104 protein-coding genes (1 of these 104 cut by a window edge) are annotated in these 115,343 nt (G+C 35.9%); 62 read left to right on the forward strand and 42 right to left on the reverse strand.

The genetic code is table 11. From position 1 onward, the window contains the following. Nucleotides 1-220 precede the first annotated feature (220 nt). The 3 genes from FKR84_RS04100 to FKR84_RS04110 form a co-directional block, all read right to left on the reverse strand. Entirely contained in the window at nucleotides 221-544 is a 324-nt protein-coding gene (locus tag FKR84_RS04100; protein ID WP_141420927.1) for a hypothetical protein, read from the reverse strand. Nucleotides 545-678: 134 nt separating this feature from the next. Next, nucleotides 679-1,533, reverse strand: coding sequence for a hypothetical protein (locus tag FKR84_RS04105; protein WP_141420928.1), 855 nt, complete (start codon nucleotides 1,531-1,533; stop codon nucleotides 679-681). An 80-nt stretch (nucleotides 1,534-1,613) separates the two neighbouring features. Beyond that, nucleotides 1,614-2,744: a HEPN domain-containing protein gene (locus FKR84_RS04110; RefSeq protein ID WP_141420929.1), complete on the reverse strand. Its 1,131-nt coding sequence runs from the start codon at nucleotides 2,742-2,744 to the stop codon at nucleotides 1,614-1,616. Between the two features lie 1,305 nt (nucleotides 2,745-4,049). On the opposite strand from FKR84_RS04110, the gene FKR84_RS04115 reads away from it, so the two are divergent. The 7 genes from FKR84_RS04115 (at nucleotide 4,050) to FKR84_RS13545 (ending at nucleotide 12,224) form a co-directional block, all read left to right on the forward strand. Then, the gene (locus tag FKR84_RS04115) at nucleotides 4,050-4,466 is read left to right on the forward strand and encodes a helix-turn-helix domain-containing protein (RefSeq protein WP_141420930.1); all 417 of its coding nucleotides are present in this window, start codon (nucleotides 4,050-4,052) and stop codon (nucleotides 4,464-4,466) included. A 199-nt stretch (nucleotides 4,467-4,665) separates the two neighbouring features. Then, nucleotides 4,666-6,930 (forward strand): ATP-binding protein, encoded by a 2,265-nt coding sequence (locus tag FKR84_RS04120; RefSeq protein WP_141420931.1) that lies wholly within the window; start codon nucleotides 4,666-4,668, stop codon nucleotides 6,928-6,930. After that, nucleotides 6,923-8,068: a hypothetical protein gene (locus FKR84_RS04125; RefSeq protein WP_141420932.1), complete on the forward strand. Its 1,146-nt coding sequence runs from the start codon at nucleotides 6,923-6,925 to the stop codon at nucleotides 8,066-8,068. The genes FKR84_RS04120 and FKR84_RS04125 overlap by 8 nt, the downstream gene beginning before the upstream one ends. Next, nucleotides 8,069-8,833 carry a hypothetical protein gene (locus FKR84_RS04130; RefSeq protein ID WP_141420933.1) on the forward strand — a complete coding sequence of 255 codons (765 nt, stop codon included), beginning with the start codon at nucleotides 8,069-8,071 and terminating at the stop codon, nucleotides 8,831-8,833. Beyond that, nucleotides 8,830-10,740 carry an HsdM family class I SAM-dependent methyltransferase gene (locus FKR84_RS04135; RefSeq protein ID WP_141420934.1) on the forward strand — a complete coding sequence of 637 codons (1,911 nt, stop codon included), beginning with the start codon at nucleotides 8,830-8,832 and terminating at the stop codon, nucleotides 10,738-10,740. Before FKR84_RS04130 ends, FKR84_RS04135 begins: the two co-directional genes overlap by 4 nt. A gap of 13 nt (nucleotides 10,741-10,753) precedes the next feature. Continuing rightward, on the forward strand, nucleotides 10,754-10,939 hold the full coding sequence (locus FKR84_RS04140) for a hypothetical protein (RefSeq protein WP_141420935.1): 186 nt from the start codon (nucleotides 10,754-10,756) through the stop codon (nucleotides 10,937-10,939). Nucleotides 10,940-12,116: 1,177 nt separating this feature from the next. Further along, nucleotides 12,117-12,224, forward strand: coding sequence for a SprB repeat-containing protein (locus tag FKR84_RS13545; RefSeq protein ID WP_394348476.1), 108 nt, complete (start codon nucleotides 12,117-12,119; stop codon nucleotides 12,222-12,224). Nucleotides 12,225-12,390: 166 nt separating this feature from the next. Here FKR84_RS13545 and FKR84_RS04150 read toward each other — a convergent pair whose 3' ends face one another. Both FKR84_RS04150 and FKR84_RS04155 read right to left on the reverse strand, forming a co-directional pair. Next, complete coding sequence (locus FKR84_RS04150) at nucleotides 12,391-12,957, reverse strand: lipid-binding SYLF domain-containing protein (protein ID WP_141420936.1); 567 nt, start codon at nucleotides 12,955-12,957, stop codon at nucleotides 12,391-12,393. 259 nt (nucleotides 12,958-13,216) lie between these two features. Continuing rightward, entirely contained in the window at nucleotides 13,217-14,068 is an 852-nt protein-coding gene (locus FKR84_RS04155) for a phospholipase A (protein ID WP_141420937.1), read from the reverse strand. Nucleotides 14,069-14,593: 525 nt separating this feature from the next. On the opposite strand from FKR84_RS04155, the gene FKR84_RS04160 reads away from it, so the two are divergent. The 3 genes from FKR84_RS04160 to FKR84_RS04170 all read left to right on the forward strand — a co-directional run bounded on the left by FKR84_RS04160 (nucleotide 14,594) and on the right by FKR84_RS04170 (nucleotide 17,343). Further along, the gene (locus FKR84_RS04160; protein ID WP_141420938.1) at nucleotides 14,594-16,054 is read left to right on the forward strand and encodes a potassium/proton antiporter; all 1,461 of its coding nucleotides are present in this window, start codon (nucleotides 14,594-14,596) and stop codon (nucleotides 16,052-16,054) included. Between the two features lie 564 nt (nucleotides 16,055-16,618). Next, the gene (locus FKR84_RS04165; RefSeq protein ID WP_233357660.1) at nucleotides 16,619-16,840 is read left to right on the forward strand and encodes a DUF302 domain-containing protein; all 222 of its coding nucleotides are present in this window, start codon (nucleotides 16,619-16,621) and stop codon (nucleotides 16,838-16,840) included. Beyond that, nucleotides 16,795-17,343 (forward strand): DUF302 domain-containing protein, encoded by a 549-nt coding sequence (locus FKR84_RS04170; RefSeq protein WP_141420940.1) that lies wholly within the window; start codon nucleotides 16,795-16,797, stop codon nucleotides 17,341-17,343. The genes FKR84_RS04165 and FKR84_RS04170 overlap by 46 nt, the downstream gene beginning before the upstream one ends. Before the next feature lie 142 nt (nucleotides 17,344-17,485). On the opposite strand, the gene FKR84_RS04175 is transcribed toward FKR84_RS04170, so the two are convergent. Together FKR84_RS04175 and FKR84_RS04180 are read right to left on the reverse strand one after the other, a co-directional pair. Further along, nucleotides 17,486-18,373 carry an arsenite methyltransferase gene (locus FKR84_RS04175; RefSeq protein ID WP_141420941.1) on the reverse strand — a complete coding sequence of 296 codons (888 nt, stop codon included), beginning with the start codon at nucleotides 18,371-18,373 and terminating at the stop codon, nucleotides 17,486-17,488. A 44-nt stretch (nucleotides 18,374-18,417) separates the two neighbouring features. Then, entirely contained in the window at nucleotides 18,418-18,747 is a 330-nt protein-coding gene (locus tag FKR84_RS04180; RefSeq protein ID WP_141420942.1) for an ArsR/SmtB family transcription factor, read from the reverse strand. Between the two features lie 269 nt (nucleotides 18,748-19,016). Between FKR84_RS04180 and FKR84_RS04185 the strand changes: the two genes are divergently transcribed. After that, the gene (locus FKR84_RS04185; RefSeq protein ID WP_141420943.1) at nucleotides 19,017-20,327 is read left to right on the forward strand and encodes an NAD(P)/FAD-dependent oxidoreductase; all 1,311 of its coding nucleotides are present in this window, start codon (nucleotides 19,017-19,019) and stop codon (nucleotides 20,325-20,327) included. A 91-nt stretch (nucleotides 20,328-20,418) separates the two neighbouring features. On the opposite strand, the gene FKR84_RS04190 is transcribed toward FKR84_RS04185, so the two are convergent. Together FKR84_RS04190 and FKR84_RS13500 are read right to left on the reverse strand one after the other, a co-directional pair. Next, a complete protein-coding gene (locus tag FKR84_RS04190) occupies nucleotides 20,419-20,934 on the reverse strand; it encodes a ferritin (protein WP_233357661.1) in 516 nt (171 codons plus the stop codon). Nucleotides 20,935-21,149: 215 nt separating this feature from the next. Further along, nucleotides 21,150-21,278, reverse strand: a complete 129-nt coding sequence (locus FKR84_RS13500; protein WP_262710712.1) for a hypothetical protein — start codon at nucleotides 21,276-21,278, stop codon at nucleotides 21,150-21,152. 280 nt (nucleotides 21,279-21,558) lie between these two features. Between FKR84_RS13500 and FKR84_RS04195 the strand changes: the two genes are divergently transcribed. Continuing rightward, nucleotides 21,559-22,269: a helix-turn-helix domain-containing protein gene (locus FKR84_RS04195; protein ID WP_141420945.1), complete on the forward strand. Its 711-nt coding sequence runs from the start codon at nucleotides 21,559-21,561 to the stop codon at nucleotides 22,267-22,269. A 13-nt stretch (nucleotides 22,270-22,282) separates the two neighbouring features. Here the strand turns inward: FKR84_RS04195 and FKR84_RS04200 are convergent, their stop codons facing one another. Further along, nucleotides 22,283-26,380, reverse strand: a complete 4,098-nt coding sequence (locus tag FKR84_RS04200; protein ID WP_141420946.1) for a hypothetical protein — start codon at nucleotides 26,378-26,380, stop codon at nucleotides 22,283-22,285. A 42-nt stretch (nucleotides 26,381-26,422) separates the two neighbouring features. Next, a complete protein-coding gene (locus FKR84_RS04205; protein WP_141420947.1) occupies nucleotides 26,423-31,819 on the reverse strand; it encodes a hypothetical protein in 5,397 nt (1,798 codons plus the stop codon). A gap of 225 nt (nucleotides 31,820-32,044) precedes the next feature. Between FKR84_RS04205 and FKR84_RS04210 the strand changes: the two genes are divergently transcribed. Further along, on the forward strand, nucleotides 32,045-32,509 hold the full coding sequence (locus FKR84_RS04210; RefSeq protein ID WP_141420948.1) for a GNAT family N-acetyltransferase: 465 nt from the start codon (nucleotides 32,045-32,047) through the stop codon (nucleotides 32,507-32,509). 23 nt (nucleotides 32,510-32,532) lie between these two features. Here FKR84_RS04210 and FKR84_RS04215 read toward each other — a convergent pair whose 3' ends face one another. Then, complete coding sequence (locus tag FKR84_RS04215; protein ID WP_141420949.1) at nucleotides 32,533-33,588, reverse strand: AI-2E family transporter; 1,056 nt, start codon at nucleotides 33,586-33,588, stop codon at nucleotides 32,533-32,535. 300 nt (nucleotides 33,589-33,888) lie between these two features. On the opposite strand from FKR84_RS04215, the gene FKR84_RS04220 reads away from it, so the two are divergent. Then, nucleotides 33,889-36,555, forward strand: a complete 2,667-nt coding sequence (locus FKR84_RS04220; RefSeq protein WP_141420950.1) for a cation-translocating P-type ATPase — start codon at nucleotides 33,889-33,891, stop codon at nucleotides 36,553-36,555. A 701-nt stretch (nucleotides 36,556-37,256) separates the two neighbouring features. Here FKR84_RS04220 and FKR84_RS04225 read toward each other — a convergent pair. From FKR84_RS04225 to FKR84_RS04240, 4 genes are all read right to left on the reverse strand, one after another. After that, nucleotides 37,257-39,350, reverse strand: coding sequence for a TonB-dependent receptor domain-containing protein (locus FKR84_RS04225; protein ID WP_141420951.1), 2,094 nt, complete (start codon nucleotides 39,348-39,350; stop codon nucleotides 37,257-37,259). 76 nt (nucleotides 39,351-39,426) lie between these two features. Further along, complete coding sequence (locus tag FKR84_RS04230) at nucleotides 39,427-39,798, reverse strand: hypothetical protein (RefSeq protein ID WP_141420952.1); 372 nt, start codon at nucleotides 39,796-39,798, stop codon at nucleotides 39,427-39,429. A gap of 88 nt (nucleotides 39,799-39,886) precedes the next feature. After that, nucleotides 39,887-40,471: a methyltransferase domain-containing protein gene (locus FKR84_RS04235; protein WP_141420953.1), complete on the reverse strand. Its 585-nt coding sequence runs from the start codon at nucleotides 40,469-40,471 to the stop codon at nucleotides 39,887-39,889. Continuing rightward, nucleotides 40,471-40,839, reverse strand: a complete 369-nt coding sequence (locus FKR84_RS04240) for a rhodanese-like domain-containing protein (protein ID WP_141420954.1) — start codon at nucleotides 40,837-40,839, stop codon at nucleotides 40,471-40,473. The genes FKR84_RS04235 and FKR84_RS04240 overlap by 1 nt, the downstream gene beginning before the upstream one ends. 147 nt (nucleotides 40,840-40,986) lie before the next feature. On the opposite strand from FKR84_RS04240, the gene FKR84_RS04245 reads away from it, so the two are divergent. From FKR84_RS04245 to FKR84_RS04260, 4 genes are all read left to right on the forward strand, one after another. After that, nucleotides 40,987-41,682, forward strand: a complete 696-nt coding sequence (locus FKR84_RS04245) for a putative periplasmic lipoprotein (protein WP_141420955.1) — start codon at nucleotides 40,987-40,989, stop codon at nucleotides 41,680-41,682. A 128-nt stretch (nucleotides 41,683-41,810) separates the two neighbouring features. Beyond that, nucleotides 41,811-42,308, forward strand: coding sequence for a GreA/GreB family elongation factor (locus tag FKR84_RS04250; protein ID WP_141420956.1), 498 nt, complete (start codon nucleotides 41,811-41,813; stop codon nucleotides 42,306-42,308). A gap of 2 nt (nucleotides 42,309-42,310) precedes the next feature. Further along, nucleotides 42,311-42,775 carry an RNA methyltransferase gene (locus FKR84_RS04255; protein ID WP_141420957.1) on the forward strand — a complete coding sequence of 155 codons (465 nt, stop codon included), beginning with the start codon at nucleotides 42,311-42,313 and terminating at the stop codon, nucleotides 42,773-42,775. A gap of 180 nt (nucleotides 42,776-42,955) precedes the next feature. After that, nucleotides 42,956-43,954, forward strand: coding sequence for an NADP-dependent oxidoreductase (locus tag FKR84_RS04260; RefSeq protein WP_141420958.1), 999 nt, complete (start codon nucleotides 42,956-42,958; stop codon nucleotides 43,952-43,954). Between the two features lie 3 nt (nucleotides 43,955-43,957). Here the strand turns inward: FKR84_RS04260 and FKR84_RS04265 are convergent, their stop codons facing one another. After that, entirely contained in the window at nucleotides 43,958-45,226 is a 1,269-nt protein-coding gene (locus FKR84_RS04265; RefSeq protein ID WP_141420959.1) for a carboxypeptidase-like regulatory domain-containing protein, read from the reverse strand. A gap of 145 nt (nucleotides 45,227-45,371) precedes the next feature. Between FKR84_RS04265 and trhA the strand changes: the two genes are divergently transcribed. Next, the gene (gene trhA, locus FKR84_RS04270) at nucleotides 45,372-46,022 is read left to right on the forward strand and encodes a PAQR family membrane homeostasis protein TrhA (protein ID WP_141420960.1); all 651 of its coding nucleotides are present in this window, start codon (nucleotides 45,372-45,374) and stop codon (nucleotides 46,020-46,022) included. Here trhA and FKR84_RS04275 read toward each other — a convergent pair. Next, nucleotides 46,019-46,183: a hypothetical protein gene (locus tag FKR84_RS04275; RefSeq protein ID WP_233357662.1), complete on the reverse strand. Its 165-nt coding sequence runs from the start codon at nucleotides 46,181-46,183 to the stop codon at nucleotides 46,019-46,021. The genes trhA and FKR84_RS04275 overlap by 4 nt on opposite strands. 208 nt (nucleotides 46,184-46,391) lie before the next feature. Here FKR84_RS04275 and FKR84_RS04280 point away from each other — a divergent pair, with 208 nt between their 5' ends. The 3 genes from FKR84_RS04280 to der all read left to right on the forward strand — a co-directional run bounded on the left by FKR84_RS04280 (nucleotide 46,392) and on the right by der (nucleotide 51,162). Further along, nucleotides 46,392-48,338 (forward strand): M1 family metallopeptidase, encoded by a 1,947-nt coding sequence (locus FKR84_RS04280; protein ID WP_394348477.1) that lies wholly within the window; start codon nucleotides 46,392-46,394, stop codon nucleotides 48,336-48,338. A 557-nt stretch (nucleotides 48,339-48,895) separates the two neighbouring features. Beyond that, nucleotides 48,896-49,780, forward strand: coding sequence for a GTPase Era (era, locus tag FKR84_RS04285; protein ID WP_141420962.1), 885 nt, complete (start codon nucleotides 48,896-48,898; stop codon nucleotides 49,778-49,780). 77 nt (nucleotides 49,781-49,857) lie between these two features. Next, nucleotides 49,858-51,162 carry a ribosome biogenesis GTPase Der gene (der, locus tag FKR84_RS04290; RefSeq protein WP_141420964.1) on the forward strand — a complete coding sequence of 435 codons (1,305 nt, stop codon included), beginning with the start codon at nucleotides 49,858-49,860 and terminating at the stop codon, nucleotides 51,160-51,162. A gap of 283 nt (nucleotides 51,163-51,445) precedes the next feature. On the opposite strand, the gene FKR84_RS04295 is transcribed toward der, so the two are convergent. The 5 genes from FKR84_RS04295 to FKR84_RS04315 are packed head-to-tail and all read right to left on the reverse strand — an operon-like array spanning nucleotide 51,446 to nucleotide 54,615. Continuing rightward, nucleotides 51,446-52,240: a TPM domain-containing protein gene (locus FKR84_RS04295; protein WP_141420966.1), complete on the reverse strand. Its 795-nt coding sequence runs from the start codon at nucleotides 52,238-52,240 to the stop codon at nucleotides 51,446-51,448. 21 nt (nucleotides 52,241-52,261) lie between these two features. After that, nucleotides 52,262-52,696 (reverse strand): TPM domain-containing protein, encoded by a 435-nt coding sequence (locus FKR84_RS04300; RefSeq protein ID WP_141420968.1) that lies wholly within the window; start codon nucleotides 52,694-52,696, stop codon nucleotides 52,262-52,264. 12 nt (nucleotides 52,697-52,708) lie between these two features. Continuing rightward, a complete protein-coding gene (locus FKR84_RS04305) occupies nucleotides 52,709-53,299 on the reverse strand; it encodes a LemA family protein (RefSeq protein ID WP_141420970.1) in 591 nt (196 codons plus the stop codon). A gap of 12 nt (nucleotides 53,300-53,311) precedes the next feature. Continuing rightward, on the reverse strand, nucleotides 53,312-53,641 hold the full coding sequence (locus FKR84_RS04310; RefSeq protein ID WP_141420972.1) for a MerR family transcriptional regulator: 330 nt from the start codon (nucleotides 53,639-53,641) through the stop codon (nucleotides 53,312-53,314). Further along, nucleotides 53,641-54,615 carry a M23 family metallopeptidase gene (locus FKR84_RS04315; protein WP_141420973.1) on the reverse strand — a complete coding sequence of 325 codons (975 nt, stop codon included), beginning with the start codon at nucleotides 54,613-54,615 and terminating at the stop codon, nucleotides 53,641-53,643. The genes FKR84_RS04310 and FKR84_RS04315 overlap by 1 nt, the downstream gene beginning before the upstream one ends. Nucleotides 54,616-54,738: 123 nt before the next feature. On the opposite strand from FKR84_RS04315, the gene alaS reads away from it, so the two are divergent. Both alaS and FKR84_RS04325 read left to right on the forward strand, forming a co-directional pair. After that, a complete protein-coding gene (alaS, locus tag FKR84_RS04320) occupies nucleotides 54,739-57,363 on the forward strand; it encodes an alanine--tRNA ligase (protein ID WP_141420974.1) in 2,625 nt (874 codons plus the stop codon). A gap of 54 nt (nucleotides 57,364-57,417) precedes the next feature. After that, nucleotides 57,418-58,368: a GSCFA domain-containing protein gene (locus tag FKR84_RS04325; RefSeq protein ID WP_141420976.1), complete on the forward strand. Its 951-nt coding sequence runs from the start codon at nucleotides 57,418-57,420 to the stop codon at nucleotides 58,366-58,368. Here the strand turns inward: FKR84_RS04325 and FKR84_RS04330 are convergent. Beyond that, a complete protein-coding gene (locus tag FKR84_RS04330; protein ID WP_317129102.1) occupies nucleotides 58,361-58,642 on the reverse strand; it encodes a rhodanese-like domain-containing protein in 282 nt (93 codons plus the stop codon). The two genes, FKR84_RS04325 and FKR84_RS04330, sit on opposite strands and share 8 nt — an antisense overlap. A gap of 248 nt (nucleotides 58,643-58,890) precedes the next feature. Here FKR84_RS04330 and FKR84_RS04335 point away from each other — a divergent pair, with 248 nt between their 5' ends. Continuing rightward, nucleotides 58,891-59,499 (forward strand): DUF4230 domain-containing protein, encoded by a 609-nt coding sequence (locus FKR84_RS04335; protein ID WP_141420979.1) that lies wholly within the window; start codon nucleotides 58,891-58,893, stop codon nucleotides 59,497-59,499. On the opposite strand, the gene FKR84_RS04340 is transcribed toward FKR84_RS04335, so the two are convergent. After that, entirely contained in the window at nucleotides 59,496-61,262 is a 1,767-nt protein-coding gene (locus FKR84_RS04340) for an aromatic amino acid hydroxylase (RefSeq protein ID WP_141420981.1), read from the reverse strand. The genes FKR84_RS04335 and FKR84_RS04340 overlap by 4 nt on opposite strands. Before the next feature lie 106 nt (nucleotides 61,263-61,368). On the opposite strand from FKR84_RS04340, the gene FKR84_RS04345 reads away from it, so the two are divergent. The 15 genes from FKR84_RS04345 (at nucleotide 61,369) to paaZ (ending at nucleotide 74,541) form a co-directional block, all read left to right on the forward strand. After that, a complete protein-coding gene (locus tag FKR84_RS04345; RefSeq protein WP_141420983.1) occupies nucleotides 61,369-61,947 on the forward strand; it encodes a TetR/AcrR family transcriptional regulator in 579 nt (192 codons plus the stop codon). A 193-nt stretch (nucleotides 61,948-62,140) separates the two neighbouring features. Continuing rightward, on the forward strand, nucleotides 62,141-63,214 hold the full coding sequence (locus FKR84_RS04350; RefSeq protein WP_141420984.1) for a 2Fe-2S iron-sulfur cluster-binding protein: 1,074 nt from the start codon (nucleotides 62,141-62,143) through the stop codon (nucleotides 63,212-63,214). Nucleotides 63,215-63,262: 48 nt separating this feature from the next. Next, a complete protein-coding gene (gene paaA, locus FKR84_RS04355) occupies nucleotides 63,263-64,219 on the forward strand; it encodes a 1,2-phenylacetyl-CoA epoxidase subunit PaaA (protein WP_141420986.1) in 957 nt (318 codons plus the stop codon). 164 nt (nucleotides 64,220-64,383) lie between these two features. Next, a complete protein-coding gene (paaB, locus tag FKR84_RS04360) occupies nucleotides 64,384-64,728 on the forward strand; it encodes a 1,2-phenylacetyl-CoA epoxidase subunit PaaB (RefSeq protein ID WP_141420988.1) in 345 nt (114 codons plus the stop codon). Nucleotides 64,729-64,842: 114 nt separating this feature from the next. After that, nucleotides 64,843-65,598 carry a 1,2-phenylacetyl-CoA epoxidase subunit PaaC gene (gene paaC / locus FKR84_RS04365; RefSeq protein WP_141420989.1) on the forward strand — a complete coding sequence of 252 codons (756 nt, stop codon included), beginning with the start codon at nucleotides 64,843-64,845 and terminating at the stop codon, nucleotides 65,596-65,598. Between the two features lie 123 nt (nucleotides 65,599-65,721). Continuing rightward, nucleotides 65,722-66,222 (forward strand): 1,2-phenylacetyl-CoA epoxidase subunit PaaD, encoded by a 501-nt coding sequence (gene paaD / locus FKR84_RS04370; protein WP_141420991.1) that lies wholly within the window; start codon nucleotides 65,722-65,724, stop codon nucleotides 66,220-66,222. Nucleotides 66,223-66,257: 35 nt separating this feature from the next. Then, the gene (locus tag FKR84_RS04375; RefSeq protein WP_141420993.1) at nucleotides 66,258-67,040 is read left to right on the forward strand and encodes an enoyl-CoA hydratase-related protein; all 783 of its coding nucleotides are present in this window, start codon (nucleotides 66,258-66,260) and stop codon (nucleotides 67,038-67,040) included. A gap of 81 nt (nucleotides 67,041-67,121) precedes the next feature. Next, a complete protein-coding gene (locus FKR84_RS04380) occupies nucleotides 67,122-67,487 on the forward strand; it encodes a four helix bundle protein (RefSeq protein WP_141420995.1) in 366 nt (121 codons plus the stop codon). Between the two features lie 91 nt (nucleotides 67,488-67,578). Next, nucleotides 67,579-68,751, forward strand: a complete 1,173-nt coding sequence (locus FKR84_RS04385; RefSeq protein ID WP_141420997.1) for a 3-hydroxyacyl-CoA dehydrogenase NAD-binding domain-containing protein — start codon at nucleotides 67,579-67,581, stop codon at nucleotides 68,749-68,751. Nucleotides 68,752-68,841: 90 nt separating this feature from the next. Beyond that, nucleotides 68,842-69,168 carry a four helix bundle protein gene (locus tag FKR84_RS04390; RefSeq protein ID WP_233357663.1) on the forward strand — a complete coding sequence of 109 codons (327 nt, stop codon included), beginning with the start codon at nucleotides 68,842-68,844 and terminating at the stop codon, nucleotides 69,166-69,168. Next, nucleotides 69,158-69,592 (forward strand): hotdog fold thioesterase, encoded by a 435-nt coding sequence (locus FKR84_RS04395; RefSeq protein WP_141420999.1) that lies wholly within the window; start codon nucleotides 69,158-69,160, stop codon nucleotides 69,590-69,592. Before FKR84_RS04390 ends, FKR84_RS04395 begins: the two co-directional genes overlap by 11 nt. Nucleotides 69,593-69,860: 268 nt before the next feature. Next, entirely contained in the window at nucleotides 69,861-71,072 is a 1,212-nt protein-coding gene (gene pcaF / locus FKR84_RS04400; protein WP_141421001.1) for a 3-oxoadipyl-CoA thiolase, read from the forward strand. Between the two features lie 258 nt (nucleotides 71,073-71,330). Further along, on the forward strand, nucleotides 71,331-71,576 hold the full coding sequence (locus FKR84_RS04405; protein ID WP_141421002.1) for a CopG family transcriptional regulator: 246 nt from the start codon (nucleotides 71,331-71,333) through the stop codon (nucleotides 71,574-71,576). Beyond that, on the forward strand, nucleotides 71,573-71,905 hold the full coding sequence (locus tag FKR84_RS04410; RefSeq protein WP_141421004.1) for a type II toxin-antitoxin system PemK/MazF family toxin: 333 nt from the start codon (nucleotides 71,573-71,575) through the stop codon (nucleotides 71,903-71,905). The genes FKR84_RS04405 and FKR84_RS04410 overlap by 4 nt, the downstream gene beginning before the upstream one ends. 98 nt (nucleotides 71,906-72,003) lie before the next feature. Beyond that, a complete protein-coding gene (paaZ, locus tag FKR84_RS04415) occupies nucleotides 72,004-74,541 on the forward strand; it encodes a phenylacetic acid degradation bifunctional protein PaaZ (RefSeq protein WP_141421005.1) in 2,538 nt (845 codons plus the stop codon). Nucleotides 74,542-74,664: 123 nt separating this feature from the next. On the opposite strand, the gene FKR84_RS04420 is transcribed toward paaZ, so the two are convergent. Next, the gene (locus tag FKR84_RS04420) at nucleotides 74,665-76,806 is read right to left on the reverse strand and encodes a S46 family peptidase (RefSeq protein WP_141421007.1); all 2,142 of its coding nucleotides are present in this window, start codon (nucleotides 76,804-76,806) and stop codon (nucleotides 74,665-74,667) included. A 221-nt stretch (nucleotides 76,807-77,027) separates the two neighbouring features. On the opposite strand from FKR84_RS04420, the gene FKR84_RS04425 reads away from it, so the two are divergent. Both FKR84_RS04425 and FKR84_RS04430 read left to right on the forward strand, forming a co-directional pair. After that, nucleotides 77,028-77,783 (forward strand): enoyl-CoA hydratase/isomerase family protein, encoded by a 756-nt coding sequence (locus FKR84_RS04425; protein ID WP_141421009.1) that lies wholly within the window; start codon nucleotides 77,028-77,030, stop codon nucleotides 77,781-77,783. A gap of 128 nt (nucleotides 77,784-77,911) precedes the next feature. Beyond that, nucleotides 77,912-78,511: an acyltransferase gene (locus tag FKR84_RS04430; protein ID WP_141421011.1), complete on the forward strand. Its 600-nt coding sequence runs from the start codon at nucleotides 77,912-77,914 to the stop codon at nucleotides 78,509-78,511. On the opposite strand, the gene FKR84_RS04435 is transcribed toward FKR84_RS04430, so the two are convergent. Both FKR84_RS04435 and FKR84_RS04440 read right to left on the reverse strand, forming a co-directional pair. Continuing rightward, entirely contained in the window at nucleotides 78,508-79,074 is a 567-nt protein-coding gene (locus FKR84_RS04435) for a GNAT family N-acetyltransferase (protein ID WP_141421013.1), read from the reverse strand. The two genes, FKR84_RS04430 and FKR84_RS04435, sit on opposite strands and share 4 nt — an antisense overlap. A gap of 146 nt (nucleotides 79,075-79,220) precedes the next feature. Further along, nucleotides 79,221-81,407 (reverse strand): S46 family peptidase, encoded by a 2,187-nt coding sequence (locus FKR84_RS04440; RefSeq protein ID WP_141421208.1) that lies wholly within the window; start codon nucleotides 81,405-81,407, stop codon nucleotides 79,221-79,223. Nucleotides 81,408-81,683: 276 nt separating this feature from the next. On the opposite strand from FKR84_RS04440, the gene FKR84_RS04445 reads away from it, so the two are divergent. From FKR84_RS04445 to FKR84_RS04470, 6 genes are all read left to right on the forward strand, one after another. Further along, nucleotides 81,684-81,887: a phenylacetate--CoA ligase gene (locus FKR84_RS04445; RefSeq protein ID WP_141421014.1), complete on the forward strand. Its 204-nt coding sequence runs from the start codon at nucleotides 81,684-81,686 to the stop codon at nucleotides 81,885-81,887. Nucleotides 81,888-81,910: 23 nt separating this feature from the next. Beyond that, nucleotides 81,911-82,468, forward strand: a complete 558-nt coding sequence (locus FKR84_RS04450; protein WP_141421016.1) for a TetR/AcrR family transcriptional regulator — start codon at nucleotides 81,911-81,913, stop codon at nucleotides 82,466-82,468. A gap of 106 nt (nucleotides 82,469-82,574) precedes the next feature. Then, entirely contained in the window at nucleotides 82,575-83,891 is a 1,317-nt protein-coding gene (locus FKR84_RS04455; protein ID WP_141421017.1) for a dihydrolipoamide acetyltransferase family protein, read from the forward strand. Nucleotides 83,892-84,138: 247 nt separating this feature from the next. Then, nucleotides 84,139-84,411 carry a GIY-YIG nuclease family protein gene (locus tag FKR84_RS04460; RefSeq protein WP_317129103.1) on the forward strand — a complete coding sequence of 91 codons (273 nt, stop codon included), beginning with the start codon at nucleotides 84,139-84,141 and terminating at the stop codon, nucleotides 84,409-84,411. Between the two features lie 180 nt (nucleotides 84,412-84,591). Next, nucleotides 84,592-86,694 (forward strand): alpha-ketoacid dehydrogenase subunit alpha/beta, encoded by a 2,103-nt coding sequence (locus FKR84_RS04465; RefSeq protein WP_141421019.1) that lies wholly within the window; start codon nucleotides 84,592-84,594, stop codon nucleotides 86,692-86,694. A gap of 427 nt (nucleotides 86,695-87,121) precedes the next feature. Beyond that, nucleotides 87,122-87,991: a mechanosensitive ion channel family protein gene (locus FKR84_RS04470; protein ID WP_141421020.1), complete on the forward strand. Its 870-nt coding sequence runs from the start codon at nucleotides 87,122-87,124 to the stop codon at nucleotides 87,989-87,991. Between the two features lie 58 nt (nucleotides 87,992-88,049). Here FKR84_RS04470 and FKR84_RS04475 read toward each other — a convergent pair whose 3' ends face one another. Further along, the gene (locus FKR84_RS04475) at nucleotides 88,050-88,964 is read right to left on the reverse strand and encodes a tetratricopeptide repeat protein (RefSeq protein ID WP_141421022.1); all 915 of its coding nucleotides are present in this window, start codon (nucleotides 88,962-88,964) and stop codon (nucleotides 88,050-88,052) included. A gap of 125 nt (nucleotides 88,965-89,089) precedes the next feature. Between FKR84_RS04475 and FKR84_RS04480 the strand changes: the two genes are divergently transcribed. After that, entirely contained in the window at nucleotides 89,090-89,536 is a 447-nt protein-coding gene (locus FKR84_RS04480; RefSeq protein ID WP_141421023.1) for a ferritin-like domain-containing protein, read from the forward strand. A gap of 69 nt (nucleotides 89,537-89,605) precedes the next feature. On the opposite strand, the gene ric is transcribed toward FKR84_RS04480, so the two are convergent. Continuing rightward, nucleotides 89,606-90,337 (reverse strand): iron-sulfur cluster repair di-iron protein, encoded by a 732-nt coding sequence (gene ric / locus FKR84_RS04485; RefSeq protein WP_233357664.1) that lies wholly within the window; start codon nucleotides 90,335-90,337, stop codon nucleotides 89,606-89,608. Between the two features lie 48 nt (nucleotides 90,338-90,385). Further along, a complete protein-coding gene (locus tag FKR84_RS04490; protein WP_141421025.1) occupies nucleotides 90,386-90,820 on the reverse strand; it encodes an RrF2 family transcriptional regulator in 435 nt (144 codons plus the stop codon). 142 nt (nucleotides 90,821-90,962) lie between these two features. Between FKR84_RS04490 and FKR84_RS04495 the strand changes: the two genes are divergently transcribed. The 8 genes from FKR84_RS04495 (at nucleotide 90,963) to FKR84_RS04530 (ending at nucleotide 98,585) form a co-directional block, all read left to right on the forward strand. Next, nucleotides 90,963-91,475 carry a c-type cytochrome gene (locus FKR84_RS04495; RefSeq protein ID WP_141421027.1) on the forward strand — a complete coding sequence of 171 codons (513 nt, stop codon included), beginning with the start codon at nucleotides 90,963-90,965 and terminating at the stop codon, nucleotides 91,473-91,475. Nucleotides 91,476-91,540: 65 nt separating this feature from the next. Further along, a complete protein-coding gene (gene nosZ, locus FKR84_RS04500; RefSeq protein ID WP_233357669.1) occupies nucleotides 91,541-93,460 on the forward strand; it encodes a Sec-dependent nitrous-oxide reductase in 1,920 nt (639 codons plus the stop codon). A gap of 89 nt (nucleotides 93,461-93,549) precedes the next feature. Then, on the forward strand, nucleotides 93,550-94,155 hold the full coding sequence (locus FKR84_RS04505) for a hypothetical protein (protein ID WP_141421031.1): 606 nt from the start codon (nucleotides 93,550-93,552) through the stop codon (nucleotides 94,153-94,155). Continuing rightward, entirely contained in the window at nucleotides 94,156-94,593 is a 438-nt protein-coding gene (locus tag FKR84_RS04510; RefSeq protein WP_141421033.1) for a nitrous oxide reductase accessory protein NosL, read from the forward strand. Between the two features lie 81 nt (nucleotides 94,594-94,674). Continuing rightward, nucleotides 94,675-95,862: a nitrous oxide reductase family maturation protein NosD gene (locus tag FKR84_RS04515; RefSeq protein WP_141421210.1), complete on the forward strand. Its 1,188-nt coding sequence runs from the start codon at nucleotides 94,675-94,677 to the stop codon at nucleotides 95,860-95,862. Next, the gene (locus FKR84_RS04520; protein ID WP_141421035.1) at nucleotides 95,859-96,566 is read left to right on the forward strand and encodes an ABC transporter ATP-binding protein; all 708 of its coding nucleotides are present in this window, start codon (nucleotides 95,859-95,861) and stop codon (nucleotides 96,564-96,566) included. Before FKR84_RS04515 ends, FKR84_RS04520 begins: the two co-directional genes overlap by 4 nt. Beyond that, a complete protein-coding gene (locus tag FKR84_RS04525; protein WP_141421037.1) occupies nucleotides 96,559-97,341 on the forward strand; it encodes an ABC transporter permease in 783 nt (260 codons plus the stop codon). The genes FKR84_RS04520 and FKR84_RS04525 overlap by 8 nt, the downstream gene beginning before the upstream one ends. An 11-nt stretch (nucleotides 97,342-97,352) precedes the next feature. Next, nucleotides 97,353-98,585 (forward strand): hypothetical protein, encoded by a 1,233-nt coding sequence (locus FKR84_RS04530; protein ID WP_141421038.1) that lies wholly within the window; start codon nucleotides 97,353-97,355, stop codon nucleotides 98,583-98,585. 5 nt (nucleotides 98,586-98,590) lie between these two features. Here FKR84_RS04530 and FKR84_RS04535 read toward each other — a convergent pair whose 3' ends face one another. The 4 genes from FKR84_RS04535 to FKR84_RS13320 all read right to left on the reverse strand — a co-directional run bounded on the left by FKR84_RS04535 (nucleotide 98,591) and on the right by FKR84_RS13320 (nucleotide 101,798). Continuing rightward, nucleotides 98,591-99,127 (reverse strand): DUF4136 domain-containing protein, encoded by a 537-nt coding sequence (locus tag FKR84_RS04535; protein ID WP_141421040.1) that lies wholly within the window; start codon nucleotides 99,125-99,127, stop codon nucleotides 98,591-98,593. 14 nt (nucleotides 99,128-99,141) lie between these two features. Then, nucleotides 99,142-101,127, reverse strand: a complete 1,986-nt coding sequence (locus tag FKR84_RS04540; protein WP_141421042.1) for a urocanate hydratase — start codon at nucleotides 101,125-101,127, stop codon at nucleotides 99,142-99,144. 51 nt (nucleotides 101,128-101,178) lie between these two features. Next, complete coding sequence (locus tag FKR84_RS04545; RefSeq protein WP_141421044.1) at nucleotides 101,179-101,553, reverse strand: four helix bundle protein; 375 nt, start codon at nucleotides 101,551-101,553, stop codon at nucleotides 101,179-101,181. Between the two features lie 86 nt (nucleotides 101,554-101,639). Continuing rightward, nucleotides 101,640-101,798, reverse strand: coding sequence for a DUF5522 domain-containing protein (locus tag FKR84_RS13320; protein ID WP_233357665.1), 159 nt, complete (start codon nucleotides 101,796-101,798; stop codon nucleotides 101,640-101,642). 239 nt (nucleotides 101,799-102,037) lie between these two features. Between FKR84_RS13320 and FKR84_RS04550 the strand changes: the two genes are divergently transcribed. Genes FKR84_RS04550 through hemL form a run of 3 tightly spaced genes read left to right on the forward strand, consistent with a single transcriptional unit; the run spans nucleotide 102,038 to nucleotide 105,127 of the window. Continuing rightward, nucleotides 102,038-102,958 (forward strand): 1-aminocyclopropane-1-carboxylate deaminase/D-cysteine desulfhydrase, encoded by a 921-nt coding sequence (locus FKR84_RS04550; RefSeq protein ID WP_141421046.1) that lies wholly within the window; start codon nucleotides 102,038-102,040, stop codon nucleotides 102,956-102,958. After that, complete coding sequence (locus FKR84_RS04555; protein WP_141421048.1) at nucleotides 102,958-103,830, forward strand: glucosaminidase domain-containing protein; 873 nt, start codon at nucleotides 102,958-102,960, stop codon at nucleotides 103,828-103,830. Before FKR84_RS04550 ends, FKR84_RS04555 begins: the two co-directional genes overlap by 1 nt. A 10-nt stretch (nucleotides 103,831-103,840) precedes the next feature. Further along, nucleotides 103,841-105,127, forward strand: coding sequence for a glutamate-1-semialdehyde 2,1-aminomutase (gene hemL / locus FKR84_RS04560; RefSeq protein WP_141421050.1), 1,287 nt, complete (start codon nucleotides 103,841-103,843; stop codon nucleotides 105,125-105,127). A 202-nt stretch (nucleotides 105,128-105,329) separates the two neighbouring features. Here the strand turns inward: hemL and FKR84_RS04565 are convergent, their stop codons facing one another. Continuing rightward, nucleotides 105,330-106,850 (reverse strand): GH3 auxin-responsive promoter family protein, encoded by a 1,521-nt coding sequence (locus tag FKR84_RS04565; protein ID WP_141421052.1) that lies wholly within the window; start codon nucleotides 106,848-106,850, stop codon nucleotides 105,330-105,332. Between the two features lie 94 nt (nucleotides 106,851-106,944). On the opposite strand from FKR84_RS04565, the gene FKR84_RS04570 reads away from it, so the two are divergent. Next, complete coding sequence (locus FKR84_RS04570) at nucleotides 106,945-107,739, forward strand: DUF2797 domain-containing protein (RefSeq protein ID WP_141421053.1); 795 nt, start codon at nucleotides 106,945-106,947, stop codon at nucleotides 107,737-107,739. Here FKR84_RS04570 and FKR84_RS04575 read toward each other — a convergent pair. The 6 genes from FKR84_RS04575 to FKR84_RS04600 all read right to left on the reverse strand — a co-directional run bounded on the left by FKR84_RS04575 (nucleotide 107,736) and on the right by FKR84_RS04600 (nucleotide 114,634). Next, the gene (locus FKR84_RS04575; protein WP_141421055.1) at nucleotides 107,736-108,812 is read right to left on the reverse strand and encodes an alanine racemase; all 1,077 of its coding nucleotides are present in this window, start codon (nucleotides 108,810-108,812) and stop codon (nucleotides 107,736-107,738) included. The two genes, FKR84_RS04570 and FKR84_RS04575, sit on opposite strands and share 4 nt — an antisense overlap. A gap of 5 nt (nucleotides 108,813-108,817) precedes the next feature. Continuing rightward, a complete protein-coding gene (locus FKR84_RS04580; protein ID WP_141421056.1) occupies nucleotides 108,818-110,221 on the reverse strand; it encodes a sodium:solute symporter family protein in 1,404 nt (467 codons plus the stop codon). 3 nt (nucleotides 110,222-110,224) lie between these two features. After that, nucleotides 110,225-110,668, reverse strand: coding sequence for a GNAT family N-acetyltransferase (locus tag FKR84_RS04585; protein WP_141421057.1), 444 nt, complete (start codon nucleotides 110,666-110,668; stop codon nucleotides 110,225-110,227). Between the two features lie 15 nt (nucleotides 110,669-110,683). Beyond that, nucleotides 110,684-110,878: a 30S ribosomal protein S21 gene (gene rpsU / locus FKR84_RS04590; protein ID WP_141421059.1), complete on the reverse strand. Its 195-nt coding sequence runs from the start codon at nucleotides 110,876-110,878 to the stop codon at nucleotides 110,684-110,686. Between the two features lie 118 nt (nucleotides 110,879-110,996). Continuing rightward, nucleotides 110,997-111,860: a sigma-70 family RNA polymerase sigma factor gene (locus FKR84_RS04595; RefSeq protein ID WP_141421061.1), complete on the reverse strand. Its 864-nt coding sequence runs from the start codon at nucleotides 111,858-111,860 to the stop codon at nucleotides 110,997-110,999. 104 nt (nucleotides 111,861-111,964) lie between these two features. Beyond that, complete coding sequence (locus tag FKR84_RS04600) at nucleotides 111,965-114,634, reverse strand: AsmA family protein (protein WP_141421063.1); 2,670 nt, start codon at nucleotides 114,632-114,634, stop codon at nucleotides 111,965-111,967. A 247-nt stretch (nucleotides 114,635-114,881) separates the two neighbouring features. On the opposite strand from FKR84_RS04600, the gene folK reads away from it, so the two are divergent. Then, on the forward strand, nucleotides 114,882-115,343 hold the beginning of the coding sequence (gene folK, locus FKR84_RS04605; RefSeq protein WP_141421064.1) for a 2-amino-4-hydroxy-6-hydroxymethyldihydropteridine diphosphokinase. Its footprint extends 669 nt past the window's final position; 462 of the gene's 1,131 nt are visible here — the first part of the coding sequence; its start codon is at nucleotides 114,882-114,884; its stop codon lies beyond the right edge, outside the window.

The following is a 115,343-nucleotide window of genomic DNA, read 5'->3' on the forward strand; positions in this document are numbered from 1 at the left end:
TCAGTTTATTATTACAATTCTCTTATAAAGTTAAGTCCATTAAATACTGGCGAATTATTGTATTCATTTTGGAATTGTATTGGACTCAACTTGGACTCACCTTAATGTCTAGATAAAGTGATTATCAAATTATTGAATAGCATTCGCTTGTGTTGTTGAATATAACTTTTTTTTATATAAATTCCTAATTATGAGTGGGGAGTGGGAATTTTTTTTGCTGCTAACTTTCTAAATCATAAGCTTTTTCTTGCTCGGTTATTAAACCTGCCAAGCCTCCATAGTCTTCAATTAATTGTTCTAAAAACTCCACTTCTTCATAGAGAAGCAGTTGGAGGGCAAATTCCAGGGTTTGTTGAATATTTACATAGGGTTGTGGAATGTTCTTAGAAAAAGACGTTCCAGTATGTTCAAGGGCCAGTACGCAAACTTTTAAAAGATGCGGGACACTTATAAAACTTTTTAGCGAATCTTCAACGGGAATGACTTTAAGCTCATAAAACCTGCGGATATGTTTATTAAGCGGTGCATACTGATGGCGAATCAACTTAGGTAAGTTTTTAGTTTATTTTACAGCCCCGAAGGCTAGGTCGCCAAGGTATATAACCTAGTTTTCCGGCTTTTGTAAAGCCTGTTCTTAAGCAGTATAATTATAGTGATAACGAAAAGTAACTAAATTACTTACTGTCTTTCTAATTGATGTAACTTTCCTAATTGAGCCAATCGCTTTTCTCCTTCTTGTTGGGCTCCTTTTAAAAATAGAGATGCGAGTTTTCTTGCATGAAACCCATCTTCAATACTAATATCATTTACCGATTTATAATTCAGGTTATATTGAGCGTGACATATAGCATTATAAATTCTCTTTGATCGAAAAGATTCTTTTGGAAGTACAATTTTTGTACTTCTACTGAAATTCTGACATAAGCGAACCATATAATTAAGATCAACATGCGATGGTTTGTATTCCCAATAAATCCAAAGTAATGCTGCACAGACTTGGGAAATAGCTTGATGAACTAAAAGGAATTTTGCCGGTTCGCAAGAAATATCATCACTCACATTTAATTTACTTATAAAATATGCTGCTTTAGAAATTCTAAATTCCCAGCCGCTTTTTATTCTTTTATACATTACCGGATGTTTAATATAGCCTGTTATAACTAACGGATGCTCTTGAAGTATTCTATTTTCAGGTAATAATAGCCGACTTAAAAAATTGTCTCCTACATTTAATCGTGTGCTAATCTCATTATAGGTATAATGTATACTATACAAGCGAACTTTTTTGTTCATTTTAGTGAAAATTTTTTCCATAAATGCTTTGGGATCTTTTACATAAGCGTTGCTCACAATTAGTAGTGTCACTTCCCAGTGTTCTTCTACATCATTTTTTTCTAATCCATTGAAAGAATAAAAATTTTCTAATTGGTGCGATCGGACTCCAATACTGTAAATGGAATGCACGGACAACATTGATGTTATAACTTTCAACAGCTGTTTTAATCGTACTTCAGGGAGATTCTTTATACTCATTATATGATTTTTTAATTCATAAATTGTAGACTTACCTAATAAGGTTTACTACACGATTGATAACTTTAAATCTTGTGTTGTTAGCTTTCTGAATCCTCTTGCTCGGTTAATAAACCTGCCAGCCCTCCGTAGTCTTCAATCAATTGTTCTAAAAACTCCATTTCTTCATAGGGGAGTAGTTGGAGGGCAAATTCCAGGCTTTGTTGAATATTGACATAGGGTTGCGGGATGGTGTTTGAAAAAGAGGTTCCGGTGTGTTCAAGGGCGAGTACACAAACTTTTAAAAGATGCGTGACACTTAGAAAACTTTCTAACGGATCTTCTACAGGAATCGCTTTATGTTGATAAAACCTGCGGGTATGTTTATTAAGCGGTTCATACTGACGGCGAATCAACTGGCGTAAGTTTTTTTCGATCTCCTCTTTGTTGGGTGGAGCAGGAGGGGAAGGCTTTTCCATAGCGTTTTTGCAGTGCGCATACCTTTTCAAAAACTCTTCCTCTCCTGTTTCCAATAGGCTGTCCAGTTTGTGTTGTAAACGTTCTATAGCCGATAAGGATATGCTATAATCTACGTCATAACGTACATTTCGGTAAGCGCTATCTAAGCGATTTAACAAGTGTTTTTCATGCATGTTTTCTTCCTTAAAAAGTTCTCCTAGTTCGGGGACAAAGTGTTGAATGTAGTGTTGATGATGCACAATCTTGTGACAAATTTTTTCTTTTCCCATGCTTATCAATTCCCCCGTTCTAAAGGAGAGTTCTATTGCTTGGTGCAACATAAAAGCCGCTTGGGGGTAGTTTTCTTTAGTACTATAAAAATGAGCTCCCTCTTGAAAATCCAATGCTTTTTGATGTTCTTTATAAAAAAAATCGGGTGCCTTTTCACATGCTTTTTCAACATTTAAGCTTGGGGGAGTAGTTTTGGGAGCACGGTAGGTTACATACGCTTTCTTTAAGGCTTGAATAAAGAATACATTCCCTTTTTTAAATTGGTGAATAGCATAGGTTTCTTCGTACATACGCCAGTGGTAGTGCGACTGTTGTTGAACGCATTCTTTTACTTCACTCAATACTTGTCCGGTGAGGGGTTCCCGGCTGAGGAGCAGTAAAAGTGGTTTTACGTTAGCAGCCAAAGACGGAACGCTATAGATAGTGCTCAATTCGGTAAACTGCGTTAGTTGTTTGATTAAAGATGGCGAAAGTGATGGCATAAGCTGATGATTTAACGGTGAAACATATCTTGTTCTTCATTAATCAAAGTAAGTTCGATAGCTTTCCGTACCGAACCAAACGGACTTGTATTACACCCATGAGGATAGGTAATTTACCAATAGCGATAGTAGGTTGTAGGAATTGGGTATAGGTGGTGGGAGTTTTTGGGTGGTGAGTTAGAACATAGAGCATAGACACTGGACTTGGAAGTAGGAAGTTGTTGAGTATAAATAAAAACGGTCTGCCGAGAAAATTATTAAAAATCAAGGTAGCAGCGTTGGGAAATAGATAAAAAGCTGCCTGCCTTTCCATCATGTGGGTGACCGCAGGGCGTTTTTTTTATCTGTGGGGGAGGTCATCGTAGTATTTTCTTATATTTTTCTCTTCAGCCTAGACTTTTGCTTCTTTTCGGCAATGGAAAAAAAGGGGAGCAATCCTTATTGAAATTGAAAAAATTTTTACTTTGGTGGAAATGACAATGTGAATTAGGAATTAGGAGATAGGGAATAGGGTAATAGTAATTTATGATTTTAAAGTTGAGTTTAAAAAATACTGCTTACTGACCACTGTCGCTTGTTTACTAAAATGGCTTTTCGATTATTTTTTGATAAGTACCCGGCATACTTTTGATGAACGTAGTAAAATCAAAAAAAAGTTTAGCGTAGGGCAGAGGAGGATAGCCTAGCGGAGCGTTTTGCTATCCGCAGGATAAAAGTTTTTTGCAGATTTTCAAGTTTCAGGAAAATAAGCCTAGACTTTTGCTTCTTTTCGGCAATGGAAAAGAAGGGGAGCAATCCTTATTGAAATTGAAAAAATTTTTACTTTGGTGGAAATGACAATGTGAATTAGGAATTAGGAGATAGGGTAATAGTAATTTATGATTTTAAAGTTGAGTTTAAAAAATACTGCTAACTGACCACTGTCCCCTGTTTACTAAATGGCTTTTCGATTATTTTTTGATAAGTACCCGGCATACTTTTCATGAACGTAGTAAAATCAAGAAAAAGTTTAGCGTGGGGCAGAGGAGGATAGCCTAGCGGAGCGTTTTGCTATCCGCAGGATAAAAGTTTTTTGCAGATTTTCAAGTTTCAGGAAAATAAGCCTAGACTTTTGCTTCTTTTCGGCAATGGAAAAGAAGGGATGATCATCCTGAAGTTGAAGTTAAAATTGAAACTGAAGTAGCAATCTTATAAGCTTTTATCATCGCCTACCAGCCAACACCTAAAGCTTTGGTAAAATACCGGTGTGGAGTATCTTCATATTTTTTAAAAATTTGTATCTTTACTTTTCTAATAGTAGATCACATGAACAGTACAGCCACACCACATATCGGGAGAAAAATTAGCCGCATTCGAGAACTTCGCGGGATGAAACAGGAAGCGCTTGCCTTAGAACTAGGTGTGAGCCAACAAACCGTCTCTCATCTAGAACAAAGTGAAACCATTGAAGAGGATAAACTGGACGAAGTGGCAAAAGTATTAGGGGTTAGCAAAGAAGCGATTGAGAATTTTTCGGAAGAAAACTTGATATATAATATTCAAAATAATTATGAAGGCTCTAATAAAGGAGCCTCGTCAGTAAGTGTTTCAAATTTAAACTGCACTTTTAACCCCTTAGATAAGCTTGTTGAAGCTCATGAAGAAAATAAAAAACTTTACGAACGTTTATTGACAGCTGAAAAAGAAAAAGTTGCTTATTTGGAAAAAATAGTTAAAAAATAATTTGAGTGAAAAATTAATTTTTCACTATAAATTTCTTATCAACTCTTCAGTATTCTTTCTAAACATAATCATGTTATTAGTAATTGAAATTAATTAAATAGCTTTACTCTAGAATTATACTCTTATATTAAGATATATTTAACCTTGAAGAAAAACTAAAATAAATTTTTAGTTTAAGGTGCTACTAAAACTAATGATAATGACCGAAAAAGAAATTGTTAAACAGCTTGAATTGGTTTTAGAAAAAGAACCAAATAACTATAATAAAATATTAGAACTATCTTCATTACTTTCTAGCTATGATAAGGACAATGTTAGATTTTCAGTCGATGCCGGAGTAATTAATAGACTTGGGAAAGAACTTGTTGGAAGACATGAAACAGCTGTTTCTGAATTAGTTAAAAATTCCTATGATGCTGATGCTTTAACTGTTGATTTATATTTTGAGAATTGTGATAAACCTGGAGGTACTTTAACAATTGAAGATACTGGAATGGGCATGACAAGAGAACAATTGATTAAAGGTTTTATGACTATTTCTTCAAGCGATAAAATTCACAATCCAAAGTCTCCCAGATACAATAGAACTCGAGCAGGACAAAAAGGGATTGGGCGTTTTGCTACCCAAAGAATAGGACAAGTTTTAACAATAGTTACTCAAACGTTAAATTCAGATAAAGCACTAAAAGTTACAATTGATTGGGATAAATATGAGATAGATTCTAATTTATTATTAATATCAAATAAAATTGAAGAAGTAGAAAAAGATAAAGAAGAAGGAACAACCTTGATTATAGAAAATGTAAGGGATTCTTGGTCAGATTCAATGATAAAAAGAGCGTACAAATATATCTCAGACTTATTACAACCTTTTCCTTTATCTGATAGATTGGAACAAAGTACAAATGATCCTGGGTTTAAGGTTACTTTTTTTAGAAACAATAATACAATTATTGATGAAGAAAGTGCTTTTTTTCAGCACGCACTTGCTGTAATTGAAGCATACGTAGATGAAAAAGGACAAGGTTATTATTCATTTAAAAGTGAAAAATTATCAATCCCAGAGGAAGTTTATTTAGTTGGTAAAAAAGAAAGAGATGATAATTTCAAAGACTTAAAAAATATTCATTTAAAAGCTTATTATTTCATCTATAATTCAAATCAAACGTCCTATATTCCTAAAACAGTTAATACATACATATTACAAAACGCTAAAGAAAATGGGGGTATTAGATTATATCGAAATGGTTTTAGGGTTTTACCTTATGCTGAAAAGGACGATGATTGGTTAGGTCTAGATGCTTCGATGAGAAGAAGGAGTATAATAGCTCCTCATTCTAATCTACATTTTTTTGGGTTTGCAGAAGTTATAGATAGGGAAGGGGAAAAATTTCAAGAACTTTCAAGTAGAGAAGGATTATTAGAGACAAATTCATTCAAAGAATTACAAGATTTCGGTTATAAAGTTCTAACAGATGTTGCTATTAAAATATCTCAGATAAGAGACAGGAAAGGTACTGCCGGCCAAAAAGGGTGGGACAAGAAAACTACAAAGGAAGTAATTAAGGAAGTTAAAAAAGAATTTGATGAAATTAATAGAGATGATCAAGGTAGTATTTCAATTAAATTAAAAACAATTAACGAGAAAATTCTGGAATTAGAAGAAATTGAAGAAGAGGAGAGCTTAGAAAGAGAAGCCAAAACCAAAGAGCTTCTAAAGGAAATCCAGTTATTGAGAATATTAGCTAGTTTAGGTTTGACTATTGGAGAATTTGTACATGAAGTTAATCATTATGAGCCTGCGTTTAAATATGATGCAGAACTTATAACTAATTTAATAAAGGATTCAGAAGGAAAAAAAGCAGGAATTAGATTACAACAAAATCTCAAAGCTTTTTCTGTGTATACTTCTTTTTTTAAAGATGCTATTTCTAAAAATGTAAATAGAGAACTTGAACCTATAGAACTAAGAGAACCTGTTTCAAACTTTTTAGAAATTATTACTCCTGATTTAATAAGGAGTAATATTATTTTTGAAGAGCCAGAATTCAAAGGATATAATTTACTCACTTGCCCTATGCATAGATCAGAATGGGCTTCAATATTATTTAATTTTTATACGAACGCAAAAAAAGCTATTTCCAAAAAAACTAATAAGGGAAAGATTACAATAGAAGCAGGTAAAATTAAAGACAAAGTATATCTGGAATTTTCTGATAATGGAATTGGTATTGATCCAGAAAAAGAGGATGAGATTTTTGAAGCATTTTACACGACCAGTAATCCATCTGGAAGTGCTTCGACGGAATTAGAAGAACTATCAGGAACGGGGTTGGGACTTAAAATAGTAAAAGATATTATAGAAGGTTATGGAGGTGAGGTTTTTGTAACTAAACCAAAAGAAAAATACAATACTACTATCAGAGTTGAGTTACCCAAAACAAACATAGATGATTATGAGTAAATATAGAATATTCTATTTGGATGACGAAAAAGAGGATTTAACTATTCCGTATAAAAAAAAGCTAGAGATAACAAATATTCTAGATATTGATTTAAAGAAACCTTATAATTTTGAAAAAGAGCTAGATAGACTAGCGGAAGAACTTGAAAATTGTGATGCTCTTATCTTGGATTTACAATTAGATGGTCCTCAAGAGGGTGATACAGATAAAAAGGATGAAGAAGTACAACTTGAAAAAGCTAATAAATTTAAGGTAAGATATCAAGCACCTCCATTAGCACAAATGATAAGAACTTTAGCATCAGAAGGAAAAATATCTGATTTACCTATTATTTTATGTTCTACTGAAGATAGAGTGAAAGATTCGTTCAATAAAGATTTTACAAGTCATGATTTATTTGATTGGACTTTCTTGAAAGATGATATTAATGGCGAGACTATTGCTAAAATTGTTTCTTTAATTAACGGATATCAAAGATTAACTAAAAACAAAAAAGACTTTTCTAAATCTTTAGGAAGAGATTATAATGAATTAGATCAAAGAATTTTATCAAGATTTATTATTGAAGATAAACCACCTATTCACGAACTCGCAAGAGTAATATTTAAAGATATTGTTCAGCCTACCGGTGTATTAATCAATGAATATACTCTAGCAGCTAGATTGGGTGTAGATCTCACGAAAAATGTAGAGTGTTGGAATGATTTTATTGATAAATATTTCTCAAAGACGAAATATGATGGTGTATTTTTTGATAGTTGGAATAGATGGTGGAATGATATGGTAAATGATGTGTTTGAAGAAATAACTGATGAAAATCTTGCTAGTTTAGATGCTAATACTAGAGTAAAACTATTAAATGAAAATACCGAATTTAAAGATTTAATAGTAGCAAAACCAATTGAGCTATTCGAGAGTACTAATTTTTGGAATATTTGTGAGATAACGAAAAAGCCTCTAGATCCGTTTGAAGGATTTAAGATTAGTGGAAAAGATGAACCAAAACCTTGGCAGGATTATTCATTTATTTCACTATTTGCTATAGTCACAAAACCAGATTTAATTACAAAGAATGGGATAAAAATACATCCAAGTGATTCTGAAAGATTGAATGTTGCAAGAAAAAAAATAGATTAAATGACAATCGATCCAAATAATAAAAGTTATCGTTTGGAATTAGCTGAAGAACTAACTTTATTAAAAAGAGCATTAGAAAGATGTTCCATAAGTCATAAATCAATAGGGACAATTGATAGAGCTATAAAAGAGCTTAAAAATTATAAAAGTTTACCCCTTGGAACTTCTACAAGTTGGGGATATAAAATTAGCGGATTTGCAATTGAAATAGACGTTTCTAATAATATCCAATTTCCTAAATCTGTTAAAGAGGCAGTTTTAGAGTTTAGCATTAATTTAAAAGGAGAATATTTTGATTATTCAAAAGAATTTAAGGATCCCTTTAAACACTTAGAATTTAACATTATTATTGAAGGAAAATCTAGAAAGCAAAAAGACCATATTCTTTCTTATCATTTAGATAGGCATATTCAAGGAGGAAATCCTTCAAATGAAGTACATCCAATATACCATTTTCAAATGGGTGGAAGGAAATTAGGTAATTATAATGGAAACGGTAAAAATTTTGGAAATCAATTAATACTTGATAACCCAAGATTTATGCACTATCCCATGGATTTCATATCTGGTCTGGACTTTGTTTTCTCAAATTTTGCACCTGAGTTATGGCGCAAACTAAAAAGAGACCCAATATATTTAAAAGTACTTGGTTATGCACAAGAAAGAACATTAAAACCATTTATTGCAAGTTTTGCCAATCATTTTGGCTTTCATGATATTAAGAATGATTGGAACACTAAAGATATTTGTCCTCAAATAATATGAACAAGTCTATTTTAAATAAATATCTAAACAATTATTCTAATGAAATTTTAGCTGTTGATAGATTATTAGTTTCAACTTTTTTAGAATATAATAATATAAAAAAAGTTGAAAATAATTTAATTAATAATTATTTTATTAAAAATAGAGATAAAGATTATATAGAATTTTTAAAATTTAACTCAAAAGTAAAAATAGAAACTTTAGAAGAATTAATAACTGCTTTTGAGTATGTTATATCTCCTGAAGACAAAGTTATTACAGGAGCAATATATACTCCTGAAAATATACGAAATTATATTGTTGAAACTTCTTTTAATAAGTGGGAAGGAAATTTGGAAAATATAACCTGTGCTGATATCGCATGTGGTTGTGGTGGATTTCTATTAACTGTGTCAAATTATCTTAAGAATTACACCAATAAAAACTTTTATGAAATTTACAACGAAAATTTATTTGGTGTTGATGTTGCTGATTATAGTATTAATAGAGCAAAAATATTATTAACCTTAAATGCCATATTACAAGGAGAAGATGTTGATTTTGACTTCAATTTTCATAAGGGCAATACCTTATGTCTTGAAATTAATAATGCATTTAACATACCTATAAATAGTTTCGACATAATTGTAGGTAATCCACCTTATGTCTGCTCTAGAAATATGGATGAAGAATCTTTGTCTTTAGTAAAAAACTGGAGTGTTGGCAATAGTGGCCATCCAGATTTGTATATACCTTTTTTTGAAGTTGGTGTTGAAAACCTATCTCCAAATGGAGTTTTAGGTTACATAACTGTCAATTCTTTCTTTAAAAGTATAAATGGCAGAGCTTTACGTGAATATATTTCTAACAAAAAATTATCTCTTAAAATAGTTGATTTTGGAGGCGAACAAATTTTTGAAGCATATAACACTTATACTTGTTTATGCTTTATTACAAATGAAATCTCTGATGGAATCCATTATAAAAGAAAAGAAAGTAAATCTTTATTTGATATAAAAGAAAGTGATTTTTATTTTATTGAATATGAAAACATTGATGATTGGAATGGTTGGAATTTAGTTGATAACGAATATGCGGAGAAGCTAATTTCCATAATAGAAAATACAGGAATTCACTTTTCTGATAAATACCAAACAAGAAATGGTATAGCTACACTTAAAAATAAAGTTTTTAAGTTCATACCAATTAGAGAAGACAATGAATTTTACTATAGAAAGGAAAAAGGGGAGGAGGAAGTTAGAATTGAAAGAGGAATTTGTCGTTCTATTATTAATTCAAATAGTATTGAAAGTAAAGAATCACTGTTAGCAAATAATGAAGTTATCATTTTTCCTTACTATTATGTAAATGGCGTCAGAAAAGTAATATCAGAAGATGAATTTAGAACTAAATATCCGGATGCTTATAGATATTTAGAATATAATAAAATAGTACTTTCTGAAAGAGATAAAGGAAAAAGAGATTATGAAGCCTGGTACGCATACGGAAGAACTCAATCGCTAGACATTAAAGGTTTTAAGTTATTTTTTCCGCACATAACAGATTCTCCAAATTTTGTTATCACTAAAGATAGAGATTTACTATTTTATAATGGTTTAGCTGCGTTTTCAGAAGATATAGATGAATTATTAATACTAAAATCCATTTTAGAAACAGATATATTCTGGTTTTACATCTCCCAAACAAGTAAATATTATGTATCAAATCATAGGTCGATAAGTAAAAATTATATTAAAAAATTTGGAATTCCTGATTTTACCGAAAATGAAAAAAAAATTATATTGAATCATGATAATAAAGAAGATGTAAAATATTTTATTGAATCTAAATATTATGAAAGAATTGATAAACAATTAAAAAAAGATCAACAAGTAAATTTAAAAAATAAGAACTCAATAGTAATTTAATATATTAAAAAACATGGCTTATCCAGAACGTAAACCAATTTATGATACCTATAAAAAAATAATTTCAGATATAATTGATTCGAAAAGTTATATAGAATATGCAAATAGTGAAATTGATGCATTGGATAATGAACTTTTAAGGGTCTTTAGAGAGATTCGAAAAGGATATTTATCTGAAAAAAAATGGCCATCCAATTAGCAAGTATTATTAAATAAGATTGTATAGACCTAAGCGGATATAGGTGATATAGTCATCAACTATCAAGAGTAAATAGGCTGTTACATCATTGCAGCCTAGCTATGGAAATGAATGCAGCAAAATATTATTACATCAGTCTTTTTAATGATTAAAAATAGAGAACTGGAAAAATTCTGCTTACTGCAAACTGCATATTGTTTACTAAAAACGGTCAACTAAACTACATCTCGATACAATTTCACCCTCGCTATCACTCTGCTAAAATCACCCCATTAGACTTGTATTGTTAATTTCAGATTATAATAATAGATAAAAAACAGAAAAACGGCCTATCGAGAAAAATATTGAAAATCAAGGTGGCAGCGAAGGGAAAAAGATAAAAAGCTGTTTGACCGCAGGGAGTTCTTTTTATCTGTGGGGGAGGGCAGCGTAGTATTTTTTATGTTTTTCTCGTCAGCCTAGACTTTTGCTTCTTTTCGGCAATGGAAAAGAAGGGGTGATCTTTATTAAAGTTGAAAAGATTTCTCCTTTCGTCGAAATGACAAGGTGAAGTAGGAGGTAGATAGTAAATAGTAAATAGGGAATAGGATAATAGTAATTGATGATTTTAAACTTGAAGTCGAAATTGAAAATACAGCTTATTGAACACTGTAAATTAAACTACTTCTCGATACAATTTTACCTGCGCTACCGCTTAGCTAAAATCATTCGAAGTGATAGCAGTTCTTTGTTGTGCCTTTTTGCCAGTTCGAAATAATACCTTTTACAATACTATTAATTTGATGAGATCCCGGATCAAGCCCGGGATGACAAGCAAATTCATTTTTAACCCGGCCTATCGAAAAAAGGATTAAAAATCAAGGAAGCAGCGAGGATACGGAATGAAAATCTGTTTGAGACCGACCGAAAGAGAGGTTGAGTTATTTTCATTCGTGGCGGTGGGTTCCGTAGTATTTTCTTATGCTTTTTTCGTCAGCCTAGACTTTTGCTTCTTTTCGGCAATGGAAAAGAAGGGGTAATTCTTATTGAAATTGAAAAGATTTCTCCTTTCGTGGAAATGACAATGTGAATTAAACGACTACTTCTCGATACAATTTCACCCTTGCTATCGCTTTGCTAAAATCACGCTACGACCTCGATTACAGTAACCGGGCCTACTGCGCTTTCAACTTCTACTGTGGTAAGAGATGTTTCTTGTAACGGCGCTACGGATGGAACGATAGATGTCACGCTAACCGGCGGCACGGCTTGCAAACTTTTGATTTTTTTTGAATCTTATCTGTAGTAACGCTTATTTTAGATTTCCTATGCCTTTAAGATTCATATTAGCAGTAGATATTGCCCGAGTTTTATATTTTATAGGTGATAATAGTGGAGGGCTGCGGTATAAACTAAAAAACCGGATTAAAAATCCGGTTTCTCTATTATTATATGTTATAGGCAACAATTTTTTATTTTGACCTATAATCAAATTCTTGTCCTTCTACAGAAATACCTACCATAGCTCCGGCTTTAGGCATAATTGCTACTCCGGCGCCATTTTCAAAAGGTATGGCTTTTCCTGCGCCTTTGTCCCAAATTACAGCAGAAGCGCTGCCGCCAAATTCAAAGTTTCCTTTTTTAAAGCTGTCCAAAGCTTGTTCTGTTTTGAAAACAATAAGCTCCCTAAAGGCTTTTCCGCCAATTTGAAAACCAATATCAATTTGTCTAAGCTCGGCAAATCCTACTATTTGGTTATTTTCGTATACTACGCCGTTTCCTGCTGCCCCGCCAAGTACCCAGGTTCCTTTTCCTACATTAGGAAAAATAACATATCCTGCTGCGTCAGACAGCATATTATCTAATTCTGAATTAGCATTTTTAAAGGCAGTCAAAGCATCATCTGCATCAGACTTAATCACTTCTCGTTTCTCCATATCCATTAGTCTATCTTGGTCTTGTGCCATAACTTGCCCGGAAGCAAAAAGCAACATTACCACGATGATAGCGCTGTACATATTGTAAAAAACTCGTTTCATAATACTGTTTTTTATGGCTACAAATCTAAATTACAGATTATGTGGTGTTTAGAGTGTTAAAAACCCGTTATTTCACGAAATCTTAAGGTTTAGTGATTAGTTATGCAGTTTTTCAAAAAAAAGTATGGTGGGTTTGGAATTGATAAAGTAGTAAAGACTATCTTTTATAGATGTGAGCAATACAAGTACTCGGGGAATTAAAAATGTATTTGAGTGAAAATAGTATTGATTAATAAGTTCTTAAACCTTTTTTTCGTGGTTATTTATTCATTTTTCTGGCAGGGCGCAAAAAATCAAACTCATCGGTTTTAATAACATAGCCCAGCCGTATCCTGCTGGTAAACTGTTTGTAATTTATTAAACTTTGTGCCTGTCCGGCAAACCACTCTAACATAAAATATTGGTTAGCGCTGTTAAACGGATTGTAAAATAATCTAGAACGCAAAGCTCCTTGCCAGTTCCACTCCAGGCCTTTTCTTGCCATTATTTCTAAACTTAGCTTTCGCGGAAGGAGCTCGCGTATATAAGTAACTTCCGCCAAGCCTATATAATCTAGCAGATCTGGGTTACCATCTTTATACATAAACGGAAACCAAGCTTTGGCTTTTAAAATGCTTTTAGAGTTTAAAGCAGTGGCATATTGCAGATGTAAATTATTCCAACTTCTAGAGAAAATACTGTCTCGCCCGTTAGATTCATGTTCAAACATTAAAGAGGCCATACCTACCATTTTGTCGTCACGGTTAAAAATTGGTTTTCCTAAACCTATAGACGGATTAAAATTTATTTCTTCAAACGGACTAGAATTTTCGTAGATATTCCAAAAAGCTTTTTGGCTGTAAGTTACAAACAAGTAAGTATCCCAAGGTAAAGTATTACGGGTAATTAGCTGCTTAAAACTAATTTGATATTTTACATCTGCCGTGGTTTTATCAATACGTTTGTTGGTTGGCACGCCGGTAATAAAATAGTTGTCTTTATGAATTGAGAAGCCGGGCATATTTTTGATATAAGCATCTACTTCTTCTCTATCTAATCTTTGGGCATTTAAAACATTACCTCCGGAAATTATTCCCAAAAAAGTAATAGATACTAAAACTAAATTTTTCATATTATAAATTAAATGATTAATTACCCACTAAATTTAAAAATACCGGTAAGCTATTAAGGAAGTTTAAAGATACAATTTCTAAAAACAGATGTTCTTATAGCGTTCTAACCTAAATTAATAGCACAAAAAATCTCCGCACGTAAGGAATATGCTGAAAGAATTAGATTTTGTAGGCTGTATTTTGAAAGGCAAAACGCAAAGAACTATCCAATTTTTTAAACTCGAAAGATCAACACGATAAACTTTAATCTAAATTTTTAGCAAGTGTAAAAACTATACTGCTTAGAATTTTTACGTATAAAATTAATAGATAAAGTTTAAATAGAAGATCAATGAATGGAAACATTCAAAATACGAAATATACCAAAATAAGTAGAACTTTTTATAAATTCCTAGGCTACAAACCCAAGAATATGCAAAAGTGTAGTTTGATTCTTACGGAAAAAGCAAATCAATTTATTATTTTGCGACCTATAAAAATAGCAAGGTTAATACCGTTTTTTCTAATTTTAGAACTTTAAATTTATGGACATTACCATTGAGAATATTGTATTAATTGGCTCGCTTTTACTTTTTATAAGTATTATTATAGGCAAAACCTCTTATAAATTTGGCGTACCAACTTTATTGCTTTTTTTGGCAATTGGGATGCTGGCAGGTTCTGAAGGTATTGGAGGAATTAACTTTGATAATCCTAGAATTGCACAATTCATCGGTATTGTATCTCTTAACTTCATCCTGTTTTCGGGTGGTCTTGATACAAACTGGAAAGCAGTTAAACCCATTCTCAAAGAAGGGATAGCATTATCTACGTTGGGCGTTTTATTTACAGCCGTTTCTATAGGTATATTTGTTTGGGCAGTTACCAATTTTACCATTTACGAAAGTTTATTACTAGGCTCAATTGTTTCTTCAACAGATGCAGCCGCTGTATTTTCCATACTTCGCTCAAAAAGTATTGCTTTAAAAACAAATTTACGACCAACATTAGAACTTGAAAGTGGTAGTAACGACCCAATGGCTTATGTGCTGACTATTGCATTTTTAACCTTGGTTATTAATCAAGATCAAAGCATAACGTCTGTTATTCCTATGTTTTTACAGCAAATGATTTTTGGCGGCATACTAGGGTTTGTTTTTGGTATATTCAGCAAGTTTGTTATTAACAAGATTAAACTGGGTTTTGAAGGCCTTTACCCCGTCTTAGTAATTTCTTTGATGTTCATAACATTTTCGGCCACAGATTTTGTAGGTGGAAATGGGTTTCTAGCCATTTATATTTGTGCAGTTTATTTGGGTAATCAAGAATTGATACATAAAAGAACTATCTTAAAAATGTTTGATGGTTTAGCTTGGTTAATGCAAATTGTACTCTTTCTTACCTTAGGCTTGCTGGTTTTTCCTTCTCAGATCATTCCGTATTTGGGAGTAGGACTTCTTATTTCATTATTTCTAATTTTTATTGCTAGGCCGGTAGGTGTTTTTCTTAGCTTGATATTTTTCAAAATGAAATTGAGAAGAAGATTTTATATTTCTTGGGTTGGTTTACGAGGAGCAGTGCCTATTGTTTTTGCTACCTATCCTCTTCTAGCAGGAGTAGAAAAAGCAAATATAATTTTCAATATCGTTTTCTTTATCTCGGTAACATCGGTACTATTACAAGGTACAACACTTTCAATCGTAGCAAAATGGTTAAACGTTGCCTTACCGGAACAAGAAAAAAAACTAACTGCAACAGACTTGCTGCTAAACGAAGATCCTAAAGGCGAAATGAGAGAAATTTTAATATCTTCTGACGCTTTTGCAGTAGATAAAAAAATTGTAGAACTAGGATTTCCAAAAAGTGCAATAATAGCCATGATTATAAGAGACAACAGCTACATAACGCCAAATGGTACCACAGAAATTAAAGCGCATGATACGTTAATCGTTCTTGCAGATAGACCTAATATTTTTGAAGAAGTATACAAAACACTTAAAATTTAGAAGATAAGCAAGCAGTTAATCTTTTAGGTTATGCGAGAATACTGTAAAAAATCGGTTGCTCTTTTATTATTTACACTAGCAGTTTTATTATACTCTTTACGGAATTATTGAAATTTTTTTTATACTTGATTTGTAGATTGCTTCTATTCTTAAATTCTTATAGCATCAATTTATTTGAACATAATAGCGGTTAGCACCTTCTTTAAATTAAAATATCATCAACAACTTCCATAAAGAAAGCGTTTTCATAATTCTTTAAATAAAGCTTAATGTGTAATCTTATTAAACTTTTACATATTGAAGTTAAAACCTGTTAAGTTTGATAGCATATTTTTAAATGATTATTATTTTAAAACAAAATTAAAACTATGCTGAAGTTAAACTTACTATTTGCCGCTATTTTTTTATTGAGTTCTTGCGTCAGCCAAAACACTAATTCTACATTCTCAACAAAAGAAACGCTAAACTCGTCCACGGCTACAGGGGTGGTTTTTTTTTGAAAATACTTTAAAATTAGAAGAGGCTTTAAAAACTGCTTTAGAAGGCAATAATAATATAGGGGTTGTGACAGAAATAGACCATTCTCAAAACGCGACTTCTGTAGATTTAGAATTACCACCTACGCAAGTTATTTTCTTCGGAAATCCTAATCTCGGAACTCCATTAATGCAAAAAAATCAATTAGCCGGTTTAGATCTTCCGCAAAAAGTTTTGTTTTATGAAGATAAAAATCAGGTTTTGTGCTCTATAATAGTACAGAATATCTTGCTTCTAGGTACGGGGTAGGAGAAGTTGAAAGTCTCTCCAAAACTTCAAAAGCGCTAAATAATCTGGTAAGTACTGCAACTAAAACACAGGGAAAGCATACAAAAAAGCAGAATGTAGGTTTGGAAGAAGGTATAATAAATGTTAAAAGCACTACCGATTTTGAATCTACTTACAATAATTTAAAATCGGCTATTGAGGCTAATGAAAATATAAGCGTAATGGGGGAGTTAGATCATAAAAAGAATGCTGCAAGTGTGGGGATGAATTTGCGACCTACGAAAGTGATTATGTTTGGAAATCCTAAATTAGGAACGCCTATAATGCATACTAAAAGAAACTTAGGTTTAGACTTGCCCCAAAAAATGCTGGTATGGGAAAATGCTAAGGGGAATGTATATATTTCTTATAACAATGCAAACTTCTTAGCTAAAAAGCATAGGTTAGAAATGCACGGTCAAAAATTTAAGGAAATTTCTAAAGCGCTGGAAATGTTGGCAAATGCCGCCGCAGAAATTGATTAAAATAGCGCTTCGAAGTTAGTGAAATTTAAATAGTCCTGTTCTTTTTTGCAAACGCATATTATAGAAAAACTAAATTATAATAAAGCAGGAAATACATCGTGAAAATCCTGCTTTTAATAATCTTTAAATTATATAATAGAAATTAGCAACAATTTGTACTTGGAGAACAACAATCTGAACTCTCAATGTCAGAAAGATTTACTTTTTGTTTATTATTTTTTGTACCGGGTTTTTCTGCATAAACGGTAATACTGAAAATTCCTGCTCCATCTTTATTAAAAGTTTCTACCGCTTCTTTAGAAAGATATTTTTCAAGAATATCGTTAGGAATGCTAATAGGTTTCTCTTTTTGGATTGTAATGTTCTCAAAACCATTATTTTTAATAAGCTCTAAATATTCGGTTTTTTGAATTGCTCCTGCCACGCAACCTGCGTACATTTCTGCGTCTTCTTGCAACGCGACAGGAAGCTCGCCAACAAGAACAATGTCTGAAATGCTAAAATGACCGCCGGGTTTTAAAGTGCGTTGTATTTCTGCAATCACTTTCTGTTTATTGGGTACCAAATTTAGCACGCAGTTGCTCACAATTACATCTGCAACATTGTCGTTTACCGGCATTGCATCAATATCGCCTTCCCTAAACTCGACGTTGTTATAATTCAGTTTTTCTGCGTTTTTACGCGCTTTTTCTATCATAATTGGGGTAAAATCAATTCCAATTACTTTGCCGGTATCTCCGGTTTCGTTTCTTGCTACAAAACAATCGTTTCCCGCTCCAGAACCCAAATCTATAACCGTGTCGCCTTTTTCTATTTTTGCATATTGGGTAGGCAAACCGCAACCTAAACCTAAATCTGCTTCTTCTACATAACCATCGGTTTCAGAGTAATCGTCCATCATAATATTGTAAACTTTATTAGATGGTGTGGTGGCGCCACAACAAGAAGATGCATTTTCAGTCTTTTCTTGTTCGGCTATTTTTGCGTAGCGTTCTTTTACAATATCTTTTAATTCTTTTTCGTCTTTCATAATTATAATTTAATGTTGTTTTTCAATTCTAAATAATAATAGAACTAACAGCAATCCGGTTGCGGAATCTCTTTGTCTAAAAAGCTATGCATAATTTTTTGCATCTCTGTCCATTTTTCGGGGTTTATACAGTAGCAAACTCTTGTGCCTTCTACACTGCCTTGTATTAATCCTAGATTTTTTAGTTCTTTAAGGTGTTGCGAGATGGTAGGTTGTGCTAGTTTTATTTCGTTTACCAAATCTCCGCATACACAGGTTTTTATTTTGAATAAATGCTGCAAAATTGCTACTCTGGCCGGATGCCCAAAGGCTTTGGCAAATAAAGCAATCTCATTTTGTTGCTTTGTAAAAATTGTGGTTTTCGAAAGTCCCATTTTATTAGTTATTGTTATATTGCAATATTACGATTAATAATTTAAACTGTAAATCTTTAGAGGCTATTTTTTGTAAAAAGCATTTTTTATATGTTAACAAAAAAGCAATCTTTTTTGAAAAAGGTTAAAATTCACTTAAGCTTTCTGCAATAGCATATTCGGTTACAACCAAAACTTGATAGCCTGTTTTTATATTTGTAAATTGTAGCAAAATTTTCCGTAAAGCTATATAAAATGCTTGGGTAACATAATTAAAAGCAGGCAAAGAAATGAAAGATAAAAAAGTAGTAATTATTGGTGGCGGTTTTGCCGGAATTAATCTAGCAAAGTATTTGGGTGGCAAAGTTGGCGTAGAGGTAACTTTGGTAGATAAAAACAATTACAATTATTTTACGCCGCTTTTGTACCAAGTAAGTACGGGTATGCTAGATGTTTCTAGCATTAGTATACCTTTTAGAACACTTTTTAAAGATAAAACTAACTTAAATTATCGTTTAGGAAAATTGGTTAGGGTTAAACCCGAAGAAAACAAGGTAGAGCTCACAACGGGAGAACTAACCTATGATTATTTGATTTTGTCTCACGGCACGCGAAGTAATTTTTTTGGTATGGAAAATATTAAAAAAAATGCGCTCCCAATGAAATCTATAAGTCAGGCCGTAAAATTGCGTAACTATCTTTTGCGCGAGGCAGAACGATATATCTACACCAAAGACGAAACCGAAAAACGTAAAATGCGCAATATTGTAATTTCTGGGGCGGGGCCTTCGGGAGTAGAAATTGCAGGAATGTTGGCAGAAATGCGCAACCATATTTTAGACGATGTTTACCCAGAACTCAAACGAGAGAAAATGAATATTTATTTGGTAGACGGCGCTCCAAATGTATTGCCGCCAATGCGGGAGAAATCACAAAAATATTCTGAAAAAACACTAAAAGAAATGGGCATCATCGTAAAGCTAAATAAAATGGTGTCTGATTATAAAGAAGATAAAGTTCATTTTAAGGATGGCGATACTATAGAAACAAAAACATTAATTTGGACAGCCGGAGTAACCGGTATAAAAATAGACGGTATTCCCGACGAAAACTACGAAAAAGGAAACCGAATAAAAGTAAACGAATATTTTAAACTCGAAAATTCAGATAATATTTATGCCGTTGGCGATGCATGCGTACTTAAAACAGATCCTGCATTTCCCGACGGTCATCCGCAATTGGCCAGTGTAGCTACCCAACAAGGAAAATTGTTGGGAAAAAATTTATTAAAAGTTATAAAAGGAAATAAACCGGAAGCTTTTACCTATAACGATAAAGGTACAATGGCCATTATTGGCAGAAGCAAAGCAGTGGCAGATCTCACCACGCCCAAAAAATCATTAACCGGTTGGATTGCCTGGTTCTCTTGGTTGTTTGTACATTTATTCTTGCTTATAAATTATCGTAATCGCATTAGCACAATGTGGAACTGGACGACGGCTTATTTAAGCAAAGGCCAGGCAAGCGGTTTGTTGGTAGGAAAAACTGCAAACGGAAGCATGCCAGATTTAAAAAAGCAAACTAAAACTAAAAGTGCTTAAGAAGAAACACTTGAAGAAAATTTAATTTTAAAATAAAAAACCTGTCTTAAAACATTAAAATTAAGACAGGTTTTTTTGGTACTGATTTTTATTAGAACTCCTCATCTCTAGGCGTTTCCGCTTCTTGCGATGCTTCGCTCAAATCGCGATCCATTTCGTATAAACTAGTATTGCTGTCTACATTGGTAGAAGCCAAATTATACTTGTCTATAATACTGTTTATTAAGGTTTCTTCCTCAATTTGCTCTTGCACAAACCATTGGGCAAAATTAAAAGTGGCCCAATCTTTTTCTTCGTGCGCAAGGTTTACAATTTTATCAATTTCTTTGGAATTATCTATCTCGTGTTGTAAGGTTTTTTGCAGGCAATCGCCAATATCTTTTGGGTTTTTTGGCGCTGCATCTATGGCTTCAATCTTGGCTTCGCCACCACGATCGTTAATATACTTTAAAAACTTAAACATATGTTCGCGCTCTTCGTGCATATGCCCGTATAAAAAATTAGCAATACCCGTAAAACTATTTACCTCTGCCCAGGAAGCATACGAAAGATAAACCTGCGCCTGATAGGCTTCCCGAGTCATTTGGGTGTTTAATAATTTCTCCATTTTGTTTGATATTCTCTTCTTTCCCATAATCTTTGATTTTAAATTTAATTTTTATTTTACTGAATTTCAGATGTTATAAAATAACGATTTTTAAGCAACTTCATCCACTTTTACCATTTGTTTACCAATATTTTCTCCTTCAAACAAACCAATAAAAGTAGCAGTGATTTTTGTAAAGTCTTTTAAACTTTCTTTGTGGTATAACTGATTATTATTCAGCCAATATCCCAGTTGTTATTGGCTTTTGACGGGTTTCCCCCGAAGGATATCCTGCCAATACAATCTTCTTGTTGTTCTCTTTGTTTTTCATCTGCATAAAATCTTCTGTTCTTTACGGAAAACATAAAGGTAAATAATCGTAGACCTGCATGTAGCTAAAGAAAATGTAAAGTTGATTGACAAATCTTTATATAATTTATGAATCCTTAAAACCTTTAAGGACGTATTATCACAAAAAATATTTTGCATTTGGGGAAATTATTTGAAAATCAGCTGTTTGTTTAAAAATTTCTTTATATTTAGTTTTTGCAACTGCTAAACTTATACTCCCTAGAATAGCTTTATTTATTGCGTTGCCCATTTTTTCTAGCTTCAATAAATAAAGCCATCTAACCCCCTTAAGTTATGGAGAGCAGACTTTATTCTACCACATTTTCTAATTTTCAACCCGAATTTTTTGCGCCTTTTTCTTTTGTAAAGCCAGTGATACAAAGCATAGAAAAAACCGCTAACTTTATTCCTGGCCTGGTTACTGTTCAAGATTATAATACAAGAAAGCCGGTATATATAAACCAATATGGCTGTGATTTTTTTAAGCTTTCAAAATCTGCTTTATTGCAAATGGGAGAAAACTATCAAACCAATTTCTTTTTTCCGGAAGAAGAGGCTTTTTTACAAGCGCAAATAGAAGAATTATTCCAAAGCAATAGAACTCAAAAAAGCCTTTCTTTTTTTCAACGGATTAAACCTTCCAAAACAGGCCAATATTCTTGGTTTTTTACCACCTCGCAGTATTTTCCTAATTATTCAGACGCAGTAACACCTATTTTGCATATTTCTTTACCGGTAAATAATTGCAGCTATATGGGTAAAAAATTAGATCAACTCACCGAAGAAAATTTATTTATCCAAAACAATTATAAAAAGTTTAAACGCCTTACCTTGAGAGAAAAAGAAATTCTTCAATTTATTTCTGAAGGCAAATGCAGTCAGAAAATTGCAGATTTACTTTATATTTCCATACACACGGTAAACAACCACCGCAAAAACATTATTAAAAAATTGGGCAAGAAAAAGCTTTCTACTTTTATTAAACTTTTTCCTGCCTTTAGCTAAATTTTTGTTTCAACTAGCAATCTATGCAACAAGTTGTTGGTACAGCGGTAAGTGGCGAGCTGCGGAGTATTCTGTATTTACCCAAATCTGTGCTTAGCGGCTTTCCATCATCTGCAGGAGTTTCTGCAGCAGCTTTTATGTCTCTACCAAGATCTTCTTCCAGTTGCTGTCCAATTTTTAAATCGAGTTCATTTTTAACGCTTTGCGAAACTTCTTGTCGTAGCGTATAATCGTCTGTAATGCCACTAACGTGTTCTACAATATTTCGAATATACCCAAATACTTCCACACAAAGAACACTTAGCGAAGCATCTTCTGGTAAACCATAAGCTTGTAAAGCTTGGGTTATTTCTTCCAATTCAAAATCACCCACGGCATATTGTGTTCTTTTCTTGTCGTGTAAATCTACAATAGCACCCGTTTTAGGATCTCTGTAAGGTTCTTGGTATCTATGCTCTAGTTTTATTTCGGTAAGCAAAATATTCCTGAATTCTTTGCCGTCTGCTTGCGCTACTTGAGCATAAAGCATAGCCCAAATAGAAGTTCGCGGCGGAAAAGCAGTCACGTTTTTACCATTGTTTACTGCCATAGCATAAGGCGCGCTAACCTGTATTTTATTTTTAGTTCGTTGTACAGAACAATTTAAATTTGGCGCAGGATGTTGTAAACCGGTCAACCGGAATGGGCGGCCAAAACGACCCTGAGCAGTACTCCAAAGTTGCTCGGTATGGCCAAACCTAAACTCATAGGTATGAAAACCAAAAAGCTCTGCACTTTCATGGTGTAAGCCTTCTGGTAGTGGCAGTAAATAAAAATGTCTTTCCTTGCCGTTCTGACTGGTGTTTTGAGCCTTTTGCATTTTTCGCATAGCTTTTAAACCTGCGTTTTCTTGCCCAGATATGGGAGTGATTACCCGGGTAAACTCAGGATCTATTGGCAAAGGCGCATCTTTTTCTACTGAAAAAAGAGAAGGATGGTTGTTGCTAATTAATTGGTCTGGGGCGTAGGCTACTTGTCTTGCAAACAAAGCATCTCTATCGTCGTTGGGTTTTTCGTTAAATTCTAACCATAAATATTTTCTTCTGGCTTCTGTACGCGAATACTTATCCTCTTTTATATAAGGAGAAAGAGCAATTCCCGAGCCGATAATTTCTGGGGTTTGACTTGGCGTTATCGTAACGGGAAGTAGTAGGTTTTCACTTTCAAAAGCCTCAGTCTGCAAATCAAAAGAAATAGCTGTTTTTATTTGAGGGTTAATTTTATACTTTACGGAAATTGTATCTGCCAGATCTCCTTTGGTAGGAAGCGGATCTATGGCATCAATAAACACTATTCTGGTATATTCCCGATAAACTTTGTTATCTTCTCCTTCTTGTATGGCTTGAAAAGAGGCAGTTCTTAGCAACTCGGCATCTCCGATTTGTCGGTAGGGAATTCCGGCCATTTTTTGCTCCCGTTCTAAAAAATCTGTAGGATTGTTTTTTCTACTCATTTTCCGTTCAATCGTAAAAGCAAGGGTTTGTAGGCCGTCCCAAGTCCAATCTCTATCAATTTTAAAACTGGTAGCCACCAACCATTTATTGGAGAGCTCATTTTTCCCTGCAAAGGTAATACTGCTTTTATCTGGACTTAAGCTGTGGGCAATAAAATTACTGCACCAAAATTGTATGCGTTCTCCTTTTTCTGCCGTTAGGGTCATATTTTTAGGATCGTTATTGCAACTTACTTCCAGTTGTTGCGCCAAACGTTGCAAAATATTTGGCAGGCCGTTTTGGGAGGGGGTTATTTTATCTACCGAAATTCTCCCATTAATACGTTTTACAGGATCTGGTTGAAGATAAATACCTTGTATAACCCGCGCAGCTTTGGTTTCTTTTAATAAATTACTTTCGCTTTCACTATTTCTACGCATATGCAGTACGGTGGTTTTTCCGTAAAGGCTTTTATCTTTCGTTGAGTTTGTATGGCCCCAATAATTGGCATCTTCTTTTCCTTTTGCGCGCAAACTAACGCGCAGGTTTCTGCAAGTTGGCAGTAGCAGCGAGCCGTTATTGTTAGGATCTTCTTCAAAACTTTGATCAAAATCTAAGACAGGAATATCTTTATAGGTAAAATTCAGGTCCAGTTCTTTTTCAAAATCTTCTTTAAATTTACGCGAAGTGGTGTAGAGCGTTATAAAATTATCTTGGCCGCTATCACTACGCAGGTTATCCATTTTTAAGCTTTGCACTTCTACTTTTATCTCGACTTGCAGCACATCTGGATCGGCAATTCCTATAACTACTTTTGCTTGGCCGTTACCATCTTTTTCTTCTAATTGTTTTTCTATAGATTTTTGTAGTAAAGCTACCGGATCTTCATATTTTCCGGTGTAAACCACAGATGGATAACCTATTAAAGGGCGTTTTATTTGTAGCAAATCGCCTTCAAAACTCAAATCGTCGCTCGAGGTTTTTATTTCTTCTTTATTTACAATTCGGACAGCGTGCGGAGAAACATAGCGTTTAAAATGAATTTCTGCTTCGTTGCTTAAATTGTTTTCGTTAGTGTTTGCATTAAGGCTTGGTCCGCCGCCGGTTGTATCTGTAAGTCGCACACGAAATTTATAAGATTTACCATACCTAAGTTTGTTTATTTTACTTTGGGCTTGGTAAGTATCCGAAATTTTTACGTTTCTCTTGGTGCCATTTACATCGTTTAAGGCCGCTTTTTGAATGGCTTCGTAATTTCTGTACAAATCTGCCGCAGTTTTGTCCGGTAAGACCATAGAATGGTTATTCCAATTGGCAAAATACATTGGCAACCAATAGTTTGTTTCTGCTGTTTCTAAGGCTTTTGTAGGGTAAACTTGAAAAGGCAATTCGCCTTCGTATTTGCCAAGTTCAATATCTTCCAAAAATATTGGTCCTTTACTTTTTACTGCGGTAAGGCTTTCGTAGTGCCAGTGATCGGGCGTACCTATTCCTACTTCTTTTACGTCAATATTATAGCCCATTACGCCCAAAGGAGCATCTAACCTGTCGTTTCCGCCATTTACACTGGGATCTTTAGCAAGCTGTCTTAAATACCAAATTAAAATTTGCTCGTCATCCCAACCTAAACGTATTCCCATTTCTTGTTGTGGCGGCATTCCGTCCGGCTCCTCTGCTAGTAAATTGCTGCTTTTTGGTTGGTTGGCGTGTACTATTTTTGCAAAACCATCGTTGTAGGCAGCACTTTCAATATACAAATCGTCATAATTTCCTTTGGGCGATTCGTTGGGTTTCATTACCGGAAACAGTACAGCGGCAAATAATTGTTGTTCAATAAATTTATTGTTTTTCCTTTTCAGGGAAGGAACTCTGGCTGCATACGATTTGATGAAAATGTCTTTATTAGCTTGTAACGAATCCTGTTGCTCTTGTGCATAGACACTATCTTCGCTAACCGAAATATAAAGCCAACCCCCTTGTTTAAAATCGTCTTCTTTTAGTTTAATTTTTATATTTCTGTACAATAAACCGGCTTTTTCTGCCAATAGCGGCTGCCGCAATAAATGCGCATATACTTTTCCCCAACTTACTTTATTATCGGGTTTTACCGGCTTTGGTTTTTTGGTTTTACGCATCGCACAAGCATAACTATCGTCTGTTACGGCATTTTCTACCCGCGGACTGTTAAAATTAAAGGCCGTTCGGTACGAAAGCGGCAGGTATTTTTTAACCGCTTTGGAAACCTCTACAGCTTTAGGAGCCCGATGCTTGTCCATTTTACTATAACTCTCCTCAATGTCAAAGTATTTTGGGTTACCGTTGGTGTCTTTGGCATCTTTAAGGGTTTTATAAATTTTCGCCATATTTTCCGGATAGTCCAACTTTAAAAATTCTGCCCTTCCAAGATTTCCGGCTTTTCCCGGAAAATCGTTAGGATTATTTACCAACATAGCGTTTAATTTTGGCTTAACCTCTACAAACTTTGGTATGCCATCATTGCTACCGAAAATAGCTTCTAAGGTCTGCAACGGACTAAAATTTCTTGGAACGAATAATATATTGAGGTTTAGATAGCCGTTGGCATCTACTTTTTGTGGAAATGCCATTAGCGTAAAACGGGTATTTTTTGCGGTTGCCATGCTTTTAAATTTTAGTAGTTCTTTATTTGTTTTTTTCTACACCTATGCAATTTGTCTTGTTTCTTCCCACTCTTCATGAAAACTAATATCAATAAAAAAGGCCACGCTAATATCTAAGCCAAAAGCAACGCTTGCCCTGCAGTTGGTTGGGGAGTTATCATTAGATTTTTCTATGGCACCTTTCGCTTCAATAACAATGGTTACACCAATAGCTCCGCCTAAAAGTTCGGCGTGGCCGCGAAACATCATTATGGCTGTAATTGCTACCGTATTTCCGGTATCTGCATTTACTTCTATACTGGTCATAAATTGAAGACTGGCATTACCTACTACCGGTAAACCAACTGCCAGTTGCGCACCAAAACCAAATTTCATCGCCACGGCCAGAGCCGGCGCAGTGTCTGCGGTAAGTTTAAGGTCTACATTTCCTATTGCATAAATAGTTGCCCCGCCAATACTCACGCACATTACTTGCAAGCCACCGTGGAAAATAAAAAACGCCCCAGCCGTAGGAAGTAAATCTTTTGGATTGCTGGTAACTTTAAGAGCTGCGTTAAAATTAAAACCAAGACGCATACTTGCTTCTAATTTTAGCGGAACTTGGGGAGAGTTGTATAAATCTCCCATTGGAAATTGAATAAGACCAATTTCTTTTTTTGCCTCGTACTTATATTCCCAAATATTGGCGTTGTTGCTCATTGCGACTTGTAATCCTTTTTTAAGCGCATCTGCATAATCGTCTGAAGACAAATCTTTTAAAATTTCTAAAATCTGAATTACCGGTTCAACGGCATCGCTAAATTTAATTTTTGGTGTTGGTAAGGCATCCACATCAGCAGAAATCACTCCGCCAAAATTGGCTTCTTTTCCTTTTTCATTATTAAAGTTTCCTTGTACCGTCATCAAATCGTCAAACGGGCCTAAGCTTACTACCATCGCTAGGTTGTTTAACCTTCCGCGCCATTGATCTTCTAAATCTTCGGCAAAAGAATCTAGGTTATAATCTAATTTGCTTTCTCCTGCATCTGATTCATAATCAATTCTTATTTTAAAATGTTCTGTATCTATTAAATTGTATTCCGTAAAGGGAATATCAAAATTCAAGGCTTTGTTTATTTCGTCTCCAACTCCTTTTTTAAGCAATTGGTAGCCTTGATCTATTAATTTTTCTTCATCTACTTTCGGGATTATCTCCAAAAGCTCGTATACTTTTTTGGCTCCATCTGTCACGTCTTGTAATTGTTGAAAAAGAGCATCTACAGTGCCGTTTTCTAATTTTCCTTTTAGCAATTCTACGGTTTCGCCAAAATCATCTACAGCATCGCCAATATTGGGAAAAATCCCTTTTGAATTCAATAAACGATAGCCATCTGCTAACAAGGGTGGGGTTTTGCTTAAAAGTTTGTTGATACCTTTTTGAAAAGAAGGCGTTAAGAAAAGTACTTTTTGTGTGTCTAAGTTTTGTAAGAAGCCGTAGTTGATAGTATCTAAGGCTATCGTCTGCCGCAATAATTCGGTAGGATTTGCAATTCGCTGTAAGTTTTGTAAATCGGCTTCATCTATTAGCTTACCTAAATCCCATTTTCCTTTACGGATTAGCGGAACAGACATCGCGGTGTCTAAAGGTGTTACCGTGCCGTCTTTTACGGTATGTTTTACCATTGTCCAGCTTCCTTCTTTTGGCAGAACTACCGAGCCGCGCGCTGCTACTATAAAAATGGGTTGTTCGTTTTCGTCTTTGGCGTTGTTTACATCTATACGGTTTATTTTCATGTATTGATCTGTCCCGGCAATTTTTATCGTACAGTTTACCGGTCCGCCAATAGAATTGTTTTGAAACTTGAGCAAACGTTCTAAAACCTCTGGGGTTAGTGCCGTGCCTGGGGGAGATAATTGCACAAAACCTTGTACACCTTTGGAGGCAACCAGATTTGTTGTAGTATTATCTTGGGTAGAATTTTGTCCTTCAATAACATCTTCTATGGCAATATCTGCATCAAAAGTTAAACCTTGCAAGATTACTTCTTTACTAGTTCCTTCGGTTTGCATCGTATCCTTATACTCTAGATTATTGTCTTCGCGAATATTACGAATGTTGTACAGACCGTGAACCAAACCTGCATGGTATTCGTATGGATTTGGCTCATTGTTTATCCCGAAATAAAATTTACCATCACTTTCTGCTTGCCAGCCACTATCTAACCTGGCAATATAACCGTTGCTTAAACGTAAAATAGTAATGGTGCGCACTACAAAAATTCCCCAAGGGTAAATAATACTTTTTACTTGAACCACTTCTTGTGCGGTACGACCGGTAGCTACATTAAAAGTAGCCTGACTGGTTTCCGCGAAAGCGGCATTTTTATTATACCAGTCGCTAAAAATATTTGCGCCATAACCGCTTAGACCTATTTTGTTTAAAGGAACTCCAGGCCGAGCTACATCGTCTAAATTATTTGAAATTTCACCAAATTCGTTGTTGAATATTTTATGCACACTAGCACCCAAAGTACTGTAATTACCTTGTCTGCCGCCCATATCCTGAACATTTGCCAGCTGAATGGTCATGCCTTGAAATAAGTCGCCTTCTGTTGCAAAAGAGCTGCCGGCAGTAAGTTCTAACTGTATGCCGCCCTTAATGTTTTCTTTAAACTTTGGCGCAACGTTTTTTATAGTGGGAGCTTTATCTTGTCCAGATCTTTTGTCTAAAACACTTAAACCCCACATGCCAAAAGGCAAATTGAAAGAAGCATAAGTAATAGCATCATCTTGATTTTTATATACTTTTTCTAAATAATTAGACAAAGGGATAGGCGCCAAGGGAACAGCAGTTTTGCTGAGGTTACCAATATAGGTAGGAAAACCATCGTTGGGGAAATAATTAAAACCTTGCCGCGGATCGTTAGCTTCATTGCTGGTAATAACTTGTTCGGAAAAATTAAATATTGGCTCCCAAGAAATTTGTGGCAACATAAAAGCCTGTGCATTTATACCTTGGGTAAGCATAGCCATCTTTTCCATCTTAAAAGGAAAATCCCAATCTTCTGCACTATTGGTATATGCCAAACGGGTAGATGATTCGTATTTTTTATAGCTTATTCCAATTTGATTGGCATTGCTACTAACATCTAATAAAGAAAACCTATTTGCGCTATGTACATTTAGTGCAATCTCGCTTATAAGACTACCAATATTGTTTGTTTTATCTTTTTCTGTTGCTTTAAATGGAAGTTGTTCTTTTGTTAAAGATCTTTCTTTGGCCAATAAAGGTTTTAAAATTTTATGATGTTCAACGCGCAGTTTTTCTTCTTTAGATCTGCCGGTTTGCGTATCGCTTTCTTCTTCTGAAGCTGTGGCATCTTCTGCTTTGTTTGCTGTAGTAAAACCTGCGGTTCCAAACTGAAAATCGGTGGTTACTTCTTCTTCACTCCAAATGCTTTTGTTACTAATGGTAAAGTTTATGTCTGCTTTTCTATAAGCAGTTGTCTTTTTTTTCTGTTTGTTTTTAGTTGTGTTAGAAAAACTAGAAGCATAGGGATCTGGCAGGGTAGGTAAGTAGCTAAAAAGTCCGAAAATACTAATAAGTTCTCCGGCGTTTACGGTTTGAAAATTTTCATCGTAAGTACCTTTAAAAAATACTCCCATTGGCGGACTGGTGGTTAATAGAGCATTTTGTAAAGCAAAGGCTATAGGTTTTATAACTTGATCTTTAGGGTTTGCATTAGGAAAATTGTCGTCTAGAATATCAAAATCAATTATAGAAAGTCCGCGTTTAGCTTCTTTTCCTATAAAATATAAAATACTTTTTTTGGTCTTAATAGCAACCGGTTCTGCATTAACCTTAACCGGCCGATCAATACTAAAGTCTAAATTGGCAAAAGTGGCAAGGTTTTCTTCTCCTTCCGTCTTAGCGATGATATACACGCCGGTCTCTTGATTATAGCTAATACCAAGTTTGGAGGCGAATGCCTTTGGGTCGTTTTTGTCTTTCCATAAGTTTACATTTTGCTGCAAACCTTGGCCATTACTTTTTTCGTCATACACTAACAAACCAACTTTGGGAGCAAAAAATATAAAAGGCTCTGTAAATAAAAGTTTTTCTTCCCTGTTTTTAATATTGGCTGTTAAGCCTTCTTTAGTTTCAAATAGCAAACCGCCGTTACTATCTGCTTCCAAAGGGTTTTGCAGGTCTATTGGGTTGCTAAATAAAGTCCAATAAGTTTTTTTTAAGGCAGCCTTTCCTTCAATATTCACCAAGCCGGCCTCACATTTTTTTATATTAAAGTGCTGTGATTTCGTTGTTATTGGAATGGTAATACTAGCTATTTGCTCTTTATAAGCTAGATCTTGCGAATGGTTATAAAACAGTTCGTATTCTGTATCGTAGAGTTTTGCATAAGCATCTGCAAGGCTTAAAATTTTACTTTGTTTATTTTTTAAGCTAAAGCTGAATTTTTTGGGAAGTTTGCTTTCGGTATTTCTAGCATCTATACCAAAAATCGAATCGTTTGTGGCGGCAACTTCTTTTTGTTCTAAGTTTAAATTTACAGTAATGCTTGTGGTTTTGCTTACGGTAATTTTATCGTTTTCTTGCTTGGTTGGCAATTTATCTAAAAAGACACTGCCTTTTTTTATCCGTAAAGCACAATAATGATCTTCTGGAGCAGTAGAACTTAATAGTTTTGCACGTATCCATATTGTATTGCCGGCAAGTTCATAAAGCCGGGTTTGTTTAAAAAGCTTACCTACGATTTCTTTTTCAATTTCCGGGTTTTCCTGAATGCGTTTTATGCGTTTGTCTTTTAATGGGCGTCTTTTTTTTATGGGTTGGTTTTTCTTTTCTAAGTCTAGCTGCTTGGCTATTTTCTTATTTTTTTTAGCTTCCAAAACAGCTTTTTCTTGCAGTAAAAACGGTAAATCCTGCAAAATAATAGGAAGTCTAAAACGCCTGGTTTTAAACAGAAGAGCGGGCAAAGTTTGTCCTTCTATATAAAGAGAATTGAGTTTGGTAAAAATAGGATAATAGTCAAAAATCAAATCGGTTCCGTCTTGTAGTGTAAAAGGACCTTTGGTTTTTTCTATGCGCGCACCAGCATAAACCGGCACCATATTTTTTAGCAAAGCGGTTTGTTTGGCCTCCTTAAAATTTGTGGTCTTAAAAGCAGATTTGCGCACTTTTATATGTGCTGATTTTTTTCCTCTTAATGGTTTTACCTTTTTTAGAACTTTAGCAATGTTTTTTCTGTCTATAGACTCCGTTTTTGCCAAAGGCTCTTCCACTAAATCAGAAGGAATATCGTTTAAAAGACTTTCTTGGCTAAGTAAAATTTCGGCTAGTGATTGCTGTAAATTTTCAGTACGTTTTCCCTTTTTACCGGTGTCTTTTTGCTGGTCGCCTTTAAGGTTGGCAAGTAGTTTATATAACTTATTTTTTTCCATAATAATGCCGCATCTATTGGTATGCACAAGTTAGATAGTAAGAAGCTTTTCTAAAATAGCTACTGGTAGTCATTTTTATGTAATTCTTTAGGTCTTACGTTTTATTTTTTCCGTAAAGTAAACAGGATAATTGCTTTACGGAAGCGACAAGTGCTGCCATAAAGCAAAAGCCTTCGTGAAGTATTTATAGGTATATTCGTCAAAAAAATAGAAGGAGTAACAATTATGGCAGAAATGGTAAAAATTATTCCGTATCAAGACCAATACAAAGCAGATTTTAGGGCTATAAATTATGAATGGTTAGAGAAATATTTTGAGGTAACAGCCTTAGATAAAAAGTTTTTTGATAATCCCAGACAAGAGATAATAAATTGTGGCGGTTATATTTATTTGGCCGTATTTGACCAAAAAATAATTGGTTCTGTTGCTTTAGAACGCATAAACAACAAGGAATTTACATTGGCAAAAATGGGCGTAAATAAAAATTACCAAGGCAAAAAAGTAGGGCAATTATTGCTGGAAAAAGCCTTAGAGAGAGCAAAAGAATTAAATTTAGACAGCCTTGTTTTATATACCAACCATAGTTTGGTTAGCGCTTTAAACCTCTACACCAAATACAAATTTAAATTTGTGCCGGTAAACAACGCCGCTTTTTCTCGCGCAACGGTAAAAATGCGATTAAAGTTTTAGTAAAAAGAGAATTAAACCTTGATTTATAGCTGTTTATCAAAACCTTCTTCTTTCCCATTCATAGGGTTTACATAAAGTTCTTGCACCAATATTAAAATGATAAGTACTAACGGAGTGGCAAAAATAACACCCCAAACACCTGAAAGTGCACCAACAAAAACCTGAGCAAGAATAATTAATGCTGGCGGTATTTTAACCAGTTTTTGTTGTGCTTTTGGGGTAATTAGGCTACTTTCTATAAACTGCACTACAAAATATAAAATTGCTACGGTTAGCGCCATGGTAGGACTTTGCGATAAACCTACCATAATAGCCGGAACGGCAGAAACAAGCGGACCAAAGTTTGGAATAAAATTGAGCAAACCGGCCAAAATAGATAAGGTAAGCCATCTGGGCACATCCAGCAAGATTAAACCAATAGCGGTTAGTGCAAAAACACCAAACATGGCAATAAACTTTCCTGCCAGCCATTTGGTTAAACTAGATCCCAAATGTACCATAAGTTCTTTTGCAGAAGTTCGTTTTTTAGGAGGCACAAGTTGAAGAATCCCGTTGGCATAAATTCCGGGAGCAACGGTAAAGAAAATTCCCAATAAAATTAAAATGTAAATATTAATAATACCTCCCAAAGTTGCATCAAAAAAAGTAGATAAAAAGCTAGAAAATTCTTCCGAAGATTTAATTGCTTCTGCCTGAACAATTATTTCTCTTCCCAGCGGACTTTTGTTTAAAAGTTGTTCCACATCTTCTACCATTTTCGGAAAAGACTGTTGTATTTCGGTAGCATCAGATACTACGGTAGAGCCCACCAAATAAAAAATTCCGCCAAATAATAAAAACGATACTAAGACAGAAACCGTCAGCGAAATATGGGGTCTCCAGTTAAATTTTCGTTGCAAGAAAATACTAATTCCTCTAAAATAACAAGCTATAAGTGCGCCGGCCAAAACCAATATGACCAAGTCAAAAGTGGCTTCAATTATTAAAAGAGCAGTGGCAATAAACGAAAATATTAAGCCAACAATCCACACTTTTTTGACAAAGCTATACTCTCTTTCTTGGTTTTTTTCTTGCGACATTGATTTAAACTTAAGTTTGAAAGGTAAGAAGTTTTTTAAAAGGAAAATATAAAGAAAGCCTAAAAATCAAACGAACTTTTAAAATAAACTGTTATTTTCTTTACGGAATTTTAAAGTGATTCTTAAAATATTATGAGCAAGTCTGCCCTTTCGGGGAAATAATAATAAACGAAATTACTTTCAGAACCCAAATCTAAAATAATACTAAAAAAAGTATAAACTTGCTAAAAATACGTTAAGCTAAAAGGCATTTTAATGGGTTTTTTATATTTTCCGTAGTAAACCAAAAACCAACTATTTGTGGAAAATTTTTACCGAGAAGAAGCTACCGATGTAGTCGAAAATTTTGGAGTAGATCCTGAAAAAGGTTGGAGCAAGGAAGAGGCTAAAAAAGCGCTAGAAGAACACGGTCGCAACAAATTAGAAGAACATAAAGGTAAAAGCATTTGGGAAATTATTTTGGCGCAAATCAACAATCCCGTGGTTTATTTGTTGGTCGCGGCTACAATTTTGGCTTTTGCAATGGGCGATCTCGCCGAAGGAATCGCCATAACAGTAGTACTTTTAATCAACACCATTATTGGTTTTTGGATGGAATATCAGGCCCAACAATCCATGCAGGCCATAAAAGAAATAGATAAAGTAAAAGCAAATGTACTTCGGGAGGGGAAAGAAGAAGAAATAGATGCAGAAGAAGTGGTGCCGGGCGATATCTTAATGGTAAATGCAGGCGACTTAATTACCGCCGATGCCCGCGTAATAGAAGCTACCGAATTTAAAGTAGATGAAGCTGCCCTTACGGGGGAATCGGTACCCGTCGATAAAAAACCGGAACTTATTCAGGAAGAAAAACAGGTAGCCGACCGCAAAAATATGGTTTATAAAGGTACGCCCGTTACCGGTGGAAAAGGAAAAGCCATTGCTGTTGCCACCGGAATGAATACCGAAATGGGCAGTATTTCTGCAATGGTGCAAGATCAGGAAGCCAGCCAAACTCCTCTGGATAAAAAATTGAATAAACTTACCAAAGTGCTTATTTATGTAATTCTTGGGCTGGCAGCAGCTTTTTTCGCTTTTGGTTACTTTGCGGGCAAAGAGGTGTATTTATTGGTACAAACCGCCATTGCCTGGGCTATTGCCGCCATTCCGGAAGGTTTGCCAATTGTGGCCAGTATTGCGCTCGCACGCGGAATGTTGCGTCTTTCCAGAAAAAATGTGCTTATAAAACGCTTGAGTGCGGTGGAAACCCTGGGCGAAACCACCGTAATTTTTACCGATAAAACCGGAACCCTTACCAAAAACGAACTTACTGTAAAAGCTTTTGCCGTTCCCGGCGATAAATACTGGAAGGTAAATTGGGACGACGACAAACCAAAACTTCCCGATACCGAAAATGCAGAAAACCAGGATAATTTTAAAGCTTTATTTAAAATATGCGTTCTGGCCAACGATGCTTCTTTACAGGAAGATGGTAACGATGCCAAAGGCGATCCGCTGGAAATTGCTTTACTGAATTTTACCAAAGCTTTCGACAAAGAAAAATTTCAGAAGCATAAAAAATTACAACGAAAATTACACGATCCGTTCGATTCCGATTCTATGGTAATGGGAGCGGTTTACGAAGTGGAAGACGGTTTTTATATGGCCGGAAAAGGTTCTGCAGATAAAATTCTGGAACGCTCTAAAAAGATTTTGGTAAACGGCGAAATAAAAGAGCTTTCCGATGAAGATAAAAAAGAATGGCTCGAAAAAAACAATCAACTTTCCAAAGACGGTTTACGAGTCTTAGGCTTTGCTTATAAAGAGCCAAAAGAACTTCCGCAAGGCGATGCGAAAGAAGATTTTCTGTACGAACTGGTTTTTACCGGTTTGGTAGGCTTTATAGATCCGCCGCGTAAAGAAGTAGCCAACAGTATGGATATTACTAAAAACGCCGGAATAAAAGTTGTAATGGTTACCGGAGACCATCCTGGAACGGCGCAAAACGTGGCCAAAGAAGTGCATCTTGCCAATGAAGAAGATGAGCAGGAAAGCGTTGTACACGGAAAAGATATGGGCGAGGAATTAAATAAAGAGGCCGAAAAAGTAGTGGCCACTAAAGTATTTTCGCGGGTAACGCCCGAACAAAAATTAAAACTCATCGAATTTTACCAAGAACAGGGCGAAATTGTGGGAATGACCGGCGATGGTGTAAACGACGCGCCCGCCTTAAAAAAAGCCGATATCGGCATCGCAATGGGAAAACGCGGCACGCAAGTAGCCCAAGAGGTTGCAGATGTAGTTTTAAAAGACGACGCCTTTCAGTCTATCGAACTGGCCATTGAGCAAGGTCGCATTATTTTCGGTAATATTAGAAAGTTTGTGGTGTATCAACTTTCCTATCATTTAAGCGAGATTATCATTATCGCCTTAATGAGTTTTACGCTTTTTGTTTTACCAATTTTACCGCTGCAGTTATTGTTTCTCAACTTACTTTCCGATGTTTTTCCGGCGCTGGCGTTGGGAATTGGTCGTGGAAATTCCGGCGTGATGGATTTGCCGCCAAAAGACCCCGAAGAACCTATTATTACCAAAAAGAACTGGACGCAAATCGCCGTTTACGGACTAATAATCGCGGCCAGTGTGAGTGGCGCTTATCTTTATGCACACTTTGTATGGGAAAGTCCCGAAGATATTACCAACAACATTGCCTTTTTTAGCTTGGCATTTTCGCAATTTCTGCACGTTTTTAATATGCGCGATGGCACCGAAGGCTTTTTCAATAACCAGGTTACGCGCAACAAATATGTTTGGATGGCCGTAGCTTTATGTTTTGTGACGGTAATTGTAAGCTATTTTATTCCCGGTCTAGCCGAAGTTTTCAACTTTCAAGATTTAGAAATGCGGGTTTGGGTGCTCATCGCAATAGCCAGTTTATTGCCTAGCGTTATTATTCAGCTGATTAAATTTATCAAGAAAGATTTTTAAGTCGGTTTAGCTGTAGCTGAAAAATTAATTCTATAAAAAATAAAGGGCAATTTCCATAAACTCTAATTAACTTAAACTTTTACCCTACTAATGCTTTATGAATCAAACTTCTTTTAAGGTTTTTACGGAAAAAACTATCTGAAAAAATTTGGATAAAGTAGATGATTTTTGGCTTTCGCCGGCTTTTTTTCTATTGGTGAAAGAAGGAGAAGTGAAGTTAGTGGCGCAATAGTACCATAATGCAAGAGCCTATACGTTAAGTGTTTCGGCTAGACAAAATCCGGTAGAAATAACCGAAATGTCTTCCAACTACTCACTTTTATTTTTGAAATACGAGCTTCAAGAAATGCGGAAAATGTCTTAGCTCAATCTCGTATTCTTTCTTTAAAGGGTTGGGCTATGCCTTCGCTAAGCTGAATAAGCAGAGTTTTATTTTTAGTTATTTTCTCAACTCTTTGGCACTGGTAATATTGCCATGAACTATTTCAACTTCGTCTTTAAACGAAGCAATTTTTTTTAACGGCTTTTGATGGTTTTTCATCAAAAACAGTTAGTCGCCATTTGTCTCGGGAAACTAAGTGTTTTGGAACTTCATTTCTAAGGAAAAACTATTTTGCAAGTAAAATTACAGCGGAAAAATAAAAAACCCGTCTTGGCGATTATGCAGACGAGTTTTTTTACAGAAATACTATTCTCTTCTTTTAAAAATCGTAGGTTATAAATATTGAGAAATTTCTACCTGGATCATTAATAGGAACATTTTCAAAACCGGCTTGATTTATATACGAATAGTTTAAATGATTGTGGTAGGTCTTATCAAAGACGTTTAAAACTGCCAATCCAATATCCAAATTATTCCACGGTTTAAAGCCACCTCGAATATCTAGTAAACTATAACCAGGCGTGCTTTCTTCGCCAAAAGATTGTGCAATATCATCTTGCTCAGAAGTAATATTATAATCTACTTGTGCCCAATACTTTTCTTTTTCCATTCCTAAACTTAGTTGGGTGGTAAGTGGTGGAGTTAAAGCAATAGCTTCATCTAAATCTTTGTTTTTGGTGTATACGTAAGCAATTTCCGCCCCAGCGAAAAAATCTTTGTAGAAACCTACGCGTATATTTGCTTCTAAACCAGTTTTATAGGCATCGTCTATGTTTATAAAACGTTTTACTTCTTGGGGTGGCATCATGGGCATAAATTTCTTGTCTAAACTTGGGTCTATTACCGCGGCAATGTAATTTTCGTATTTAGAATAATAGGCAGATAGGCCGTAAGAAAGTTCATTAAAAATACCTTCAAAATTCTGTCTTCCTTTTAAGCCCAATTCTATTTGGTTGTTAACTTCTGCATCTAAATACGGATTGCCAACATATTCGTGTCCGTCCATCCCCACAGAAAAATGATTAATATACCGCTCTATCATACTTGCAGAGCGCACGCCGCGACCTATGGCTAATTCCAGATTATGTTTTTCACCTAAATCTTGCTGCAAAGAGATATTTCCTGAAAAGTTATGCTCCTCTGTTTGGTCTAAATTTGGGTAAAGTTCTTTAAAATCTTCGGCTGGTGCTTGGCTTTCGGCAAGAACCAAATCATAACGTACGCCGGCAGTTAGAGAAGTTTGATTACTGAATTTATACCTGCCTTCTATAAAATAACCAAAATCGTTAATATAAGAATCTTGCCAAATAGCATCTGTAAAATACATTGGCTCCGGTAAAATTTCTCCTTGCATATTGCGCTTTACTTTACGGTTACGATCACCTTCTCTGCTAATTAAAAGCGCATCTACGCCCGTATATAAAGTGAGTTGGCTGGCAGGTTTTAAAGTAAATTCTACTTTACCGCCGGCTGTATGCGACTCTACCGGCGAAACTGCTTCGGTACTCATTGCCATTGGCCGGTCTAAATTACTCATCACGTGATCTACATAAGAATAATAAACCTTTGCAGTAATTTTACGAACAAACGGACTCACATATTTATAGTTATAATCTAACGAGAGTGTAGAACTGTTGTCTTCTTCTGTGTCCATCATCAAACCGGCGTGCAAAATATCGCGCCCAAAAGATTGTTGCCATTTTGCACTTATTTCCTGATTGTTAGAGAGCTTATAGCCTATTCCTAAATCATAATCTATGGTTCTGAAAGAAGAAGGAATTTCGTTGCCATCGCCATCTTCATAATTGCCAAAATCGCGATAAGCAATTCCGCCAGAGAGCTTAAATTTTTCGGTAACTTGGCTTAAACTTATACTTCCTACAAAAGCATTGGCATTGGTTTCATAGCCGGAGCTTACACTTCCGTGGAAACCTTCGTTATTATAATTTGCCGGTTCGCTTACAAAATTAATAATACCGCCAAAAGTTGCGCCGTAGCGAACCGAAAACGGCCCTTTTATTACTTCAACTTCCTTAATATCGTCTGGATTAACGTGGCTGGTAATTGGGTCCATACGGCTGGGACAAGAATTCATGGTTTTTGTTCCGCCATTAAATTGAATATTTAATTGCTCATATTGCGCCGCTCTAAACGAAGGATCTATCGAGTAACTGCCGCGTTTTATAAGATGAAATCCGTTTAAATCTCTAAACAAATCTGTTACGTTCTTGGGTTGTACCACTTTTTTGGTCAAGTCTACTTTTTGCTTGATCATAAGCGGTTGGGTAATTATCCGGCCTTTTAACATAACCGGTTCTAAGGTGTTTACTTTTGTGGTATCTGTTGGGGTAACTTGGGCTGCTGCGTTTAAACAAAACGCCATACTTAGCAACCCGAAAAAAATATTTTTCATCGGTTTATTTTTAACAATAAGAGGTGATGCCGTAAAAAATTACAGCTTTAAAATAACTAGAAATACGAAAGTTAAATTACCCGATGGGCGGATGAAATATTTGAGTTTGCAAAAGGTGTTGGTAATGGTCTTGATGCACCCAATTTACTTTATTAGAACGAACTTGAAGTAGGTTCAGCGTAAATAAATTGGTGTTTTCATAAAAGAAAAAAGCCTCTTTCCAGTCGGTTACGGCTGCGGGAATATCTTTTTGATCGTGATTGTTTTCTGCTGCTAATTTGGTAAGGTAGCATTTACCGTTACAATTTAATTCTGGCTTATCTGTGTTTTCGCAAAATTGCGCTACAAAACTGGAATTGGCTCCAAAATAATAGCCATACGCCATAGAAAATTTGGTGCTGTTTATTATAACCAGCGAAACCAGAAGACAGGCACTTATTTGTTGCAATTTTTTCACAGAACAAAGATAAGGGTGGGTTAGAGATTGCTCTATGATTTTTATCAGTAAAAAGCTAACTTTTTAAACCCGGGAAAGTCTATTTTGGTAAAAAGTAAATAAATAATTCTTTTCCTTGCCTTGGCGGAATAGAGTTATAGGCGGTTTCTAACTTTTTAAAAGAAAAGTGGTTTTTAAAATACTCTTTGTATAATGCTTTGTTGCCGCCAAACGGGGGTTTGGTTTCATTTAAGGGCGCATCAAACAAAAGACCGACTAACTTGCCATCATCTGCTAACAAATCGTGCATTTTTTCTACGTATTTTTTCCGTAAAGAGGGATCTAAAGCGCAGAAAAAGGTTTGTTCTAAAATCAAATCGTATTGACCTTTCAGCTTAAAAAAATCTTTTTGAATTAAATTCTCTTTCGGGAAATTAGGTTCGCGTTGCAATAAATTTTCAAACGGAACGGCAGAAATATCTACCACAAAGACATTTTTAAAACCTTGTTTAAAAAGATATTCTGCTTCGTAAGAATTACCACCCCCGGGAATTAAAATTTTTAAATCTTTATTCTCTAATTGGTCAATATATTCTTTTATGGGTGTAGCAACGTAGCCAATATCCCAACCCATATCTTGGTTTTGATATTTGCCGGTCCAAAAATCTTGATCAAAACTTTGCATTATTCAGACCAATTCATATAACCGCCTTCTAAATCGTATATTTCCGTAAAACCCATATCTACCAGTATTTTAGCAGCTTTCTGACTTCTGTTACCAGAGCGGCAATACAAATAAACCGGCTCGTCTTTATCTAATTTTCCGGCATATTTTCTAAAAGCATCTTTTTCAAAATAATTCAGCAATTTTGCATCGGCAATATGGCCTTCGGCATATTCTTTTGGCGTGCGTACATCCAATAATTGTATGTTATTATCTTTAATTGCTTCCGCAAAGTTATCTTTTCCTAAGATAGTAATAGCGTCTTTTTTCTGCGCGTTTCCCACAAAAACAAAGCATATAAGTAAGAGAGAATTCAATAATAATTTCATAGCTATTTTATTTTTTTCAAATTTACGGAAATTTTTCAATAGCAAAAAACAAACGGAATAGTCTTTGCATCAAATAATTACATAAATAAAAACGCAATTTTTTATATAAATTGACGTTCTTTGCAGTATAAATTTAAAAAGCAAACGATGAAGAAATTTTTAATGATTTTTTTTATGGCCTTAACGGTCGTAGCCTGTTCATCTGACGATGACAACCAAATTACTCCAGAAAATAATGATGACAATCCCAACAATCCGCCACAAGAAGAAGTAGTGGTTACCGAGGGCAGTTTAGCATTACGTGCAACTTTGGAAGAAATTAAAGACTTTGCAAACTTAAGAGCGCAAACCGATTTGTGTTTCAATTTTGATTATCCTATCAATTTAGAATACAACAATGGGACTACAGAAAGTATTACAGATTATGAAGCTTTGTTAACCGCACTTTTAGAAGAAACGCAAACCGAGCATATTACCGGAATAGAATTTCCGTTTACGGTAATTCAAGAGTCTGGCAATACCGTAATCAATTCTGAAGCAGAGTTTCAAACCTTGGTTGCAGACTGCAATTATGATATTGTAAGTGTGCAAGATGTAGTAGTTGCGACGCAATTTTGTTTTGAAGTAAATTATCCTGTAACCATGTATGTTAATGAAGATACGCCAACGTTTAACAACCAAAGTGAAGTAGAAGCGTATTTTGGTGGTGATATTACCAATATAGAAGTTTTAGGATTTGATTATCCGTTTTCGGTTACCTTAACGGAAACAAACGAAGAGCTTCAAATAGAAGACGATTATGCCGTAGTAAATTTAATAAACAATATTTGTGGCATAAATTAGAAGCGACCTTAAAATTTTGTAAAGCTTTTGTTTTACGAATAAATTTCGCTTATCTTGGGATTTAAGAATTACCAAAAAAAGGAGGCAATGTGAAATTCGCCTCTTTTTTTCGGTTAAAACCGAAGATTATGAGTAGAGGATTTGTAAAAGAAGACGACCAAGAAGAAGCACCAATTATACCGCCAAGAGCAGCTTTGCCAGATGGCGTGACCAATTATGTAACACCACAAGGTCTAAAATCTTTGCAAGAAGAACGTAAAGAACTAGAAAATGAACGCGCAAACTTATCTTCTGAAAACGAAACCGAGCGTCGCCGCGCAGCAATGTTAATAGATGGTAAACTTAACTTGTTGGTAGATCGTTTAAGTTCTGCTCAAGTAATCTCGGCCACAGATCAACCAAAAGACGAAGTTAGGTTTGGAGCATTGGTAAAATTTAAAATGAACGGAAACATTCAGAAATTTCAAATAGTTGGCGTAGACGAAGCAGATGTAAAAAAACAAAAAATTGCTTTTACCGCGCCAATTGCCAAGGCTCTAAACGGTAAAAAAGTAGGGGAGGAAGTTACTTTTAAACTGGGTGACGAAAACAGAAAAATAGAAATTTTAGAAATCTCTTATCCATAAAAATGAAAGTAGATAATCTACAACAAGGTTATTTTGGTATTGGTATTCAAAACGGCAAAACCCCCGAAAATTTGGGGGTTTTATGGCGTTCTGCACAAAATCTTGGCGCGAGTTTTATTTTTACCATTGGCAATCGCTACCAAAAACAAGCATCAGACACGCATAAAGCCGTTGGCGCTTTACCCTATTTTCATTACGATACCTTTACGGAATTTTACAAACACTTGCCCAAAAGTGCTTTGTTAATTGGCGTAGAGTTAACCGAAACTGCAGAAGCTTTAGAAAGTTTTAAACATCCGCGGCGGGCTGTTTATTTACTGGGTGCAGAAGATCACGGCCTGAGTAAAGAAGCCATAGAAAAATCGCATAGATTGATAAGATTTCATTCCAGATTAAGTCTCAATGTTTCGGTAGCGGGCAGCATTGTTATGTACGACCGCAATACAAAAGGCACGCACGTTTATTAAGAAATTTGCACCGAGTTTTACTTTTGCTTTAGGTGTCAAAATTAAAAATTCAGAACTTATTTCTTAAACGCAAATACTCGTGTGCTGAATAAAATTTAATTTACTGCTAAACTAATTCAAGTATAACAACTTCTTAACAGCACTTTTATTGACTTTTGTGTAGCTTGAAAATAAAAAATTATGAATCAAGTTATTTTACTGAATGAACGACCAAAAGGCGAACCCAACGACGAAACTTTTCGGTTTACCGAAGAAAAAAAACCAACACCACAAGAAGGTGAGGTGCTTTTAAAAACAAAATATGTTTCTGTAGATCCGTATTTACGCGGAAGAATGCGCGATGAAAAATCATATATCGAGCCATTTGAAGTTGGCAAACCTATTAATTCGCTTATAATTGCTGAGGTTGTTGCTTCAAAAAATAAAAACTTACAGGAAGGCGATTTTGTTTCGGGTATGTTATCTTGGAAACAATACCAAACTTCTAAAGGCGAAAACTTACAAAAAGTAGATGCAGATAAAGCGCCGCTTACTGCCTATTTAAGCATTTTAGGAATGACAGGTTTAACCGCTTATTTTGGCTTGCTAGATATAGGAAAACCAAAAGAAGACGAAACCGTTTTAGTTTCTGGAGCAGCCGGCGCCGTAGGAAGTGCAGTTGGTCAGATTGCTAAAATTAAAGGCTGTAAAGTAATTGGCATTGCCGGAAGCGACGAAAAAATAGAAATGATAAAAGAGAAGTTTGGTTTTGATGCAGGCATAAATTACAAGACGACTTCTAATATGAAAAAAGCCATTGCCGAAAAAGCGCCAAGCGGCGTAGATATTTATTATGACAATGTTGGCGGCGAAATTTTAGATGCTGCTTTGGCTAATATTGCACGTAATGGGCGTATAATAAATTGTGGGGCAATCTCTTTATATAATTCTACTGAAACGCCAACCGGACCGCGGGTAGAAACTACTTTAATTAAAAAAAGCGTTTTGATGAAAGGTTTTACCGTAGGCGATTACCAAGAGCGTTTTAATGAAGGTATGCAAGAAATGGCCAAATGGTTACAAGCAGATAAATTAGAATTTGAAGAAACTATAATAGACGGTTTTGATGCTATTCCTAAGGCTTTTATGGGCTTGTTTTCGGGAGAAAATAAAGGAAAAATGCTGGTAAAAGTTTTTTAATTTTTACCGATCTTTTATTTTTTCTATAGCATTTTGAATGGTTTTATCGGGTTCTATAATGTTGTTTTTGCCCCAAAATTCAGGATCTCGAAAACCGGAAATATCATCTGTCATCACCACCGAAGGTTTTATATATCCGTCGGTTTTTTTAAGGTTTTTGATATTTTTCTCTTCTTTGGTAATCATCATTTCGCTACTAATCGTATAGCGAGAGTTGAATAGTTTTTTATCCCAATTTACTTTTACTTTTAACATAGCTTTACCGTAGCTATAATGCCACTTACCGTTTTCAGCAATATAATTTACTACATAATGGGTTTCTAAAGGTGTAACTTGAGAATTACTTGGTTTTCGATAAACCAAAAAATCTGTTGCAGCAGCTTCATCATCTACATTTAGTTTATAATCTGCTTTTACGAGACTATAAGTTTCTGCATCTATATAAAGTTTACCGTAATACCAAACATCGTTTTTATTGGTGTCTTCAAATCTTACAACGTGAACATAACGTCCGTAAAGCGATGTTGGTTTTTTTAGACTGAATTTGTAATTATTTATACTTCTATCGTAAAATAAATAATCTGGATATTTCATCAAATCTAGATATAGAGTAGAATAGGGCCCGCCGCGCAGTTTAATGGCTAGAGTGTCTAAACGCGAATAATCTGTATACTTACGCGCTTTTTTTATCGCAATATTTTCTTTGTTCCAAGAACGGTAAGGGCGTTTTTTTAGGCTTACCACCGCTTCAGATAGCGATACATTCTGGTTACCACGCTTTACGGTTTCTCTATAAAAAGCGGTATAAAGAGCATCTTTTTTTAAATAATTTACATCTCGTTTACTAAGCATTTTTTGTACTAAGCCTTGGGCATTACTTGCTTGGTATATTTTTACCGCTTCTAGACTCTCTGCTTTAGAACCGCGTTTTCGTAAAAAAACCTGCATATTTTCTTCCGTAAAGTAATTTAAAGCAACAGATTTGCTTTGGTAACCAATTTTTGAAGTAGTTACCGTGGCATTTTTAATACTGTTCGGGATTTTTAAAGAAAATCTGCCTTCGCTATTGCTAATACTTGATATTTGCTGATTTTCGACTTGTAAAACCGCTCCGGCAATGGCTTCTTCCTTAGCGGCATCTAAAACAATACCTTTATATTCTGTATATGTACTATCTTGCTGAAAAGCATACAAGCAATTTGCAGACAGTAAAAAAATTAAACTGAAAATAATATAATAATATCTTTTATTTATACAGCGTTTTGATAGCATAGTAGTAGGGTTTTACCTTATCAATATACTGAATTTTAGCCACTAACAAAAGTTAATTTTTTCTGTTTTTTGTATAAAATGGAATTAGCTTTTATTCTTTCCGTAAAGTTTATTTTGTTTTATTTTTGCATAAAGAATAAAAAAAATGGCTTCACAACGCAGCGGTTACTACCCGCCAACAGAAGAGAAATGGAATGTGTATACGCACGCTTTTGGTTTGGTAATGAGTTGTGTAGGACTCATTTTTTTAATTTTACGCGCCAATAGATTAGAAGGATATGTGCCTTTAGTAAGCTTTAGCATATTTGGGGCAAGTATGATTTTGTTATATGCGGCTTCTACATTTTACCATAGCGCCAAAGAAGAAAAAATACGTTATCATCTTAATATTTTAGATCATGCTGCCATATTCGTTTTAATTGCAGGAACATACACGCCGTTTACCTTAATAACTTTGTCTGGTTTTACGGGATGGCTAATATTTGGTATTGTCTGGGGAATTGCTCTTTTAGGAATAATACTAAAATTATTTTTTACCGGTAGGTACCGTCTTTTATCTACAATTATTTATGTTTTTATGGGAACCATAATACTTTTTGCTATAAAACCATTAACCGAAAAATTACCACTTAACGGATTATATTGGGTTTTAGGTGGTGGCGTAGCCTACGTATTGGGTGCGATTCTTTTTAGTATTCGTAAAATACCTTTTAACCATGCAATATTTCATGTAATGGTTTTACTCGGATCTTTTGCCCACTATATGGCAATTTACCATTATGTACTACCGGGTTAAAACTTATCACTTTCATGAAGAGGTCTATCTTCATACCAATCGTTAAATTTTTTATTGGTAGAATAATGATCGGTCAAAACTTTATATACGGTTACGAACCATACTACTTGACCAATAGTTGCAGTATAGAATACCCAATCAAAGCCTAAGTTTACGCTCACGAATAAACTTGTTAAAATAAGTAGGAGGGTAGTAAAGAGTACTAATATTATTGCTGTATTTTTCATTTTTTACTTTAAGTTAAGCAATTATCAAGTAATTGTTCTTAATAAAGTTTTAAAAATCAGACTTTTATATCTATTTTAAGTGAATTTTAGCAAAATTGACTTGCTTTATGTAAATTAGCGGCTATTTGAAAAAAATTAAGTTATGAAACTAACATTGCAGCTTTTATTTTGCGCAATTTTCTTGTTACCTGCTTATCAAATGCAAGCGCAAGAAAACCAAACTAAAAAAGTAGATAACCAAGCCATTTTTGATGAGCTAATGTACAGGCGCGGAAACACCTACCGCACAGCATCCGGTAAACCCGGTCCCGAATATTGGCAAAATCAAGCAGATTATGAAATTGAAGTAGAGTTAGACGATAGTGCTAATACCATAACTGGGAATGTGCAAATTACCTATACAAATAACAGTCCGCAAAATTTAGATTTTGTTTGGTTGCAATTAGAGCAAAACAGGTTTACACACGATTCTCGTGGAACGCTTACCACACCAACCGGTGGTAATCGTTATAGCGGAAATGAATTTGGCGGTTACGATATTCAAAACGTAAAAGTAGACGGAGAGTCTGTCGAGATTTTTATTACCGATACCAGAATGAAAATTTATCTTCCCGAAACTTTAGAAAAAGATGGCGAAGATGTAGAAATAAGCATGAATTTTAGCTATAAAATTCCACAAGAAGGAATGGATAGAATGGGCCGTTTAGATGTAAAAGACGGTACTATTTATGCAATGGCACAATGGCACCCAAGAATGGCCGTTTTTGATGATGTGGTTGGCTGGAACATCGAACCTTATTTAGGTGCGGGAGAGTTTTATTTAGATTATGGTAATTTTGATTATAAAGTAACCGTGCCGGTAAGTCATATTGTTGTAGGCTCGGGAGAGTTGCAAAATCCCGAAGAAGTCTTGACAGAAAAACAACAAGAACGTATGGAAGAAGCGCGTAAAAGCAATGAACGCGTGTATATTATTAAACCAAAAGAAGTTGGTAGGAATTCTAGCCGACCAAAAAATTCTGGGAAACTTACTTGGCATTTCAAAATGGAGAATACTCGCGATGTTGCCTTTGCTTCCTCTAAAGCATTTATTTGGGATGCCGCAAAAATTAACTTGCCAGAAGGTAAAACGGCTGTAGCACAATCTGCTTATCCAAAAGAAAGCGATGGTAAAAAAGCTTGGGGAAGAAGTACAGAATATACCAAAGAATCTGTAGAATTTTATTCTAACAATTACTATCCTTACCCTTACAAAACCGCGGTAAATGTTGCGGCCAATGTTGGCGGTATGGAATATCCGGGAGTTTCTTTTTGTAGTTGGCAAAGTAAAGAAGCTTCGCTTTGGGGCGTAACAGATCACGAATTTGGCCACAACTGGTTCCCAATGATTGTTGGCTCTAACGAAAGAAGGTATGCGTGGATGGACGAAGGTTTCAATAGCTTTATTAACCATTACAGTACATTAAATTTTAATAATGGTGAGTATCCCTCAAGATTAGGAAATGTAAACGTAATTCAACGCTATTTAAGAAACGAAAATCGCGAAAGCATTAACACCTATCCAGATGTTACCAATCTTAGAAATTTAGGTTATACCGCTTATTATAAGCCGGCAGTTGGTTTAATTATGTTGCGTGAATATATTTTAGATACAGAAACTTTTGATAAAGCTTTTAATTCTTATATAGAAACCTGGGCGTACAAACACCCGCAACCAAGTGACTTTTTCAACTTTATGGAAAATGCAGTAGGAGAAAACCTTAATTGGTTTTGGAGAACCTGGTTTTACGGAAACGGTAATATAGACATTGCTGTTAAAGAAATAAAAAAGCATAAAGATGGTTTTATGATACATTTGAAAAATAATGGCGAAATACCAATGCCTGTAAAACTAAGTGTTACCTATAAAGATGGTAGTAAAGAAAAAGTAAACTTACCTGTCGAAATTTGGCAACGTGGAGACAAATGGGAACATTTGTTAAAAACGGAAAAAAAGGTCGAAAAAGTTCAATTTGATGCAGATGGTCAAGTAACCGACATCAATAAAGACAACGATCTTTACCAAGTTTCTTCTGAAAAATCAAATTAATAATTAGTATTTGGTAAAATTGATTGTAAGTTTATAGCCCTTAACCTTTTGGTTAGGGGTTTTTTGTTTTTATTGATAAATGTCCGATTATATTAATTAAAACAAATGACGCTTCAATAACAGCAAAGAGTTTGAGTGATTTTATACTATGGCTACTAGCTTTAAAGCTTTTTATTTTTCAATGGCCTAAGCGAAATTTGCGTTAAAAATGATGGGAGTGGAGGGCCAAGCAAACTAGCGCTAGCTGCAAAAATTGGATAGAAACAAGCAAAACTTTGAACTTTAAAATTTATGAAAGCCTGCGAGTACCTTTAGTTTGCGCCGTAACGAGGGAGATTTTTAGCAAAGTTCGGTTGAGCCTAGACTTTTTTGGTTCGTTTTTTTGTCAATGAAAAAAATGAACAACCAAATTTTATTGAAAATAACTATTGTTAATTTTAAGAGCAAGTTTTATTAATCGGGCAATAATGATTTTTATTATAACCAAATGTTAGAGCTTGTAATAGCCTACAAATTTTTAAAGTATATTTGCATCCTAAACTTTAAACGCGCAAACAATGGCACACAAAGCAGGTTTTGTAAATATTATAGGAAATCCAAATGTAGGAAAATCTACGCTTATGAATGCTTTTGTAGGCGAGCGTTTATCTATAATTACCAGCAAAGCACAAACTACACGCCACCGTATTTTAGGCATTGTAAATGGAGAAGATTTTCAAGTGGTTTTAAGCGATACCCCAGGCATAATCAAACCCGCTTACGAGCTACAAGCATCTATGATGGATTTTGTAAAATCTGCTTTTGAAGATGCAGACGTTTTACTTTATTTGGTAGAATTGGGTGAAAAAGAACTAAAAGACGAAAATCTTTTTAAACGTATAACCACCGCAGAAGTTCCGGTTTTGTTGTTACTGAATAAAGTAGATAAAGGCAACCAAGAATTGGTAGAAGAACAAGTAAAGTTGTGGCAGGCAAAAGTTCCCAATGCAGAGGTTTTTGCAATTTCGGCTTTAGAAAATTTTGGGGTGCCAGAAGTTTTTAACCGCATTGTAGAGTTATTACCGCAGTCTCCGGCATTTTATCCTAAAGATGCTTTAACAGACAAGCCAGAACGCTTTTTTGTAAACGAAATCGTACGCGAAAAAATACTTATTCATTATAAAAAAGAAATTCCGTACAGTGTAGAAATAGAAACCGAAGAGTTTTTTGAAGAAGAAGACATTATACGTATGCGAAGCGTAATTATGGTTGAGCGCGAATCACAAAAAGGTATTATTATTGGCCATAAAGGCAAAGCAATAAAACGTGTAGGAATGGAAGCCAGAAAAGATCTCGAAAAGTTTTTTGGTAAGCAGGTACATATAGAATTGTACGTAAAAATAAACAAAAATTGGCGCAGCAGCGACAGCCAATTAAAACGTTTTGGTTATTCTAACCAATAATAAAATAAAATTTTAGTTGGGTGTACCTCTACAAACCAACATTTTAGCCGTATTTTTGCCGCGTAAAAATTTCAACTATGAGCAATATTGTAGCCATTGTAGGACGTCCTAATGTAGGAAAGTCTACCTTTTTTAACCGCCTAATTCAACGTAGAGAAGCTATTGTAGATTCGGTTAGCGGGGTAACACGTGATAGACATTACGGAAAATCTGACTGGAACGGAAAAGAGTTTACCGTAATAGATACCGGCGGCTATGTGGTAGGAAGTGATGATGTCTTTGAAAAAGAAATAGACAAGCAAGTAAAACTGGCCATAGACGAAGCAGACGTAATTATTTTTATGGTAGATGTAGAATTTGGTATAAACCCGATGGATCAAGAGGTTGCCAAATTATTGCGCCGCGTAGATAAACCGGTTTTTCTAGCCGTAAATAAAGTAGATAGCGCCGTTAGAGAAGAAAGCGCTATAGAATTTTATTCACTCGGGTTGGGAGATTATTATACCATTGCCGGGATAAGTGGTAGCGGTACCGGAGATTTATTAGATGCCGTCGTAGAAGCTTTACCGGAGAAAAAAGAAGATGCAGAAACAGATTTGCCACGTTTTGCCGTGGTAGGAAGACCAAACGCAGGAAAATCTTCGTTCATCAATGCTTTAATTGGCGAAGAACGCTATATTGTTACAGATATTGCCGGCACCACGCGCGACTCGATGGATACGAAATACAATCGTTTTGGGTTTGAGTTTAATTTGGTAGACACCGCAGGAATCCGTCGTAAGGCAAAGGTAAAAGAAGATGTAGAGTTTTACTCGGTTATGCGTAGTGTGCGCGCCATAGAGAACTCAGATGTATGTATTTTATTGTTAGATGCTACGCGTGGTTTTGATGGGCAAGTACAAAATATATTTTGGTTAGCGCATCGCAATAAAAAAGGTATTGTAATCTTGGTAAATAAATGGGATTTGGTAGAAAAAGAAACCAAAACCGTTAAAGAATACGAAAAGCACATAAGGCAAGAAATAGAGCCCTTTACAGATGTGCCAATTTTGTTTATTTCGGTAACCAGCAAACAACGTATTTACAAAGCCATAGAAACGGCTGTAAATGTTTATAAAAACCGGAGCCAACGCATAAAAACACGTAAATTGAACGACGTGATGTTACCAATAATTCAAGATAACCCGCCTCCGGGGTACAAAGGTAAATATGTAAAAATCAAATTTGTATCGCAAATACCAACCCCAACACCGCAATTTGCTTTTTTCTGTAATTTGCCGCAATACGTTAAAGATCCGTATAAGCGATTTTTAGAAAACAAAATCCGTAAAGAATTTGATTTTACCGGCGTGCCCATTAGTATTTTTATGCGGAAGAAGTAGAGAAGTTTCAAAGCTTCTGCTTACAGTAATTCTTGCATTTCGTATTATCAGCGTGCAACATTTCGGCATTTAATATTCTTATAAGTAATTAACCAATTAGGCACGAAATGTCTTTTAAAAATATATTCGCCCGGCTTTTTTTAGGCCGGGTTTTTTGTTTTTTTCGCTTCCGCGGAAATCTTGCCTAAAAATCAAAAAAATAACAGGCAATCAAAAAACGCTTGAGCTGGTTGTGTAGGAAGAAAAATAAGTTAGCGGTATAAAGCAATTTATAAAAATTGGTTTACCAACTGCCGCCAGCGCCGCCGCCGCCAAAGCCTCCGCCACCAAAGCCGCCACCAAAACCACCGCCGCCAAAGCCGCCTCCGGAAGAGCCGCCGCCAAAGCCGCCGCCACCGCCAAACATACCGCGACCAAGGCTGCTTAAAATAATAGCATCAAATAAAGTGTCGGAGCCGGAGCGTCTTCCGCCATTTTTGCCGCCGCCTTTATTCTTTTTAATAATAGAGATTATGATAATTATAAAGAAGATAGCAAAGACAATAAGTTGTGGCGGGATACCTTTTCTTTGCGATTGTTTGGGCATTCCGTCAAAAGTGCCGTTTAATACCTGAAAAATTGCTGTGGTGCCTTTATCCAAACCTGCATAAAAATTATTACGTTTAAATTCCGGTAGGATAATTTGATTAATTATTTGTTTAGATTTGGCATCGGTAAGGTATTCTTCTAAGCCGTAACCGGTGGTAATCCAGATTTTTCGGTCTTCTTTAGAAAGCAAAATAAGCAAGCCGTTATCTTTTTTACTTTGACCAATTCCCCATTCGTGCGCCCATTTTGCAGAATAAGTCCCAATATATTCCCCATTTAAACTGGGAATGCTTGCAATAACTATTTGCGTAGAAGTGGTATCTGCATAATTTACCAATTTTTGTTTTAAGTTTCTTTCTTCCGCATCGGTTAGCATATTGCCACCGTCGTAAACGCTGGTTTCTTTGTTGGGTTTTTTGGGGATGTTCAATTGTCCGTAACCAGAAAAAGCAAAGCTTATAAAAAGAAAGAATAATAATAAATTACGCATAAAAGGTTAATGTTGGGGTTGTTATCCGCGAGAAATTTCGTCTGATAATTCGTTTATATCATCTTCGGCTACCGGAAAATGTTTTTTTAATTGCTCGCCGGCTTTTAAAATACCGGCCACCAAACCTTCCTTAAAGGCTTCTTGTTTAAAGTGGTTTTGCATAACGTTTTTGGTGCTTTCCCAAAAATTATCGGGCACAACTTTGTCTATACCGGTGTCTCCCATAATATAGAATTTTTTGTCTTCTACAGCCAAGTAAATCAAAACACCATTTTTTAGTTCTGTGCGGTGCATTTTTAAATTTTCAAAAACCTGTTTGGCGCGTTCTAGCAAATCTATGCTGCAAACCCGCTCTATATGCACACGAATTTCACCCGAAGTTTTATTTTCGGAAGTTTTAATGGCTTCTACAATTTCAAGCTCTTCTTCAGAGGTTAAAAATTCGGGTTTTTTCATAGTATGTGATTTTTAAAATTCTACCGTAGGGGCGTTTTCTGCACCTTCGTCTGCTTCAAAAGTACTCATACGCTCAAAACCGAACATTCCTGCAAAAATATTATTAGGAAATTTACGAATGTAGGTATTGTATTGCCGCACAGCTTCATTAAAACGATTACGTTGTACGCTAATTCTATTTTCGGTACCTTCTAATTGCGATTGTAATTGTTGGAAATTTTGCGTGGCTTTTAATTGCGGATAGCGCTCTACGCTTACCAATAATCTAGACAAGGCCGAAGAAACTTCGCCTTGGGCCTTTTTAAATTTGTCTATGGCAGCGGCATCCAAATTATCTGCATTTACATTTACAGAGGTTGCTTTAGAACGCGCCTCAATAACTTGCGTTAGAGTTTCTTTTTCAAAATCTGCAGCTCCTTTTACGGTATTTACCAGATTGGGTATTAAATCTGTTCTACGCTGGTAGGCGTTTTCTACGTTTGCCCAAGAAGCTTTTACATTTTCTTCATATTCTACAGCCGTATTGTTTATACCTGCCGTAAGACTATAAATTGCTATTGCTGCAACCGCAATTATAATTACTGGAATAAGCCATTTTTTCATGCGTTTCTGTATTTAAAGTTGATTTTTTATTTCGGTAAGTTCGTTTTTAATTTTTTCTAATTTACGTACAATTTCAAAATTGCTTAAGGTTTCTGCTTTTTCTTCTTTTAAATGCGTTTTGGCGCCTTCTAAAGTAAATCCCCTTACTTTTACCAAATGATAAATAAGTTCCAGGTTTTTAATATCTTCCGGGGTAAATTTACGGTTGCCTTTTGCATTTTTTTTGGGCTTAATAACATCAAATTCTTTTTCCCAAAAACGAATAAGCGAGGCGTTTACTTTAAATGCTTCGGCTACTTCACCAATACCATAATAACGTTTATTGGGCAATTTTATATGCATTAGTCTAAAGATTGGTTTTCTAAAGCAGATTGGTTAAGCATAATATCGTATTCTTCTGCGGTCAAATCTCCGTGGTAAAAGTTTATCGGGTTTACCACTTTGCCGTTTTTATGTACTTCATAATGTAAATGCGATCCGGTAGATAAACCGGTGTTGCCAACTTTGGCTATAATTTCGCCGCGTTTTACTTTATCTCCTTTTCGCACTTCAAACTCACTTAAATGCGCATAATAAGTTTCATAACCAAAACCATGGTCTAAAACAATTAAGTTTCCAAAACCTCTGCTTCGTTTGGCTTTTTTTACCACAGCATCTCCGGTGGCAAAAACTGATGTTCCGGTTTTTGCGGTAAAATCCATCCCGTTATGCATTTTTCTGTATTTTAAAATAGGATGCATTCTAATACCGTAACCGGAAGCCATTCTGGTTAAGTTTTCGTTTTGTACCGGCTGTATTGCAGGTATGGCAGCCAATAATTTCTCTTTTTCTTTAGCCAAATTGGCAATTTCGTCTAAAGATTTAGATTGCACTACAATTTGTTTTTGCAGTACATCCATATTTTTACTGGTCTCTATAATCAATTTAGAGTTGTCGTAACCTTCTAAATCTTTATAACGATTAACCCCACCAAAACCAGCTTTTCGTTGCTCTTCAGGAATCGGATTGGCCTCAAAATAAATTCTATAAAGATTATCGTCCCGGTTTTGCACATTTGCAAGGACTTTTTGCGCCTGATTCATTTTTTTGTTCAGTACCTCATATTGCAATTGCATATGTTGTAATTCGCGTTTTAGGGCTTTTTCTTTAGGGGTTTGTATTTGCGGTAAATTTAAATAAACCACCAGCAAAATAAACCCAGCCAAAAAAGTACCTACAACGGCAAGCGCTACATAGCCAAAACGCCTACCTTTTTTTCGCTCTATCTTTCGGTAGGAAAGCGTTTCGCTGTCGTAATAATATTTTACTTTCGACATTCTTCTAAATTATACTAAATTTGCAGTCTAATTTTAATGCATTTTCATACAATTAGACGAACAAAGATAGAAATTGTTTCATTAGTAACATAATAAATGCAATTTACCTAGCAAATATAGCCTATGAAATCACAAGAAATACGCGATAAATTCCTTTCCTTTTTTCAATCGAAACAACATAAAATTGTGCCTTCTGCGCCAATGGTTATGAAAGACGATCCTACGTTAATGTTTACCAACGCCGGGATGAACCAGTTTAAAGAGTATTTTTTAGGAAACGCAAAATCTAAGTATAAGCGTATTGCAGATACCCAAAAATGTTTACGCGTAAGCGGAAAACACAACGATTTGGAAGAGGTAGGAAAAGATACTTACCACCACACCATGTTCGAGATGTTGGGTAATTGGAGTATTGGCGATTATTTTAAGGAAGACGCCATTGCTTGGGCTTGGGAATTTTTAACAGATGAATTAAAAATAAATCCCAACAATCTGTATGTTACCGTTTTTGAAGGCGATAAAAAAGATGGCCTCGCAAAAGATGAAGAAGCGTTTGATTTGTGGAAAAAACACATTGCCCAAGAAAGAATTTTATTAGGCAATAAAAAAGATAACTTTTGGGAAATGGGCGATCAAGGTCCGTGTGGGCCGGCTTCAGAAATTCACGTAGATATTAGAACCGAAGAAGAGAAAGCAAAAATCCCCGGAAAAGATTTGGTAAACCAAGACCATCCGCAAGTGGTAGAAATCTGGAACCTCGTTTTCATACAATATAACAGGATGGCCAACGGCAGTTTAAAAGAATTACCCGCAAAACACATAGATACCGGAATGGGTTTTGAACGCCTGGCAATGGTAATGCAAGACAAGCAATCTAATTATGATACAGACGTTTTTACCCCGCTTATTCGCGAAATAGAAACCATTACCAATGCTACATACGGCAGTAATGACGCTTCCGCGGAAGAAACAAATATCGCCATTCGGGTAATTGCAGACCACGTTCGTGCAGTAACATTCGCAATTGCAGACGGCCAGTTGCCAAGCAATAATGGCGCCGGATATGTTATTAGACGTATTTTGCGTCGCGCTATACGATACGGATTTACTTTTCTTAACACCAAAGAAGCATTTATCTACAAACTGGTAAATGTTTTATCCCAGCAAATGGGCGAAGCTTTCCCAGAGCTAAAAAAACAACAAAACCTTTGCGAAAAAGTAATAAAAGAAGAAGAAATTTCTTTCCTTAAAACTTTAGATCAAGGTTTAAGCTTGTTAGATAGCATTATAGCAAATGCCGACTCGAAAGAAATTTCCGGCAAAAAAGCTTTTGAGCTTTACGATACCTATGGTTTTCCTATAGATTTAACCGCTTTAATTTTAGAGGAAAAAGGCTATAACTTAAATCAGCAGGAATTTGAAAAAGAATTACAAAAACAAAAAGAACGTTCGCGCTCTGCCGCACAAAGTAGCGCGGGAGATTGGGTAGTTTTACGCGAAGACGACGAAGAAGAATTTATAGGTTATGACCAATTAAAAACCGATGTAAAAATCACCAAATATCGTCAAGTAGAAAGTAAAAAAGAAGGTAAATTATACCAGTTGGTATTTAATCTAACCCCATTTTATCCCGAAGGTGGCGGTCAAGTTGGCGATAAAGGTTATTTAGAAACCCCAAACGGCAATGTTGTTTATATTTTAGATACCAAAAAAGAAAACAACCTGATTATACATATTACTAAAAATCTGCCGCAAGAAATAGAAGCCAGGTTTACAGCTGTGGTAGACGAGCAGCACAGAAACAGAGCTGCTGCCAACCATACAGCAACGCACTTGTTGCACCAAGCTTTACGGAATATTTTAGGAGACCACGTAGAACAAAAAGGTTCTTTGGTGCATCCAGATTATTTGCGGTTCGACTTTTCGCACTTCAGTAAAGTTTCTAAAGATGAGTTGCAAGAAATAGAGCAATTTGTAAATGCAAGAATTCGGGAGCAAATAGCTTTAGAAGAAGAGCGTAATGTACCATTTCAAGAAGCTTTAGATAAAGGTGCTACCGCATTGTTTGGCGAAAAATATGGCGATACGGTAAGAACCATTTGCTACGGAAACTCCATGGAGTTATGTGGCGGAACCCACGTAGCAAATACCAGTAACATCTGGCATTTTAAAATAATTTCTGAGGCTGCCGTAGCGGCTGGAGTTAGACGTATTGAAGCCATTACCGGAGATGCCGCCAAAGAATTTTTAACCCAACAAAGCGAGAGTTTTAATGCGTTAAAACAATTGGTGAAAAACAACAAAGAACCGCTAAAAGCAGTAAGTGCTTTACAGGAAGAAAATCAGCAGCTTAAAAAGCAAATTGAGCAATTTAAAAAAGAAAAAGCAGGTAACGTAAAAGGCGATTTAAAAGCTGCCTTAACGGAAGTAAACGGAATTAAATTTTTGGCAAAAAAAGTAGATTTAGACGCTGCTGCTATGAAAGATTTGTCCTTTCAATTGGGGGGCGAAGTAGATAAGCTGTTTTTAGTACTAGGTTCCGAGCATAATGGTAAAGCTCTGTTGTCTATTTACATCGATAAACAATTGGCAGAAGAAAAAGAACTCAACGCCGGAAAAATGGTAAGAGAACTCGGTAAATTAATTCAAGGCGGCGGCGGCGGACAAGCATTTTTTGCAACCGCTGGCGGCAAAAACCCGGACGGTCTTGAAAATGCCCTAACCGAAAGTAAAAACTATATAAGTTAGCTTGAAGGTGAGTTGCGGTGTTAATTAGTTTTCCAATTCAATTTCAGAAAAAAGATGAAACTACAAACCCAATTAAATATTCCTGAGCAAGAACCTAAAATTAGCTACAAATCTAAGTTGCTGTTGTTGGGTTCTTGCTTTACGGAAAATATAGGGGAGAAGTTTGTGTACTTTAAATTCCGCCACGTTCAAAATCCGTTTGGAATTTTGTTTCATCCTTTTGCCATAGAAAATTTAATCGTCAAGGCTGTTCGGCAAAAAGAATTTACAGAAAAAGATATTTTTCAGTACAACCAAAATTGGCATTCTTTTGAAGCACATTCGCGTTTAAGTCAGCCAAGGCCGGAAGCAATTCTTAAGGCTTTAAACGGCGGAATAACCCAAACCCATAAAGCCATACAAGAAAGCTCGCACCTAATTATTAGTTTAGGAACTGCTTTTATTTACCAACATTTAGAAAGCAAAAACTACGTAGCCAATTGCCATAAAGTTCCGCAAAAGGAATTCCGTAAAGAATTAATTTCTGCCCAAAGAGTTTACAAAAGTTTAGAAAATATAATTGCCTCTTGTAGAACTTTAAACCCCGATTTACAGTTTATTTTCACGGTTTCGCCGGTGCGTCACGCAAAAGATGGCTTGGTGCAAAACAATAGAAGTAAAGCGCAATTAATTTCGGCAATTCACGAAGTGATTGACCAAAAAGAAAAAGCAGCTTATTTCCCTTCTTACGAATTATTGCTGGACGAGTTGCGCGATTACCGTTTTTATACCCAAGATATGTTGCATCCAAACACAACCGCCATTCAATACATTTGGGAAAAATTTACACAAACTTGGTTAGCCAAAGAAGCTATACCAACTATGAAAAAAGTAGATGCTTTGCAAAGAAATTTACAGCACAAAGCCTTTAATCCGCAAAGTGAAGCGCACCAAAAGTTTTTGCAAAAATTAAAAGAACAAAAAGCAGAATTGAAAACACAATTTCCTTTTATGAATTTTAGCTAGTTTCTTCTTGCAATTTCTTATAAAGACTATGCCAACCACCGCCGTTTACACATTCAATCCCTTTGCTCTTTAAAATTCCCGCAGCACTGCCAGAGCGCATACCGCTTGCGCAACAAACAATTACCGGTTTGTTCATTTTTTTAATCTTTTCAACATTTGAGTTTATTTGTTGTAAAGGTATGTTTTTAGAACCCGGAATCGCCCCACCGGCATATTCTCCTTTACTACGAACGTCTATAATTACTGCGTCGCGCGATTTGAAATCTTGTATCATTTTGCTTTTATTTCCAAATAAAAAATTTAGTATTCCCATTATTTTCAATTTATTTACAAAGTAAGGGTATAAAACCTAAGCGTGGCGTAACCTAAGTTACAATAGGTGTATTTATGTTTTGGGCGTTCCCACCAATTAAAATTGGGGTCGGGCTTTTCGCTTTTACGCTTCGGTTCGCTATCGCTCCCTGCAGGGTAACCGCTGCAATCCCTAACGCAAAAAATTGTATTTTAGACCAAAATTAAGCAATGAAAAAGTTTATTCTTGGTGTATTACTTACCCTTATAGTTGGTTTTGGTTATTGGTATTTTAATAACAAAAAACAATCTGAAACCCAGCTAAAAAAAACTTCCGAGCTCATCGAAAAAGAAGTAAAAAATGTAAGTAAACTCATCGTTACAGAAAGTTCTTACGCCCAAATTTTCACCTACAAAAACAGCAAAGATATTTTTATGGGCATTGAGGCAAGAAAAAAAGCCATTGTTGCGGTAAATACAAAAGCAACGGTTGGTTATGATTTAAGCCAATTAAAATACGAACTCTTCCCCGAAACAAAAACCTTACGCATTACCGCCATCCCAAAACCCGAACTTAATATTTATCCCGAATTTGATTTTTATGATGTAACCCAAGATTACCTTAATCAATTTAAAGCCGAAGATTATAATGCTATCAAAAAAAGGGTAACTCGTCAAATTCGTAAAAAAATAGAAAAGTCTGTCGTAATGCAAAATGCCGAAAATCGCTTACTTAGCGAGCTTCAAAAACTCTTTGTACTTACAAACAGTTTAGGGTGGACATTAGAATTTTACAAACAACCTGTAAAAACCGAGCGTGAACTCGAAATTTTGCTTTAAATCGGTAAACTATCTTTTAATTCTAACGCAATACCATCGTCAATTAAATGTGCAATTTTTGGTCGGTTGGCTCTTACTTTTTTTAAATGTTGTTCACAATCCTGATACAGGTTTTTGAAAGCAAAATCTTTACTGAGTTCAAAAATTTCCAATGCTAAAAGCCAATCGGTTGCATGTTTTTCTTGCACTTGTTTTAAAATAGAAGGTAATTTTTCTTTGCTTTCGCGATTATTTCTAATATCCCGCACTTGCTCATAAAGACTTTCCAGTTCTTTTTGAGAAGTCGTTTTTTCAGGCCGTTTCTCACTGGTAGAAAGTTGATGAATAACTACTTCAAAAGAATACGGGTCTGCCGCACCCGCAAATGCCGAAACAATTTTTTTACCAACGGCCAAGTAATAATCGCCATCTTGGGGTGAGAATAAAATTTCGTTGCCGTAGGTAACCGTACAATCGGTAAACTGAATTAAAATAAGTTCTCCTTTTAAATTTCTAATTCCGGTAACGTTCAAGCCTTCTACCACAATGCCGCTTTCAAAAGTAAACTCTATGCGTTTGTTGTCGTAAAAATTATAAGCTTTTAAATCGCGCGGTCCCATATTTTCTATAGAAAGGTTTATGCCTTTTAGTTTTCCAATAGGCGATCTAAATCCGTTAGCGTGCGTTTTTATTCCGTGGCCAATAAGTTCTTTGTCGCGGTTGGCGAGCGCTGTTGGACCTTCGGTTTCAAAATATACCACTTCGTGATCGTCGTTGGTAATCATTCGGGTAAAAACCCCTGAAATTTGTATGCCGGTACTCAACTCAATACTACCCATTGTTTTAGAATCGATTAGTTTTTGCAAACCTTTATAGCCGCCCTTTCGCAATGCCATCGTGTTGGCAAACTCTTCTAAAACTTCTGCCAGGTAGGCAAAATCTGGAGTGACATACAATTGCGGTTGCGGTTTGGTAATATCAAAATCTTGGTTGGCGGCAGCAATAGAATAGGGTATTTTTTTAACCTTAGGTTGCATACAACTTTTACTTTCGCCAATAGAAGAAAGCAAACCGGCGCCATAAATTTTTGGATTTTCAAGACTTCCTACCAAGCCGTATTCTACCGTCCACCAATGCAAGTTTCTTATTTTGGCAATTTCAGAAGGTTTAACCTTTTTGTTTTGTAGATCTTCCACCTTTATTTCGGCTTGTTGTATCGCTTCCGCGGAAGCGTGATCACTCTCTTTTAAAATAGATAAATCGCGTACGGCGTGGTACATATTCATATCGTCGCCAGAAGCAATGGCTTTGCTGCCAATAGCGCCAAAACGCCGTAAATATTCGGCATAATCTGGGCTGGCAATAATGGGCGCGTGGCCGGCACCTTCGTGAATAATATCTGGAGCTGGCGTGTATTCTATATTTTCTAATTGCCTGATTTCTGAAGCAATAACCAGTACTTTGTATGCCTGAAACTCCATAAACGCATTGGGCGGAATAAAACCATCTACCGCCACGGCAGCCCAACCAATTTCTTTTAAAATGCGGTTCATGCCGTACATACTAGGAATTTCGTCTATAGAAATGCCCGTTTTTTGCAAACCTTCTAGGTAAGATTCGTGCGCAACTTTGCTTAAATAGTCTACATTTTTACGCATTACATATCGCCACACTGCTTGGTTAATGGGAGTGTATAAATCGTAATTTTGCGCCTTTATAAATTGTTTTAAATGCGGCGGCAATTGCTCTATTAATGCATTGCTTTGGTAAGTATTTGAAGACATAAGCACAAATTATCCTACAAAGATACTGGTAATGGATATTTTAAAATGACAAGCATTTAAAAAAGTTTGTCTAATAACATTAAAATAATTTTTAACTTGGCTACCCATGAAAACAAACCGAAAAGAAGAAATCGTAAAAACCGCTGCTTATCTTTTTAAAGAAAAGGGATTTGTAGGTGTCTCAATGCGCGATTTGGCGCAGAAAATGGGTATAAAAGCTGCGAGTTTGTACAATCATATTTCGTCAAAAGACGAAATCTTATCGGAAGTGATTATGCAAGTTGCAGAGCGTTTTACCGTTCATATAAATGAGGTTGCGCCAAAGCAGGTTTCGGTTATTCAAAAACTGGAAGAAATTATTTATATGCATATTGATTTGACTATTCAAAAAAGCGATTATTTGGCTTGTATGAATAACGATTGGATGCATTTAGAAAAAGAAACAAAAGAAACTTACAGTAAAATGCGCAATGCTTATGAGCAAAAATTTCGGGAAATCTTGCAGAAGGGAATTGCTAACCAAGAATTAAAAGCCACCGATCCGGAAATCGTTCTTTTTTCTATACTTTCTACTTTGCGAACCTTCTATTTATGGTATGCAAAAAATAAAGGTTTAACAGCAGAAAATATAAAAGAAGATTTAACAAAAACGCTTCTAGAAGGGGTTGTGTTAAAACCGACTTAATTACAATAACTAGAAAACAATATTGCAGGAGCAGAAACTGGTTTACTAGCAAAAAGGCCATTGAAAATTATATAGCTAATCGGGACCGAAAGCGATAGTTGTTTCTTGATAATCATTCACTTATGTTTTAACAAGCTAAATTTGCATAAAAAACTAACAATCGTTAGTTTTGTGAGGAAGTATAAATTAGACTATGGCGAAATTTCATAAATTAAATGTACAGGATGTTTATAAAGAGACGACAGACTGTACGGTTATAACCTTTGATGTACCCGAAAACCTACGGACAGATTTTAAATTTAACCAAGGGCAACACCTAACTTTACGGAAAGAAATAGACGGCGAAGATGTACGTCGTTCTTATTCTTTGTGTTCCAGTCCGTACGACAAAGAATGGAAAGTGGCCGTAAAAGAAATTCCGACCGGAATTTTTTCAACCTATGTTAACCAATCTTTAAAAAAGGGCGAAGTTTTGGAAGTTATGGCGCCCAGCGGCAAGTTTGGAGTAGAAGTTGCAGAAGATAATGCAAAGAATTATTTGTTTTTTGCTGCGGGCAGTGGTATTACCCCAGTGCTTTCTATGATCAAATCGCATTTGGCGGTAGAGCTAAATTCTACTTGCAAGCTGTTTTATGTAAATAAGACTGCAAAATCTATTATTTTTAAAGAAGAGCTGGAGCAATTGCGCAATCAATATTTTGGAAGGTTGGAAATTTATTATTTCCTAACCCAAGAAAAACGCGATATCGATTTGTTCAATGGAAGGTTTGATGATGAGAAGATGGAAGTATTAACCCGTACATTTATCGATATTCCAGATACAAATGAAGTCTTTTTATGCGGTCCTGAAAATATGGTCATGTACTTAAAAGACTATTTAATAAATGCGGGTTTACCCGAAGAATTAGTACATTTTGAATTGTTTGTAACCGGTCTTTCAGAAGAAGATATTGCCAGGACAAAACGCCTGGCAAAGCAAAATGTAGAAGGTACAGAAGTAACGATTGTAGATGGCGGAAAAGAATTTCAGTTTACCATGACCCAAGATTATGATAATATTTTGGATGCAGCCTTAGGGGCTGGAGCAGATTTGCCTTTTGCTTGTAAAGGCGGGGTTTGCAGCACGTGCAAATGCGAAGTTGTAGAAGGAGAAGTAGAGATGAAGGTAAACTATGCTTTAGAAGAAAAAGAACTGGAGCAAAATTTGGTACTCAGTTGCCAATCGGTTCCTACATCTAAAAAGGTGAAAATGGATTTTGACGTGTAAAGTTTACAAGTTTGCGATTGATAGTTGTAGAACGAAAACAAAAGAATTATGAGTGAGAAAGAAATTAAAAATTTAGAAGAAATTTTCGAGGCAAAAATTGCCCGGGACGAGAAAATAGAACCCAAAGATTGGATGCCGGAAAAGTATCGTAAAACGCATATTAGACAAATGTCGCAACACGCACATTCTGAAATTGTAGGAATGTTGCCAGAAGGAAACTGGATTACCCGAGCTCCTTCTTTACGCCGAAAAGTTGCTTTGTTGGCTAAAGTGCAAGATGAAGCCGGTCACGGACTCTATCTTTACAGCGCTACAGAAACTTTGGGAATCTCCAGAGACGAATTGTATGATCAATTACATTCGGGCAAGGCAAAATATTCCAGTATTTTTAATTATCCAACCATTACTTGGGCAGATATTGGTGCTATTGGCTGGCTGGTAGATGGCGCGGCAATTATTAACCAAGTGCCATTGTGTAGCACTTCTTTTGGGCCGTATGCCCGAGCAATGGTACGTGTTTGTAAAGAAGAAAGTTTCCACCAGCGGCAAGGTTACGAAATTATGCTAACGCTTTGTAAAGGCACGCCAGAGCAAAAAGAAATGGCACAAGATGCGCTTAACCGCTGGTGGTGGCCAAGTTTGATGATGTTTGGTCCAACAGATGATGAATCTACGCACACCGAACAATCGATGAAATGGAAATTGAAACGAAAAACCAACGATGAATTGCGTCAGCAATTTATAGATCAAACTGTTCCGCAAGCCGATATTTTAGGAATAAAAGTTCCGGATGAAGATTTAAAGTGGAACGAAGAAACCGGCCATTATGATTTTGGTAAAATAAACTGGGATGAATTTTGGCAAGTAGTAAAAGGCCACGGTCCGTGTAATAAAGAACGCTTACAAACCCGTGTTGACGCTTGGGAAGGCGGAGAATGGGTGCGCGATGCAGCTATGGCTTACGCCGAAAAACAAGCCGATAAAAAAGTAAAAAGAGCGGGCTAAAATAGTAGTGAGTATTGAGTAATAAGTAGTTAGTGTTTAATTCTTATTTATAAAATAGTAAAACATTTATTCATTAATCTAATTATTAGCGCATATCTCATCAAGAAATGATGGGTTGGAATTTTGCTACTCGCTTTTTTATTTTCAATTTCAAAAAATATAATATGACAGATAATAAAGGAAACAAAGAAAAACCAGCTACTGATTCTTCGAAGAAGACAACTGGAAAAAAAAATTGGCCCTTATGGGAAATATTTGTCCGTAGTAAAAACGGATTAGAACATCGTCATTTTGGAAGTCTTCACGCTGCAGACGCAGATATGGCTTTAGAAAATGCCCGCGATGTTTATACAAGAAGAAGCGAAGGCGTAAGCATTTGGGTGGTAGAGTCTAAAAATATCACCGCTTCTAACCCAGAACATAACGGCGAGTTATTCGAGCCGGCAGCAGATAAAGTGTATCGTCATCCTACATTTTACGATTTGCCAGATGAGGTAAAACATATGTAAATTACAAATTTGAAATGAAGAATAATAAATGTAAAATTTAAAAGTGTCTTCGCTATTCAAATTTTGAACTTTAGCGTTTTACATTTTAAATTTTTCTGTTTGAAAATGAAAAAAATGAATAAAGATTTTTTAATAAAATACCTTTACGGAATAGCCGACAATTCGCTTATTTTGGGACAACGGCTGGGAGAATTAACCGGACACGGACCAACTTTGGAAACCGATATTGCGCTTACCAACATTTCTTTAGATTTGTTTGGGCAAGTACGCAGTTATTTTCAATATGCTGCACAAATCTCAGAAAAAGAAGTGACTGAAGATGATTTGGCTTTTTTGCGTACGGAACGCGAATACCTGAACGTACTTTTGGTTGAGCAACCTAATACCAATTTTGCTTATACAATTGGACGACAATTTTTGTTTGATCATTTTCATATTCTGTTAATGACAGAGCTACAAAAATCTACAGATGATACGTTGGTGGCAATCGCCAAAAAAAGTATCAAAGAGGTAAATTATCATAAGCGTTTTTCTTCGGATTGGGTAAAACGTTTGGGAGACGGCACAGAAGAAAGCAAAGGAAAAATGCAAATGGCCATTAACGATTTATGGCGATTTACAGACGAATTATTCCATACCACAAAAGCAGATGAAGAAATGATTAAAGCTGGAGTTGGCGTAGATGTAAAACAATTAAAAGATACGTATTACAAAAATGTATCCGAGATTTTAGAAGAAGCTACTTTAGAAGTTCCAGATTTAAAATACTTCCAAAAAGGCGGCAAAGACGGAATTCATACAGAGCATATGGGTTTTATTTTAAGCGATATGCAGTATATGCAGCGCACGTATCCCGGAATGAAGTGGTAAATTCCTGCGCAGGCAGGAATCTTAACCGGCGCTCTCAAATTCCTGCGAAGGCAGAAACTTTAAGTGCGGTGAACAATAATTAAACTTTACCTTCAGGATAAATTAAAAATTGTTAAACTAATTATGATAGAAGAGAAAGTAAATATCAATAAGGAATTAGAACCAATTTTACGAAAGGTTCCAGATCCTGAGATTCCTGTTTTATCTATAATAGATTTAGGCGTGGTTCGGGAAACCAAATTAGAGGGTAAAAAGGCAATTGTAAAAATCACCCCAACCTACAGCGGTTGTCCCGCGATGGATGTGATTGGAGACGATATAGTAACTGCTTTAACAAAAGCCGGTTACCAAGCAAAAGTAGACTTAATTCTCGCACCAGCTTGGAGTACAGACTGGATTACCGAAAAAGGTAGAAAAGCTTTAGCAGATTATGGAATTGCACCTCCCATGGATGCTTCAGCAGATAAAAAAGCTCTGTTGGGCGAAGAAAAATTGGTAAAATGTCCGCAGTGCGGTTCCAAAAACACGCATCTGGTAAGTCAGTTTGGCTCTACCGCTTGCAAGGCGTTATTTAAGTGTAATGATTGCCAAGAACCTTTTGATTATTTTAAATGTTTAATTTAATTCCTGCGCAGGCAGGAATCTTTTTATAGAATTATATGAGCAAAAATATACAAGTAGAAATAAAAGATCGAGTGGCGAAAATAAGTTTAAACCGCCCAAAAGTATTCAACAGTTTTAATAGAGAAATGGCTTTTGAGCTGCAAGACGCTCTCAAGAAAGCAGCTGAAAACGATGAGGTTCGAGCTATTTTACTTACCGGAAACGGAAAAGCTTTTTGCGCCGGTCAAGATTTAAAAGAAGTAACAGACCCAGACTTAAATCCGGGTTTTAAAGCCATTCTTGAAGAACATTACAATCCCGTTATAAAATTAATTCGTGAAACTTCAAAACCAATAATTGCTGCTGTTAATGGTGTGGCAGCTGGTGCTGGAGCAAATATAGCTTTGGCTTGTGATATCGTTGTTGCTTCAGAAAGCGCCGCTTTTATTCAAGCCTTTAGTAAAATTGGTTTGATACCGGATTCTGCCGGTACATTTTTCTTACCACGATTAATCGGTTTTCAAAAAGCTTCGGCTTTAGCCATGTTGGGCGATAAAATTGATGCTAAAGAAGCCGAGCGATTAGGAATGATTTACAAATATTTTTCAGCAGAAAACTTTACGGAAGAAAGCGTAAAGCTAGCACAAAAAATGGCAAAAATGCCCACAAAAGCACTAGCGCTTACCAAAGAAGCCTTAAACCAATCGCTCACCAATAATTTAGACGAACAATTAGCTTTAGAGAGTAAATTTCAAATTGAAGCCGCTTCAACAGCAGATTATAAAGAAGGTGTAAGCGCTTTTGTAGAAAAGAGAAAACCGGAGTTTAAGGGAGAATAAATATCGAATACTGAATATTCAATAAAGAATAGCCAAGTAATAGGTGTAAGAGAAAAAGGATTAAACTTTACATAAATTAAAATGCCAAATTATAAATATGATATTGAAGAGCGTTTAATTAATCTTTCTGTTAAAGTAATCCTTACTTGTGGTAAAATGGAAGGCTCGTTCGCTTCTCAACATCTTTCAAAACAATTAATAAGATCTACGACCTCTGCGGCCCTTAACTATGGTGAAGCTCAAAGTGCTCAATCGCCGAAAGATTTTCTGCATAAAATGCGTTTGTGTTTAAAAGAACTGCGTGAATCCTTAGTGAATTTGAAAATTCAAAAAGAAGCGGAACTCATTAAAAATATAAAACAAGTAGATGAATTATTGGAAGAAAATAATCAATTGATAGCCATCTTCGTAACCAGTATTAAGACTTCGGAACAAAAAAACAGATAAAATTAAAATAGAAAATTTAAAAATCTCATTTATCGAATAATTAAAATTTCATCATTCAGTATTAATTATTCGGTATTCAATATTCTAACATATGAAAATAGGAATTATAGGAGCAGGAACCATGGGGAGCGGAATTGCGCAAGTAGCAGCAACTGCCGGATGCCAAGTAATGCTTTACGATACCAAACAAGAAGCCTTAGATAAAAGTAAAGCTAAACTCGAAAAAATCTTGTTTCGATTAATCGAAAAAGAAAGAATTGACGAAACAGAAAAAAACCGAATAGAAGGCAATATTTCTTATGTAAATGCTTTAAAAGATTTGGCTAAAGCCGATTTGACAATAGAGGCTATCGTAGAAAATTTAGATATTAAAAGAAAAGTTTTTCAAGAGTTAGAAAGCTATCAAAGAGAAGATGCGATTATCGCGTCTAATACTTCTTCCCTTTCCATTGCTTCTATCGCTGCTTCGTTAAAGAAGCCGGAACGCGTAATAGGAATTCATTTCTTTAATCCCGCACCTTTAATGCCGTTGGTAGAGATTATTCCTGCCGTTCAAACTTCAGAAGAAGTAAAAAATAAAGTAGTTCAAATCATAACCGATTGGAAAAAGGTTGGCGTACTTGCCAAAGACACGCCTGGTTTTATTGTAAATCGTGTGGCGCGACCATTTTATGGAGAAGCTTTACGGATTTATGAAGAAGGAAAAGCCAGTTTTGCCGAGATAGATCAAGCTATGAAAGAATTGGGTGGCTTTAGAATGGGACCATTTGAGCTGATGGATTTTATTGGTAACGATGTAAATTACACGGTTACAGAAACCGTTTTTGCAGCCTTTTATTATGACCCGCGTTACAAACCTTCTTTCACACAAAAACGCCTTTCCGAGGCAGGTTATCTCGGAAGAAAAACCGGAAAAGGATATTACGATTACAAAGACGGGAAGCCTGTCAGCCCGAGCGGAGTCGAGGGGTCAATCAGCAAAGAAAAAGCAAACCAAATCCTAGACCGTATTCTAGTAATGCTTATCAACGAAGCTGCCGATGCACTTTTCTTAAATATCGCCACGGCAAAAGATATAGATTTGGCTATGACCAAAGGCGTAAACTATCCAAAAGGTTTACTAGCTTGGGCCAACGAAAAAGGAATAGATTGGTGCGTAAAAAAAATGGACGCTTTATACGAAGAATACCACGAAGACCGCTATCGTTGCAGTCCGCTGATGAGGAAGATGGATAAAAATGACGAAACTTTTCAAGTTTCTTAGTTTTTGAGTCTGTGAGTATTTGAGTGAAATTTTATTATGCAAAGTAATTATCATTTCAAGTTTGAAGAACTAAAGATGTACTAAAAAGCTTTGGAGTTTGGAGATATTGTAAATCGACAGATAAAAAGTTTTCCAAAAGAAGAAACCTATCGATTGGCCTCCCAATTTATTCGTGCGGCAGATTCAATTGCTCTTAATATCGCTGAAGGCTCTTCAAGCTCTAAACCAAATTTCAATAGATATTTACAAATGGCTTGGGATAGTGCGCACGAGTGCGTGGTTTGTAGCACGAAAGCCTATAGAAGAGGTTTTCTCTCTCAAGAAACTAATGAGAAAAATAGAGAATTGATTACCGAATTATCAAAAATGATCACAGCTTACAAGTCGTACTTAAAGAAAAATATAAATGGAAGATAACTCAAAAACTCAAAAACTACAAAACTCACAAACTATCCCGCGTCACATGCTGGAAAACGACGCTTTCAGTCAATGGCTGGGGATAGAGATTGTGGCGGTACAAGAAGGTTATTGTAAAGTGCAGATGCAAATCCGTAAAGAGATGCTCAACAGCATGAAAAAAGCTCACGGCGGCATCACGTATTCTTTGGCAGATACCGCTTTTGGCTTTGCCTGCAACACTTACGGCAAAAAAGCAGTTTCTATAGAGACTTCCATAAATCACGTAGAAGCTTTGGAAGAAGGCGATATAATTACCGCAGAATCCGATGTAAAAAGCCAGAAAAATAAACTCGGTTTCTATATTGTAGAAGTAAAAAAACAAGAGCAATTAGTTGCGCTTTTTAAAGGCGTCACTTATCGCACAAGCGTAGATTGGAAGTAAAAGGATACTTTGGGTGCAACCCCCCAATAATCCCGAATAGTTATCGGGATTATTGGGGGTCGGGCTATCCGCTATATCTTTTTTGCTAGAGAATTTCGGTCTGGTAGAAAACACCCCATAAGCAAAAAAGGATGCCGCTGCTATCCCTTGCGCAAAAAAAATAAAAACTAGAAAATTTATAATGTAAAAGAAAAAAATTAGAGTGTAGTTATCAAAAAGCTATATCTTTTACGTTTAAAATAAATAATTGAAAATTTAAAGCATACTTATGAACGCATATATCATAGACGGCATTAGAACGCCAATAGGAAATTACAAAGGTACTTTATCGCCCGTAAGAACAGACGATTTAGGAGCTTTGGTCATCAAAGAAATCGTAAAAAGAAACCCGAATATTCCTAAAAACGCTTACGCCGATGTAATTATGGGTTGCGCCAATCAAGCCGGTGAAGATAACAGAAACGTTGCCAGAATGTGTTCGCTTTTGGCAGGATTACCACACTCCGTTCCGGGAGAAACCGTGAACAGACTTTGTAGTAGCGGACTTTCGGCTATTATTCACGCCAATCGAGCTATAAAAACGGGCGACGGAGATGTATTTATTTCCGGCGGGGTAGAACATATGACGCGCGGGCCTTACGCAATTGCTAAACCATCTTCAGCTTATGGTAACGATGCTAAAATGTACGATACCAGTTTCGGTTGGCGATTTGTAAATCCAAAAATGCACGAAATGTACGGTACCGATGGGATGGGCGTTACCGCAGAAAATTTGGTAGATAAATATAAAATTTCACGGGAAGACCAAGACGCTTTTGCGTATTGGAGCCAGATGAAAGCTACTAAAGCTCAAGAAAACGGTCGTTTGGCCAAAGAAATAGTGCCTGTAGAAATTCCGCAAAGAAAAAAAGAGGCCATTCATTTTGATAAAGATGAGTTTGTAAAACCTAAAACTTCCAAAGAAATTTTGGCCAAATTACGCCCTGTTTTCCGTAAAGAAGGCGGCAGCGTAACCGCAGGAAATGCCTCCGGACTTAACGATGGCGCCGCTGCAACCATTGTAGCATCAGAAAATGCTGTAAAAAAGTATGGTTTGAAACCAATGGCAAAAATCCTGAGTTCTGCAGTAGTAGGCGTAGAACCACGAATAATGGGAATTGGTCCGGTAGAAGCTTCTAACAAAGCATTAGAAAAAGCGGGATTAACCATGGACGATATGGATATCATAGAATTGAACGAAGCTTTTGCAGCACAAGCCTTGGCTTGCATCAGAGCTTGGGGATTAAAAGACGACGACCCGCGATTAAATCCTAATGGTGGCGCCATTGCAATTGGGCATCCACTCGGCGTTACCGGAGCAAGATTAGCTCATACCGCTGCTTTAGAATTACAACTTACCGGCAAAAAATACGCTCTAGTTACCATGTGTGTTGGTGTAGGGCAAGGTTATGCTGCGGTTATTGAAAATGCTGAGCTATAGCGAAATCCCGAGAGCGCAGCGATTCTGGATGTGTTGGTGTAAGGCAAAATTATGCCATAGTTATTGAAAACATTCCTACGAAAGCAGCAATCTAAGAAGCAAAAGGAAACAAGTTTTGATAAGCAAAAACAAAGACATTTTTAAAAATTGAATAAAAAATACAAATAAGATTATCCACTTTTTGAGAATATAAGTTTTTGATAACCTGATTAGTGGAACTTATATTTATTAATTATATTTACAAAAAATAAATATAAAATGGCAACATTCACCTCATCTCTACCGGATCATTTATTAAAAGAATTGGCAAAAACAGCCAAAGAATTAAAGATGCCCAAGAATAAAGTTATAGAAAAAGCTTTGGAGATTTTTTTAGATGAAGTTCAAAGGGCTAAATATGCTGAATCTTACCGAAGGGCGGCAAAAGATAAAGATATGATGGCGATGGCAGAAGAAGGAATGGCAGATTACTTTAAACAGCTTCAAGATTTAGATAAAGAATGAAGCAAGGAGAAATCTGGCAGGTTTATTTCGATCCAATAAGAGGCAATGAACAAGGAGGGAACCGTCCAGCAGTAGTAGTTAGTGGGAATACCTTAAATAAAAATTTGGGTGTAGTGATTGTTTGTCCATTAACTAGTTCTATTCATAATTTTGAAGGAAATCCAGTTTTGGAGGCGACACAGGAGAATGGTTTGAAGCGAAAATCTGAAATAATGATTTTCCATATCCGGTCTCTATCTAAAGATCGTTTTAAACGAAAATTAGGTAATATTACTATGCCGGAGCTAAGTCAAATCAAGCAAACAATTTACGATATTTTAAAGTATTAGATTCATTTTATTTTTTATAGATTGGGTTTTGTTCTTTATTATAAAATATATTTAACAGACGGCTATTGGGAGAACAATAGAGTTAAAAAAAATAAAAAATGCAAAAATTACAAAGTTATATTAACGGAAAATGGGTAGAAGGTTCTGGCGAAGGCGTACCAATGCTAGATGCCGTTACCGGAGAAACCATTGCGTTAAGTGATACAAAAGGGCTTGATTTTGATCAAGCTCTAAAATATGGTAGAAAAAAAGGAGAAGCTTTACGGAAAATGACATTCCAAGAACGCGGATTAATGCTTAAAAAATTGGCCTTTTACCTGCAAAAAAAGAAAAAACAATTTTACGAGGTAAGCTACCGTACCGGAGCCACCAAAGCAGATAGTTGGGTAGATATTGAAGGCGGATTTGGAAACCTCTTCGCCAATGCTTCTTTACGGAAAATTTTCCCAAACCAGCCTTTTGATGTGGAAGGAGATCCTATAGATTTATCGCGTGGCGGTCGTTTTATGGGGCATCATATTTTGGTACCAAAAGAAGGAGTCGCGGTACACATCAATGCTTTTAATTTTCCGGTTTGGGGAATGTTAGAAAAATGTGCCGTAAACTGGATGGCCGGAATGCCTGCAGTGGTAAAACCAGCCACCAATACTTCGTTTTTAACAGAAGCGGTAGTGCGCGAAATCATTAATTCGGGAATTTTACCCGAAGGTTCTTTACAACTTATTTCAGGTTCTGCGCGTTCTATTTTAGATACGGTAGAATCGCAAGACGTGGTGACGTTTACCGGCTCTGCAGATACCGGAAGACTTTTAAAATCGCATAAACGCTTATTAGAAGAATCGGTTCCGTTTAATATGGAGGCAGATTCTTTAAATTCTTCTGTTTTAGGGGAAGATGCAAAACCAGGAACGCCAGAATTTGCTTTATTCATTAAAGAAGTCCGCAATGAAATGACTTCCAAGTGTGGTCAAAAATGTACCGCAATTCGGCGCGTGATTGTCCCGGAAAATTTGGTAGAAGATGTACAAATTGCCTTGGGCAAGTCGCTCGGAAAAGTTACTGTTGGCGATCCGCGTTTAAAAGAAGTGCGTATGGGGGCATTGGTAAGCAAAGATCAAGTACAAGAAGTACGCGAGCGGGTGCAAGAAATGAATAAAACCGCTAGTTTGGTGTATGGCGATTTAGAAAATATAAAAACCATTGGAGCAGATACCAAAAAAGGTGCGTTTATGTCGCCTATTGTATTGCGAGAAGATAATCCGTTTGAAAATCTTGTCGTTCACACTACAGAGGCTTTTGGTCCGGTGAGTACTATTATGCCGTATAAAAATTTAGACGAAGCTATAAAATTGTCTAAAATGGGCAAAGGTTCTTTGGTAAGTTCTATTGCTACCGGCGATGATAAAATAGCCCGCGATTATACGGTAAAAGCAGCTACGCACCACGGTAGAATTTTGGTAATTAACAGAGAAAGCGCCAAGCAGAGTACCGGTCACGGTTCGCCATTGCCAATGTTGGTGCACGGCGGTCCCGGAAGAGCCGGCGGCGGCGAAGAAATGGGCGGTAAACGCGGCGTAAAGCACTACATGCAGCGTTGTGCCATTCAAGGTTCGCCAACTACCTTAACAGAAATTACCGGTATTTATCAAGCCAATTCCAAATATAAAGAGGCAGAAAAACATCCGTTTGCATACCATTGGGAAGACATTCAGCCCGGTATGTCGTTAAAAACGCATAACAGAACTTTAACCGATACAGATATTGTAAACTTCGGTAATCTTACTTGGGATCATTTTTATGCCCATACAGATATTACTTCCTTAGACGGTAGTATTTTTGAGAAGAGAACCGCACACGGATACTTTATTATTTCCGCAGCAGCGGGATTATTTGTATATCCTAATAAAGGTCCGGTAGCGGCAAATTATGGTTTAGAAGAAATTCGTTTTTTGCGCCCGTTGTATCATAACGACACGATTCACGTGCGATTAACTTGTAAAGAGAAAATAGATCGCGAACAAAAAGGAAGAGAATTACCCAGCGGAATCGTAAAATGGTTTGTAGAGGTTTTTGACACCAACGTAACCGACGGAAAACTACCGAAAGACGAAGCAGAAGAAAAAGAGAGTTTAGTTGCTATTGCCACCATTTTGACGATGGTGCAAAAGAAGCAAAATACCTTTACGGAAATTAACGAAGATGTTATCAATTCCGCTTTAGCGAAATTAAACGAAGACACAAAACCACAATGGGGCGAAATGAAACCCCAAGATTTGGTAGAACACTTAGAAGCAAGTTACCGAATTGCTTCGGGCGAAATCCAGGATTTTGAAATTGCTACGCCAGAGAAATATTTAGATGATACCCGTTCTACTTTATGGAATTATGAAAAGATGCCCAAGAATTATAATTTCCCGTTATACGAAGAAGGAAAACTCCCAGAATTGAAACATGAAAACTTGGAAGAAGCAAAGAAAAAACTGCAGGAAGCTCGAGAAGAATATATTGAGTTCTTTAAAGAAAACCCGGATGCTATTACCAAAAATGCCGTGTTTGGAGAGTTAACCAAATACGAATGGGAGTTGTTAGAGCGTAAACACCTTAACCATCATTTTGAGCAGTTTGGTATGTTGTAAGAAGTGTAGATAGAACAATAGATAAAGCCGTCTAACTAAGAGAAAGATCCTGAATCAAGTTCAGGATGACAAATCTTCCTCAATTAGATGGCTTTATTATTTCAGTAAACTACGTTTGCTAGTTTACTTCACTAAAGTCAACTCATCAATAAGATGTGTTGCTCCGGCATATTTGTCTATTAAAAACAATACGTATCTAATATCTACACTAATGGTGCGTTGCAATTCATCGTCAAAAATAACATCGCCGGCCATGGCTTCAATGTTTCCGTCAAAGGCCAAACCAATTAATTCTCCGTTTCCGTTTAAAACTGGCGAGCCAGAATTTCCGCCGGTAATATCATTATCAGTTAAAAAGTTTACCGGCAAATAACCATCTTCATCGGCATACTGGCCAAAATCTTTTTTCTCGTATAAATCGATTAACTTTTGCGGCATATCAAACTCTTCGTCTCCCGGTTGGTATTTGGCAACTGTTCCCTTTAAAGTAGTATAATAGTTTTTCTTAGCATCGTTACTTTCATCTTCAGGTAAGGCAATTACTTTTCCGTAAGTTAAACGCAAAGTGCTGTTGGCATCCGGATAATATTTTTTGTCTGGGTTTTGCTCTCGCATTCCTTGAATCATCAACCTAAAAGCTTTTTGGTATTTGTCTTGCCACTCTTTTTCCTCGTCGGTTTCTGCTCTATAATGCATTAACAAATCTGTAGATAAGGCGTACATAGGGTCGTTGTCAAGCTCTTCTATATTCGGGTTGTTTAAAAATGCTCTAAAGCTCTCTTCAGATTTAAAAATGCTGTTTTCTATTGCTTGGTCTATATATTTTTGCCAAGCTTCTACATCATTATCGCTTTTATCAGCAATTTCTTTTACTTTAGGGGCAATATCTTTTGCTTTTTCAGAGTACAAATGTAATTGAGAAGCCAGTACATCTTTTTCTAAAGGGAGATACAAACCATCGTATAATTTCTCGATTTCATTCTCTAATTTAGGTAACATCTCTGCTTGTTTCGCCTCGTTCTGCGTAAGGTAATATTCCATAGTTTTTCCTAAACGGTATGGAATTGTAGCCATTCGCGTACGCAATAAAAGACTTAAATAATTACGATGACGACTACTTTCGTTGGTCTTTTTATAATACTTGTTAATAATAGGCATTACCTCTTCGTACTTGTCACTTTCTTGCTTTTTAGCCCATTTTTGGAATTTTTTCTCTGCTTTACGCTTGGTTTTGGCAGTTTTATGCTGTTTTAGCGCATCTATCATTCCTTGTCTGTTTTTCCAATAATTGGCAATACGGGCATAGCTGGAAGCGTAATCTAAATTCACTTGTGGTTTTTCATCCATATATTTCTTCATCACATCCATAGATGTTTTAGAAGCTTCTACCCAAGCAGGATATGCGTACTCTACATTTTGCTCAATTCCTGCAGCAGGCATCCAACGATTGGTTCTTCCGGGGTAACCCAAAATCATAGCAAAATCGTTTTCTTCAAAACCTTTAATGCTAGTTGGTAAGTGATATTTTGGTTCTAATGGTACGTTGTCTTCAGAATACTCAGCGGGATTTCCGTCTTTATCTGCATACACTCTAAATAAAGAAAAATCTCCGGTATGGCGCGGCCACTCCCAGTTATCTGTATCGCCACCAAATTTCCCAATGTCTTTTGGCGGAGTTCCTACCAAACGTACATCGTTATAATCTTGGTAAACAAAGTAGTAAAACTCATTACCGCTGTAAAAAGACTTTACGGAAACGGTGTATTTTCCATCTTCGCTGTTTTCTTTTTGAATTTTTGCCATCTCTTTATTTAAAGCGGCTTCGCGTTCGTCTTCTGTCATTTGGCCGTTTACTTGCGCCAGCATACGTTCCGAAACATCGTCCATTCGCACAAAGAAGCGCACCGAAAGATTCTCCGGTTTTAACTCTTCTTCATAATTTTTTGCCCAAAACCCGTTGTTGAGGTAATCGTTTTCTTCTGTAGAAAGTTCAGCAATATTACCGTAACCACAGTGATGGTTGGTAAGCACCAAACCTTTGTTGGAAATGATTTCTGCAGTACAACCACCGCCAAATTGTACGATAGCATCTTTTAAGCTTTGGTTGTTGATACTGTAAATTTCTTCGGGCGTAAGTTGAAGCCCCATTTTTTGCATATCTACGTAATTTAAACGCTCAATATGCATTAAAAACCACATTCCTTCATTTGCCCTTACGGGTAAAAAGAATGTAGCCAAGAGTAAACATAAAAGTATTTTTTTCATGGAATTATGTATTGGTTATAAAATGATTTTAAGTTGTATCACAAAGATACTTCTTTACGTAAGTAAGACCCTTTCCATGCTCAAAAGTTTAACGCTTTATGCGGAATTTTTTATACCACTAAGTTTAGAGACAGTTTGTTTTTGGTTTTTAAGTATTTTTTAGACTTCTATTTGTGGCAATACATTATACAATGATTATTTTTGAAGCAAAACACAATACTATGAGTGAACAAGCATACGTAAAGAAAAATATAAAGAATAAAATTGCGACCGTAGAATTTTTTCATCCTGCTCATAATTCGTTACCGGGAAAAATCTTGGCAGAATTGGCAGATACCATTACAGAAATAGGACAAAATGATGAGGTTTTAGTAATTGTCTTAAAATCTGGTGGCGACCGCACTTTTTGTGCCGGGGCAAGCTTTACGGAATTAATCAATATTGAAAACGAAAAAGACGGCGAGAAATTTTTTATGGGCTTTGCCAATGTAATTAACGCAATGCGCAAATGTCCTAAATTTATTATTGGTCAAGTACAAGGAAAAGCTGTTGGCGGCGGAGTAGGAGTCGCCTCTGCGGTAGATTATTGTATGGCCACTAAATTTTCGGCAATTAAATTGAGTGAATTGAATTTAGGTATCGGGCCTTTTGTAGTTGGACCGGCAGTAGAGCGTAAAATAGGAACCAGCGGGATGTCTCAAATTGCTATAGATGCCAATTCTTTTTATTCGCCAGAATGGGCCAAGCAAAAAGGCTTGTATGCCAATGTTTACGAATCTGCAGAAGAGTTGGAAGAAGCAGTAGCAGAATTAGCGCAAAATTTATGTGCTTACAATCCGGAAGCCGTTAAAGAAATGAAACAAATGTTCTGGCGCGGAACCGAAGATTGGGACGAGCTTTTAAACGAACGCGCAAAAATTAGTGGAAGATTAGTTTTATCTGATTTTACGAAAGATAAATTGGAGAAGTATAAGTAAAAAGTAGATGGCAAAAACCCTACCGTCATTACTTTGCAATGCCACCTTCCCTTTGAAAGGGAAGGAGCTTTTTGCTTTATAATCCACAATCTCTAGTTCCCAATCTCTAATCCCTAATATACTAAAACATGATCTACAAATTTAAAAACCACATCCCCGTAATTCACGAAAGCAGCTTTGTGCATCCACTTGCTGCGGTAACCGGTAATGTTATTATTGGAAAAGATTGTTATATAGGTCCGGGTGCCGCAATTCGTGGCGACTGGGGCGAAATTGTTTTGGAAGACGGCGTAAACGTGCAAGAAAATTGTACGGTACATATGTTTCCGGGGAAAAGCATAACGCTAAAAAAAGGAGCGCACGTCGGGCACGGCGCAATTATTCACGGTGCTAATTTAGGCGAAAACTGTCTTATAGGGATGAATGCGGTAATTATGGATGATGCCCAAATTGGTGATGAAAGCATCGTGGGCGCGATGGCTTTTGTAAAAGCTGAAACCAAAATAGAAAAACGCAGTCTGGTGGTTGGCAACCCGGCAAAAGTGATTAAAAAAGTTTCAGATGAAATGATTGCTTGGAAAACTGCCGGAACCAAATTGTATCAACGTCTGCCGGCAGATTGTCACGAAGGTTTGGAAGAAGTGGAGCCGCTTCGGGAAATTCCTAAAAACCGACCTAAACAAGAAAATTTTTACCAGACCTTACAAGAGATGAAAAAAAGCGATTAATCGAGTTTCTTTTGTAAATGCTCGTAAGAATGCTTTCCTAAACGTACTTTGTTTACAGCTTGAAACCCGATGCGCTCGTACAAACATTTTGCTTTTGGGTTTTCTAAGTCTACTAATAATCCTATATGAGAATGTTTGTTTTCTAAAGCAATTTTTTCAGCAAATTGTATAAGTTGACTCCCAATTTTCTTTCCGCGATAGGCGGGATCTACACTCAATGCGTCTAAATAAAACTCTCCGGCTTTTGTTTCTGGATTTAGATTGCCGTCAAAAGCATAATTTTCCTTTAAAAATAGTTGCAATTTTTGCTGAAGTGGCAAATGGTACTTAGCGTCATAAGCAATAAGAATACCAACAATTTTCTTATCAGAAATGGCAACTAATGTATTATAATAACTATACAGACTATCTTCTAGCAAAAACTGTTGTTGCAAAAATTCTATAGCTTTTTCTTTATTTTCTTCTCCGATATAAAAATAAATTAAATCTTCCATAGCGTGTAATATCAATTCCGCGGAAGCTGAAGCATGCTCTTTTTTAGCAGGTATGATTTCTAATTGCATAATAATTAAAGATTTTATACAGAAATAAAACAGACAAGATACTATCTTTTTAGTAATTTCTCTCCGTTCTGACTGTTCGTAATTTAGACCATAAAAAAACCGATGCCAAGCACGACATCGGTTTTTTTGTTGAAATTTAGAAAGTGCTACTTTCTTTTATTTCGTTTGTTTTTCTTCTTTTTATTGGTTGCATTTTTTTTGGGATGAACCAATTTCATTTCGTCTATCAAATGGGTTGCGTTTGCATATTTATCTATGATAAATAAGATGTAACGTGCATCTACCATTATGTTTCTAGAAATTATTGGGTCGTAATAATAATCGCTCATTGTGCCTTCCCAAACACGGTCAAAATTTAAACCAATTAGGTTTCCGTGGGCGTCAATTACCGGACTGCCGGAGTTTCCGCCAGTAGTATGGTTGGTGCCAATAAAGTTTACCGGTAGTTTACCATTTTCGGCATATTGGCCGTAATCTTTGTTTTCGTACAAATCAATTAATTTTTGCGGTACGTCAAACTCATAATCGTCTTCTACATATTTTTGCATCACGCCTTCCAGATGGGTTACCGGTTCGTAATAAACCGCGTCTTTAGGACTGTAACCTTTTACTTGACCATAAGTTACACGCAAAGTACCGTTGGCATTTGGAAAAATTCTATCGCTTTTTGAGCTTAACTCTACAATGGCTTTCATATATTCTTTTTGCAAAGCATCAATTTCCATTCTTTTGCTCTGGTAGGTTGGCAATACAGCACTATAAAACTTCTCTGCTTGTTTTTTTACAAAAGCATAACCCGGATCTTCATTTAATTTAGAAACAATTTCTTGCGGAGAACCTTGCATCAATTCTTCAACATCTGCATAAGTTGTCAGGGCAGAATTGTTATAAATTTTCTCGGTTAATTGTTCTTTGTCTTTTTGCTGAAGTCCGTTTGCTAAAAATTCTTCTGGCATATTTTCAGCATAAAATTCAATTACTTTTTCAAAAACCTTTTCATCTACTTTTGCGCTATAATCTTTGTATCCAGATTCAAAACGATTGAGTAAACTCTCTTTTCTGTCGGTAAAAGATTGTTCGCCGCGGTTATCTAAAACTTGTTCTAATTGGTATAGTTGAAAACCGTTTCGCAAGAGTTCTACATTACGTAAGAAAGCTTCAGAAAACAGATTGTAAGCCAAGTCATAATCTTTAAATTCGGCGTAAGCCTTATCAAAATCCTTTAAAATATGTCCGTACTTATCTTGTAAACCTTTAGCTTTTACTTGCTGCATAAACTCTTTTTCCTGGTCTTTTTTAATGCCTACCACATTGGTGTTGGTAAGACCTTGACTTTCGCCAATCCATTTTTTGTGGTAATTGGCAATGCTTGCATATTTGGAAGCATATTTTATTTTTATTTCTTGGTCTTTACGCATAAAAACATCTTGCTCTTTTAGAGCGACTTCGCGCAGACCAATTCTTGCCGGGTTTATGGTTTCTACCAATTGCTCGATGGCAACGGCCGGCAAATACTCATCTGTAGTCCCCGGAAACCCGAAAACCAAAGTAAAATCATCTTCGGCAACGCCGTCTAAACTTACCGGTAAATAATGTTTTGGCGTGTATGGCACGTTGTCTTCGCTATACTCTGCAGGACGATTATTTTTATCTGCATAAATTCTAAACAAAGAAAAATCGCCGGTGTGTCTTGGCCACATCCAGTTATCTGTGTCAGAACCATATTTACCTATAGAAGAAGGCGGCGCGCCTACCAATCTTATGTCTTTAAAAGTCTCTACGCGAAATAACATAAATTGGTTGCCGTCGTAAAATGTGCTAACACGATTGGTTTGCCATTCTTCTTTGGGAGAATTGTTTACTACTTTTTGTTTGTTTTGTGCAATTATTTGTTGGCGTTCTTCTTCTGAAGAAGCGTTTTCTGTTCCTTCTAATACTTTTTTTGTAACATCAGAAATTTCTACTATAAAAGTTACCGTCATTCCCGGGTTGGCCAATTCTTCGTCGAGGTTTTTGGCCCAAAATCCATCAGTCAAATAATCGTTTTCTACGGTAGAGTGCGATTGTATCTGGCTGTAACCGCAGTGGTGATTGGTTAATAATAAGCCTTTCGGCGAAATTACCTCAGAGGTGCAACCGCCGTTAAAATGCGGCACGGCATCTTTTAAGCTACTTTGGTTAACGCTGTAAATATCTGCAGCGCTCATTTTCATGCCCAAATTTTGCATTTCGGTTTCGTTCATTCCTTCTAAAAGGGAGGGAATCCACATGCCGCCTTGTTGCGCACACATTGGGAAAGCGAGAAGGAGAATAAATAATTTAATAAGTTTCATCATGGTATTGTAATTAAAAATTAAATCAGAATAGGGAAAAATCTTTTAGCCTGCAAAATACTAAATTTTGTTGGTTTTTGTTAGCAGGTTTACCCGTTTAAATTTTACTTAGATATTAATTATAGCGCGCAACGTAGTGAGGTTTAAATGTTAAAACACCACAATTCGGACTAATTTTGAATACAATAACATATTTACACTAACTACTGTTTGTTAGTTTTTAATAAAAAAGTACTTTATGTATCAAAAAGACATAGAACCCTACCACTAGAAAAGTTGCGAAAATTACAAAGTGAGCGCTTAGTAAAATTGGTGAATCGCATTTATAAAACAGTCTCATTTTACAAAAGACAATTCGATTTGCACGGCGGACATCTCAAAGATATAAACTCTATAGAAATACAATTAAAAGCTTACAACAGCATTAAAAAAAGTAACGTAGGCAAAACACAACGCATAAAAGATTTACGCCATGCCTAAACCAAAAAAACATAATAAACGTCGTGAAGAAATTTTGCAAGTGGCGGCTAAACTTTTTAACGAAAAAGGCTATAAAGCAACTTCTTGTAAAAGATATTGCCACGGTTGCAGGTACTGAGGCTGCCAGTTTGTACAACCATATTAAAAACAAGCAGGAAATTTTACAGGTATTGCTTTTAGCTGTAGCCGAAAAATTTAACGTTGCTATAGATGCTATTTCTGTAAAGAAAATTGCGTCTAAACAAAAACTAAAACAAATAATAGAAGCGCATTTAGAAATTGCTTTTGAGCACAGACAAAGCGTACATCTTATTCTGCACGATTGGAAAGAGCTGGAAGAAGAGCAAAAACAAACTTTTTTAACTTTACGGAACGATTACCAAAATAAATTTCAAAAAATTATAGAAGACGGTATAGAAAGCGGGTGTTTAAAAAATATAAATCCAGTCTTGCAATTACAGCATATTTTATCTTCCTTAAGATGGATTTACAACCCGGAACTCTACAAAAAACCAGTCGAAATAAATTTGGAAGAATATAAAGAAACCGTACTCAATTTGCTATTTAACGGTATTTTTTAAGTGTACTCTTGCAATATTTGGGAAAAGCTTGCATTTTCATGGGAATATAGGTCGAAAATACTATTTTTGTTAGCACACGAATTATAACGATTACATAAGTTTATTTATGTCTACAATAGAATTTAAACTTCCCAAAATGGGAGAAAGTATTTCCAAAGGAACCATCATAAATTGGTTGGTTAGCGAAGGAGATAGCATAGAAAAAGACCAGATCATCCTGGAAGTTGCTACAGATAAAGTAGATTCTGAAGTGCCCGCCCCGGTAAATGGAAAAATCATTAAAATAATTGCCCAAGCAGATGAAGTAGTGCAAGTAGGGCAAGTAATTGCAAATATCGAAGCTTCCAGTGATCAATCGGTTAAAGCAGATAACGCTTCCGCGGAAGCGAAAAAAGCAACTCCAAAATCTACAAAGCCCAAACCACCTGAAAAGAAACCAGTTTCAAGCTCTACTTCGAAATCATCTTCAACTTCGCAAAGTTATACCGTAAACAAAAATCAAAATACTTACATCTCGCCGCTTATTCAAAATATTGCGATAGATTATCATATTGGTTATGAAGAGCTGGCGCGAATTCCGGCAACGGGGCACGAAGGTCGTTTACGAAAAAGCGATGTTTATAAATATATAGAAGAAGGCAGGCCGGCACAATTTGCGCAGGCCACGCCAGAAACAAATGGTTTTCAAGTTCCCGATTTAAAATTGGACAAAGGCAAAGGAGAAATCATAGAAATGGATCGCATGCGCCAAATGATTGCCGATCATATGGTGTATTCCAAACACACTTCACCACACGTTACCGCTTATGTAGAAGCAGATTTAACCGAAATGGTAAATTGGCGCAATGCAAATAAAAAGACTTTTCAAGATAAATATGGCGAAAAACTCACATTTACGCCACTTTTTGTAGAAGCTGTAGCCAAAGCAGTAAAAGACTTCCCGATGATTAATGTGAGTGTAGATGGCAAAAACATCATTAAAAAAGAACACATAAATATTGGGATGGCAACAGCCTTACCCAGCGGAAATTTAATTGTTCCCGTAGTAAAAGACGCCGATAAAAAAGATTTAAAAACGATTGCTGCGGAAGTAAATGCGCTTGCCGAAAAAGCCAGAAACAACAAGCTTAAACACGAAGAAACCAGCGGAAGTACGTTTACAATTTCTAACGTGGGCACGTTTGGAAGTTTAATGGGAACGCCAATTATCAATCAGCCGGAAGTAGCTATTTTGGCAACAGGAATCATCAAGAAACGTGCTGAGGTGATGGAATATGAAGATGGTGATAAAATTGAAATTAGAAGTATGATGTATTTATCACTTTCTTTTGATCACCGCGTGGTAGACGGTTTTCTTGGCGGAAGTTTTTTAAGAAGAGTAGCAGATTATTTTGAAGATTTTAATGAAAAGCGGACGATTTGATGCAGGACATTTTGAAACAGGAGGTTTTGAGACAAGACGGTTTGAAACATGACGAATTGAAACACGAAAGTTTGAAACAGGACTTTTGGAAACAGGACTAAATAAAATTTGATGCGAAGACATAATTTAAAAAAATTACAGATATAGATCTTTTTGTCATACTGAACGATGCCGTCCGATAGGCGGTATTGATTCAGTATCTAATTTATAATGCTGTTAAAAGGAATTCATCAATAGTTATGTATATATCTTAACCAATAAAGTAAAAGGAACTCTTTATGTTGGAGTTACAGGAAATATAGAAAGAAGAATTTTTGAGCATAAGAATAAATTGATTGAAGGATTTACAAAAAAATATAACTTAAAGAAATTAGTTTTTTATCAAGAATTCTCCCAGATAGGAGAAGCTCTCAAGAGAGAGAAACAATTGAAGAATTGGAAAAGACAATGGAAAATTGAATTGATAGAAGAAAAAAATAAGGAATGGGAGGATTTAGCAAGCAATTGGAATGTAGAGTAGAGATTCTGGGTCAAGCCCAGAATGACAAACTAATAGTCAATTTAAACTATATTACTTCGATTCTCAGCTAAATAAAAATTTAAATTATACGATTATCAATAAATTATAAAAGTTACGACTTAGCGAGATTGAGAAGAAAAACACAAAACGTCATGTTTCGTGATTCTAAAAAAATAAAAAATGATAAAAAAAGATATACTAAAAAAAGCATTCTCCAACCTTTGTACCGCGAAGGCTTTAACAGAGTTATATGAAGAAAATTTTAAAACGGTTTCTAAATATGTACACGCTACTTCGCGTGGGCACGAAGTGATTCAAATGGCGGTGGGAATGCAGTTATTTCCGCAAGATTATGTTTTTCCCTATTATCGGGACGACTCGATTTTACTGTCTATCGGGATGCAACCTAAAGATCTCATGTTGCAAGTTTTGGCCAAAAAAGAAGATCCGTTTTCTGGTGGGCGCACCTATTATTCGCATCCCAGTCTAAAAGATGCCGATAAACCTAAGATTCCGCACCAGAGTTCTGCTACGGGAATGCAAGCCATTCCGGCTACAGGCGTTGCTTTAGGGTTTCATTACCGCGAAGGAGGCGATTTATTTACGGAAGATGAAAAATACGCGTTTTATAAAGAAATGGGGCAAGAAGAAGCTTTGGTGAATGGCGAGAAACCAGTTGTGGTTTGTTCGTTAGGAGACGCCAGTGTTACCGAAGGGGAAATAGCAGAAGCTTTTCAAATGGCTGCGCTTAAAAAATTACCTATTTTATATGTGGTGCAAGATAACGGCTGGGATATTTCTGCTAACGAAGCCGAAACTCGCGCCCAAAATGCGGCAGAATATGCACAAGGATTTAAAGGTTTAGAAGCCGTTTCTATAGACGGAACCAATTTTGAAGAAAGTTATACCACGGTTCAAAATGCGTTGAAAACCATCCGTAAAGAAAGAAGACCAATGTTGATTCACGCTAAAGTCCCGTTATTGAATCACCATACTTCCGGCGTGCGAATGGAATTTTATCGCGATGATTTAGAGGAAGCGAAAACCCGCGATCCGTTTCCGAAAATGAAAGACTATTTATCTAAAAATAATTTTACGGAAGATGAGTTGGAAGCGATTGAAGCCTTGGCGCGCGTAAAAGTAAAAGAACACTACCAAGAAGCTTTAGCTGCAGAGAACCCGAAACCAGAAGATTTATTTACGCATGATTTTGCACCAACGCCGATTACCGAAGAAAAAGGAGAACGCTCTCCCGAAGGCGCCGAAAAAGTGGTGATGGTAGATTGTGCGTTGTTTGCCATTGAAGAACTGATGAAAAAACACAAAGAATGCTTGTTGTACGGCCAAGATGTTGGCGGAAGATTGGGCGGTGTGTTTAGAGAAGCGGCTACTTTGGCACAAAAATTTGGAGACAATCGCGTGTTTAATACACCAATTCAAGAAGCCTTTATAGTGGGGTCCACCGTTGGGATCTCGGCGGTAGGATTAAAACCCATTGTTGAGGTACAATTTGCAGATTATATCTGGCCGGGACTCAATCAGTTATTTACAGAAGTTAGCAGAAGCTGTTATTTATCTAACGGCAAATGGCCGGTTTCTATGGTATTACGTGTTCCAATTGGCGCTTATGGCAGTGGCGGACCTTATCATTCTTCTTCCGTAGAAAGTGTGGTGAGCAACATTCGCGGACTCAAAATTGCGTACCCGAGCAATGGAGCCGATTTAAAAGGTTTGATGAAAGCCGCTTATTACGACCCTAATCCGGTAGTAATTTTTGAACACAAAGGTTTATATTGGAGTAAAGTGCCCGGAACTAAAGGTGCAACCTCTGTAGAACCTAGCGAAGATTATGTATTGCCGTTTGGTAAAGCTTGGGTTTTACAAGAAATCTGGAAGCAAGAAGACAAAGAAACCCTTAGTATTATTACCTACGGAATGGGCGTGCATTGGGCGATGAACGCTTCCGCGGAATTAAATATGCAAGATCAAATAGAAGTAGTAGATTTACGAACCTTGCATCCTCTAGATGAGGAAACCATTATGAAATCCGTAAAGAAATGCGGCAAATGTTTGGTTGTAACCGAAGAACCTTCAGATAATACCTTTGCAAGAGCTTTATCGGGTAAAATTCAGGAAGAATGCTTTAAATCATTGGACGCTCCGGTAATGACAATTGGTTCAGAGAATATGCCAGCAATTCCGTTAAACTCCACTTTAGAAGAAACCATGATTCCTTCAACGGAGAAAGTAAAGAAGAAGATAAAGGAGTTGGTGGATTATTAATATTTCAATTGATACTTTTATAAAAAAAAACCAATCTGTTGCTGCGGATTGGTTTTTTGTTTTTTTAGAAATAGTTGCTACTACACTTTATATTCTTTGAAATTTACTTTTAGCAATATAAACGGAATAGCAATCAATAGTTTATATCGAATTTGTGTGTTTATTAACCGCCGCGTTAGGGATTGCAGCGGTTACCCTGCAGGGAGCGGTAGCGAACCGAAGCGTAAAAGCGGAAAGCCCGACCCCTCCCCAATTTTAAAAGGGGAGGGGAAACGCCCAGATAACCGCCTTGTTTATAGAATTGTTTAAAAATAATTATGTAAAATTTTGTACGCTGGTTAAAGCGGCTATAAAAATGCTGGTTTTAAGTTGGTTTCGCGTTATTTACGGTATATTGTAAAATTATAAAAAAAAGATAGGTTTTAATATGGACAAGAACTTCTGGGTTCAAGTAAAAGATACCTTTTTAGACTTTTTAGTAGAGATTGGGCCACGCGCTTTTTACGCAATTATAATATTGATTATTGGTGTTTTCTGTATCAAAATTGTTATGCAATTGTTTAAGCGAATACTTAAAAAATCTAAGATAGAACTGTCTTTAAAAACTTTCGTAGAGAGTCTTTCTATCTTTGTTTTATGGGGTTTGCTCATCTTTTTGGTTGGTTCTATCTTGGGTATAAAAGCTTCTTCTTTTTTAGCAATTTTTGGTGCGGTTGGTATTGCTATTGGCTTGGCTTTACAAGGTAGTTTGGCCAATTTTGCGGGTGGGGTTTTAATTTTGGTTTTTAAACCCTTTAAAGTTGGCGATTTGATTAAAGTAAACAACGTTTTGGGCTTTGTAGAAAAAATAGATATTCTCTATACGCGGGTTAAAACCTACGACGGACTCATAGTTACCATGCCTAACGGTAATGTTTCAAATAGCGATGTAGATAATAGAACCATGGAGCCTTACCGAAGGGTGGACCTAAATTTAAAATTTAATTATGATGTAGATGTCGAGTACATTCGTAAGCTTATTGTAGAAACTTTAAATAAACATCCGCATATTATAAATGAGCCGGAACCAGATGCTTGGTTAGATCAAATTGGCGAATATGAGCTAAAGTTTGTTGCAAGATGTTGGGTAAGATCAGAAAATTATTACCCGGTTTATTGGGAACAATTACAGGCAGTAAAAAAAGCCTTAGACGAAAATGGTATAGAAATACCTGTACCAAAACGCACTTTGTACCAACCGCAGCTAAACCAAGAATCAATGCGTAAGACAGACGAAAATTCGGTTGAGAAGAAATAAATTAATTCTTCTCCTCTTTGCTAAAACAATAAGTAAAGTAAGTCGCCTTTCAGGATTTTTAGCCAACTTGATACGGATATTTTTCGTACACCGCGTTATCTTCGTTAATGGTATTGCCGGCTTCTTTGCTCTTTTTTAATTTCTCGAAAATTATCTCAAGCTCTTTTTCTGTATACGTGTCTAATTGCATCATAGATAATGCTTTGTATAACATAGGCTCAGAAAAATTCGGGTATTTTTCTAAAGATTTTTCGAATTGAACGATGGCTTCTTCCCATTTTTGCTGCTCAAACAAAGAAATTCCGTAATAAAATAAATCTAAATGGTGGTAACCATCTTCGCCCCATTGGGCTACTTGTTCTTTTATATCTTGTTTAAAGATTTTTTCTGCTTTTTTAAATTCATTTAACTGCAAATAAGACAAAGCTATATGAAAGTTGTAAGTATGGTCCATCACAAAAGAGTTGCCTTCCAATTCTTTTATTCGCTCAAAATCTTTAATTGCGCTGCGGTAGGTTTTTGCAAAAATACATTTTATAAATCCTCGATAAGACAGCCATTTCTTTTCGTCATATTTTACGGCTTTATCTAAGAACACCATTCCTGCCTCATATTTGCGCGCTTTAAAAAGTGGCATAGCTTTCTGCTGCCATAAATAGGCAATGGTAGAGTCTTTTGCCAAACCTTTGTCTATGCATTTTTGGTATTTATACATTCCGTACCGGTAATTATAGTTGTGGGCGCAATCGTATAAATATTCTTGAATAATTTTTTCCTGTTTTTCCTTTACGGAAATGGACGTTGCTGTAATATTTTCCTTTACGGAATTTTTCTTTGCTGAATTTACACCAGCTGTGATTTTGCTTTCACAAGATACCAATGCCAATAAGCAAAACAAAAAACCAAGTGATAGAAACAGGTTTTTTCGTACAAAAAAAGACGAAACAACAGTGGATATTTTCTTAAGAATCATATAAATAAAAAAGAATTTCGTTAATCTACGTTAATTGGATAATAAGACGATGTTAATTGTGTTTCTAAAATGAATTGTATGCGCTAAATTAGTTAAAAAATTAATTTAACCTTAAAATTAAAGCTATGGAATTTAAAAAAGAAGTTGCCTCTAATCTAAATCAGTTGTTAGAAAAAACTTATGATGCAGAGAAAGGCTATAAAGAAGCGGCATCTAATGTAAAAAACGCCAAAATGAAAAACTTTTTAGAAGAGCAAGCAAAACAACGCTATGATTTTGGACATAAAATAAAAGAAGAAATTAAAGCTTTTGATGAAAAACCCGATAAAGGCGGAAGCGCTACCGGAAGTTTGCACAGAACTTGGATGGATGTAAAAACTGCAGTTTCTGGTAACGAGAACGAAACCGTTATGGAAGAAGTGCAACGTGGTGAAAAAGCTGCCATAGAAGATTATGACGATATTTTAGCCGATAAAGATTTGCCGCCAAGTACAAAATCTTTATTGCAAGAGCAACGCCAAAAAATTGAGCAGGCTTACCAAAGTGCTAAAAACTGGGAAGTTATTTCCTAAAACAAAATAACTTATAAAACCAAAAAGGTCGGGCAAACACCCGACCTTTTCCTCATGAAAAAAGTAAAATTAAACAGCAACATTTTGCTTCTTCTCTAAAGCGATAGCTTTAGGAAACAAAATATTATTTTCGAGGTGTATATGTTTATGCAAATCCTCTTCAAACTCTTGCAGCATTGCAAACGTTACTTTATAAGTATTGCAAGCATCTGCTGGGGGTTGGTAATTATCGCTTTCTTTAGCAATAACGCGTAGCAATTCTCCTGCTTCTGCGTGTTCGTGCTCCATCATATTAATAGGATTTTCTACAGATCCAAAATGTGGTTTTTCTAAAGCTTGATTGGTTAAATCTGTATTTACTAATTTTCTAATAAAAGGAAATAATACCAATTCTTCCTTCTTCATATGAGAAGCTAGTTCTTTAGAAAGTTCTTGAAAAGCTTCGTTTATTTTGAATAACTCCGGGTGTCTGCCGCCATGCACTTTGCATAATTTATTTAAAAATTGCAATAGGGGTGGAGTTTTTTCAGACACATAACGGTGGTGTGTTTTTTCTACATAATCTGCCAATAAATCTAATGGCCATTGGTTAAAGTCTGGATCGCCATTATTAGTAGCAGAAAAAATTTGCTCCAATTGTGCACCAATATCGTCTGGATTAATTTTGTTTTTCTCACATACATCGCTTACTGCACGGTTTCCGCGACAGCAAAAATCAATTCCAAACTTATTAAAAACAGCAGCTGTTCTATAATCTTGCGCTACTAATTCTCCAATTTGTTTATTCATTATATTCTCCATAACATACATATTAAGGACATTTTTGTCCGATTTTAAACTAAATTTTTTTTATTCTTTTAAAAATGCTAATTTATCTTTTACCCCAAGCACCAGTTCTTCTAGCGTGGTGTGTTCTAATAAATTATTTAAATTTTCTCTTACATCCATAAATTGAAAATGCATTGCACAAGGTTTTTCTGAGCTACATTCACTAAAGCCAAGAGCGCAATTGGTATATAAGGCGTCGCCGTCTATAGCGTATACAATTTGTTTTAATTTAATTTGATCTAAGGTAGCCAAGTTTACTTCAAAGCCACCTTTAGCGCCACGCATACTAGTTATAATATCGTGTTTTACTAATTTCTGTAAGATTTTTCCGGTAAATGCTTCGGGGCTGTCTATTGCATTTGCTATATCTTTTAAGCTTACACGTTTTTGTTGCATTGTGTCTTGTGCAATAAAAATTGCTGCTTTAATACCATACTCGCATGCTTTAGAAAACATAAAACCTTGTTTATAATACAAGTACAAATGTAAGTGGTTTAATTAAGATAAAAAAGTCTGAATAAATGATTTTGGTCATATTTTCTCTACTTTTATGCTCATATCTTTGTAGTGTTTTAATAACTAAAAAAAATCAATAACAATGAAAAACTATTTAAAACTAAGTTTCTTGCTGTTAGCTTTTTCAGGTATACTGATAGGCTGCGGCGGAGAAAAGAAAAAAGACGAGAAAAAAGAAAAAGTCACTTTACATAGTGGTAAAGACAAAAAAGATAAAAAAGAAGACAAGAAAAGTAAGGTTCCTGCTTCAGAGCGTGTTGCTTTAGATAATAAAGGAGTAGGGCCAATTAAAAATGTTGATTTAGCAGAAACGGTAGATCAAGATTTGGCAAGCAAAGGTAAAGATGTATACAATAAAATGTGTACTGCTTGCCACAAGCCAACAAAACGTTTTATAGGGCCGGCCCCAGCAGGAATTTTAGAAAGAAGAAGTCCGGAGTGGGTTATGAATATGATTTTGGCTCCAGAAAAAATGGTACGCGAAGATCCGTTGGCAAAAGATTTATTAATAGAGTTTAACGGCTCGCCAATGGCAAACCAAGGGCTTACAGAAGAGGAAGCTCGCGCAGTTTTAGAATACTTTAGAACACTATAAACCAATTTTATTAGAACACTATGAAGATATTAAATTTAGGATTAGGCTTATTAACAGTCGCGGCCATGTTCAGCTGCAAGTCCGATGACAACGGAAATAAAAGCCAAGGGGCTTTATCTTCCAACAACGCAGAGAAAGTTTACGTTGCTCCCGGCGAGCACGATGAGTATTACGCATTTGTATCTGGTGGTTATAGCGGTAACCTTACCGTTTACGGATTACCATCGGGTAGAATGTTTAAAGAAATTCCGGTATTTAGCCAATTTCCAACTTCCGGTTACGGCTATTCCGAAGAAACAAAACCAATGTTAAATACTTCGCATGGGTTTATTCCTTGGGGAGATTCTCACCACCCGGATATTTCTCAAACAGAAGGGGTTACAGACGGTCGTTGGATTTTTATTAACGAAAACAACACCCCACGTATCGCTCGAATAGATTTAGAAACATTTGAGACTACCGAGATTATTGAAGTACCTAATAGTGCTGGTAACCACAGTTCTTCCTTTGTTACAGAAAACACAGAGTATGTAGTAGCAGGAACACGTTTTTCTGTTCCGGTACCACAAGAAGACCTTAGTATAAAAGAATACAAAGGTAAATTTAAAGGAGCTTTATCTTTTATTAGCGTAGATCCTGAAGACGGTGGAATGGATATTAAATTCCAATTAATGATGCCGGGCTTTAACTACGATTTATCGCACCCCGGTCGCGGGCAATCACACGGTTGGTTCTTCTTTACTACCTATAACACAGAAGAAGCAAATACTTTATTAGAGGTTAACGCTTCTCAAAACGATAAAGATTTTATTGCAGCAGTAAACTGGAAGAAAATTGAAGAATATGTAAATAATGGCGGTGGTAAAATGATGCCGGCCAAATATGCCCATAATGTTTACGATCACGATACACATATAGGTACTTCTACTATGAAAGAAGAAGTAAGGGTTATTAATCCTTCAGATGTTCCCGGAGCAGTATTTTTATTACCAACGCCAAAATCTCCACACGGTTGTGATGTATCTCCGGACGGACAATATATTGTAGGTAACGGTAAATTATCTGCAAACTTGACCGTACACTCTTTCCCAAAAATGGTAGAAGCTATCAAAAACGAGAAATTTGAAGGAGAAGCTTACGGAATTCCAATTTTAAACTTCGACGAAACTTTAGCAGGAGTTGTAGAGCAGCCAGGTCTAGGACCACTACACACAGAGTTTGACGATAAAGGTAATGCATATACAACTTTCTTTATCTCTTCTGAAGTGGTAAAATGGAAATTAGGAACTTGGGAAGTTTTAGACAGAAAACCAACTTACTATTCTGTTGGTCACCTTACAATCCCGGGAGGTAACTCTAGAGAGCCAGACGGTAAATATATGTTTGCAATGAACAAAATTACCAAAGACCGTTACTTGCCAACAGGACCAGAATTAGAACACTCTGCACAATTGTATGATATCTCCGGCGATAAAATGGAACTAATCTTAGATTTCCCAACCCACGGAGAGCCACACTACGCAGCAGCAATCAAAGCAGACAAAGTAGCGCCAAATTCTAAGAAATTCTATAAATTGGCAGATAATAAGCACCCGTTTGCCGCAAAAAGTGAAGCAGATACAAAAGTGGTGCGTGAAGGCAACGAAGTGCACATATATTTAACTACCATACGTAGTCACTTCTCGCCAGATAATATAGAAGGTATAAAAGTAGGCGATAAAGTTTACTTCCACGTTACCAACTTAGAGCAAGATTTTGATGTACCGCACGGTTTTGCCGTAATAGGTCAAAACAACTCAGAACTTTTAATTATGCCGGGGCAAACAAAAACATCAGTTTGGGAGCCTAAAAAAGTTGGGGTGTGGCCGTTTTATTGTACAGACTTCTGTTCTGCACTACACCAAGAAATGCAAGGCTACATCCGCGTTTCGCCACAAGACTCAGACATTGAGTTAGATTGGTCTCTTGGCGAAGACGTAGAGTAAGAATACATTGTTGATTAATTGATTTTTTCAGAAAAGCGGGGATGGTTAGTTTCAAGCCTCTCCGCTTTTTAACTTCAAAATATTTTAGGATGAAAGCAGCAAGCGCTATAATGATAATTGGCTCAGCTTTATTATTGAGCCTGTTTATCTATCCGTTATGGACGGTAGAACTAGAAGCTCCGCAATATCCGGACGGATTGGGAATGTACATACATTTAGACGGCTTAAAAGGCTTTACGGAATATGATTTAAAAAATATTGATGGCCTAAACCACTATATTGGTATGCAAAAATTGCCGAAACCCACAGATATGTGGGAGTTTCAAACTTTTCCTATTGTGGTAGGAATAATGTCTGGCTTAGGAATATTAATAGGTGTTTTAGGATTTTTTAAAGTAGTTACCTACAAATGGTTTTTAGGTTGGCTAATCTTAATGACAGTTTTAGGAGTTGCCGGCATGTACGACTTTAATGCTTGGTTGGTAGATTATGGTACCAACTTAGATCCAAAAGCTATTATAAAAGTGGTAGATAAAGAAGGAAATCCTTTTAGTTACAAACCACCATTATTAGGCTCTCGAGATATTCTTAACTTTACGGCAGTTTCTTATCCAGCAATGGGAGGTATTTTGCTAACTGTAGGAATGTTCTTAACTTTCGTAGCTTATTTAGTAGGATTAAAAAGAGCAAAATAAATGAAGAAATTAGGTGTTTTATTTTTTCTGATGGGCTTTTTGATGAGTTGTAGTAAAGAAAAAAAACCCATTGCATACGGAGAAGACAGTTGTGACTTTTGCAAAATGACGATCGTAGATAAAATTCACGGTGCCGAAATTGTAACAGACAAAGGCAAAGTATACAAATTTGACGCTACCGAATGTATGTTAGATTTTGAACAAGAAATGAGCAAAGAAAAGGTTGGGCAATTTTACACCAATCATTATCACAACCCGGGTGAGTTAATCTTAGCCAATAAGGCAAGTTTTTTAATTTCTAAAAATATACCAAGCCCAATGGGAGGGTTTATTACTGCATTTTCTAGTCAAGAAAAAGCAGCAAAAGTACAAGCCGAAAAAGAAGGTGAAATTTACACTTGGCAAGAACTTAGAAAACACCAACAAAACAAGAAATAATGTCTTTTAAAGTCGCTACATATTATGCCTCTTCGTCTATATAGTTTACTTTTCTTTAGTTTTTTTATTTGCAGTATTTTTATGCCGGCAAACGCACAGGTAGAAGTTTGTAGTACCTGTGCTTTTACCAGCATAAAAGCAGGAATAAAAGCCGCCAAGCCCGGTGATACGGTTTTGGTTAAAAAAGGTATTTATAAAGAAAACTCTATTATTATAGACAAAGCCATAAGTTTGGTAGGCCAAGATTTACCGGCTATAGACGGCCAAGATAAAGGTGATATAATTCAAGTTTTTGCAGATAACGTGCTCGTAGATGGTTTTAAATTGGTAAATGTAGGCTCTAGCTACACAGAAGATTATGCCGCCATCCGCGTAAGCAAAGCAAAAGATTTTATTATTCAGAATTTAGAATTGCGTAAAATTTTCTTTGGAATTTATCTGGAGAAAGCTACAGATGGTATTGTGCGCAATAATAATATTATGGGCGATGCAGTTTCTGAACATAATTCCGGAAACGGTATACAACTTTGGTATTCCAAAAGAATAAACATTACCAACAATTCTGTAAAACAAGTGCGCGACGGTATTTACCTCGAGTTTGCAGACAATTGTACTATTTCAAATAATATAAGCAAAGACAATTTGCGTTACGGTTTGCACTTTATGTTTTCTAACGATGATGTGTACAACGATAATGTTTTTGAAAACAATGGCGCCGGCGTGGCAGTTATGTTTTCTAAGCGCATAAAAATGATGCGCAATAAATTTCAGTATAACTGGGGGACTGCAGCCTATGGTTTGTTACTCAAAGAAATAAACGATGCAGAGATTTATAACAATCTTTTTGAAGAAAACACTACCGGTATAAATATAGAAGGCTCTAACCGAATAAATTATGAAGGAAACACTTTTAAAAATAACGGTTGGGCGGTAAAGGTGCGCGGGGCTTGTTATAACAACGAGTTTATAAACAATAATTTTTTATATAATTCTTTTGATGTAAGTTATAACAGCCGTATAAACGATAATAAATTTTATCAAAATTTCTGGAGCGAATATACCGGCTACGATTTAGATGAAAATGGCTATGGAGACGTGCCCTACAGGCCGGTAAAGCTCTTTAGTTATATTGTAAACAGAACTCCGGAGACCATAATTTTAATGCGTAGTCTTTTTGTAGATATTATAGATTTTTCAGAAAAAGTATCGCCGGTTTTTACACCAGACAATTTGGTAGATGAAGCGCCGTTAATGAAAAAACACCAATGATAAAAATAGAGAACATTCATAAAAAATTCGGTAAAAATAAAGTACTGAAAGGGGTAGATTTAGAAATTCCCGAAAACGGTATTTTTGCCATCTTAGGCCCAAATGGGTCGGGTAAAACCACGCTAATAAAATCTATTTTGGGAATGGTTGTGCCAGATAAAGGCAAAATTTTTATAGATGGCAAACAAACACAACAAAACGGCTTATACCGTAAAAATATAGACTATTTACCCCAAATTGCCAATTTTCCGGGTAACCTTGGTGTAAAAGAGCTTATAAAAATGATTAAAGATTTACGTGGCGTTAATGCAGACTCCGATCATTTAATTAAGTTATTTCAATTAGAACCCTTTTTAGATAAAAAACTCAGTAACCTCTCGGGGGGTACAAAACAGAAAGTAAACATTGTACTCACATTTATGTTTGATAGTAGGTTGGTTATTTTAGATGAGCCCACCACAGGTTTAGACCCAATTGCTCTTCTGCATTTAAAAGAGCTTATTGAACAAGAAAAAAAGAAAGGAAAAACCGTTTTGGTAACCTCGCATATTATGAGTTTTGTGGAAGAAGTTTCCGATGAAATCGTGTTTATTTTAGAAGGCAAAATTTATTTCAAAGGAAATCTAAGTCAGTTACGGAAAAAAACCGGTGAAGAAGATTTTGAACGCGCTATTGCTCATCTTTTAAAGAAAAACCATGCTTAAAATATTAAAATACAGTTTTTTCGATTTAATACGTAGTAGGTGGAGTTATGTATATCTCTTATTTTACTTACTGCTGGGTTTTGTACTGCTTTTCTTAAACCAAGATTTGTCTAAAGCCGTAATTACTTTAATGAATGTAATAATCATTTTAGTACCCCTTATCGGAACCATTTTTGGCGTTATGTATTATTATAACTCCAAAGAATTTACAGAATTATTGCTGGCACAACCCGTAAAACGCTCCTCAATTTTTGTTGGGCAATACCTGGGAGTCTCTTTGTCTTTGGTCATGAGTTTGGTTTTAGGCCTGGGATTGCCGTTTGTGTTTTACGGGTTATTTCAGTCGGCTGCTATTTGGGATTTTAGCCTGCTGTTAGTCACCGGTGCATTGCTTACCTTTATTTTTACCGCTTTGGCGTTTAACATAGCCCTATACAACGAAAATAAAATTAAAGGTTTTAGCTACGCCATCTTGTTATGGTTGTTTTTGGCCGTGGTTTACGATGGTTTATTTTTGATGTCTTTGATTGTTTTTGAAACTTACCCCTTAGACAAGTTTACCTTATTTGCTACCATTTTTAACCCAATAGATTTATCTAGGATTTTAATTTTGCTTAAATTAGATATCGCAGCTTTACTTGGGTATACCGGTGCTATTTTTCAAAAATTCTTTGGTACCAATTGGGGCTTGTTTTTAGCTTTAGGAACCTTATGTTTGTGGGTAATTTTACCTGTGTTAAACATTCGCCGTAAGGCTAAAAAGAAAGATTTTTAAAACGATAAATTTTGCTGAGTTTACAAAAACAATTGCGTATTGCCTTAAGTCTGTTTTTTATAGCAGTTTTGGCAGGTTTATTTTTACGTTTTTTGTTTGTGGCAGATTTTGCGGTGGTTTTTAAATATGTAGTGCACGCGCACTCCCATGTAGCTTTGCTAGGCTGGGTTTATATGGCTTTAATCCTGCTTATTTATAAACTTATTCTAAAAAAATTTTTCCCGTCAAAAGTTTATAAGCGCATTTTTTATTTTACCTTATTTACCGTTATTGGGATGTTGTGTAGTTTTCCTTTTCAAGGATATGCGGCAGTTTCTATAACGTTTTCTACCTTGTTTTTGTTTGTTAGTTATGCCTTTTATTGGGCATATTTAAAATATCTTCCTAAAGAAGACCGACAAACCCCTGCCTTAAAATGCATTAATTATGCGTTGTTTTATATGGTGGTTTCCAGCATTGGGCCGTGGGCAGTTGGCGCGGTAATGGCTACTTTGGGACCAAATTCTGAGTGGTACCGGGTTGCCATTTATTTTTATTTGCATTTGCAATACAATGCCTGGATGATTTTAGCTTTGGTTGGCATCTTTTTATATATCATCGAGCAACGCGGTATTTATTTTTCCAAAAGAAATTTCAGTCGTTTTATACTTAGTTTTCATGTTTCTATTGTCTTAACATTTTTTCTTTCGGTGTTGTTTTTATATCCGCCTACAATAATTTATGTTTTGGCGGTAAGTGGAGGCGTGGTGCAAATTATGGCTTTTGGTTATTTGTTCAAATTTCTAAAAGAACGTCGTTTTTTATTTGCAAGACGTTTTACAAAACTTCAGCAGCAAATGTTAAGCTGGCTTTTTGTTTTGCTTATCGGAAAATTGATTTTTCAGTTTGTAGGAGCTTTTCCGCAGGCTGCAGATTTAGCTACTATTTATAAAAACTTAACCATTGGTTTCTTGCACTGGGTGTTTTTGGGCTTGGTAAGTATAGGTTTGTTTTTTTTACTGAATTATTACCGCTTGTTACGTCTAAGTTTTTTACAATTTAGATTATACATATTAGCTTTTGTCTTTACGGAAATACTTATTTTCTTTTCGCCGTTTTCTAAAATTACCGGCTTTCCGTTTCCCGATAGTTATTATTGGTGGGTGTTTTTGGCCAGTTTGTTTTTTGTATTGATAATTGGTAGTATTTTTTTAAGCAACCTATCCAATAAAAAAAGACCGCCAAAAGGCAGCCTTTCTAAGTGAATTTTTTATTCTTGTCCCGGCGGGTATTTCTTTAAAACTTCTTCTACAATTTCTTGTATACGTTCAATTTTGGTGTCCATATCCATAGATAGCGCCCCGGTTCCCATACCTTGCCAAACCAGTTCCATTGTTTTGGCGTCTATCAAATCTATATAAAGCGTTCCTTCTGTGGTTCTGGAAACGGTGTTATAACCGCGTCCCCAGTAATAAGGATGAAACGCATAACCATAGCCATAAGCATAGTTATTTTGATAGATATTTACATTTTCTTGTGTTTTGGTAAAGATGCTTACCAATAAATCCGGTTCTTGCTTTTTCGTAAAACCTTTGGCAGTCATTTCTTTTTCGATAGCACGTAGAATACGCTTTTTATCTAAGTCTGAAACTTCTGCTTTATCTATACCTGGTTTGTAAAAAGCAAAACTATCGTATTGCTCAAAGTTGGTTTTACGGTCATAATCTGTAGCTACCTGTACAGAACTACAAGAAGCTACAAAAGCTGCGAGTAGTAAAAAAACAGGTATTTTTATTAATTTTTTCATGGTGTTTTTGTTTTTTATAACGAATTAAACAAAGCGTCGTCCACTTGGTTGGGAAGCGTAACTTTTAAATTTGGTTCTTGTTGCATTGCACGTTTAATAGCAAAAACCGCTCCTTCATTTCGTGCCCAAGAACGTCGGGAAATCCCATTATTAACGTCCCAGAAAAGCATTGATTGTAAGCGCTTTGTAGCCTCTTTAGAACCATCAAGAACCATACCGAAGCCACCATTAACTACTTCTCCCCAGCCAACGCCGCCGCCGTTATGAATACTAACCCAAGTTGCTCCTCTAAAGCTGTCGCCTATTACATTTTGTATGGCCATATCTGCGGTAAATTTACTGCCGTCATAAATATTAGAAGTTTCGCGGTAAGGAGAATCGGTGCCCGAAACATCGTGGTGATCGCGACCCAGAATTACTTCGCCAATTTCGCCTTTTTCTATGGCATCGTTAAAAGCTTGGGCAATTTTTACTCTTCCTTCCGCGTCAGCGTACAAAATTCTAGCTTGCGAACCAACAACCAGTTTATTTTCTTGTGCGCCTTTTATCCAAGTAATATTATCCTGCATTTGCTGTTGAATTTCTTCGGGGGCATTTTGTTTCATCTCCTCTAAAATTGTGGTTGCAATTTTATCGGTTTTTAATAAATCTTCTTTTTTACCCGATGCGCAAACCCATCTAAAAGGACCAAAACCATAATCAAAACACATTGGGCCCATAATGTCCTGCACGTAACTTGGGTATTTAAAGCTTTTGCCGTCTTGACTCATAATATCGGCGCCGGCGCGAGAAGCTTCTAAAAGAAAGGCATTTCCGTAATCAAAAAAGTACGTGCCTTTTGCGGTATGTTTATTAATAGCGTCGGCTTGGCGCTTTAAACTGCGTTGTACTTCTTTTTTAAACTGCTCCGGATTTTCTGCCATCATTTTATTGGCTTCTTCATAACTCAAACCAACCGGATAGTAACCGCCGGCCCACGGATTGTGCAAAGAGGTTTGGTCACTACCAATATCTATTTTTAAGTTTTCTTCATCAAATTTTTCCCAAACTTCTACAATATTGCCATCGTAAGCAATAGAAACGCTTTCATTGTTTTCTTTGGCTTTTTTTACACGTTGGGTGAGTTGGCCTAAATCGCTAATTACTTCTTTTACCCAACCTTGTTCGTGGCGGGTTTTGGTGGCTTTTTTATTTACTTCGGCACAAACGGTTATACAACCGGCAATATCGCCGGCTTTAGGTTGCGCACCGCTCATTCCGCCAAGGCCGGAGGTTACAAACAAACCGCCATTGGTTTGCTTTTTTATTTTTCTAAAAGCGTTAAGAACTGTAATTGTTGTCCCGTGCACAATACCTTGCGGACCAATATACATATAGCTTCCGGCGGTCATTTGACCGTATTGTGTGACGCCAAGCGCATTAAATTTCTCCCAATCGTCTTGCGAAGAATAGTTTGGAATCATCATGCCGTTGGTTACTACCACTCGCGGTGCATCTTTATGCGAAGGGAACAAGCCCATTGGGTGTCCGCTGTACATTGCCAAAGTTTGCTCTTCTGTCATTTGAGCAAGATATTGCATTGTTAAACGGTATTGCGCCCAATTTTGAAACACCGCACCATTTCCGCCATAGGTTATAAGCTCGTGCGGATGTTGTGCCACCGCGTGATCCAAATTATTTTGAATCATAAGCATTATAGCTTTGGCCTGATTGCTTTTTCCCGGATAATCGTTTATATCGCGAGCATAAATTTTATAATCTGGTCTAAATCTATACATATAAATCCGACCGTATTTTTCTAATTCTTCTTTAAATTCGGGAAGTAAGGTAGCGTGATGCTTAGCGTCAAAATAGCGTAAAGCGTTTTGAAGCGCCAATTTCTTTTCATTGGCATCTAAAATATCTTTTCGTTTTGGAGCGTGATTTATCTCGGGGTCGTATTTTTTTGCTTGCGGAAGTTCTTCCGGGATTCCTTGTAGTATTTCTTCTTTAAAGGTCATGTTTAGTGAATATGTTTTAAATTTCAGTGTTCAGTGTTCAGTGTTCAGTGTTCAGTGTTCATTTTTTACGCCGAATTTATTTGGATTGCGAATCATATAATTAATTAACTTTCCAATTTCTTCGATGGGATACTTTAATTTATTATACGTTTCTTTATCTATATATTTACAGAGAAAAGAAAATTCTAACCAAACTTGAGTTTCGGAGTTTTCAGCATCACAATCGGTTAACTTACTAAAAAAATGCTTGGGATAAGATCTTTTTCGATAGGCTTCTGCCAAGTTTGCCGTTATACTTCTGGAAGATCGTCTTATCTGATCGGTCAATGAATAGGTTTCGCTTTTAGGAAAAGATTTAGAAATTTCAAATATTTCCATAGCAAGAGATACAGATTTTTGGTACGCTATTAAATCTTGAAGTTTCATAAATTAAAAATTTAATTTAGAGCAAAATAGTTTAGAAACTGCTATAAAATTTTGCTTACTGCCAACTCATCACTGCCAACTAATTTCTACTCCCTCGCCTTATCAAACCCATACGGGCAATGTCTACAGCCGCTTTTACAGCAATAACCACGTTTTAAATGGTATTGTTCCGTAAAGCACCTATAACCTTGGGGCGTTAAATAATAATCTCCTTCTTCTAACGGAATACGTTTCTTTAAATTCATAGGTTTCAAAAATAAGGATTTTTAAATGCAAATAGAAGCTTTGTATTTGTTGGTGTAAAATTTCAGTAAACCTTTACGGAAGAAAAAAGGCTTTTAAAATGTTATAATATATTATCATAAAGAGCATCTTACACCACGAATTTTGGTGCTAAAACATCTTTTAAATCTACAATTAAAATAAGCTGTTTAAAAAGCTTTGGACTTTTCGGTAAAAAATAAATATTTGTATTTTTGCAATTATGCTAAAAGCCCAGCAAAAATCTGTAAATCATTTTATCTGCGAGTTACAAGGCGTTCAAGTTTGGTTGAAACGCGAAGATCTTTTGCATTCGCTTGTTTCGGGCAATAAATTCAGAAAATTAAAATACAATCTACAAGCCGCAAAAGATGAAAATCACTCAAAAGTGTTGACTTTTGGTGGGGCATTTTCTAACCATATTTTGGCAACTGCAGCCGCTGCCCAAGAAGAAAATTTGCAAAGTATTGGCATAATTAGAGGAGACGAATTGGGTGGCAAAAACTTGGAAAATACTTTGGCACATAATCCTACTTTGCGACAAGCTAAACAAATGGGAATGCAGTTTCATTTTGTGAGTCGGTCCGATTACCGTAAAAAGCATGAATTAAATTTTATAAACGCTTTACGCGGAATTTTTAGTGATTTTTATCTAATTCCCGAAGGAGGCACTAACAATCTAGCCATAAAAGGTTGCGAAGAAATTTTAACCGAAGAAGATAAAAATTTTGATGTAGTTAGCGTTGCGGTAGGAACCGGCGGCACGATTAGTGGTTTGATAAATTCTGCTTCCGTAAAGCAAAAAATAATGGGGTTTCCTGCCTTAAAAGGAAACTTTTTGCAAGACGAAATTAGTAAAAATGTAAAAAAAGAAAACTGGCAACTTATACTAAATTACCATTTTGGTGGTTATGCTAAGACAAACGAAGCCTTAATAGCTTTTATAAATGCCTTTAAAGAAAAGTATTGTGTAACTTTGGATCCTATTTACACCGGAAAAATGATGTACGGACTTTTTGATTTGATTAAAAATGATTATTTTAAAGAAAACACGCGTATTTTAGCAATTCATACCGGCGGTTTGCAAGGCATTGCCGGAATGAATAAAAATTTACGCAAAAAAGGAAAGACCTGTTTATTATAATGAGAATAAAATTTTACTTCGTATCGTTTTTGGTAGTTATATTTTTTAGTGCTTGTGGTACTAAAAAAAAAGCCGTTAGTAATAAATCTGTTAAGCAGAATAACACTGCCTATCATTCTCGGCAAGAAATAGAAGAAAGTATTGCACGAGAAAAAGCCAAAAGAGGTGCAGAAAATCGTACAGAAGAATCCAATTATAAAAAACCAGAAGTAAAAAAACCGGTTTTTAAAGATAATAATGAACTTTATATTTACAACTATGCGCAAATTGCTAAAGACGAAATGGCTTTATACGGCATTCCTGCCAGCATAACTTTAGCACAAGGTATTTTAGAATCTAGCGCGGGTTTAGGAGAACTCACCAGAAAATCTAACAATCATTTTGGTATAAAATGCAACGGTTGGGAAGGCGAAAAAGCCTACCACGACGATGACGCTTATCAAGAATGTTTTAGAAAATATAAAGACCCAAAATATAGTTTTAGAGACCATTCTTTGTTTTTAAAAGACAGAAGACGTTATGCTTCGCTTTTTAATTTAAAAAAAGATGATTATAAAGGCTGGGCGCGCGGTTTAAAACGTGCCGGTTATGCTACAGATCCGCGTTATCCTGCAAAGTTAATTAGCATTATAGAGCGTTACCAACTTTATAGATTTGACGAAGAAGTTTTGGGTACCGGCAATAGAGACGGTTTACCTACAAAAACCTTAAAAGTAGATCATACCGGTATTCGCTATACTGTAAAAAAAGGCGACACGCTTTACAGTATTGCAAAACGCCATAATTTAACGGTAGAAGAGTTAAAACAACTCAACAATCTACGCAACGACCATCTGCAAATTGGTCAGAAATTATTTGTAAAAACCTTGTAATAAGATTATTATGTTATACCAAAGAAGTAGTGCTTTATTTACCGAAGCAAAAAAGTATATTCCCGGCGGAGTAAATTCCCCGGTAAGGGCTTTTAAAGCGGTTGGCGGAAATCCTATTTTTATTAAGGAAGCTAAAGGCGCATACTTATATGACGAAGACGACAGAAAATATATAGACTATATTAACTCTTGGGGGCCGCTAATTTTAGGTCACGCCTACCAACCGGTTATAGATGCAGTTATAGAAAAAACCAAAAAAGGAACCAGTTTTGGTACGCCAACAGAAATTGAAACCAAAATTGCCAAACTTGCGGTTTCTATGGTGCCGGGTATAGACCAAATTAGAATGGTAAACAGCGGTACAGAAGCTTGTATGAGCGCGGTTAGACTGGCACGCGGATTTACCAAAAAAGACAAAATTATAAAATTTGCCGGTTGCTACCACGGCCATAGCGATTCGTTTTTGATACAAGCAGGAAGTGGTGCCGTAACTTTTGGCACACCAAATTCTCCCGGCGTTACCAAAGGAACCGCACAAGACACCTTGTTGGCAAACTTTAACGATTTAGGGAGCGTAGAAGCTTTATTAGAAGCAAACAAAGACGAAGTGGCGTGTATAATTTTAGAACCCGTTGCCGGAAATATGGGCTGCATTCCACCACAAAAAGACTTTTTGCAAGCTTTACGGAAAGTATGCGATAAACATAATGTTTTACTGATTTTTGATGAGGTAATGACAGGCTTTCGCTTGGCAAAAGGTGGCGCGCAAGAACTATTTGGTGTAAACGCAGATATTGTAACCTTTGGGAAAGTAATTGGCGGCGGTTTGCCGGTTGGTGCTTTTGCAGCGCGAGAAGAAATTATGGAATATTTGGCGCCAAACGGTCCGGTTTATCAAGCGGGAACTTTAAGCGGAAATCCGTTGGCGATGGCAGCCGGTTTGGCAATGCTAAGCGAGCTAAACAACGATGCCGGTATTTATAAACGTTTGGAAGAAAAAACTACTTACTTAAAAGAAGGACTTCAAAAAGTTTTAAATAAAAATAAAGTCACCTATACAATCAATCAGATTGGGTCGATGATTTCGGTGCATTTTAACGATGTTCCCGTAACTGATTTTGATTCTGCCGCCGAAGCAAACAACGAATACTTTAAAAAGTTTTTTCAAGGCTTATTGGAAGAAGGCGTTTATATCGCGCCAAGTGCTTTTGAAACTTGGTTTATAACCGATGCTTTAAGTTATGAAGATTTAGATAAAACCATTGCCGCAGCAGAAAAAGTAACGGCTAAGTGGTAAGAAGCAATTAAAAATTCTTCTTTAAAATTATAAATATATTAGTAAGAAGAGCGGAGTCAAGTCTTTATTGAAAAAATAAGCTATTGATTTCGCTTTTTTATGCTCAAATAAAAAATGATGTTTTAACATTTAGCAGGATATCTGCAATTGCACTTATGAAATACGATATAACGAAAGTAAATAATCTTACAAGAAAAAACACCTATAACTGCGCATTCAATTCTAACAATTCTTCTACATATTCGCGTTTGTTAGAAAGACGCGGAATTTTATGCTGTCCGCCCAATTTGTTCTGTTTTTTAGACCAACTGTAAAAAAGCTTTGGTTTGGCTTGGTGTAACTTTAATAGATTTAAGGTTGTGTTATTATGGCGTTTAGCTTCGTAATCGCTATTTAAACTTTGCAAAATTTCATCAAGGCTGCCGGCAAATGCATCTAAATTTTTAGGAGGTGTCTTAAATTCTACAATCCATTCGTGGGCGCCTTTTTCTTCGCCTTTCATAAATATTGGTCCGGCTGTATAATCAACAATTGCACATTGGTGTAATTCACAGGTCTTTTTTAAAGCTTCTTCTGCGTTTTCTATTATTAATTCTTCGCCAAAAACATTAATATGGTGTTTGGTCCGGCCGGTTACTTTTATGCGGTAAGGAGAAAGCGAAGTAAACCTAATGGTATCGCCAATTTTGTAGCGCCATAAACCAGCATTGGTGGTAATAACTACGGCGTAATTTACACCGGTTTCTACTTCGTTAAGCGGAATGGTTTTTTCGTCTTTCGTACCATAGGTATGCATTGGAATAAATTCGTAAAAAATACCATAATCTAACATCAACAATAATTCTTTGCTGCTGTTTTGGTCTTGCACGGCAAAAAAACCTTCGGAAGCATTATAGGTTTCATAATACCTAAAATCTTTTTTCGGAATTATCTTGTCGTACTGTGCTGCATAAGGTTCAAAACTTACCCCGCCGTGAAAATATACTTCCAGATCTGGCCAAACTTCCAGTAAATTACTTTTATGGGTGGTTTCTAAAACTTGGTTTAGCAAGACCAACATCCACGACGGTACGCCGGCAATACTGGTAACTTTTTCTCGTATGGTTTGGTTTACAACAGCTTGCATTTTTTTTTCAAAATCGCTCATCAGAGAAATTTCGTTGTTTGGCGTGCTGCTGTAGGTTGCCCAAAACGGCATATTGTCTATCAAAATGGCAGAAAGGTCGCCAAATACAGTTCCGTTTTCCCGGTACAATTCTTTACTTCCGCCCAAGCGTAAACTTTTACCGGTAAATAATTGTGCGTTTTCGTTATTGTTAAGGTAAAGGCACAATAAATCTTTGCTGGCCGCATAATGGCAATTTTCTAAAGATTCCGGGCTAACCGGTATAAATTTACTTTTTGCATTGGTGGTGCCGCTAGATTTGGCAAACCATTTTATGGGCGTTGGCCAGAAAATATTATTTTCGCCACGACGGCTGCGTTCTATAAGCGGAGCAAATTCTTCATAGGTTTGAATGGGAATTTGCTCTTTAAAATCTTCATAGGAGTTTATGGAAGAAAAACCGTGTTTTTTGCCAATTTCTGTGTTTTTTGCTTTATAAACTAAATGATGCAAAAGCTCAAACTGAACTTCTTGTGGGTATTTTATAAACAATTCCATTTGATGGATTCGCTTTTTTAAAAACCAGGATGCAATAGAATTTACTATAGGAATTGGCATTTATTAACGTATATTTAAACCGAATTAGATAATCATAAAAGTAAGATTATTTTAATCGCCTGAAAAAAACTTTGTACTAAAAAATTAGAAAAATATGCAATTAGAAGGTGTTTTGCGAAAAATGAAAACCGAGTGGAACCCAACGGTAGACTATTTTTTACTCTTTGAAAACGATTTTTTACACCTTAATCAAATCTTAGACAAAAAGATAAACATTCACTTTAAAAGATTTGAATGTCTTAACTGTAAAAAAGATAAAAAGATTTTTAGACAAGGTTTTTGTTATGATTGTTTTTATGAAATACCACAAGCGGGAGATTGGATTATGAAACCCGAATTGAGTACTGCGCATTTAGATAAAGAAGACCGCGATTTAGAATACGAAAAAAAAGTGCAATTGCAACCGCATGTTGTTTATTTGGCCAACTCTTCTAATGTAAAAGTTGGGGTAACCAGAAAAACACAAATCCCAACCCGATGGATAGATCAAGGCGCGCACGAAGCCTTAGAAATTTTAGAAGTGCCCAACCGTTACCTTGCCGGAATTGCCGAAGTTGCTTTAAAAGACCACGTAGCAGATAAAACCAATTGGCGCACTATGCTTAAAAACGAAATTGAAGATGCCAATTTAGAAGAAATTCGCGATAGTTTGGAAGCGTTTTTACCCGAAGAAACTTTGCCGTATTTATTAAAAAACAACAAAGAAAAGCATATTAACTTTCCGGTTTTGCAATATCCTACTAAATTAAAGAGTTTGAATCTTACAAAGACATTGGATTATTCTGGGGTATTAAAAGGTGTTAAAGGGCAATATTTAATTTTTGACGATAACACGGTTTTTAACGTTCGCAATAACGAAGGTTTTGTGGTGAGTATAGATTTTAATTAATCTATTAATTTTTTCTTGATATACTTTGAGTTCATTACGCGTAAAGCGCCCATATACGTCATTTTGAAACTCACAATATCGCCAACTTTATAGGTTTTGGTAGATTTGCTAAGGTCTAAAACCAACATATCTGAACTGGCACCAATAAAACTCAAATTATCTTCACTCGCTTTTAAAAAGTCTACTTTAGAAATGTCTAACAGCCCGATATCTAAAATAGCGCGACGTTGAGTGCTGCCATAATCATCTTCGTTAATCTGGGTTCTTTCTCCAGATGGATTGGCTTCTATATAACCGTGTGGCACAGCAGGTTTTTCGGTAATTTCTATGATTTCGGAATGTAGCATAAATACATCGTCTTTCATATCGGGAATGGTTTCGTTGGCAAACAAATCTGTTCCTAAAAACAAAGTTTCGCCAATTCTAAAATGGTTTACTCCTTTAGGAATTAATCCTTTTAACAACAACGGCACCATTACAGATGAACCGCCACTAACGCCATTTATTTTTTTACCAAACTTGGCTTCTATTAACTGTTCGTATAAACTTAGCTGAATCAATTTGTCTTTACTGGGCATTACGCCGTTAAGGCAATTTAAATTAGAGCCAATGCCTGCAACTTCTATGTTGGGCAGTTCAAAAACCCGTTTGTAGAAATCTATTAAAGAATCGCCCATAATACCTTCGCGCAAATCTCCCAGCTCTATCATAATAATAATACGGTGGATTTTGTTTTGGCGTTTGGCTTCTTCAGACAACCATTTTATGGTAATAAACTCTGTATTAAAGCTTACATCTGCATATTTCACCACTTTTTCTATACTGTTTTTAGCTGGCGGTTTTATATAGATGGTCTCTTTTTCGGGATGTAATTTTTTTATTATTTTTAGGTTGCTTAAACGGGCATCGCAAACTTGTTCATCTCCTAGCGAAAGGATAAAACCTAAAAATATTTCGTTTCCGCAAAGCATTTTTAAAACCGGAGCCCATTCTATATCGTTTTCATGGAAAAGATTTTGCAAATAACGATAATTATGCGTTAAAGAAGATTTACTAAGAGTTACGTAGGCCATGCGCGTTATTTTTTCACGATTAAATATACAATAATTCCGCTTATTATACCAATTAAAATAGGATCGAAGCCAAAAGGAATTTGAATTTCTAAAAACGAAAGAAGTAGCGTAGTGCTGCCACCAATTAGCATAGAAAGTAATGCGGCCAAAGGTTTTTTCTTTTTACCAAATAACATTCCTAACACCGGAATAAGCAAACCCGAAACCATAAACGAGTAGGAGAGGAGCATTAAATCTAAAACGCTGGTCATATAACTGGCAATAAGCACCGCCACAAAACCTACAGTAAAAGTAATGATTTGCGAAATGCGCATTGCGTTGGGATTGTTTTCTTTTAAGCCTAAAATATCTGTAGTAAAATTACCAGAAGCTGCCAAAAGACAACTATCTGCGGTAGACATAATTGCCGAAAAATAGGCAGACAACATCAAGCCCATTAAGCCAACCGGTAAAATGGTTTTTAAAAGCATTGGCAAACCAATTTCCGGATCCATTTGGGCAGCGTTGGCAAAACCTTCTGCAGCAAATAAACCTTGTTCTGCGCCAACCCGCGCAAATAAACCTAAAATTATACCCATAAAGGCCATTATGGGATATTCAAACAAACCGGCAATATACCAGGCTTTTTTGGCAGTTTTTTCGTCACGGCATGCGTAAATACGTTGATAAAGCGTCATTCCTACAAACCAAATGGGCACTATGGTAATAAACCAGTTTATAAATTGCACCCACGATAAATTGGTAAGACTAAAAAGTTTATCGGGTAGCGTATCTGTTATAGTTTGGTAGCCGCCAAGATAATTATAAGCAAACGGAATGCCTATAAAAATGAGACCCACCATTAAAATAGACCACTGAAAAGTATCGGTATAAATTACTGCTTTTATTCCGCCAAAAACGGTATAAACAATAGCTACTGCGCCCATAATATAAAGCGCGTTTTCTAAGCCCAATTCAGGAAATGTACCAACGGCTAATTTTGCTCCGGCCAATAATTGCGAAGAGGTAAAACCAAGATAGCCTATAAAAGAAATTAAGCCAGCTGTTAAAGCCACCGCTTTACCGTAATGATTTTTTAGAAGCTGCGGAAAAGTTAGAAAATTAAGTTCTCGTGCTTTATGAATTACTTTAGGAATTAAAAAAACAGCGCTTAACCAAGCGCCAATCAAGCCGGTAAAAAGCATCCACGAGCCGGAAAGTCCCATTACAAAACCCAAGCCACCTAAGCCAATACTAAAACCGCCGCCAACATCTGTTGCTACTACAGAGAGACCAACATGAAAACTACTCATATCTCTGCCGCCCACATAATAATCGTTGGTGCTTTTATTTTTTCTATAGTAATAAAAGCCTATTCCCAATACGATTATCAGGTAGACAATAAAGACAATAATATCTATAATGGGCATGCGTTATTTTTTATACCGCATCTCTAGGTATTTGTTGGTAAAGCCTAATTTTTCGTAAAGGTGTTTGGCGGGATTGTTTGGTTCTACGTGCAAAGCAATATCGCCTTGGCAAGTAGCAATGGCTTTTTCCATAAGCTGTTTACCTATACCTTTTCCGCGGGTTTTGTGGTGTACAGCAATATAAACCAGAATGTTTTCGGGGATATAATCAGACATTCCGGTTTGATTGATTATTGTAATTCCTAAAGTTTCTTCTTGGTCTTTGATAAGTAATGCAAAGCCCGAAAAAGTGCTTTCAGAATCCCCAATAGCATAATTTAAACATTTTAAAATATCTTTTTTCGCATCGCCATATTCGCCTAAATGCTCATAGAGAAAGTCTACAATATGATCTTTCTCTTTAGCAGAAGGTTTATGTTGTGCATCAAATATTTTAAAAGTATACATGGAGCAAGTAGATTTCTAAAATTCTTCTTGGTCTCTTAAAGATTGTATGTAAGCTGCTTTTTGTCTTTGCTTTCTGTTTTCTACAGATTTTTTTGTGTAATATTGGTTGTCTCTAAGGTTCTGTAATACCTTAGTATCTCTAAACTTACGCTTTAAACGTTTTAATGCGCGTTCAATTTTTTCTCCGTCTTTTACTTTTACTATTAGCATATATTTATTTTAACTTAAATGATTGAATCTAACAATTATTATTTTTTCTCGTAAAATGTGCCGCAAGGTACAAATAATCATGTTTAAATGCTTGAAAATTACTACCTATTAGCATTTTTTAGCCTAAAAACTTTTTTAATAACTTATTTTTAGAAGAATGCCGAAGTTTTTTAATTCCTTTTTCTCGTATTTGACGTACTCTTTCTCTGGTTAAACCAAAGGTTTCGCCAATTTCTTCTAAGGTCATTGCCCGGTGATCTCCAATTCCGTAAAACAATTTTATCACATCTGCTTCGCGTTGGGTTAGAGTTTCTAAAGCACGATTTATTTCTATATTTAAAGAATCGCGTATTAAACCTTCGTCTGGGTTGGGTGATTCTCCTACATTAAGAACATCGTATAAATTGGATGTTTCTCCGTCTTTTAAAGGCGCATCCATAGATAAATGTCTGCCGGAGTTTTTTAAAGATTGCTTAACGTCTGCAATTGTCATATCAAGCTCGTTAGCAAGCTCTTCTGGCGTTGGTGGCCGCTGGTTGGCTTGTTCTAAATGTGCAAAAGCTTTATTTATTTTATTGATAGAACCAATTTTGTTAAGCGGCAATCTCACCACACGAGATTGTTCTGCCAAGGCTTGCAGGATAGATTGCCTAATCCACCATACGGCATACGAGATAAATTTAAAACCCCGGGTTTCGTCAAAACGTTTTGCAGCTTTTACCAAACCAACGTTTCCTTCATTGATTAAATCTGGAAGTTTTAGACCTTGATTTTGGTATTGTTTGGCTACCGAAACCACAAAACGTAAATTGGCAGTAGTAAGTTTTTCTAATGCAACTTGGTCTCCTTCTCTAATGCGCTGTGCCAGCTCTACTTCTTCTTCTGCGGTAATTAAATCTACCTTACTTATATCATGCAAGTATTTATCTAACGAAACAGATTCTCTATTAGTAACCTGTTTAGTAATTTTAAGCTGTCTCATGCGCTAGTGTTTTATTTTGACCTTTTCTTATTAAATTCTTAGGCAAGAGGTCTTTTTTAAAAAATGCCTAGATTTTCGCAATTTAGTATTTTATGAACGCCAATTTAGTTGTTTTCTTGTTTTTGTTTGTCTTTTTTCTTTTTTCCGAAAAGACCACCTAAAATATCTTCTGCAGCGTCTTTTATTTTATCTCTGCCATCTTTGGTTTTGCTGGTGTCTTTTACCGTGTCTTCTTGATTTTCTGTAGCGTCATTGTCTTTATTTCCGCCAAGAATATCCTTGATCTTATCGGTTGCTTTATCTTTTATTTTGTCTTTTTGCGAAGCTATTATCTGCTGACTTAACTCCTGCGTGGCTTGTTTTATGTTGAGTTGCACATTAGGGTTGTTAAAGCTTCCGCTTAAAGCGACAGGTAAAGTTATTTTGGTATTTTCTAAATCTGTTTGTGTAAGATTTGCCAAGCCACCACCAATTTCTGAGCCTAAATATTTAGCAGGTAAATCTAAAGCCATTTCATAGTTCATTTGGTTATCAAAACCATGGCTTCCGTTAACGGTAATTAAAATATCTTTTATATTAAAATCAAATGGTTGCAAGTTTACTTGACCGTCTTGAAATTGTACTTGAGTTTGAATGTCTTTTAGGTCTAACTTGTCTAAATTTAAAAAATCTAGCTTACTGTCTAAGTTGGCCAATAAAGGCATTTGCTGTGTATCTACATCTGCATTTAAAATTTTGGCAAAAGCATCTCCTGCTAAACTGCTTAAAATTGGGGTTAACTCTTTTGTTAAATTACCCTGTAAATTAATAGTGGTATTAAGATCTCCCTTTAAAGCTTTGGCAATTGGTGCCAGGTTGCGTAAAAGCTCTAATTCTTTAAAAGACTCTACAATATTTATACGGTTCAACTTAAGGTCCATATCAAAAGTTGGTTGTGCGGCTTTGGTAGATACATTTCCGTTAAGGCTAATATTACCACCAAAAATATCTGCCGAGACATTTTCTAAACGTGCTGTTTCGTCTTTTATAGCCATTGCGCCTTTGGTGTTGCTTAGCGTCAAATTATCATAAATTACTTTATTGGCGGTAAAATCTAATCGCGCATCTAAAAAAGAAGGAATTTTAATAGCTTCTTCTTGGGTGACTTTGGGTTGTTGCGAAGTTTTGGTTTCTTCATTTTCCTTTACGGAAGTGTCTTCGGCTTGCGCAATCATAAAGTCGTTAATGGCAAAGGTATTGGCAGCAACTTTAAACCTACCTTTCAATTTTTGATCAGAAAATAAATACCCCATCAAATTATCTAAAGTCCCCGAAATTTTAGCATCTGTTTGACCGGTTTTTAATTGCATTTCTTGCAAAGTAACGTTACTGGTGTTAAAGCTCAAATTGGCGCGGTCTACCAAAACAGGATTAGGAATTTCTTTAGAGGTATATTTAAAATTGCTAATGCTTGCAGTACCTTGACTTTTAACCCTGCTGTAGTTTTCGTTTTCTACATCGTTCATCGTAAAATTGGTTTGCAAGTCAGCTTTTAAAATTCCGTTTAAATCTTGTTCTAATTCTAACGGATAGGCTTTTTCTAGGTTTGCAAGATTTAGTGTTCCTTTTAAAACCAGATTAACCAACATGTTTTCGGTAAGATTTTTAAAATTACCATTTGCAGAAAATACGTCTTGGTCTATGGTAAAAGTTAACTTATCTAAATTTAGATAAGTGTCTTCCAATTTGCCGGTTTGGTTTTTTAAGACCGCATCTAAATTTATGTTCTGCACTTGCTTTGGTAAATCCGGATATTTAAAAGCGGCGTTGTTACTGGTAACTGCGATGTCTAGTTTCGGAATAGTTTCATCGTCTATAATTCCGTTTATTTTACCATCTATTTTAAAGTCGCCCGAAGTTTCTACTCCATCTAAATTTTTCGCATAAGTTTCGGGAATTACGGCTAAAAAGTTTTTAAAATCAGAAGAAGGCGTGGTAAAACTTATATCTACCTCGTTATTATTTTCGTTTACTTTTACAAAACCATCAAAAGTTAAAGGCAATTTATTAATTAACGCTTTATTTTCTAAAAAACTAAATTTCTGCTCTGCCAAATTCATTTTAAAGTCGGCGTCTAATTGCAGTTTGTGGCTTTCTAAGTAATTTTCTTGGTCTAAGGCAAAAGAAATAAGTGTTTCTGAAGTTGTTTTTAGCGTAAACTCTTCCGCAGAGAAATCACCGCTCCCGTAGTGATTAAAATCTCTTAGACGTACAAAAGTTTTAGAGCCTTCGTCTAAATAATTAATGCGCGAGTTGGTAATACTATATTCCTGAACATCTAAACTTAAACCGCCTTGTTTGCTTTGTTGCTGGTTTTGGTTTTGGGTGCTGCTTTCTTTAGCAATGTCATAATTTGCGTTGCCTAGAGAGTCTACTTTAATGTTTATATACGCATTATCTAAATCTAATTTGTTAACGCTCAAAGGTTCGTCCCCGCTTTTAAAAAGTTGCGGAATGCCCATACTAAATCCAAGTTTTTCTGCCGTTGCCAGAGTATCGCCGGCAAAAGGTCTTTTATTAATAACGCTTAGGTTGTGTAATTGCAGCTCGGCATCGGGAAAGCTCGAAAAAAGACTTAAATTTAAATCTTCCCAAGCTACGGTTGCATTTATGTTGTTATTGATAGATTTTTTTACAGCACGTTCTATTGGTCCTTTAAATATAAAAGGTGCGGCAATTAAAAACACCACCAAAACCAGTAGTACGATTCCTATAATTTTTAAAGCTTTTTTCATAATTTATTTATATACAATTCTTTATTATCTTAATTTTATTTTTTAATGAGTGTTATGTATTTGACTGTTTTTTACTGATTATTGGTTTCTATTGGGAGAGCTTAAAATTTAATAAATTTTATAGGCCGTAATTTTTTTGTTATTGTCCAATATCGTTTTTTTGCATAGCCAAAAGCAAATTTAAGTCTCTAAATTTTCCTTTAGCTTAATTTGCTGTGAAATTGTTAATGCCAGACTGTTAAAATTTTTGAAAAGTCCTACTATAACATACATTGCTCTGGGAAGCAATCAAGGAAATAAATTGAAAAATTTACAACTTGCCACCACCTATATATATAAGAAAATTGGTGATGTAACCGCGGTTTCTAAAATTTATACCGGTCCGGCGGTAGGTTTTAACGGCGATGCTTTTTTTAATGCGTGCATAGAAGTTTCCACACGATTTTCTGCAAAAAAAGTTTTGCGTTTACTCTTAGAAATAGAGCAGCTAATGGGGCGCCAACGTAAAACCAAACTAGGTTACGAAAACCGGCTAATCGATTTAGATTTGTTGTTTTATGAAGAGGAGATAATTCAAACCAAACGCATTACTTTACCGCACCCGTATTTGCATACCCGCAATTTTGTATTGCAACCACTGGCAGATATTGCCGGCAACGTTAAACATCCGGTATTGCAAAAAACAGTAAAAGAGTTTTTTGAAAGCCTT

Source organism: Haloflavibacter putidus, assembly GCF_006546625.1.
Classification (GTDB): Bacteria; Bacteroidota; Bacteroidia; order Flavobacteriales; family Flavobacteriaceae; genus Mesonia; species Mesonia putida.

Bases quoted from the DNA above. Each gene is read 5' to 3' on its own strand.
- FKR84_RS04140 (WP_141420935.1), top strand. From the start codon at position 10,754: ATGGCTTATCCAGAACGTAAACCAATTTATGATACCTATAAAAAAATA.
- FKR84_RS04120 (WP_141420931.1), top strand. From the start codon at position 4,666: ATGACCGAAAAAGAAATTGTTAAACAGCTTGAATTGGTTTTAGAAAAA.
- paaZ (WP_141421005.1), top strand. From the start codon at position 72,004: ATGCAAAAATTACAAAGTTATATTAACGGAAAATGGGTAGAAGGTTCT.
- FKR84_RS04150 (WP_141420936.1), bottom strand. From the start codon at position 12,957: ATGAAACGAGTTTTTTACAATATGTACAGCGCTATCATCGTGGTAATG.
- FKR84_RS04575 (WP_141421055.1), bottom strand. From the start codon at position 108,812: ATGGCCTACGTAACTCTTAGTAAATCTTCTTTAACGCATAATTATCGT.
- nosZ (WP_233357669.1), top strand. From the start codon at position 91,541: ATGTTCAGCTGCAAGTCCGATGACAACGGAAATAAAAGCCAAGGGGCT.
- rpsU (WP_141421059.1), bottom strand. From the start codon at position 110,878: ATGCTAATAGTAAAAGTAAAAGACGGAGAAAAAATTGAACGCGCATTA.
- FKR84_RS04195 (WP_141420945.1), top strand. From the start codon at position 21,559: ATGGAGAGCAGACTTTATTCTACCACATTTTCTAATTTTCAACCCGAA.
- ric (WP_233357664.1), bottom strand. From the start codon at position 90,337: ATGGAGAATATAATGAATAAACAAATTGGAGAATTAGTAGCGCAAGAT.
- era (WP_141420962.1), top strand. From the start codon at position 48,896: ATGGCACACAAAGCAGGTTTTGTAAATATTATAGGAAATCCAAATGTA.
- FKR84_RS04585 (WP_141421057.1), bottom strand. From the start codon at position 110,668: ATGTATACTTTTAAAATATTTGATGCACAACATAAACCTTCTGCTAAA.
- FKR84_RS04580 (WP_141421056.1), bottom strand. From the start codon at position 110,221: ATGCCCATTATAGATATTATTGTCTTTATTGTCTACCTGATAATCGTA.
- FKR84_RS04280 (WP_394348477.1), top strand. From the start codon at position 46,392: ATGAAACTAACATTGCAGCTTTTATTTTGCGCAATTTTCTTGTTACCT.
- FKR84_RS04190 (WP_233357661.1), bottom strand. From the start codon at position 20,934: ATGGAGAAATTATTAAACACCCAAATGACTCGGGAAGCCTATCAGGCG.
- FKR84_RS04375 (WP_141420993.1), top strand. From the start codon at position 66,258: ATGAGCAAAAATATACAAGTAGAAATAAAAGATCGAGTGGCGAAAATA.
- paaB (WP_141420988.1), top strand. From the start codon at position 64,384: ATGACAGATAATAAAGGAAACAAAGAAAAACCAGCTACTGATTCTTCG.
- FKR84_RS04510 (WP_141421033.1), top strand. From the start codon at position 94,156: ATGAAGAAATTAGGTGTTTTATTTTTTCTGATGGGCTTTTTGATGAGT.
- FKR84_RS04550 (WP_141421046.1), top strand. From the start codon at position 102,038: ATGCTAAAAGCCCAGCAAAAATCTGTAAATCATTTTATCTGCGAGTTA.
- FKR84_RS04340 (WP_141420981.1), bottom strand. From the start codon at position 61,262: ATGTCTTCAAATACTTACCAAAGCAATGCATTAATAGAGCAATTGCCG.
- FKR84_RS04440 (WP_141421208.1), bottom strand. From the start codon at position 81,407: ATGAAACTTATTAAATTATTTATTCTCCTTCTCGCTTTCCCAATGTGT.
- FKR84_RS04265 (WP_141420959.1), bottom strand. From the start codon at position 45,226: ATGCTATCAAAACGCTGTATAAATAAAAGATATTATTATATTATTTTC.
- FKR84_RS04490 (WP_141421025.1), bottom strand. From the start codon at position 90,820: ATGTTTTCTAAAGCATGCGAGTATGGTATTAAAGCAGCAATTTTTATT.
- FKR84_RS04455 (WP_141421017.1), top strand. From the start codon at position 82,575: ATGTCTACAATAGAATTTAAACTTCCCAAAATGGGAGAAAGTATTTCC.
- FKR84_RS04380 (WP_141420995.1), top strand. From the start codon at position 67,122: ATGCCAAATTATAAATATGATATTGAAGAGCGTTTAATTAATCTTTCT.
- FKR84_RS04105 (WP_141420928.1), bottom strand. From the start codon at position 1,533: ATGAGTATAAAGAATCTCCCTGAAGTACGATTAAAACAGCTGTTGAAA.
- FKR84_RS04525 (WP_141421037.1), top strand. From the start codon at position 96,559: ATGCTTAAAATATTAAAATACAGTTTTTTCGATTTAATACGTAGTAGG.
- paaA (WP_141420986.1), top strand. From the start codon at position 63,263: ATGAGTGAGAAAGAAATTAAAAATTTAGAAGAAATTTTCGAGGCAAAA.
- FKR84_RS04405 (WP_141421002.1), top strand. From the start codon at position 71,331: ATGGCAACATTCACCTCATCTCTACCGGATCATTTATTAAAAGAATTG.
- FKR84_RS04520 (WP_141421035.1), top strand. From the start codon at position 95,859: ATGATAAAAATAGAGAACATTCATAAAAAATTCGGTAAAAATAAAGTA.
- FKR84_RS13320 (WP_233357665.1), bottom strand. From the start codon at position 101,798: ATGAATTTAAAGAAACGTATTCCGTTAGAAGAAGGAGATTATTATTTA.
- FKR84_RS04180 (WP_141420942.1), bottom strand. From the start codon at position 18,747: ATGGGACTTTCGAAAACCACAATTTTTACAAAGCAACAAAATGAGATT.
- FKR84_RS04160 (WP_141420938.1), top strand. From the start codon at position 14,594: ATGGACATTACCATTGAGAATATTGTATTAATTGGCTCGCTTTTACTT.
- FKR84_RS04410 (WP_141421004.1), top strand. From the start codon at position 71,573: ATGAAGCAAGGAGAAATCTGGCAGGTTTATTTCGATCCAATAAGAGGC.
- FKR84_RS04155 (WP_141420937.1), bottom strand. From the start codon at position 14,068: ATGAAAAATTTAGTTTTAGTATCTATTACTTTTTTGGGAATAATTTCC.
- FKR84_RS04215 (WP_141420949.1), bottom strand. From the start codon at position 33,588: ATGTCGCAAGAAAAAAACCAAGAAAGAGAGTATAGCTTTGTCAAAAAA.
- alaS (WP_141420974.1), top strand. From the start codon at position 54,739: ATGAAATCACAAGAAATACGCGATAAATTCCTTTCCTTTTTTCAATCG.
- FKR84_RS04260 (WP_141420958.1), top strand. From the start codon at position 42,956: ATGAATCAAGTTATTTTACTGAATGAACGACCAAAAGGCGAACCCAAC.
- FKR84_RS04300 (WP_141420968.1), bottom strand. From the start codon at position 52,696: ATGAAAAAACCCGAATTTTTAACCTCTGAAGAAGAGCTTGAAATTGTA.
- FKR84_RS04435 (WP_141421013.1), bottom strand. From the start codon at position 79,074: ATGCAATTAGAAATCATACCTGCTAAAAAAGAGCATGCTTCAGCTTCC.
- FKR84_RS04115 (WP_141420930.1), top strand. From the start codon at position 4,050: ATGAACAGTACAGCCACACCACATATCGGGAGAAAAATTAGCCGCATT.
- FKR84_RS04245 (WP_141420955.1), top strand. From the start codon at position 40,987: ATGAAGAAATTTTTAATGATTTTTTTTATGGCCTTAACGGTCGTAGCC.
- FKR84_RS04545 (WP_141421044.1), bottom strand. From the start codon at position 101,553: ATGAAACTTCAAGATTTAATAGCGTACCAAAAATCTGTATCTCTTGCT.
- FKR84_RS04185 (WP_141420943.1), top strand. From the start codon at position 19,017: ATGAAAGATAAAAAAGTAGTAATTATTGGTGGCGGTTTTGCCGGAATT.
- FKR84_RS04135 (WP_141420934.1), top strand. From the start codon at position 8,830: ATGAACAAGTCTATTTTAAATAAATATCTAAACAATTATTCTAATGAA.
- FKR84_RS13500 (WP_262710712.1), bottom strand. From the start codon at position 21,278: ATGTTTTCCGTAAAGAACAGAAGATTTTATGCAGATGAAAAACAAAGA.
- FKR84_RS04110 (WP_141420929.1), bottom strand. From the start codon at position 2,744: ATGCCATCACTTTCGCCATCTTTAATCAAACAACTAACGCAGTTTACC.
- der (WP_141420964.1), top strand. From the start codon at position 49,858: ATGAGCAATATTGTAGCCATTGTAGGACGTCCTAATGTAGGAAAGTCT.
- FKR84_RS04330 (WP_317129102.1), bottom strand. From the start codon at position 58,642: ATGATACAAGATTTCAAATCGCGCGACGCAGTAATTATAGACGTTCGT.
- FKR84_RS04255 (WP_141420957.1), top strand. From the start codon at position 42,311: ATGAAAGTAGATAATCTACAACAAGGTTATTTTGGTATTGGTATTCAA.
- FKR84_RS04420 (WP_141421007.1), bottom strand. From the start codon at position 76,806: ATGAAAAAAATACTTTTATGTTTACTCTTGGCTACATTCTTTTTACCC.
- FKR84_RS04540 (WP_141421042.1), bottom strand. From the start codon at position 101,127: ATGACCTTTAAAGAAGAAATACTACAAGGAATCCCGGAAGAACTTCCG.
- FKR84_RS04535 (WP_141421040.1), bottom strand. From the start codon at position 99,127: ATGAAAAAATTAATAAAAATACCTGTTTTTTTACTACTCGCAGCTTTT.
- FKR84_RS04310 (WP_141420972.1), bottom strand. From the start codon at position 53,641: ATGCATATAAAATTGCCCAATAAACGTTATTATGGTATTGGTGAAGTA.
- FKR84_RS04325 (WP_141420976.1), top strand. From the start codon at position 57,418: ATGAAACTACAAACCCAATTAAATATTCCTGAGCAAGAACCTAAAATT.
- FKR84_RS04125 (WP_141420932.1), top strand. From the start codon at position 6,923: ATGAGTAAATATAGAATATTCTATTTGGATGACGAAAAAGAGGATTTA.
- FKR84_RS04505 (WP_141421031.1), top strand. From the start codon at position 93,550: ATGAAAGCAGCAAGCGCTATAATGATAATTGGCTCAGCTTTATTATTG.
- paaC (WP_141420989.1), top strand. From the start codon at position 64,843: ATGAATAAAGATTTTTTAATAAAATACCTTTACGGAATAGCCGACAAT.
- FKR84_RS04235 (WP_141420953.1), bottom strand. From the start codon at position 40,471: ATGCAAAGTTTTGATCAAGATTTTTGGACCGGCAAATATCAAAACCAA.
- FKR84_RS04225 (WP_141420951.1), bottom strand. From the start codon at position 39,350: ATGAAAAATATTTTTTTCGGGTTGCTAAGTATGGCGTTTTGTTTAAAC.
- FKR84_RS04515 (WP_141421210.1), top strand. From the start codon at position 94,675: ATGCCGGCAAACGCACAGGTAGAAGTTTGTAGTACCTGTGCTTTTACC.
- FKR84_RS04425 (WP_141421009.1), top strand. From the start codon at position 77,028: ATGAGTGAACAAGCATACGTAAAGAAAAATATAAAGAATAAAATTGCG.
- FKR84_RS04305 (WP_141420970.1), bottom strand. From the start codon at position 53,299: ATGAAAAAATGGCTTATTCCAGTAATTATAATTGCGGTTGCAGCAATA.
- FKR84_RS04600 (WP_141421063.1), bottom strand. From the start codon at position 114,634: ATGAAAAAAGCTTTAAAAATTATAGGAATCGTACTACTGGTTTTGGTG.
- FKR84_RS04480 (WP_141421023.1), top strand. From the start codon at position 89,090: ATGGAATTTAAAAAAGAAGTTGCCTCTAATCTAAATCAGTTGTTAGAA.
- FKR84_RS04350 (WP_141420984.1), top strand. From the start codon at position 62,141: ATGGCGAAATTTCATAAATTAAATGTACAGGATGTTTATAAAGAGACG.
- paaD (WP_141420991.1), top strand. From the start codon at position 65,722: ATGATAGAAGAGAAAGTAAATATCAATAAGGAATTAGAACCAATTTTA.
- FKR84_RS04495 (WP_141421027.1), top strand. From the start codon at position 90,963: ATGAAAAACTATTTAAAACTAAGTTTCTTGCTGTTAGCTTTTTCAGGT.
- trhA (WP_141420960.1), top strand. From the start codon at position 45,372: ATGGCTTCACAACGCAGCGGTTACTACCCGCCAACAGAAGAGAAATGG.
- FKR84_RS04385 (WP_141420997.1), top strand. From the start codon at position 67,579: ATGAAAATAGGAATTATAGGAGCAGGAACCATGGGGAGCGGAATTGCG.
- FKR84_RS04475 (WP_141421022.1), bottom strand. From the start codon at position 88,964: ATGATTCTTAAGAAAATATCCACTGTTGTTTCGTCTTTTTTTGTACGA.
- FKR84_RS04250 (WP_141420956.1), top strand. From the start codon at position 41,811: ATGAGTAGAGGATTTGTAAAAGAAGACGACCAAGAAGAAGCACCAATT.
- FKR84_RS04295 (WP_141420966.1), bottom strand. From the start codon at position 52,240: ATGCGTAATTTATTATTATTCTTTCTTTTTATAAGCTTTGCTTTTTCT.
- FKR84_RS04430 (WP_141421011.1), top strand. From the start codon at position 77,912: ATGATCTACAAATTTAAAAACCACATCCCCGTAATTCACGAAAGCAGC.
- hemL (WP_141421050.1), top strand. From the start codon at position 103,841: ATGTTATACCAAAGAAGTAGTGCTTTATTTACCGAAGCAAAAAAGTAT.
- FKR84_RS04345 (WP_141420983.1), top strand. From the start codon at position 61,369: ATGAAAACAAACCGAAAAGAAGAAATCGTAAAAACCGCTGCTTATCTT.
- FKR84_RS04570 (WP_141421053.1), top strand. From the start codon at position 106,945: ATGCAATTAGAAGGTGTTTTGCGAAAAATGAAAACCGAGTGGAACCCA.
- FKR84_RS04335 (WP_141420979.1), top strand. From the start codon at position 58,891: ATGAAAAAGTTTATTCTTGGTGTATTACTTACCCTTATAGTTGGTTTT.
- FKR84_RS04130 (WP_141420933.1), top strand. From the start codon at position 8,069: ATGACAATCGATCCAAATAATAAAAGTTATCGTTTGGAATTAGCTGAA.
- FKR84_RS04200 (WP_141420946.1), bottom strand. From the start codon at position 26,380: ATGGCAACCGCAAAAAATACCCGTTTTACGCTAATGGCATTTCCACAA.
- FKR84_RS04565 (WP_141421052.1), bottom strand. From the start codon at position 106,850: ATGCCAATTCCTATAGTAAATTCTATTGCATCCTGGTTTTTAAAAAAG.
- FKR84_RS04205 (WP_141420947.1), bottom strand. From the start codon at position 31,819: ATGGAAAAAAATAAGTTATATAAACTACTTGCCAACCTTAAAGGCGAC.
- FKR84_RS04395 (WP_141420999.1), top strand. From the start codon at position 69,158: ATGGAAGATAACTCAAAAACTCAAAAACTACAAAACTCACAAACTATC.
- FKR84_RS04315 (WP_141420973.1), bottom strand. From the start codon at position 54,615: ATGTCGAAAGTAAAATATTATTACGACAGCGAAACGCTTTCCTACCGA.
- FKR84_RS04555 (WP_141421048.1), top strand. From the start codon at position 102,958: ATGAGAATAAAATTTTACTTCGTATCGTTTTTGGTAGTTATATTTTTT.
- FKR84_RS04240 (WP_141420954.1), bottom strand. From the start codon at position 40,839: ATGAAATTATTATTGAATTCTCTCTTACTTATATGCTTTGTTTTTGTG.
- FKR84_RS04465 (WP_141421019.1), top strand. From the start codon at position 84,592: ATGATAAAAAAAGATATACTAAAAAAAGCATTCTCCAACCTTTGTACC.
- pcaF (WP_141421001.1), top strand. From the start codon at position 69,861: ATGAACGCATATATCATAGACGGCATTAGAACGCCAATAGGAAATTAC.
- FKR84_RS04470 (WP_141421020.1), top strand. From the start codon at position 87,122: ATGGACAAGAACTTCTGGGTTCAAGTAAAAGATACCTTTTTAGACTTT.
- FKR84_RS04210 (WP_141420948.1), top strand. From the start codon at position 32,045: ATGGCAGAAATGGTAAAAATTATTCCGTATCAAGACCAATACAAAGCA.
- FKR84_RS04595 (WP_141421061.1), bottom strand. From the start codon at position 111,860: ATGAGACAGCTTAAAATTACTAAACAGGTTACTAATAGAGAATCTGTT.
- FKR84_RS04175 (WP_141420941.1), bottom strand. From the start codon at position 18,373: ATGAAAGACGAAAAAGAATTAAAAGATATTGTAAAAGAACGCTACGCA.